Source organism: Sinosporangium siamense (genome assembly GCF_016863435.1).
Lineage (GTDB): Bacteria > Actinomycetota > Actinomycetes > Streptosporangiales > Streptosporangiaceae > Sinosporangium > Sinosporangium siamense.
In genome coordinates this window covers 1-114,938 of sequence record NZ_BOOW01000032.1, presented here as the reverse complement: position 1 = coordinate 114,938, position 114,938 = coordinate 1, and the positions used below count along the sequence as shown (strand labels likewise).

The 114,938-nt window shown below is 67.6% G+C and carries 105 protein-coding genes (1 of these 105 running past the window's edge); 42 read left to right on the top strand and 63 right to left on the bottom strand.

The genetic code is table 11. From position 1 onward, the window contains the following. From Ssi02_RS25650 to Ssi02_RS25640, 3 genes are all read right to left on the bottom strand, one after another. A protein-coding gene (locus Ssi02_RS25650; protein ID WP_204030091.1) for an NAD(P)H-binding protein crosses the window boundary here: on the bottom strand, positions 1-138 show its 5' end (the start). The gene continues 708 nt to the left of window position 1, outside the view; the window shows 138 of its 846 coding nt (coding positions 1-138); it begins with the start codon at positions 136-138; its stop codon lies off the left edge, out of view. A 249-nt stretch (positions 139-387) separates the two neighbouring features. Continuing rightward, entirely contained in the window at positions 388-1,056 is a 669-nt protein-coding gene (locus Ssi02_RS25645) for a TetR/AcrR family transcriptional regulator (protein ID WP_204030089.1), read from the bottom strand. A gap of 440 nt (positions 1,057-1,496) precedes the next feature. Beyond that, positions 1,497-2,177, bottom strand: coding sequence for a DJ-1/PfpI family protein (locus Ssi02_RS25640; protein ID WP_204030087.1), 681 nt, complete (start codon positions 2,175-2,177; stop codon positions 1,497-1,499). A gap of 98 nt (positions 2,178-2,275) precedes the next feature. Between Ssi02_RS25640 and Ssi02_RS25635 the strand changes: the two genes are divergently transcribed. After that, positions 2,276-3,253 carry a GlxA family transcriptional regulator gene (locus tag Ssi02_RS25635; protein ID WP_239129669.1) on the top strand — a complete coding sequence of 326 codons (978 nt, stop codon included), beginning with the start codon at positions 2,276-2,278 and terminating at the stop codon, positions 3,251-3,253. A gap of 225 nt (positions 3,254-3,478) precedes the next feature. Here Ssi02_RS25635 and Ssi02_RS25630 read toward each other — a convergent pair whose 3' ends face one another. Both Ssi02_RS25630 and Ssi02_RS25625 read right to left on the bottom strand, forming a co-directional pair. Then, positions 3,479-4,684: an amidohydrolase family protein gene (locus tag Ssi02_RS25630; protein WP_204030085.1), complete on the bottom strand. Its 1,206-nt coding sequence runs from the start codon at positions 4,682-4,684 to the stop codon at positions 3,479-3,481. Between the two features lie 54 nt (positions 4,685-4,738). Then, positions 4,739-5,587 (bottom strand): PIG-L deacetylase family protein, encoded by an 849-nt coding sequence (locus Ssi02_RS25625; protein WP_204030083.1) that lies wholly within the window; start codon positions 5,585-5,587, stop codon positions 4,739-4,741. 233 nt (positions 5,588-5,820) lie between these two features. Between Ssi02_RS25625 and Ssi02_RS25620 the strand changes: the two genes are divergently transcribed. The 4 genes from Ssi02_RS25620 to Ssi02_RS25605 all read left to right on the top strand — a co-directional run bounded on the left by Ssi02_RS25620 (position 5,821) and on the right by Ssi02_RS25605 (position 9,475). Then, positions 5,821-6,270: a hypothetical protein gene (locus Ssi02_RS25620; protein ID WP_204030081.1), complete on the top strand. Its 450-nt coding sequence runs from the start codon at positions 5,821-5,823 to the stop codon at positions 6,268-6,270. 119 nt (positions 6,271-6,389) lie between these two features. Further along, on the top strand, positions 6,390-6,791 hold the full coding sequence (locus tag Ssi02_RS25615) for a hypothetical protein (RefSeq protein ID WP_204030079.1): 402 nt from the start codon (positions 6,390-6,392) through the stop codon (positions 6,789-6,791). Continuing rightward, the gene (locus Ssi02_RS25610; RefSeq protein ID WP_204030077.1) at positions 6,784-7,977 is read left to right on the top strand and encodes a DUF6545 domain-containing protein; all 1,194 of its coding nucleotides are present in this window, start codon (positions 6,784-6,786) and stop codon (positions 7,975-7,977) included. Before Ssi02_RS25615 ends, Ssi02_RS25610 begins: the two co-directional genes overlap by 8 nt. An 814-nt stretch (positions 7,978-8,791) precedes the next feature. Continuing rightward, a complete protein-coding gene (locus tag Ssi02_RS25605; RefSeq protein WP_239129666.1) occupies positions 8,792-9,475 on the top strand; it encodes an LmbU family transcriptional regulator in 684 nt (227 codons plus the stop codon). An 85-nt stretch (positions 9,476-9,560) separates the two neighbouring features. On the opposite strand, the gene Ssi02_RS25600 is transcribed toward Ssi02_RS25605, so the two are convergent. The 13 genes from Ssi02_RS25600 to Ssi02_RS25540 form a co-directional block, all read right to left on the bottom strand. Beyond that, a complete protein-coding gene (locus Ssi02_RS25600) occupies positions 9,561-10,661 on the bottom strand; it encodes an ABC transporter ATP-binding protein (protein ID WP_204030075.1) in 1,101 nt (366 codons plus the stop codon). Then, positions 10,658-12,310 (bottom strand): ABC transporter permease, encoded by a 1,653-nt coding sequence (locus Ssi02_RS25595; RefSeq protein WP_204030073.1) that lies wholly within the window; start codon positions 12,308-12,310, stop codon positions 10,658-10,660. Before Ssi02_RS25595 ends, Ssi02_RS25600 begins: the two co-directional genes overlap by 4 nt. Before the next feature lie 32 nt (positions 12,311-12,342). After that, positions 12,343-13,374 carry an ABC transporter substrate-binding protein gene (locus Ssi02_RS25590; protein ID WP_204030071.1) on the bottom strand — a complete coding sequence of 344 codons (1,032 nt, stop codon included), beginning with the start codon at positions 13,372-13,374 and terminating at the stop codon, positions 12,343-12,345. Between the two features lie 93 nt (positions 13,375-13,467). Continuing rightward, the gene (locus Ssi02_RS25585; RefSeq protein WP_204030069.1) at positions 13,468-14,145 is read right to left on the bottom strand and encodes a response regulator transcription factor; all 678 of its coding nucleotides are present in this window, start codon (positions 14,143-14,145) and stop codon (positions 13,468-13,470) included. Continuing rightward, complete coding sequence (locus tag Ssi02_RS25580; protein ID WP_204030067.1) at positions 14,145-15,053, bottom strand: sensor histidine kinase; 909 nt, start codon at positions 15,051-15,053, stop codon at positions 14,145-14,147. Before Ssi02_RS25580 ends, Ssi02_RS25585 begins: the two co-directional genes overlap by 1 nt. 75 nt (positions 15,054-15,128) lie before the next feature. Further along, positions 15,129-16,232 (bottom strand): methyltransferase, encoded by a 1,104-nt coding sequence (locus Ssi02_RS25575; protein ID WP_239129699.1) that lies wholly within the window; start codon positions 16,230-16,232, stop codon positions 15,129-15,131. Positions 16,233-16,234: 2 nt separating this feature from the next. Further along, complete coding sequence (locus Ssi02_RS25570; RefSeq protein ID WP_239129663.1) at positions 16,235-16,705, bottom strand: lasso peptide biosynthesis B2 protein; 471 nt, start codon at positions 16,703-16,705, stop codon at positions 16,235-16,237. Beyond that, positions 16,702-16,953 (bottom strand): lasso peptide biosynthesis PqqD family chaperone, encoded by a 252-nt coding sequence (locus Ssi02_RS25565; RefSeq protein ID WP_204030063.1) that lies wholly within the window; start codon positions 16,951-16,953, stop codon positions 16,702-16,704. The genes Ssi02_RS25570 and Ssi02_RS25565 overlap by 4 nt, the downstream gene beginning before the upstream one ends. A 57-nt stretch (positions 16,954-17,010) precedes the next feature. After that, positions 17,011-18,849, bottom strand: a complete 1,839-nt coding sequence (locus Ssi02_RS25560; protein ID WP_204030061.1) for an asparagine synthase-related protein — start codon at positions 18,847-18,849, stop codon at positions 17,011-17,013. Positions 18,850-18,897: 48 nt separating this feature from the next. Beyond that, complete coding sequence (locus Ssi02_RS25555; protein WP_204030059.1) at positions 18,898-19,014, bottom strand: keywimysin-related RiPP; 117 nt, start codon at positions 19,012-19,014, stop codon at positions 18,898-18,900. 98 nt (positions 19,015-19,112) lie between these two features. Next, positions 19,113-20,498, bottom strand: coding sequence for a histidine kinase (locus Ssi02_RS25550; protein ID WP_204030057.1), 1,386 nt, complete (start codon positions 20,496-20,498; stop codon positions 19,113-19,115). A gap of 53 nt (positions 20,499-20,551) precedes the next feature. Next, positions 20,552-21,220 carry a response regulator gene (locus Ssi02_RS25545; RefSeq protein ID WP_204030055.1) on the bottom strand — a complete coding sequence of 223 codons (669 nt, stop codon included), beginning with the start codon at positions 21,218-21,220 and terminating at the stop codon, positions 20,552-20,554. A gap of 1,003 nt (positions 21,221-22,223) precedes the next feature. Beyond that, positions 22,224-23,204 carry a winged helix-turn-helix transcriptional regulator gene (locus Ssi02_RS25540; RefSeq protein ID WP_204030053.1) on the bottom strand — a complete coding sequence of 327 codons (981 nt, stop codon included), beginning with the start codon at positions 23,202-23,204 and terminating at the stop codon, positions 22,224-22,226. Between the two features lie 420 nt (positions 23,205-23,624). On the opposite strand from Ssi02_RS25540, the gene Ssi02_RS25535 reads away from it, so the two are divergent. Then, positions 23,625-24,053 (top strand): protein-tyrosine phosphatase family protein, encoded by a 429-nt coding sequence (locus tag Ssi02_RS25535; RefSeq protein ID WP_204030051.1) that lies wholly within the window; start codon positions 23,625-23,627, stop codon positions 24,051-24,053. 261 nt (positions 24,054-24,314) lie between these two features. Here the strand turns inward: Ssi02_RS25535 and Ssi02_RS25530 are convergent, their stop codons facing one another. Beyond that, entirely contained in the window at positions 24,315-24,890 is a 576-nt protein-coding gene (locus tag Ssi02_RS25530) for a TetR/AcrR family transcriptional regulator (protein ID WP_204030049.1), read from the bottom strand. 89 nt (positions 24,891-24,979) lie between these two features. Here Ssi02_RS25530 and Ssi02_RS25525 point away from each other — a divergent pair, with 89 nt between their 5' ends. Further along, on the top strand, positions 24,980-26,296 hold the full coding sequence (locus Ssi02_RS25525; RefSeq protein WP_204030047.1) for an NAD(P)/FAD-dependent oxidoreductase: 1,317 nt from the start codon (positions 24,980-24,982) through the stop codon (positions 26,294-26,296). A gap of 6 nt (positions 26,297-26,302) precedes the next feature. Here Ssi02_RS25525 and Ssi02_RS25520 read toward each other — a convergent pair whose 3' ends face one another. From Ssi02_RS25520 to Ssi02_RS25490, 7 genes are all read right to left on the bottom strand, one after another. Continuing rightward, complete coding sequence (locus tag Ssi02_RS25520; RefSeq protein ID WP_204030045.1) at positions 26,303-26,809, bottom strand: hypothetical protein; 507 nt, start codon at positions 26,807-26,809, stop codon at positions 26,303-26,305. 349 nt (positions 26,810-27,158) lie between these two features. Beyond that, positions 27,159-27,473, bottom strand: coding sequence for a hypothetical protein (locus tag Ssi02_RS25515; RefSeq protein WP_204030043.1), 315 nt, complete (start codon positions 27,471-27,473; stop codon positions 27,159-27,161). A 66-nt stretch (positions 27,474-27,539) separates the two neighbouring features. Next, entirely contained in the window at positions 27,540-28,328 is a 789-nt protein-coding gene (locus tag Ssi02_RS25510; RefSeq protein ID WP_204030041.1) for a class I SAM-dependent methyltransferase, read from the bottom strand. A 3-nt stretch (positions 28,329-28,331) separates the two neighbouring features. Further along, the gene (locus Ssi02_RS25505) at positions 28,332-30,452 is read right to left on the bottom strand and encodes a DNA alkylation repair protein (RefSeq protein ID WP_204030039.1); all 2,121 of its coding nucleotides are present in this window, start codon (positions 30,450-30,452) and stop codon (positions 28,332-28,334) included. Then, on the bottom strand, positions 30,449-31,237 hold the full coding sequence (locus tag Ssi02_RS25500; protein ID WP_204030037.1) for a hypothetical protein: 789 nt from the start codon (positions 31,235-31,237) through the stop codon (positions 30,449-30,451). Before Ssi02_RS25500 ends, Ssi02_RS25505 begins: the two co-directional genes overlap by 4 nt. A 91-nt stretch (positions 31,238-31,328) precedes the next feature. After that, positions 31,329-32,039, bottom strand: a complete 711-nt coding sequence (locus tag Ssi02_RS25495; protein ID WP_204030035.1) for a Crp/Fnr family transcriptional regulator — start codon at positions 32,037-32,039, stop codon at positions 31,329-31,331. Between the two features lie 576 nt (positions 32,040-32,615). Next, on the bottom strand, positions 32,616-33,521 hold the full coding sequence (locus Ssi02_RS25490) for an alpha/beta fold hydrolase (RefSeq protein WP_204030033.1): 906 nt from the start codon (positions 33,519-33,521) through the stop codon (positions 32,616-32,618). Positions 33,522-33,695: 174 nt separating this feature from the next. Between Ssi02_RS25490 and Ssi02_RS25485 the strand changes: the two genes are divergently transcribed. Further along, positions 33,696-35,243, top strand: coding sequence for a DUF8426 domain-containing protein (locus Ssi02_RS25485; protein ID WP_204030031.1), 1,548 nt, complete (start codon positions 33,696-33,698; stop codon positions 35,241-35,243). A 5-nt stretch (positions 35,244-35,248) separates the two neighbouring features. On the opposite strand, the gene Ssi02_RS25480 is transcribed toward Ssi02_RS25485, so the two are convergent. Beyond that, positions 35,249-36,091, bottom strand: coding sequence for a M55 family metallopeptidase (locus Ssi02_RS25480; RefSeq protein ID WP_204030030.1), 843 nt, complete (start codon positions 36,089-36,091; stop codon positions 35,249-35,251). 172 nt (positions 36,092-36,263) lie between these two features. Between Ssi02_RS25480 and Ssi02_RS25475 the strand changes: the two genes are divergently transcribed. Beyond that, positions 36,264-37,730, top strand: coding sequence for an SDR family oxidoreductase (locus Ssi02_RS25475; protein WP_204030028.1), 1,467 nt, complete (start codon positions 36,264-36,266; stop codon positions 37,728-37,730). 9 nt (positions 37,731-37,739) lie between these two features. Here the strand turns inward: Ssi02_RS25475 and Ssi02_RS25470 are convergent, their stop codons facing one another. After that, complete coding sequence (locus Ssi02_RS25470) at positions 37,740-38,678, bottom strand: aldo/keto reductase (RefSeq protein WP_204030026.1); 939 nt, start codon at positions 38,676-38,678, stop codon at positions 37,740-37,742. 129 nt (positions 38,679-38,807) lie between these two features. Between Ssi02_RS25470 and Ssi02_RS25465 the strand changes: the two genes are divergently transcribed. Genes Ssi02_RS25465 through Ssi02_RS25455 form a run of 3 tightly spaced genes read left to right on the top strand, consistent with a single transcriptional unit; the run spans position 38,808 to position 41,730 of the window. Beyond that, positions 38,808-40,277 (top strand): ATP-binding protein, encoded by a 1,470-nt coding sequence (locus Ssi02_RS25465; RefSeq protein ID WP_239129654.1) that lies wholly within the window; start codon positions 38,808-38,810, stop codon positions 40,275-40,277. Between the two features lie 17 nt (positions 40,278-40,294). After that, a complete protein-coding gene (locus Ssi02_RS25460) occupies positions 40,295-40,870 on the top strand; it encodes a GrpB family protein (RefSeq protein WP_204030024.1) in 576 nt (191 codons plus the stop codon). A 47-nt stretch (positions 40,871-40,917) separates the two neighbouring features. After that, positions 40,918-41,730 (top strand): aminotransferase class IV family protein, encoded by an 813-nt coding sequence (locus tag Ssi02_RS25455; RefSeq protein WP_204030022.1) that lies wholly within the window; start codon positions 40,918-40,920, stop codon positions 41,728-41,730. Here Ssi02_RS25455 and Ssi02_RS25450 read toward each other — a convergent pair. From Ssi02_RS25450 to Ssi02_RS25440, 3 genes are all read right to left on the bottom strand, one after another. Next, positions 41,693-42,184 (bottom strand): winged helix-turn-helix domain-containing protein, encoded by a 492-nt coding sequence (locus tag Ssi02_RS25450; RefSeq protein ID WP_204030020.1) that lies wholly within the window; start codon positions 42,182-42,184, stop codon positions 41,693-41,695. The genes Ssi02_RS25455 and Ssi02_RS25450 overlap by 38 nt on opposite strands. A 194-nt stretch (positions 42,185-42,378) precedes the next feature. Continuing rightward, entirely contained in the window at positions 42,379-43,950 is a 1,572-nt protein-coding gene (locus tag Ssi02_RS25445) for a peroxidase family protein (protein WP_204030018.1), read from the bottom strand. 2 nt (positions 43,951-43,952) lie between these two features. Next, positions 43,953-45,251 carry a cytochrome P450 gene (locus Ssi02_RS25440; protein ID WP_204030016.1) on the bottom strand — a complete coding sequence of 433 codons (1,299 nt, stop codon included), beginning with the start codon at positions 45,249-45,251 and terminating at the stop codon, positions 43,953-43,955. Positions 45,252-45,423: 172 nt separating this feature from the next. Here Ssi02_RS25440 and Ssi02_RS25435 point away from each other — a divergent pair, with 172 nt between their 5' ends. The 5 genes from Ssi02_RS25435 (at position 45,424) to Ssi02_RS25415 (ending at position 49,095) form a co-directional block, all read left to right on the top strand. Further along, positions 45,424-46,404 carry an acyl-CoA desaturase gene (locus Ssi02_RS25435; protein ID WP_204030015.1) on the top strand — a complete coding sequence of 327 codons (981 nt, stop codon included), beginning with the start codon at positions 45,424-45,426 and terminating at the stop codon, positions 46,402-46,404. A 358-nt stretch (positions 46,405-46,762) separates the two neighbouring features. Further along, the gene (locus Ssi02_RS25430; RefSeq protein WP_204030013.1) at positions 46,763-46,969 is read left to right on the top strand and encodes a DUF5988 family protein; all 207 of its coding nucleotides are present in this window, start codon (positions 46,763-46,765) and stop codon (positions 46,967-46,969) included. Positions 46,970-47,112: 143 nt separating this feature from the next. Next, positions 47,113-47,655 carry a GNAT family N-acetyltransferase gene (locus Ssi02_RS25425; protein WP_204030011.1) on the top strand — a complete coding sequence of 181 codons (543 nt, stop codon included), beginning with the start codon at positions 47,113-47,115 and terminating at the stop codon, positions 47,653-47,655. Positions 47,656-47,865: 210 nt separating this feature from the next. After that, complete coding sequence (locus Ssi02_RS25420; protein ID WP_204030009.1) at positions 47,866-48,294, top strand: sensor histidine kinase; 429 nt, start codon at positions 47,866-47,868, stop codon at positions 48,292-48,294. A gap of 264 nt (positions 48,295-48,558) precedes the next feature. Next, positions 48,559-49,095: an NUDIX hydrolase family protein gene (locus Ssi02_RS25415; RefSeq protein ID WP_275410745.1), complete on the top strand. Its 537-nt coding sequence runs from the start codon at positions 48,559-48,561 to the stop codon at positions 49,093-49,095. A 79-nt stretch (positions 49,096-49,174) separates the two neighbouring features. Here the strand turns inward: Ssi02_RS25415 and Ssi02_RS25410 are convergent, their stop codons facing one another. Next, the gene (locus Ssi02_RS25410) at positions 49,175-49,786 is read right to left on the bottom strand and encodes a TetR/AcrR family transcriptional regulator (RefSeq protein ID WP_239129651.1); all 612 of its coding nucleotides are present in this window, start codon (positions 49,784-49,786) and stop codon (positions 49,175-49,177) included. 178 nt (positions 49,787-49,964) lie between these two features. On the opposite strand from Ssi02_RS25410, the gene Ssi02_RS25405 reads away from it, so the two are divergent. Beyond that, positions 49,965-50,795 carry an alpha/beta fold hydrolase gene (locus Ssi02_RS25405; protein ID WP_239129649.1) on the top strand — a complete coding sequence of 277 codons (831 nt, stop codon included), beginning with the start codon at positions 49,965-49,967 and terminating at the stop codon, positions 50,793-50,795. A gap of 42 nt (positions 50,796-50,837) precedes the next feature. On the opposite strand, the gene Ssi02_RS38885 is transcribed toward Ssi02_RS25405, so the two are convergent. Beyond that, positions 50,838-51,110, bottom strand: a complete 273-nt coding sequence (locus Ssi02_RS38885) for a glutamine synthetase (protein ID WP_239129647.1) — start codon at positions 51,108-51,110, stop codon at positions 50,838-50,840. Between the two features lie 118 nt (positions 51,111-51,228). Between Ssi02_RS38885 and Ssi02_RS25395 the strand changes: the two genes are divergently transcribed. Further along, the gene (locus tag Ssi02_RS25395; RefSeq protein ID WP_239129640.1) at positions 51,229-51,834 is read left to right on the top strand and encodes a MarR family winged helix-turn-helix transcriptional regulator; all 606 of its coding nucleotides are present in this window, start codon (positions 51,229-51,231) and stop codon (positions 51,832-51,834) included. Positions 51,835-51,878: 44 nt separating this feature from the next. Here Ssi02_RS25395 and Ssi02_RS25390 read toward each other — a convergent pair whose 3' ends face one another. Beyond that, positions 51,879-52,118 (bottom strand): hypothetical protein, encoded by a 240-nt coding sequence (locus Ssi02_RS25390; protein ID WP_204030005.1) that lies wholly within the window; start codon positions 52,116-52,118, stop codon positions 51,879-51,881. Positions 52,119-52,438: 320 nt separating this feature from the next. Here Ssi02_RS25390 and Ssi02_RS25385 point away from each other — a divergent pair, with 320 nt between their 5' ends. Together Ssi02_RS25385 and Ssi02_RS25380 are read left to right on the top strand one after the other, a co-directional pair. Then, positions 52,439-53,062, top strand: coding sequence for a response regulator (locus Ssi02_RS25385; RefSeq protein WP_204030003.1), 624 nt, complete (start codon positions 52,439-52,441; stop codon positions 53,060-53,062). Between the two features lie 101 nt (positions 53,063-53,163). Beyond that, on the top strand, positions 53,164-53,520 hold the full coding sequence (locus tag Ssi02_RS25380) for a hypothetical protein (RefSeq protein WP_204030001.1): 357 nt from the start codon (positions 53,164-53,166) through the stop codon (positions 53,518-53,520). A 128-nt stretch (positions 53,521-53,648) separates the two neighbouring features. Here Ssi02_RS25380 and Ssi02_RS25375 read toward each other — a convergent pair whose 3' ends face one another. After that, a complete protein-coding gene (locus tag Ssi02_RS25375; RefSeq protein ID WP_239129637.1) occupies positions 53,649-54,092 on the bottom strand; it encodes a DoxX family protein in 444 nt (147 codons plus the stop codon). 320 nt (positions 54,093-54,412) lie between these two features. Between Ssi02_RS25375 and Ssi02_RS25370 the strand changes: the two genes are divergently transcribed. The 3 genes from Ssi02_RS25370 to Ssi02_RS25360 all read left to right on the top strand — a co-directional run bounded on the left by Ssi02_RS25370 (position 54,413) and on the right by Ssi02_RS25360 (position 58,056). Continuing rightward, entirely contained in the window at positions 54,413-55,543 is a 1,131-nt protein-coding gene (locus tag Ssi02_RS25370; RefSeq protein ID WP_204029999.1) for a sensor histidine kinase, read from the top strand. Between the two features lie 550 nt (positions 55,544-56,093). Next, positions 56,094-56,513 (top strand): nuclear transport factor 2 family protein, encoded by a 420-nt coding sequence (locus tag Ssi02_RS25365; RefSeq protein ID WP_204029998.1) that lies wholly within the window; start codon positions 56,094-56,096, stop codon positions 56,511-56,513. A gap of 853 nt (positions 56,514-57,366) precedes the next feature. Continuing rightward, positions 57,367-58,056 (top strand): carbonic anhydrase family protein, encoded by a 690-nt coding sequence (locus tag Ssi02_RS25360; RefSeq protein ID WP_204029996.1) that lies wholly within the window; start codon positions 57,367-57,369, stop codon positions 58,054-58,056. A gap of 91 nt (positions 58,057-58,147) precedes the next feature. On the opposite strand, the gene Ssi02_RS25355 is transcribed toward Ssi02_RS25360, so the two are convergent. The 10 genes from Ssi02_RS25355 to Ssi02_RS25310 form a co-directional block, all read right to left on the bottom strand. Next, positions 58,148-61,660: a S8 family serine peptidase gene (locus Ssi02_RS25355; RefSeq protein ID WP_204029994.1), complete on the bottom strand. Its 3,513-nt coding sequence runs from the start codon at positions 61,658-61,660 to the stop codon at positions 58,148-58,150. A 65-nt stretch (positions 61,661-61,725) separates the two neighbouring features. Then, positions 61,726-65,253, bottom strand: coding sequence for a S8 family serine peptidase (locus Ssi02_RS25350; protein ID WP_204029992.1), 3,528 nt, complete (start codon positions 65,251-65,253; stop codon positions 61,726-61,728). Positions 65,254-65,330: 77 nt separating this feature from the next. Then, a complete protein-coding gene (locus Ssi02_RS25345) occupies positions 65,331-68,942 on the bottom strand; it encodes a carboxypeptidase regulatory-like domain-containing protein (RefSeq protein ID WP_204029990.1) in 3,612 nt (1,203 codons plus the stop codon). A gap of 330 nt (positions 68,943-69,272) precedes the next feature. After that, a complete protein-coding gene (locus Ssi02_RS25340; RefSeq protein WP_204029988.1) occupies positions 69,273-70,247 on the bottom strand; it encodes a MurR/RpiR family transcriptional regulator in 975 nt (324 codons plus the stop codon). A gap of 131 nt (positions 70,248-70,378) precedes the next feature. Next, on the bottom strand, positions 70,379-71,704 hold the full coding sequence (locus Ssi02_RS25335; RefSeq protein ID WP_204029986.1) for a M20/M25/M40 family metallo-hydrolase: 1,326 nt from the start codon (positions 71,702-71,704) through the stop codon (positions 70,379-70,381). Next, entirely contained in the window at positions 71,701-72,669 is a 969-nt protein-coding gene (locus tag Ssi02_RS25330; protein WP_204029985.1) for a branched-chain amino acid ABC transporter permease, read from the bottom strand. The genes Ssi02_RS25335 and Ssi02_RS25330 overlap by 4 nt, the downstream gene beginning before the upstream one ends. Next, positions 72,666-73,541, bottom strand: coding sequence for a branched-chain amino acid ABC transporter permease (locus Ssi02_RS25325; RefSeq protein ID WP_204029983.1), 876 nt, complete (start codon positions 73,539-73,541; stop codon positions 72,666-72,668). Before Ssi02_RS25325 ends, Ssi02_RS25330 begins: the two co-directional genes overlap by 4 nt. After that, positions 73,528-74,259: an ABC transporter ATP-binding protein gene (locus Ssi02_RS25320; protein WP_204029981.1), complete on the bottom strand. Its 732-nt coding sequence runs from the start codon at positions 74,257-74,259 to the stop codon at positions 73,528-73,530. The genes Ssi02_RS25325 and Ssi02_RS25320 overlap by 14 nt, the downstream gene beginning before the upstream one ends. Continuing rightward, on the bottom strand, positions 74,256-74,996 hold the full coding sequence (locus Ssi02_RS25315; RefSeq protein ID WP_204029979.1) for an ABC transporter ATP-binding protein: 741 nt from the start codon (positions 74,994-74,996) through the stop codon (positions 74,256-74,258). The genes Ssi02_RS25320 and Ssi02_RS25315 overlap by 4 nt, the downstream gene beginning before the upstream one ends. Continuing rightward, positions 74,993-76,297, bottom strand: coding sequence for an ABC transporter substrate-binding protein (locus Ssi02_RS25310; protein WP_204029977.1), 1,305 nt, complete (start codon positions 76,295-76,297; stop codon positions 74,993-74,995). Before Ssi02_RS25310 ends, Ssi02_RS25315 begins: the two co-directional genes overlap by 4 nt. Before the next feature lie 359 nt (positions 76,298-76,656). Between Ssi02_RS25310 and Ssi02_RS25305 the strand changes: the two genes are divergently transcribed. Genes Ssi02_RS25305 through Ssi02_RS25295 form a run of 3 tightly spaced genes read left to right on the top strand, consistent with a single transcriptional unit; the run spans position 76,657 to position 80,262 of the window. Further along, positions 76,657-77,946 (top strand): glutamine synthetase family protein, encoded by a 1,290-nt coding sequence (locus Ssi02_RS25305; RefSeq protein WP_204029975.1) that lies wholly within the window; start codon positions 76,657-76,659, stop codon positions 77,944-77,946. Then, positions 77,936-79,072 carry an amidohydrolase family protein gene (locus tag Ssi02_RS25300; protein ID WP_204029972.1) on the top strand — a complete coding sequence of 379 codons (1,137 nt, stop codon included), beginning with the start codon at positions 77,936-77,938 and terminating at the stop codon, positions 79,070-79,072. The genes Ssi02_RS25305 and Ssi02_RS25300 overlap by 11 nt, the downstream gene beginning before the upstream one ends. After that, the gene (locus tag Ssi02_RS25295; RefSeq protein WP_204029969.1) at positions 79,069-80,262 is read left to right on the top strand and encodes a M20 metallopeptidase family protein; all 1,194 of its coding nucleotides are present in this window, start codon (positions 79,069-79,071) and stop codon (positions 80,260-80,262) included. The genes Ssi02_RS25300 and Ssi02_RS25295 overlap by 4 nt, the downstream gene beginning before the upstream one ends. 167 nt (positions 80,263-80,429) lie before the next feature. Here the strand turns inward: Ssi02_RS25295 and Ssi02_RS25290 are convergent, their stop codons facing one another. The 8 genes from Ssi02_RS25290 to Ssi02_RS25255 all read right to left on the bottom strand — a co-directional run bounded on the left by Ssi02_RS25290 (position 80,430) and on the right by Ssi02_RS25255 (position 86,966). Continuing rightward, entirely contained in the window at positions 80,430-81,044 is a 615-nt protein-coding gene (locus Ssi02_RS25290) for a hypothetical protein (protein WP_204029964.1), read from the bottom strand. A 319-nt stretch (positions 81,045-81,363) separates the two neighbouring features. Beyond that, positions 81,364-81,945 carry a hypothetical protein gene (locus Ssi02_RS25285; RefSeq protein WP_204029962.1) on the bottom strand — a complete coding sequence of 194 codons (582 nt, stop codon included), beginning with the start codon at positions 81,943-81,945 and terminating at the stop codon, positions 81,364-81,366. Between the two features lie 272 nt (positions 81,946-82,217). Further along, positions 82,218-82,370 (bottom strand): hypothetical protein, encoded by a 153-nt coding sequence (locus Ssi02_RS25280; RefSeq protein WP_204029960.1) that lies wholly within the window; start codon positions 82,368-82,370, stop codon positions 82,218-82,220. Between the two features lie 165 nt (positions 82,371-82,535). Continuing rightward, positions 82,536-83,156, bottom strand: a complete 621-nt coding sequence (locus tag Ssi02_RS25275; RefSeq protein ID WP_204029958.1) for a pentapeptide repeat-containing protein — start codon at positions 83,154-83,156, stop codon at positions 82,536-82,538. Between the two features lie 222 nt (positions 83,157-83,378). Beyond that, entirely contained in the window at positions 83,379-84,593 is a 1,215-nt protein-coding gene (locus Ssi02_RS25270; protein WP_204029957.1) for an ABC transporter permease, read from the bottom strand. Further along, positions 84,593-85,297 carry an ABC transporter ATP-binding protein gene (locus Ssi02_RS25265; RefSeq protein ID WP_204029955.1) on the bottom strand — a complete coding sequence of 235 codons (705 nt, stop codon included), beginning with the start codon at positions 85,295-85,297 and terminating at the stop codon, positions 84,593-84,595. The genes Ssi02_RS25270 and Ssi02_RS25265 overlap by 1 nt, the downstream gene beginning before the upstream one ends. Beyond that, positions 85,294-86,418 (bottom strand): efflux RND transporter periplasmic adaptor subunit, encoded by a 1,125-nt coding sequence (locus Ssi02_RS25260; protein WP_239129634.1) that lies wholly within the window; start codon positions 86,416-86,418, stop codon positions 85,294-85,296. Before Ssi02_RS25260 ends, Ssi02_RS25265 begins: the two co-directional genes overlap by 4 nt. Before the next feature lie 11 nt (positions 86,419-86,429). Then, entirely contained in the window at positions 86,430-86,966 is a 537-nt protein-coding gene (locus Ssi02_RS25255) for a hypothetical protein (protein WP_204029951.1), read from the bottom strand. A gap of 233 nt (positions 86,967-87,199) precedes the next feature. On the opposite strand from Ssi02_RS25255, the gene Ssi02_RS25250 reads away from it, so the two are divergent. From Ssi02_RS25250 to Ssi02_RS25240, 3 genes are all read left to right on the top strand, one after another. Further along, positions 87,200-87,856 carry a response regulator transcription factor gene (locus Ssi02_RS25250; protein ID WP_204029949.1) on the top strand — a complete coding sequence of 219 codons (657 nt, stop codon included), beginning with the start codon at positions 87,200-87,202 and terminating at the stop codon, positions 87,854-87,856. Next, the gene (locus Ssi02_RS25245; RefSeq protein ID WP_204029947.1) at positions 87,853-89,085 is read left to right on the top strand and encodes a sensor histidine kinase; all 1,233 of its coding nucleotides are present in this window, start codon (positions 87,853-87,855) and stop codon (positions 89,083-89,085) included. The genes Ssi02_RS25250 and Ssi02_RS25245 overlap by 4 nt, the downstream gene beginning before the upstream one ends. Positions 89,086-89,347: 262 nt before the next feature. Next, entirely contained in the window at positions 89,348-90,025 is a 678-nt protein-coding gene (locus tag Ssi02_RS25240) for an MBL fold metallo-hydrolase (protein ID WP_204029945.1), read from the top strand. A gap of 164 nt (positions 90,026-90,189) precedes the next feature. Here Ssi02_RS25240 and Ssi02_RS25235 read toward each other — a convergent pair whose 3' ends face one another. Continuing rightward, on the bottom strand, positions 90,190-90,993 hold the full coding sequence (locus Ssi02_RS25235) for an SAM-dependent methyltransferase (RefSeq protein WP_204029943.1): 804 nt from the start codon (positions 90,991-90,993) through the stop codon (positions 90,190-90,192). Between the two features lie 508 nt (positions 90,994-91,501). Between Ssi02_RS25235 and Ssi02_RS25230 the strand changes: the two genes are divergently transcribed. Then, entirely contained in the window at positions 91,502-91,864 is a 363-nt protein-coding gene (locus Ssi02_RS25230; RefSeq protein ID WP_204029941.1) for a hypothetical protein, read from the top strand. Further along, positions 91,861-92,850: a GvpL/GvpF family gas vesicle protein gene (locus Ssi02_RS25225; RefSeq protein ID WP_204029939.1), complete on the top strand. Its 990-nt coding sequence runs from the start codon at positions 91,861-91,863 to the stop codon at positions 92,848-92,850. The genes Ssi02_RS25230 and Ssi02_RS25225 overlap by 4 nt, the downstream gene beginning before the upstream one ends. Positions 92,851-93,375: 525 nt before the next feature. Here the strand turns inward: Ssi02_RS25225 and menC are convergent. From menC to Ssi02_RS25190, 7 genes are all read right to left on the bottom strand, one after another. After that, positions 93,376-94,485: an o-succinylbenzoate synthase gene (gene menC, locus Ssi02_RS25220; RefSeq protein ID WP_204029937.1), complete on the bottom strand. Its 1,110-nt coding sequence runs from the start codon at positions 94,483-94,485 to the stop codon at positions 93,376-93,378. After that, the gene (locus tag Ssi02_RS25215) at positions 94,482-95,312 is read right to left on the bottom strand and encodes a GNAT family N-acetyltransferase (RefSeq protein WP_204029935.1); all 831 of its coding nucleotides are present in this window, start codon (positions 95,310-95,312) and stop codon (positions 94,482-94,484) included. Before Ssi02_RS25215 ends, menC begins: the two co-directional genes overlap by 4 nt. An 81-nt stretch (positions 95,313-95,393) precedes the next feature. After that, positions 95,394-96,959, bottom strand: coding sequence for a PucR family transcriptional regulator (locus Ssi02_RS25210; RefSeq protein WP_204029933.1), 1,566 nt, complete (start codon positions 96,957-96,959; stop codon positions 95,394-95,396). A gap of 133 nt (positions 96,960-97,092) precedes the next feature. Then, positions 97,093-98,853, bottom strand: a complete 1,761-nt coding sequence (locus Ssi02_RS25205; protein ID WP_204029931.1) for a dipeptide ABC transporter ATP-binding protein — start codon at positions 98,851-98,853, stop codon at positions 97,093-97,095. Further along, the gene (locus Ssi02_RS25200; RefSeq protein ID WP_204029929.1) at positions 98,850-99,644 is read right to left on the bottom strand and encodes an ABC transporter permease; all 795 of its coding nucleotides are present in this window, start codon (positions 99,642-99,644) and stop codon (positions 98,850-98,852) included. Before Ssi02_RS25200 ends, Ssi02_RS25205 begins: the two co-directional genes overlap by 4 nt. After that, positions 99,641-100,600 carry an ABC transporter permease gene (locus Ssi02_RS25195; protein WP_239129629.1) on the bottom strand — a complete coding sequence of 320 codons (960 nt, stop codon included), beginning with the start codon at positions 100,598-100,600 and terminating at the stop codon, positions 99,641-99,643. The genes Ssi02_RS25200 and Ssi02_RS25195 overlap by 4 nt, the downstream gene beginning before the upstream one ends. A 2-nt stretch (positions 100,601-100,602) precedes the next feature. Further along, positions 100,603-102,174 (bottom strand): ABC transporter substrate-binding protein, encoded by a 1,572-nt coding sequence (locus Ssi02_RS25190; RefSeq protein WP_204029927.1) that lies wholly within the window; start codon positions 102,172-102,174, stop codon positions 100,603-100,605. Between the two features lie 194 nt (positions 102,175-102,368). On the opposite strand from Ssi02_RS25190, the gene Ssi02_RS25185 reads away from it, so the two are divergent. The 4 genes from Ssi02_RS25185 to Ssi02_RS25170 all read left to right on the top strand — a co-directional run bounded on the left by Ssi02_RS25185 (position 102,369) and on the right by Ssi02_RS25170 (position 105,518). Next, a complete protein-coding gene (locus Ssi02_RS25185) occupies positions 102,369-103,169 on the top strand; it encodes an ABC transporter ATP-binding protein (protein ID WP_204029925.1) in 801 nt (266 codons plus the stop codon). A 567-nt stretch (positions 103,170-103,736) separates the two neighbouring features. Continuing rightward, positions 103,737-104,189 (top strand): NUDIX domain-containing protein, encoded by a 453-nt coding sequence (locus Ssi02_RS25180; protein WP_204029923.1) that lies wholly within the window; start codon positions 103,737-103,739, stop codon positions 104,187-104,189. A 167-nt stretch (positions 104,190-104,356) separates the two neighbouring features. Then, positions 104,357-105,232, top strand: a complete 876-nt coding sequence (locus Ssi02_RS25175; protein ID WP_204029921.1) for a hypothetical protein — start codon at positions 104,357-104,359, stop codon at positions 105,230-105,232. Positions 105,233-105,311: 79 nt separating this feature from the next. Next, positions 105,312-105,518 carry a hypothetical protein gene (locus Ssi02_RS25170; RefSeq protein ID WP_204029920.1) on the top strand — a complete coding sequence of 69 codons (207 nt, stop codon included), beginning with the start codon at positions 105,312-105,314 and terminating at the stop codon, positions 105,516-105,518. On the opposite strand, the gene Ssi02_RS25165 is transcribed toward Ssi02_RS25170, so the two are convergent. Next, the gene (locus Ssi02_RS25165) at positions 105,488-106,321 is read right to left on the bottom strand and encodes an SAM-dependent methyltransferase (protein WP_204029918.1); all 834 of its coding nucleotides are present in this window, start codon (positions 106,319-106,321) and stop codon (positions 105,488-105,490) included. The two genes, Ssi02_RS25170 and Ssi02_RS25165, sit on opposite strands and share 31 nt — an antisense overlap. Positions 106,322-106,901: 580 nt before the next feature. On the opposite strand from Ssi02_RS25165, the gene Ssi02_RS39425 reads away from it, so the two are divergent. The 5 genes from Ssi02_RS39425 (at position 106,902) to Ssi02_RS25140 (ending at position 113,265) form a co-directional block, all read left to right on the top strand. Further along, positions 106,902-109,769 carry a helix-turn-helix transcriptional regulator gene (locus Ssi02_RS39425; protein WP_204029916.1) on the top strand — a complete coding sequence of 956 codons (2,868 nt, stop codon included), beginning with the start codon at positions 106,902-106,904 and terminating at the stop codon, positions 109,767-109,769. Between the two features lie 86 nt (positions 109,770-109,855). Continuing rightward, on the top strand, positions 109,856-110,386 hold the full coding sequence (locus Ssi02_RS25155) for a hypothetical protein (protein ID WP_204029914.1): 531 nt from the start codon (positions 109,856-109,858) through the stop codon (positions 110,384-110,386). Beyond that, on the top strand, positions 110,383-111,063 hold the full coding sequence (locus Ssi02_RS25150) for a response regulator (RefSeq protein ID WP_204029911.1): 681 nt from the start codon (positions 110,383-110,385) through the stop codon (positions 111,061-111,063). The genes Ssi02_RS25155 and Ssi02_RS25150 overlap by 4 nt, the downstream gene beginning before the upstream one ends. Positions 111,064-111,283: 220 nt before the next feature. Further along, entirely contained in the window at positions 111,284-111,769 is a 486-nt protein-coding gene (locus Ssi02_RS25145) for a hypothetical protein (protein WP_204029909.1), read from the top strand. A 14-nt stretch (positions 111,770-111,783) separates the two neighbouring features. After that, positions 111,784-113,265, top strand: coding sequence for a peptidoglycan-binding domain-containing protein (locus Ssi02_RS25140; protein WP_204029907.1), 1,482 nt, complete (start codon positions 111,784-111,786; stop codon positions 113,263-113,265). Between the two features lie 192 nt (positions 113,266-113,457). Here the strand turns inward: Ssi02_RS25140 and Ssi02_RS25135 are convergent, their stop codons facing one another. Continuing rightward, complete coding sequence (locus Ssi02_RS25135; RefSeq protein ID WP_204029905.1) at positions 113,458-114,276, bottom strand: enoyl-CoA hydratase-related protein; 819 nt, start codon at positions 114,274-114,276, stop codon at positions 113,458-113,460. Positions 114,277-114,516: 240 nt separating this feature from the next. Here Ssi02_RS25135 and Ssi02_RS25130 point away from each other — a divergent pair. Continuing rightward, positions 114,517-114,938 (top strand): SSI family serine proteinase inhibitor (locus tag Ssi02_RS25130; protein ID WP_204029902.1); only part of this gene is annotated, 422 nt, incomplete at its 3' end.

Genomic DNA, 114,938 nt, shown 5'->3' with positions numbered 1-114,938 from the left:
GTGTACGGCGACGCCGGCGGGTAGGTTCGCCCGCTCGGGGGTGCGTGAGGTGGCGCGGATCTCCGCGCCGGTCTTGCCGAGGAGGTCGACGACGTTGCGGCCGACGTTGCCGGTCGCGCCGGTCACCAGGATGGCCATGGGTTTCGCCTCTCGTTCGGTCGCGGTGGCCCCGGCCGTCCGGAGTCACTCGCGAGGCGTACATCGTTCATTCAGCGAACGTTGTTCTATCGCCGAACAGTGTTCACGTCAAGGCGAACGGGACTCACGGACCGCGTTTTGGGCATGCGGCTGCCTCAGTTCCTAACGTAATTCGCGATCACCGCGATCAGCGGTTGCCCCGGCCTCAGCGCTCGGCTTTGTAAACCACGATCGGCGGTTGCCCGGGCCTCAGCCCTCGATGTCCTCGATGTAAACCGCGATCCCCGCGATCAGCATGGACAAGCCAAGCTCGAAGCGGTCATCACTCTCAGCGTCGAGAAGAACCTCGACATTGCCGGTGATAGCGGGAAAACGATCCCGGGGAAGCGAACGGAAGTAGTCACGCACCGGCTCGATCCAGTCGTCGGCCCCCAAGGAGGACAGGCGCCACCCCTCGTAGACGTCAGCCGTCGTGTAGAGCACGAGCCGATGCAGCGACCACGCCGCGATCCGCGCCGGAACACCGGCGTCCAGCAATATCGACAGCAGCCGTTCCGTGGTGGCCACCGCTGTCGGGGCCGGTGGAAACGCCGCGAAGTTGTAGGCGGCGATGTCCCCGTGCGCGGACAGCACCCGCTGCATCCTGGTGAAATGCCGTTTGAGATCCTCGGCCCAATCGCCGGTGATCTCAGGAAGCCCGATCTCCTCGACCACCCGCTCCAACGCGAGGGACAGGAGATCCTCCCGATTGCGCACGTGGACATACAAGCTTGAGGCGACCACCCCAAGGTCACCCGCCACGCGGCGCATCGTGACCGCCGCCGAGCCCTCCATGTCGATGATCGCCATCGCCGCGTCCACGATCCGGTCCAAGGTGAGCGGGGCGCGGGCGGCGGACGTCCCGGATCTGCGCGTCACCGTCCAAGGCGGTGCAGGCACATCGGCCGGGCGGGGCTGGTGGGGCATTTCAGGGATCTACCTTGGGTGCGCGGCGACGGTGGTGCAGGTCGGCGTTGACCCTAGCAGGCAAGATGTGCCTTCTTCCGGTCCGTGCGCCCCCCGCGCTGAAATGAATCCTTCCTGCGACCTGCGACCTGGCGGCGAACATATCTCGCCGAAGCGCTCGTACGGCAGAGCGCACATGACGCGGCGCCGACGGCCCGGACCAGCGGCCGTTCGCGCGCTAGAGGTTGAAGTCGCGGACGACGGCGAACGACTCGGTGTAGGTGAGTGACGCGATGCCCGCATGCGGCAGCCCAAGAAAGCACGCGGCGGAATATCGCATCAAGCCGCGCCGGCGTCACCAGGTGGCAGCGTGATCTTCAACCCAGGAGGCGCCCGTTTGTCCGGGCGGCGGGCTAGCGTGTCAGCCGGGCGAGCAGTTCGGGATGGTCCGCGAGGCTCTCGGCCAGAACCGCCTGGGTGAGCGGCGCGAAGGCCGCATAATCCACAGAGGACCAGTCGATTCCCCCGAAAGGTGGTTCAGGATCGTATTCGATCACCAGTTGCGCCAGCCGGGCCGCGTCCTCCCCCGCAAACCGGTGAACCAGGTGAAGCGCCATGTCGATGCCCGCCGACACTCCGGCGGCAGTGACGATCGACCCGTCCTCGACCCACCGTTCGACGACGGGAGTAGCCCCGAAACGGGCCAGCAACTCGCGAAACCCCCAATGGGTGGTGGCGCGGCGCCCCTCCAGCAGACCTGCCGCACCGAGAATGAGCGATCCCGTGCAGACCGACGCGGTCACCTCTGCTCCGGCGGAAGCCGTACGAATCCAGTCAAGCAGCGTCTCATCGGCGCAGGCGGCGAGCGTGCCCGAGGTGCCGCCCGGGACGACGACGGCGTAGGGGTTCGTGAGCTCGCCGAACGTCGTGGTGGCGGCCACACGCAACGCGGTGTCGCTGTCGACGGTGGACAGGTCGTGGGCCACGGTGACGCTCTGAAACTCGGGACCGAGCGTCGCGGTCACGGTGAGCGGGCCCACCAGATCGAGCGCGGTCAGGCCAGGGTAGAGGACATAGGCGATGGTCTTGGTCATGTCCTCACTCTGCTGAGCGAGTACGGCGAAAGCCAAGGTAGCCGGACGGAAGCGTCGGAAATCTTGGGATTGTTGTCGCTCAGACCTAGGATCACACGGTGAAGCCACGCCGGATGGTTGTCGTGGGATATGAGCAGGCGGAACTCTTGGACATCGCCTGTGTCACCACGGCTCTCAACGGTGCGGTAAGGATGGGGGCGTCGCCGTCATACGTGGTCGAGTTGGCCACCCAGGGCGCCCGCGACATCACATGCCTGTCGGGCTTGGAGCTGAAGGTCCACCATGCCGTGGAACGCGTGCGTGGCCCGCTGGACACTCTGATCGTCGTCGGCGGGCTTGGTTCGCCGGACGCGGCGGCGGATGCGGTTCTCGTCGGCCATGTGCGCCGGCTGGCGCGGGTGAGCCGCCGCGTGGCGTCGGTGTGCACCGGCGCACGCGTGCTCGCCGCTGCCGGCCTACTGGACGGCAGGCGCGCGACGACACACTGGCTCGATGCCGAGGCACTGGCCGCACGCCACCCCCTGGTAAAGGTCGACGCCGATCCGATCCACATCCGCGATGGAAACGTCTACACCTCAGCGGGTGTGACCAGCGCACTGGACCTGACACTCGCCCTCATCCAGGAGGATCACGGCGCACGCCTGGCCCGTGGGGTGGCGCGGGCATTGGTCACCTATCTCCAGCGTCCCGGCAATCAATCGCAGATCAGCATGTTCGTCACCGCTCCACCGGCCGACGACGAGCTCGTACGGAGGGTCGTCGACCACGTGCATGAGCGATTGGACGGCGATTTGAGCACCGCCGCACTCGCCGACCGGGCCGGGGTGAGCGAGCGCCATCTGACCCGGCTGTTCACCATGCATGCCGGGCAGACACCCGGCCGCTTCGTCCGGGGTGTCCGCATAGAAGCGGCACTACACCTCATCACCGCCACCCGGCTCCCCCTGGAACGGGTGGCCACCCGCTGCGGATTCGGCTCGGCGGAGTCCCTCCGCCAGGCGTTCACACGCCGGTACGGCGTCGCCCCCTCCCGCTATCGGGCGACATGGCGGGAGAAGGCCACCGAGGACGCGTGACCCCGGGTGACGTCATCGCTCAGAACGCCCCGGCTACGCTTGGCGTCCCCGGAGTACCACGGTGACCTGCGCTTGCCGTACCGGCGACGGGACACCGGCACGGCGGAGGGGCCTAGCGCGGCACGGGCCATCTGGCCACGGCAGCGCCGACCACCGGGCGACCCTCACGGCAGACCACGCAAACGTCGCGAACGTCGCCGACGACGCCGGAACGGCGAAGCCGACCTACCGCGGCACAGGCCGCCCACCCACGGCGGCGCCGACCACCTGACGGCCCTCGCGGTAGACCGCGCGGACGTCGAGGATGGCCGCGATGTCGCGGAGGGGGTCGCCGGCGATGGCCAGGATGTCGGCGTCGTAGCCGGGGGCGAGGCGGCCCTTGCGGTGGGCCAGGCCGCATGACTCGGCGGCCAGGGAGGTGACGGAGATGAGGGCCTCGCGGGCGCCTGTGACCTGGGAGGCGAAGTACACGACGTCTCTGGGGAGAACGTCATGGGGTTTGTGGGGGTTGATCCCGGCATCGGTGCAGCAGACGACCCGCACACCATGGCTGTGCATGTATGCATGGTTCGCCCAATAGGGGGCGATGGTCGACAGGACCGCCTCAGGCATGTCGTCCCGGGGCCGTGCGACCGTGCAGCCGACGAAGACACCGGCGGCGGCGATGGCGTCGACCGTCTTCGGGTCGAGCCCCACCCCGGCGGGCGTCATGAACGTGCAGTGTTCGATGCTGTGGGCCCCGGCCGCGACGGCGTCGGCGATGCCCGCCGCCGCGTGGGCGTGGGCGACGACGGGGAGACCACGGTCGCGGGCGGCTCTGGTGACCGCCTGCAACTCCGGCAAATCGTATTGTGTCCCGCGCGGGTTGGAACCCGCAGTGGACATGCCGCCGGTCGCCATGATCTTGACCAGGTCGGCGCCCCGGTCGGCGCGCGCCGCGACGGCGGCGATGGCCTGGTCGGCCCCGTCGGCCTCTCCCCCGAGATACCAGCAGTGGCCGCCGGTGCGCGTGATGGGCGGACCCGCGGCGACGATGTGCGGGCCGAACCCGCCGCCCGCGACCTCGTCACGCAGAGTAAGCGCGAGATAACCGCGGTCACCGAGGTCCCGCACGGTGGTGATGCCGGCCCGTAAGGCGCGGGCGGCGTGACCGCGCATGCGGTCGAGAAGCACGGAATCGTCGTCGTGCACCATCTGGTGCTCGGTGTTGCCGTCGGGGTCGAAGACAAGGTGAGTGTGGGCGTCGATGAGGCCGGGCAGGAGCGTCACATCTCCGAGATCGGCCACGACCGCGTCCTCCGGTGGCGGGGCGCCGGTCAGATCGACGTCGGTGATGCGCCCGCTTTCGACCAGAATCATCGCCGGGCCCACGTGGGCGGTGTTCCCGTCGAAAAGGCCCGTGCCGCGAATGGCCAACCGGGGATCGTTCACAGGGCGTCACTCCCAGCGTCGTCAACCAATGATTACGTGCTCAGGATTCGGCTTTCACAATCCGGCGAAAAAATCGTTCTCCAGGCCGTGCGGCCCGCCGGGGCGAGGAACCTTGATATAGTCCTCCCGGCCCAGGGCCAAAGGCACATCGTTTTCATACAGCTTTTCGATCCAGGTGCCGCCCACCTGGCTCGTGTGCGCCAGCACCGCCGCTTTCTTGCGCTCCAGCACGGCGCTCACATCGATCGAGGTGGTGACACGTTGTTCGACGCCCGCCAGCGCGGAGTCCCCTTCGGGGTCGGGAAAGGGCTCGGGCAGTCCGGCCGCCATCACCGCGTCGCGCAGACCACGCCAATAGCCCGTGCCCATGGCCACGGTGTAAAGCCGCACCGGGACTCCGCTGACCTCCACCGCCCGGTGGGCGGCACGGGCGGTGTGCACCTGGTCGGGGTGCCGATAGGGCGCGTCGAGGGCATATGTCACCACGACCTGCGGCCGATGCCGGTCGATGAGATCGGCGATCCTGGCGGCGACGATGTCGAGGGAGACCTGCGCAAACCAATTCGGCTGAGGCTCTAGGTCCCAGTCGGCCATGCCCGAGTCGTGATAGCCGAGAGGCTCAAGGTGACCGATCCCCAGATGCCCGGCCGCCGCCCGGAGCTCCGCCGCCCGCGTGCGGGCCACCGCCGCCGGGTCGTGCCCGGGCTCGCCGGGTCTCGACCCGTCCTGCGCGTTGCCGAACTCACCGTTGGTGCTGGTGACGAGCACGGTCCGCACACCTTGAGCGGCGTAGCGGGCGAGGATTCCCCCCGTGTTAGTGGACTCCGGCCCGGGATGGGCATGCACCGCCATTAGCACTTTATCCTGCATCATCACCATCGCGAATCCATTGTAGGGGCGCATCCTGGCTTCATTGGAGTGTACGGCGCAGCCGAGGGGACCGCCACGGTGCCGAGGCGGGCTCTGAGCGTTCCAGAGGACGCACGGTGCTTTAACATAAGGCACCGGGAATTGGGCCTCCGATAAGGTACGCCTGGCCCGAACCTGCGTCACGGAATTACCGGCTATTTCCCCGTCATCGACCTGCATGTACACTTCTATGAGCGAGTGCGGCGCATAAGGGGAGGCTACCGAGCATGAAGACGACCACGTCGGACGACAGCTCCGGAGTCTGGCTCGCCAGTACAGTATGGGGCCTCCTGGAAGAGAAGTACAACCCGGGAAAAGTACCGTCCGTACGCAAACTCGCCCAGCACATTCGCGAGGCGAACGGCGGCGACACCCTCTCTCACGGCCATATCCACAATATCCTCAGCGGTGAGGCGGCAAACATCACCGATAAGACGAGGGAGATCCTGGCCAGATTCTTCGGAGTGCCTCCCTCGCACTTTATTCTCACTCCCGCCGCTCCGCCCGCGGACGGCGCCGCAACACTCGAGGAGACCCTGGCCTTTCGATTCGCGTCCCTGCGGCCGGAGGAGCTGGCCGCCATCGAGAAAGCACTTGGCATGGTCAAGGAACAGCGAGAGGGCAGCGAAAGGCATGGAAGAGAGAGTTCACAGAACCCCGTCACAGGTGAGCTATGAGCAGGCGGTGTCCGCGAACACGGGAAAGGATGAGAGCCATCAAAAACCGACACGTGCGGACAGCCTCTCGGAAAATCCTCACCAGGCTTCCCGCTCTACCTGAGCCGTGGGATATCAGTGTGCTCTGCCGCACACTTGAGCTGAGCCGCAACCGGCCGCTGACGCTGCATTCGGTAAACCTGCCGGCCATGCCGTTCGGAATGTGGTATGACGACGGGAGGGAAGACCACATCTTCTACCGCTCGTCGGCCACCGGATATTATCGCGACCACATCGTCCTGCACGAGATCTGCCATATGCTCGTCGGCCACGGCACGAGGCCGGCTCAATTGACGGGTGAGACCGTGAGTTATCTCGTCGACGGGCAGCGGTTGAACAGCAGGGTTTACGGCACTTTCGAAGAGCAACTCGCGGAGACTTTTTCTTCCATGGTGCTGAAGATTGCCGGCCAGAAACGGTCGGGTGGCGTCGGCGCGGTGGAGCGCCGCGCGGACGAGTTATTCCGGGGCGCCCATGCGTAGCGTCCCCGACTGGGTCGAGAGTGTGCGCGGCCTCATTCTCGTGGTCGTGTGGGCCGTGCTGATCCTTAGAATCCCCGCCTTGCGGCGCCCGCGGCAGCGTCCCGTGTGGCTCGTGCTCTTCGTTCTCGCCATGGGGTCGGTGGCCATTCAGGAGTGGGTCGGTCAGTGGATCGACGGTGTCACCGGCGTTCCCAAGGCCAGCGAACTCGCCGTGGTCTTCGTGGCGCTCACCGACTTCGCCGCCGTCTGGTGGTTCGCGATAACCCTGCAACAGGCCGGCGGGACGGCCCCCGCGTGGCTGCGCCGCGCCCCCTTGGTGTGCGCCGTCACGATGGCGGTGCTCGCCACCGCCCTTTTCACCGTCACTCCCCCGGCGGACCGCTTCGGCAGCCAGGCCCACGGGTGGTGGGTCGTCTACGCCCTTGTCTGGATCTCCTACGGGCTGATCACGGCGGTGGGGGCGGCAGCCGTCTTCTGGCGATATGGCGTCACCATGCGCAGCCCCGTTTTGCGGCTGAGCGTGCTGGCACTCGCCGTCGGGACCAGCGCGGAGGTGCCCTATTTGGTGATCCGGGGAATCCGCTGGTTCACCGACGCCCCGCCCGATCTGGTCCTCGTCGGTTTCTGGTGCTCCTTCGCGCGCTTCATGCTGGTCGCCCTCGGGTGTTCACTGGCCGCGCTGGAACCCCTGCTCACCACGATTCTGTACTGGTATCGCAGGCAGCGCCTCCACAGCCTGTGGCTGCTGCTGCGGCAGGCGACCCCCGAACTCCAGATGGGCGCACGGCAGTCGCGGATGTCGGAGCTGTGGACGTTCAAGGACATCGAGGAGCTCCTCCACCAGCGAATGATCGAGATCCGGGACAGCATCACCTTCCTGCACGACGGCTGGGCGTCGCCGGAAATGTTGCAGCAGGCCGAACGGCACGCCGCGGCGGCGGGAAAACCCCGCCATCTCGCGGTGGCCTGCTGGCTGGAGGTCACCCGCAGGAACGCCCTCGAAGGGGCGCCGAAGCTCCACCACAAGCTCGACAGGCATTTGCTGCCCGAGGTGCTCGCCGCCAAGCCGACCGTGCGGCGCGAGGTACGCCAGTTCCTGCGGCTCCACCGAGCCTTGCGGTCCTCCTTCACCCGGGGTTTCGCCGACGACTTCCAGCGCCGGGCGACGACGGGCAGTGCTCTGTGAGCTCTGCGCTCGGCGAGCGGCGCGGTCAGGGCCACACGTGTTTCAATCTCCGCGCCACGTGCCCGGCACGAGAATGAGGTCCGCCCGCGCCGCAGGAGAATAGGTGCGGCGTGCTCGGCACGAGGATTGGAACTGCGTGCGCCGCACGAAGGCAAGCGCCATGCGCACGGCACGGGATTAGGCACCGCGTGCGACGCACGAGAACAAGGGCGGCGATGAGAACAAGCGCTGGATGCGCCGCATGAGAACTAACACCGCCTGCCCGGCACCATAAGCAGAACTTTCCGGCCCCCGCACGAGGGAGAACCCCGTGCGGGGGTCGTCGTATGTCCGGGGCAATGCCGGTGGCGGGGGCGTGCGCATCGTGCGGCGTATGACGTGCGGCACACGGCGGGCCCGGGTCGCCGGACTGCGCTGCACGGTGCCGCTGACCTGGGACGGTGTGTCAATCTCCGCGGCAGGAAGCCGCCGGACACCACTCGCCGGCAGGCCGATGGACTGTCCACTGGGTGTCCAATGTGATTGACACATTTTCCCCCTCTCGGCTAAGTTTACGGTTACCAGCGCGAATGTGTAGACCAAAGGAAGAAGCGCGAGTTTCGGCTTCCTCTTAATCGTTCAACGAGCGGGATATCCAGTGCACGAAAGCATGTGACCATCTCTGGATACCTCGTCTATATCTCCGTGTTGTCGATGGCTTATGTCACGGTGCGCCGAGACGCAAGCCGCCTGGCCCAGTCGCTCCACCCGCACATGGGGAGCGAACCGCAAGGCCACTCTTCCGCTTGATGTGCGTTCACGTGGAGGCGTGATAATGACTCAGGCCGGCGACCTGAACAGTTCGCAGGCGGTGGTGTTCCGTAAAAACCCGGAAGCGGTGCCGCGGCACGACAGGGCCGACGGCGGCAAGGTGCGCAGACAGGTCTTCACCATGAAGGTGGGCCTGCAGATCCCGGCCGACCTGACATTCGACGACTGGGAGCAGGCGGGATGCCGGCTGTCCGGCATCGTGAATTCCTCGGCGTGGTGGCTCGGTGATTGGCTTGTATTCGGCAAGGAGCACTACGCCGACCGTTATCAGCGAGGCGTGCTCGCGGTCGGCCTGCAATATCAGACGCTCCGGAACTACGCATGGGTCTCCAGGCAGTTCGAGTTTCACCGCAGGCGGGCCTCGCTGAGTTTTCAGCACCACGCCGAGCTGGCCTCCTTGCCCGTCGAGGAGCAGGAGAGGTGGCTCGACCGCGCCGAGGACATGCGTTGGACCACAAAGCAACTACGCAGCGCCATCCGCCTGGCCCGCAGCAACAGCACGGAAGAATCCAGGCAGGTCGCGCCCACACGCCGGTTCGTGATTCCCGACAATCGGCTTCAGCGATGGCACAGGGCGGCCGAGCAGTCGGGCTTCGATCTCGACCAGTGGGTGCTCGCGACACTCGACCAAGCGGCCGAACAGATCCTCGAGGAGGAGGTGGAGGAGCAGGCCTCGATAAACGCCTGAACGAGTGCGCGCGGACCTACGCCGCCGCCTCACCCCGAACGAGATCCGATCCGATGTCCGAGCGCCTCCTGTGGGGGAGAGGCGGTCAGCGACGAGGAAGGACGTAAGCCCGGTCGGGGGCGAAGGTGACGGTGACGGGGGTGCCCTCGGTCAGGAGGACGGCGGGATGTGGGGCCGGCACGGCAGCCGTTACCGTGCCGCCCGCCGTCTCGATTTCGTAGTCCACGCTCGCGCCGTGAAAGGTGCGGTTGAGTATGACCCCTTCGCCTTCCCGCGATGCGTGGGCTACGGAGAGCACCTCCGGCCTGATCATTAAAAGGGCAGTGTCATGCGCGGTGACGTCCGGATGCGACGGCACCGCCATCTTCTTCCCGAACGCCGTGACGATCGCGTGCCCGCGGTCCGGCTCGGCGGGGACCTCGAGAAAATTGGCCCGCCCGATGAAATCGGCCACAAAGACGCTGGCCGGCCGCAGATAGATCTCGGCGGGTGTGCCGATCTGCGCGATCCTGCCGCGGTGCATCACCACGATCCGGTCGGACATGCTCATCGCCTCCTCCTGGTCGTGGGTGACGTAGAGGCCGGTGATGCCGAGCATGTGCTGCGCCCGCCGGATCTCGGCGCGCATCGCGCCGCGTAGTTTCGCGTCGAGGTTGCTGAGCGGCTCGTCGAAGAGCAGCACTTTCGGCTGCACCACCATGGCTCTGGCCAGGGCGACCCGCTGCTGTTCTCCACCGGCCAGCTCGTGGGGGTGGCGGTGTTCCTTGCCGACGAGGTTCATGCTCGTCAGCGCGATTTTCACGGCCTCGGCGATCTCGGCTTTGGTGTGGTCGCGCAGGCGCAGGCCGTAGGCGATGTTCTCGTAGACCGTCATGTGGGGGAAGAGCGCGTAGCTCTGGAAGACCATGGCCATGGACCGCTGCTGCGGGGGGACGGCGTCGATGCGGACGCCGTCGAGATAGACGCCGCCTGCGGTGGCCCTTTCGAATCCCGCGACGATCCGCAGGGTGGTGGTCTTTCCGCAGCCGGAGGGGCCGAGCAGCGTGATGAACTCGCCCGGTGCGATATCGAGACTGACGCCGTCGACGGCCACCACGCTTTCACCGCGTGCGGCGAACCGTTTCGTGAGGCCGTCGAGGCGCAGCGCGCCCGACCGGGGTTCACGGTCGAGTCCGATGAGATTCACAGCCTGCCTTCCTGTCGGGTGAGGATGGAGCCGCCGACGACAAGCCTGATGAGGCCGAGGCTGAGGAGCACGACCAGACTCAGCAGAGTGCAATAGGCGAAGGCGACGCCATAGTGGCCCTGGCCGGCGGCGCTGAGGATTTGCGAGGTGATGATTTTCGTGTCCGGCGTGACGAGGAAGACGATGGTGGAGACCGACGTCATGCATCGGGCGAAGCTGTAACTCAGGCCGGTGAGCAGGGCAGGTCTGATGAGCGGCAGCGTGACGCGGCGGAAGGTCTGCAACGGCCGGGCGCCGAGATCGGTGGACGCCTCCTCCACGTGCGGATGGATCTGGGCCAGCGCTCCGGTGGCGGTGCGCAACCCGGCGGGCAGGCTGCGCACGACATAGGCCAAGATGATCGCGAGCGAGCCCCCCGCGAGCGCGCCGCCGCCGACCAGTCCTGGCAGCACCGTCACACCCGCCACCTCGATGTCGTCGCGGTAGGCGAGCACGTAGCCGATGCCGAGCACCGTGCCGGGCACCGCGACGCCGAGGGTCGCGGCGAAGTCGAGCCAGCCCGCCGCCCTGCCTAGGTGTCTGACGACCAGCCAGGCGACGGTCAGCCCGGCCAGCCCGGCGATGGGGGTGGCGATGGCCGCGAGCAGGGTCGTGTCCGCGACGGCCTCGCGCCCCTCCGCGCCGAGGAGGGCCACGCGCATGTGGTTGAGAGTGAGGCTGAAGTCCACGTTGAACGCCCGGATGAACGCCCCGGCGAGGACTGTGCCGTACAAACTCACGATGACGAGCGCGATCAGGACCGCCAGGGTGAAGACCGGCCAGCGGCCCCATCCCCTGATCAGGTGCACGCTGCCGGATGGTTTGCCGGTGATCGTGATCCTGGTCTTTCGGGCGAGCCAACGCCGTTGCACCAGGTAGAGCCCGATGGAGGGGATCAGGAGGATGAGGCTGTAGATGGCCGCCGAGGTGGTGTCGTATTCGCCGGTGACCGCGAGATAGGCGCGACTTGCCAGCACAGTGTAGTCGCCGCCGACGACGAGGGGATTGGCCAGGTCGGCGATGGCTTCGATGAACAACAGCAGGAATGGGGCGACAACGCCGGGTGCGAGCAGCGGCAGGATCAACGTGCGGAATATGCGCCGGCGTCCGGCGCCGAGGTTCATCGCCGCTTCCTCCATCGCCGGGTCGAGTGCGCGCATCATGCCGAGCAGCCCGAGATAGGAGACGGGGAAGAAGGACAACGACAACACCATGACCAGGCCGTCGAGCCCGTAGATGTCGTATTCGGTGCCGAAGATCCCGTAGGTGACCAGCCCGCGCCTGCCGTACAGCGCGACGGTGGCGGTGGCCACCGCGAAGGGCGGACTGATCATCGGAAGCAGCGCGATCAGGTGCAGAACTCGCTTGCCGGGCACGGCCAGCCGGGTCTGGACGAAGGCAAACAGCAGGCCGATCGCGGTGCCACAGGTGCCGACGAGCAGGCCCAGCACGATGGTGTTGCGCAGTATGGCGAGATCCACCGGCGAGGTGACGAACTCTGCATATCTCGGCAACGCGCTCGGCGAGAGTGCCTCGGCGAGCACGTTGATCAGCGGGTAGACGCATCCGACGGCGACCAGGGCGACGACGGCTAAAAGCGCCGCACGCACGCCCAGGTCCCCGCGCCGGCGTGGAGGAGCGGTCATTGTTTAGGGGCCCTGGCGATCTCGATGTCGAACCGCCTCGACAGGGCTATCTTTTCGGCTCCGGCCTCGGCGATGTCATAGTCGACGCGCTTCACCTTTGACATGTCCCGTAATTTGTTTCCGATCCTGGCACGAGGATTCGTGGGAAGTGAATAGACCCTTGCCGTGGGACCGAGTTCCTGGGCTTCGGCGGTGAGTGCCCAGTCGACATACTTCCTGGCGCCGGTGGAGTTGCGGGCCCCCGCGACAACCGCAACCCCGCCGACTTCATAACCTGTCCCCTCCTCCGGATAGGAGACGTGCAGGTTGGTATATCCCTCTTCGTGTACGGCGACGCAGTCGTGGGCGAACACGATCCCCACCGCGACCTCGCCCGTGGCCGCCTGCTGGGCGGCGGAGCTTCCGGTCTTGTTGTATTGCAAGACGTTCGGATGGAGTCTGCGCATATAGCCGAGCGCCGCGTCCTTGGCGCCCCCGTTGAGTTCGACGTGCGACCACAGCGCGGTGTAGCCGGTGCCCGAGGTGGTGGGATGGGCGATCGCGACGTTGCTCCGCAGCCGCGGATCGGTCAACTCGCGCCACGAGCGGATCGGCGTCATCCGTTTGCCGGCCAGCACTTCGGTGTTGTTGCAGAAGGCGAGAACCCCGACGTAGACCCCCGTCCACGCCCCCGCGGGGTCTTTCCATTCCGGCTTGATCTCGGCGGCGTTCGGGGAACGGTAAGGCGCCAGCAGCTTCTGTGCCGCGGCGGCCACGTAGGCATCGGCGGGCCCGCCGTGCCAGACATCGAACTCCGGTTTGTTTCTGCCCGCCTTGATCCTGGCCAGCGCCTCGCCGCTGGAAAGCCGCACGAAGTCGGCCGGGATTCCGGTGGCCTTGGTGAAGTGACTCGTCATCACGCTGCACCACTGCTCTTGACCGCCGCAGGCGATCGTGACGCCTGCTGTGTCGCCGGCCTTGGCGTCGCAGGCGCCGGCCAACAGCATCACGGTCAGGATTAAAGCCCCCCGCTTGGCCCTTGAGACCATTCTCAGGGCTCCTGATGTCGGTAAACCCATGGCATAACCGTAGGGCGGCCGATGACCTTGTTGAATGAACGTACGGTGAGACTAGGTAACGGGCTAATCACCTTGAACTGGCATCAGATAACCGACACCCCGCAGAGTGCGGATATAGGTGGTGGTGCCGTCGATCTCACTAAGCCGGGATCGCAGGCGATATACCGCCGATTTCACGACGTCCCGTCCACCTTGCAGGTCGGCCGTCCCCCACACTGCCCGCAGCAGTTGTTGCCCCGACTGCGGCACCCCCTGGTGGGCGGCGAGGTGCGCGAGCAACTTGAACTCGGTGAACGGCAGGTCCAGGCGGCGCCCGTCGAGCGTGGCCACGTGGTCGGACAGGTCGAGGACGAGCTTGCCCGCCGTTATCACAGTGCCACTCTGGCGTCGCCGTACCAGCGCCTGGGCGCGCAGGGCGACCTCGCGAGGATGGAAGGGTTTGACCACATAGTCGTCCGCGCCGTGTTCGAGCCCGGCGATCACCTCATCGGGCTGGGCGAGAGCGGTGAGCAGCATGATGGGCACTTCTGACCGGCTCCTGATGATGCGGCAGAGGTCCAGCCCGTTCATGGTCGGCATCAGCACATCGAGCACAACAAGGTCGACATGCCGGGTGCGCAGGATGTTGAGGGCGGTCGCCCCATCGTGTGCCTGGAATACGGTGAAGCCCTGTGTCTCCAAGGCGAACGCCACGATGAGCGTCATTTGAGGTTCGTCGTCAACGATTAGCGCGACACTCATCATGGCCCCTCAAACGGCAACGTCAGCAGAATGGTGGTGCCGTGCATGGCGGCGGTGTCCACCAGGATCGCGCCGCCGTGCAGCTCGACGATGGTCTTGGTGATGACCAGCCCGAGGCCGGTGCCGTCGCCCAGCGGGCCGCGGCTGACGAACGGGCGGAACAGCTCACGGCGCCGTTCTCTGGTCATGCCGGCGCCGTCGTCGGTGACGTAGATCGCGATGCCGGTGTCGATGACGGCCACACGCACCGCGATGCGCCCGCCCACGCTGGTGAAACGTCCCGCGTTGGACAGCAGGTTGGTCACGGCCTGCACCATCAAGCGGGGGTCGGCCTGCACTTCGGGGCTCACCTGCGGGGTGTCCAGGGTGATGCGCTGGTCGCGCGTCGCGCACAGGGGCCGCATGGCGACCACCACATCACGCGTCAGGGCCGACATGTCCACCGTTTCAACGGCGGGTGTAAACAGACCGGATTCAATCTTGGCCTGGACAAGCAGGCTTTCGCACAGATGGATCACCTGCGCGCACTGAAAGTCGATCGTGCGGAGAAAGGTGGTCTGTGTGCTGGTCAGCGGGCCGGGGCCACCTTCGAGCAGCAGGTCGGAGGCGCCTTTGATCATGCTGAGCGGGGTGCGCAGCTCGTGGCTGAGGGCGGTGACCTGTTCGGCCCGCCGCTCCACCAGAGTGGCGAGCCGGTTGCTCTCGGCCCGCTCATCGGCGCTGGCCCGGCGTCCCCCCAGCACGGCGAGGAGTGAACCCAGCAGGACGCCCGAAACGGCGACGGCGCTCCCGATCAGGTCTAAGAGGGCGAGGGCGAGCACGACCGCACCCCCCACGCCTAACAGGAAGTAGAGCACCGCGTCCGGCAGGCCCAGCACGCGTGTCGCCCACGATCGGGACTCGGCCACTTCCGGAAGTGTGACACAGCGGAACGCGTTCCCCAAGGCCTATACCGGGCCGACCCTGGGGGGTTTTTCCGCTACTTATTCATTAACGCGTGGAATAGGGCGGAATTCGAGGAGCACCAAACCCCGGTCGAGGTCTTTCATCGAAGCCAGAGACATGCCGCTGCGCCGCCCCAGGCGTTCGAAATCGGCTAATGTGCGCTGCCGGCCGCCGCTGATCGCCATCAGGCGCAAATCCAGGGCCGCGGACATGACGGCGTCCTCGTCGTAGCCGTCGGACACCTCGAAAAGCAGGCGCTCCAACACGAGAACACGCCCCTCCGCAGAAGGAACCGAAGGTTGTGAAGAGTGCGCAGGACCGGCCTCGGCGCAGCGTTTCATGATGCGTACGGCGTCGTCGTCGTTCCAGTTGAACAGGACGTTGGACAGCAGATGAACATCGGCGGCGGGCAGCGGGGCGAAGAAATCCCTGCCGTCGAAGGTGCAACGGCCGGCGACCCCGGCCGAGCGGAGCAGTTCGAGTGCCTCGGGCTCGTGTTCCGGCAGATCGATAACCGTGCCCGTGAGATGGGAATGCCGGCTCACCACCGCGGCGAGAAGCGCGCCGGTGCCGCCACCCACGTCGTTGACGTGCCGCACCCCGGACCAGTTGCAGGCCTCCGCCACCAGAGGCGCGAACTCCGCCGAATGCTTGGCGCGGAGCCGGGTGAAGGTGTTTCCCGCCGGGGGCACGGCGGTCAGGTCGTCGTAGACGGAGCGTCCGAACACCTTGGCGTAGGCGGGCTGCCCCGTGCGCACGACGTTCGCCATCTCGGCCACCACACGATCGAAACGCCCGGCGAAACCGTCGGTGTCGAGTGAGACACGCAATTGGGAGGGGTCGCCCTCCATTAGCAGCGTGGAAAAGTCGTTGAGGCCGAAGGTGCCCGTGGCGGACACCGAGAAGACACCGCGCAGGCACAGATAGCGCATGAGGCGCCGCAGCGCATCCTCGTCGGCCCCCGCGGCGACGGCGAGAGGTTCCACCCGGTCGACGCCCGCGGCGATCAGATCGGCGAGGCGCAACGTCGCGGCGGCCTGAAGGGCGCAGCCGCCGATGGGGTCTATCAGGTCGTTGAGATGGGGGAACACCGGAGCCTCCTGCGCCCCCGTGAATTCGTCGTTCACGACGTCCTCACGCATGCTCACCGCGTCGTCCCTTCGCTCACGAGGCTTTCGCCGTACGGCCGGACCGTGATCAGGCGGCGGTAACAGTCCCTCGTGCCCGGCTCATTCACCAATTGGCCCTCGGCCTCCACCCAGGCGTGCGCCTCGAACGGGGGTTCCGTGCGCACGCCGACGCACCAGGTCGGCCAGACGCCGAAAATCCTGCACATCAGCGCGGTGCCGATCGAGCGCATGAGACATCCGTAGATTCCGGCGGCCCGCGGGCTCACCGCGCACACGGTGTCGCGCATAAGGCGGGTCTGGGCGAGCGTCGCCGGCTTCGCCCCCCGGCTTATGAAAGTGAGCACGGCGGCCATGTGCCGCGGCGGAAGCAGGGCGAGAACGCGCGCGACGATCAGCACGACCACCCTCGCGAGCCACGGCCACCGCACTTTCCGGCGCCCGCCGACAAACCTGTCGTTGCCTTCCAGGGACATGTGGACGCTCATCGCGTCAGCAGCCCCTTGTCGCTCAGGTCGCCGACGATGTCCTCGACGTCCTCACGGGCGAGGGCCGCCTCCACTTCGAACTCCTCGGTGAGCCGCCGCGTGGCGCCGTCCAGGTCCTCCCCCTGGACGACCGATTTCACGACGATGGCAGCCGTCTCGTTGAGCTGCCAATACTTTCCGCGCCGCCCGTCGAGCAGGACTCCTCCGTATTCGGTTTCCACGAAGGAGATGTTCTGTGCAAGTTTCACGGACGACCCTTTCGTTGACGTCGTTGTCCCTGTTCGACTCCCACCCAGCCCGCCGCCTCACATCCGCCGCGCCGCCGATTCGGCGGGCTGTAATTCGGCGGCCTCAAGCCCCCGCAGCCACACCTCGCAGCCGATGGTCGAGTCGAGCGATCCGCCGTCCAGTCCGGGGGTGCTCGGATTGACGGCGAGGTCGCGGAGCATGCGCGCGTCGACCAGCCCCAGCTCGCCCAGCCGGGAGTTCTCCCAGAGGGAGGCGAGTTCGTCGCGGTGAACGCGCAAACCGCGGGCGAGGTCAAGCGAACCGCGGTCCTTGGACGACCGGCTGAGCACTCTGTCGGGCACGATGCCGCGCATGGCCGCGCCCAATAGCGGCTTGTAGGTCCAGGGGGTGACCCTCGCTTCCGGCCGGACCCGCAGAACCGCCTCCACGACACGGTCGTCGAAGTAAGGCATGGCCGCCGGCACACCGGTGTTGACCACCATGTGGTTCATCGCCCTGACGAGCCGCACGCCGTCGCTCAGCGATTCGAGTTCGGCGTGCATGCCCCTGTCGGGGGACAGCGGTGAGGAATCGCGCCCCATTTCCCGCAGCAGCCCGCCCAGAAGTCTGCGTCCCTCCCGCGTGACCCACGGGGGAACGGTGGGCGGAATCATCCAGCCGAGCAGCGGGGTGCGAATGTCCAGCGGCCCCACGGCCGGGTTGATGTGGCCGGCGCACCAGCGGCGATAGTCACGCCGGTCGGCCATGGCCCGCGCGAGCGCGGTGTTCGACCAGCCGAACAGCGCGGCGAACGCGCGCAGCCGCCGAAACGCCTCCACCGGCCGGACGGCGAGTTGACCGTGGAAATGTGTGGGCACCCCGATGAAAAGGTGATCGCCGCCGTGGCCGGTCAAATGCACTCGTGAACCCCGCTCGGCGAAACGCCTCACCATCGCGACCACCCGCGCCCGGCTGGCGATGGCGGTGGAGGGTTCGTCGAGCCTGTCGTGCACTTCGCTCACCCCCGCGTAAACCAGGGGCATGTCGTCGGCGGGCATGATGTCGTGCTCGACACCGGCCATTTCCCCGGCGGCGATGGTGGCCCAGGAAAGGTCCTCGCTGGTCGTCTCGCGAATGGGCACGGTGTGCACGATGAGGCGGGCCTCGCCGCGGGCGGCCAGAAAACCGAGGGATGTCGAGTCGTAGCCGCCCGACAGTTCACTGCTCACCAGGCCGCCGCCGGCGGTTCTTGTGCCGACCGCGGCGGTCAGCCGCTCCCTGAGCAGCGCGGCGCCGTCGGCCAGACCGAGGTGCGGCTGTGGAGGCCGCCACCAGCGCACCCGGCGCGGTGTTCCCCCGTGCGCGGGCGTCGCGAGGTAGTGCCCGAGCGGCACCGGGGTGACTCCCCGCAGGAGGGGACGCTCACCGATCCAGTGCGCCACGGGTTCGACGAGGTGACCGGCGAGCGCCCGGGGGTCGACACTCGCATCGGTCAATCGCCCGAGAAGATATGCACGGTCCGACACCATCTCGGGGTTTTCGCCGGTCGTGTAGTAGAGGCGCGTGCACCCGAGGGCCGACCCCTGCACGCGTACGGTGTCGCCGAGTCGTGCGACGAGATGGAAGGAACCATCCAGGCCACGGACCAAACCATCGACCTCGGACACGTGCCGCATTTTCCCGGCCGCCTGAGCCAGCGAGTCGGCAGTGCCGGAGTGATGGCCTAGGAGCACCAGCTCGCCGTGCGGGAGAGGCACCCGGGTGACCGGCCGGTCCCAGCAGCGGCCGACGATCCACGGGCGGCCCGAACGGTGAGTGGCGAGTACGGCGCCCCAGGACAGGAGACGCGCGGCCACCTGCCGGCCCGGCTCGTTATCGGGGAGGACGACGAAACCGGGGTCGCGATGAACGCGCATCTCCTGCCTTTCCGCATATCAGAGGCGGGATTCCAATCCGGGCCTGATTTAGATCCAGCGCCCGATCACGCCGTCGCGGTTCCAATGGCCGATGCCGTTGGTGCGCTTACGGAACGAACCGACCTCGTGCAGACGCGGACGCTCGTAGACGGCCCTCTTCTTCATGAAGATTCCCCTCTCCTGCATCGTTCTTCCCTGACATCGCCAGTTTTCCAAGAGGGTGCCGGCACAACAATTCACCTAAAGCGGGAACCGTGCTACCACTAAAGAAGACGAGTTGACACCGGAGGTGGATCGGCGTTAACCGGAATAACGGCGTGGAGCAGATAGCCCCCGTCCCCGGTGCCGCCGTGCCGCAGCGCGCCGCCGAGGTGCCGCACCCGCTCACGCATGCCCCGCAGACCGCTGCCCTTCACCTGCGGCCCACCCGGGTGGGGACCGTCAGGGTCAGGCGCGCCCGCGTGTGACCCGCCCGGATGCGGTCCGCCAAGGTACGGCAGAGCCGCGTGTGGCCCGCCAGGGTACGGCACAGCCTGGCACGCCACGATCACTCGCGATGCGCACTGGCCCGGTGTGCCCGGCGACGAATGCGGCTTCGCCCCCGGTGTGCCCGGCGATGAGTGCGGCTTCGCCGTACCGGCCCATTGTGCAACCCCCCGCGGCGGGGTCTCCCGCGAACGCCTTTCCCACGGCGGATCCTCCCCGGACGTGTCTTTCGCCTGCGGCCGGCGATTCCCCGTGCTCTGCGGCCCGTCGCGAATCGGCGACCCGCGATTCTCCGCGCCCGGCGGCCCGTTGTGAATTCGCACGTCCAGACTTTCGCCCAGCCGGCTTATGGAGACGGTCACCCGGCTTCCTGGAGCATGGCGCCGGGCATTGGTGAGAGCCTCCTGCACCACTCGCACAAGCACCCGGGCGGAACGGCCGGAGACCGAGGTGAGGTCGCCGCAGGTGCGCAGGGTGACGTCCTCGTGCAGCGCGACCAATTCGCGGACCAGGCGGCCGGCGTCGCCGTCCTCGATTTCCGGGTCCCGCAGCGGGACGATGATCTCCCGGAGCTCCGCCAGCGTCTTGGTGGCGAGTTCGTGAATCTGATCGGATTTCTCGCTGATCTCCGAGGGTATGTGGTCGCCGGTCAGCAGTGACGCGCGCAGCGCGATCAGGCTGAGCCCGTGGCCGAGCACGTCGTGCATTTCACGCGCGAGCCGCAGGCGTTCCTCGACGACCGCGCGCCGGACGGCGTCCGCCTGCGCCGGCGTTTCGGTGCGCGCCGGCTCGCAGGTTTCCCGGCGCCGATGCCACACACCGGCGGTCGCGGCCATGCCCACCAGCAATATGCGGGTCAGATGGTCGAGAAACTGGTCCAGGTGTGTGGGGGGAACCTCCGACATGACGACACGGGACACCGTCATCGTCCCCAGATCGAGCGCCACGACCGCCGAGAGGATCCAGGGGGATCTTTCCCTGCGCGCGACCGCGTGGACGGCCAGCAGTGGCGCCACGAGCGCCTGAGTGAAAAACGCGGGGACAAGCAGCGCGACGTTGACCAGGACCGGGCGGTTCCCCCGCCGGAGGACCAGCAGGCACGCCACGCCCGTCAACAGGATGCACATCGGCCCTTGATGGCCGACGCGAAGCACATCCGCCATGGACAGCACAAAGAGCAGGCATTCGGGAACGAGCCGAAAACGCCGGGGCTGATTCACTCCACCCCCGAGGCCGGCAGACCCGCCTCGTGGGAGAGCAGGGCGAGCTGCACTCGGTTGCGCATGCCGAGCCTCTCCATAAGGTGCGACACATAGGTCTTCACCGTCGCCTCGGATAACCCGAGCGCCTCGGCGATCTCCGCGTTGGAGGCCCCGAGGCCGAGTACGGCGAGCACACGCCGTTCACGTTGGGGCAGTGAACTGATCCGGCCGAGAGCTTCCCCACGTCGTGTCTCGCGTTGCACATAGGCGTGGGCCACCCGCTCGGTGACGTGCGGATCGAGAGCGATACCGCCCGTGGCGGCCACCCGGACGGCGTGCACCAGATCGTTGCGGTGGGCACCTTTGACCATGAAGCCGCGCACGCCCAATCGCAGTGCCCGGACGATGTGCTCGTCGAAGTCGAAGGTGGTGATCACGATCACGGCCGGAGCCCCGGGTTGTTCGTTGAGCCCGGCCAGAACGGTCAGCCCGTCGACCTCGGGCATGCGCAGATCCAGTAAAAGCACGTCCGGCCGGCTTTCCCGGACCATCTGCTCGGCCTGCGCACCGTCTTCCGCCTCGGCGACGACCACGATATCCGGAGCGGTTTCCAGAGCCAGGCGAATTCCCGAGCGAAACAGCGGATCGTCGTCCGCGATCGCCACACTGATCAATACATTCATGACGCTAATCCCCCGATGTTAGGTCACGTATGCCGACGACCGCGCTCCCCGGTGAATACGGAGCGCAATCACTTTCAGAGTTAATTGTCTGTCCGCCCCTTTCCCCTCGGGGTTTGGTGCCACCCGCCACCCCGTAGGTCCCGAAAGACACGGCGGGTTCTGATCAGCAGCATACGTAAGCCGTCAAGTCCGACATTCAGGAACGATCCGATTTTCAACCACCACACGGCACCACATGCGGTAAGCAGATATTCCCGTTACCGGAAGCCGCTCAGCCACCCGGCGGCGACTCGGCAAAGTAACGGCTCCCATCGGAACTCCTCGAGCCCGTTTGCGGAATCCTCGCAAGAACAGCAGCTCACCCGCGCCGGCCGTGGTCCCACCGGGCTTGGCGTGTCACGCGGCGGGAACGGCGACACATGCCATGCGATGACTCCTCAGGGGGGCGGGACGATCCCATGCATGTCCGGTCAGCGGTACACGCCGTCTCTTCCCGTGTTTTCAAGAAGAGGCTTTCGCAGGGAGCTCGTCCAGGTGCACGCCGTATCCGGCACAGGCGGGCGTCGAGGTCGCGTTTGAGGACCTTGCCGACGGGGTTTCGCGGCAGGGCGACGGCGAATTCGAACCGCTGGGGGAACTTGTAGATCGCGACCCGCGACTTCAAAGACGTCCCCCGTGCACAAGTAACCCTCGTCGCTCGCGGGATCGGCGGTCGCCGTTCCCGCGAGATAGCCCGCGAAGACCCGCGGCCCTTTGATGCGTAACTCGCCGGAGCCGCCCGGATCGGTGATCTCGCCCGGTGCCGAGGCACCCCAGGCGTCTCGGCCCCGTGCCGAGGCACCCCAGGCGTCTCGGCCCCGTGCCGAGGCACCCTAGGCGAACGGAAGTTCACTCGACGGCCCGGGTGGACCAGGTGGCCCCGGGTGTGCCATACCTCGGGAAACAGCGGGCGCTCAGCCAAAGGCGGCCCACAAAGCCTTACTCCTCCTATTGCTGACTTCTACTATCGAAGCGATCTGGCCCCGGCCCGATCCTCGGTGTTCGCGATCGGCGAGGCGATCGCGCTCAAGTCGAAGTGGATCTCCTGGCGCACAAGCGGCTCGTGGCAGTGCCGGCAGCGGAAGAACGGGGTCATGGGTTTGCCGCACGCGGTGTGCATGATGATGATCTCGGTCTCCGGCTCGGCGGTATACCACCGCTGGGCCCAGTCGACGAGGAACGCGAAGACCGGGAAGAAGGCCAGCCCTTTGTCGGTCAACCGGTATTCGTGGCCTCTGCCGCCGACGTTGTGCCGGGTGAGGACACCGAGCTCGCAGAAGCGCCGCAGGCGGTTGCTCAGGATCGACGGGGCCACACCGAGCTCGTTCTGGAAGTCGGCGAAACGCCGCATCCGGAGGAACGCGGCGGCCAGAATGACGGTGCTCCACCGGTCGCCGAGGATCTCCATTGTCTCCGGCAGGTAGGACAGCGGGTTTCGCGGAGCGTTCTCACGGACGGTACGGCGATGCAATCGGTGAACGGCGATATCGGAGAAGGTGTTGGCGGCACCGCGCTCGGTGAAGGTGTCGCGTGCGGTCACCGGCGCCTTCCCGCAGGCCCCGCAGCCGAGCTCGGCGTCGGTCCGCGCGTGGCAGCGCTCGTGGACCATGTCCGGCAGCTTGTGGGGCCTTTCCACCCACCTCCGTTCCCACGACCAGATGGCGGTCAGGAAAGTCCACAGCTCCTGAGCCTGCTCGGTCAGGAGATATTCGGTGCGGCCGCGCCCCTCGGCGCGATAGGGCGAGGGTGCGAGCAGCTTTCCTGCCACCATCTCCTTGAGGCGCCCGGCGAGCACCGACTCGGACACGGCGAGCTCTTCCCGCCACTCGGCGAAACGGCGGGTGTGCTTAAGGAACGCTCGTTGCAGGATGAGCAGCGACCACTGGTCGCCGAGGGCGAGCAGCGCCTGCCCAACGCCGCCACGCGGCTTTCCGGCCTTCCCCACTCTCGAACCTCCGCGTCTGTGCGCCCCATGTCGGTCACATGGTAGAGCGTTGAGCGCTAGCTTTTCTTACAGTAGCTTGCGATCAAGGCACAACAGAGGGAGGCCGATCATGACGCTGCCGGAAAATCCCCTCGCGGTGGTGAAGGCCATCGGTGGAGACGACGCACCGCTGATCTCGTACGCTACGCGCGAACTCCTCGCCGCGGTCCCCGACGAGCTGATCGCCGCCGTCGCCCTATGCGGCTCTCCCCGACGCCATAACCGCCCAGCTCAGGAGGTACGGCGAAGCCGGCGTCGACGAGGTCGCCCTCGTTCCCGCCTCCGTCGACTCCGACCCCGGCGGCGCACACACCCTGACGACCCTCCGCACACTCGCAATTCACCCGGAACACTCCCCCGGTTCGCACGTAGCCTAAGGAAATGCATGACACGTGGGACCCCGCAGGTGATGGCGTACTGAAGTTGCCTTCTGGCCGGCTCGTGCGTGGCCGAGGTCTACGACACCCATTGCCCCAGGGGGCGCAGCCGACATTCGCCCTGTATCTACTGGGGAAGCAACCACCCCACGTCGAGTGGGAGCACCGGTGGGTGCGGTGGCCCGACTTCTGGCTGCCGTCCGACCGCGCCGCGACGGCAAATACCCTGCGCGAGGCGTGGAGCCGGGCGGAGAACGAACGGGTCGAGGTCGCCTGCGGAGGCGGCCGCGGCCGCACCGGCACCGCCCTGGCCTGCCTCGCCGTCCTCGACGGCCTGCCGGCCAAGGAGGCGGTCCCCTACGTGCGGGCGCACTATTCGCGACACGCCGTGGAAACACCCTGGCAGCGACGATATGTAACCCGTTTCCAGTGACATCCTGCCCGAGACCGGAGCGGTCCGCGGCCAAGTCGTCCGTGGCTTGCGGATCAAGACGTCTGGCGAGGTACCCGTGGATTTCAGCGAAGTGCCGGTCATAGATCTCACCGGAGCGTTCGGGTCGTCGGCGCGACGCCTCTAGCAGGGCCTTGTCGGTCACCGGCTCCGATGGATCGGCGAAGCCCGACATGGCCGTCACGTTGGCTATCGCACCATTACTCAACCGATAGGCCACATCCCTTTCACGGGGGCCGGCCGTCAGTCCTGCTCGGGGAGCAACCCGATGAACGCCTCCAATGCCTGACGCGGGGCGTCGGATTCGGGCTCGATGAGTTGCATCAGCTCAAGCCCGGTGATTGTGGCGAACACCAGCGTGGTGAGCCTTTCGGCATCGGGACGGTCACCGAGGGCGCCGGCGATGACGGCGCGCCAGTCGAACACCGCGCGTTGCAGGAAGCCGGGAAGACGCTCGGGTGCGCGGGAGGCGAGCAGCACCAGATCCAGCCATAGCCGCATGGCGGCGGCGGAGCCCGGTTCGCGGTTGATCTCCCAGTAGCGCCGCATCAGCTCGGCGAGGGTCAGTCCAGGTTGGTCGGCGAGTGCGGCGAATGTGAGTTGCACGACGCTCTCGATGTGTTCAGCCACGGCGGCGAGCAACTGTTCCTTCGCGCCGAAGTGGTAGGTCAGCGCATAAGTGCTGAACCCCAGCGCCTCGGACAGTTGAGCCAGGCTCATCGTCTCGATGCCCCGGTCGGCGAGGACACGAACCGCGGCGTCGAGGATCTCCTCACGCCGCCCCACCAGCGGAGGGCGTCCACGTCGCTGCTTCTCCATGGCTCTCCAGCGTAGGCGGCGTCAGATTTAACATCGCGAGCATTATGATAATAGTCATGATGTTAAATGCGAACCTGTGGTGGCATGACGTGGATGTTGTCCGGCGACCGCCGCTGGAGGGCGACACCGACGCCGACATCGTGATCGTCGGCGCGGGTTACACCGGCCTATGGACCGCCTACTACCTGCGCAAACTCGACCCCACCCGAAACGTCCTGGTTGTCGAGGCCGGCCATGCCGGCTGGGGTGCCTCCGGCCGCAACGGCGGCTGGTGCTCGGCCGAACTGCCCGTCGGCATAGGCACCCTCGCCAGCAAGTACGGCAGGAGCCAGGCCCTGGCCATGCGCCAGGCAGGCCGCGAGGCGGTCAACGAGATCGGGCGAGTCATTGCGGAGGAGGACATCGAGTGCGGATGGCGCAAGGACGGCACCATATGGCTTGCCCGCAACGAACCCCAACGCGCCCGGCTTATGGCCAAACTCGCTGAAGAACGCGAATACGACATCGGGGAGGGCCCTACCCCCGTCGACCCAGCCGATCTCGCCGTCCCCGGCCTCCTGGCCGCCGCCCACACCCCCCACTGCGCCGCGCTCCACCCCGCCAAACTGGCAGTCGGCCTGGCGGGCGCCGCCGTACGGCACGGCGTGCGCATCGTGGAGGAGACCCGTGCCCTGGAGGTGCGGCCGGGCATGGTGCTCACCGACCGGGGACAGATCACCGCACGTGTCGTGGTGCAGGCTACGGAGGCATATTCCGGGCTGCTTCCCGGACAGATCAGGCGGGTGCTTCCACTGACATCTCGCGTGATAGCCACCGAGCCCATCCCCGATGCCCTATGGCGGCACATCGGCTGGCCCGGCCGGGCCACCATGTCCGATCAGTCGCTCATGTTCCCCTACTTGCAGCGCACAAGCGACAACAGGCTGGTCATCGGTGGGCGAAGCATCGGTTATCGGTACGGTGCGGTTCCTCGGACCAACCATCGCGATGACGAACGGGCCTGGGAGGTGCTAGAGCGGGAGATCCCCACGATGTTTCCCGCGTTGGCCGACATTCCCATCAGCCATCGGTGGAGTGGAGTGCTTGGTGTGCACCGCGACTGGCAGCCCCGGGTCACCTATGATCTTGCCACCGGCCTGGCCTCGGCAGGCGGCTACGTCGGCGACGGCGTCGCCCTCAGCAACCTCGCCGGCCGCACCCTGGCGGCCCTGATCACAGGCACCGACAGCCCGGCGAACCGCCTGTGCTGGGTCGGCCCCCCCGGACGGCGCTGGGAGCCCGAACCCCTCCCTTACCTGGCGATCCAGGCCATCACCGCACTCACCGCCTTGGTCGACACCCGCGAAAGCCGCACGGGAGGTTCCACCGGCCTGGCTGCCCGCCTTATGGGGATCGCCGGGAAATGAGGTGCCTCATCTTCCAGACCAATATATCGGCTTAGTGATCATCCCGGACGCGGAGTTGTCCATCCATTTGGGGGATGGCTCGTTGTGCAGGGTGACGTCTGCGGCAGCCGAATAATGTCCGGGCGTGGTGGGGACCACTATTTCCGGCCCGCAATGACGGGCACCCTCGCTCAGGGTGAATGTGCAACTCTTCAGGTCGGTCTTGACATTGTCCGCCGTGACCAACCAGAACCACACCGTCACCTCCGTGGGATCGTCGGGGGTGACGGAGACGACCTCGGTATAAATCTCTAGGTGTTTTCCGCTGTGCCGTATGCACGGCTTGACAGCGGCGCCGAACACGACGTGGGCACCGCCCTCACGGCAGGAGGCCTTGGCGGACGACGCCGAAAGGGGCGGGGCCGCCTCGCCACACAGGTTGAACAGCAGGCAGAGCCTGCTCCTGAGGAGGAACACATCGCTGTAGAGCGCGGTGCCGGCGAGCAACACGGCGGCCACCGCCAGGACGGCCATCCACTTCCTTTGACCTTTCCTCTCCCTAGTCGAGGCCGGCCCTTCCGATCGCAGCACCATTGCCGCTCCGTTCACGTGGTTGTCGTGGCTTCTTTCCCCTCCCTCTTATACGAGCACGCCATCGACAAAGTTCTCCCTCAACGATTTTGGCGCGGCGACGGCAAGTCATTTATCCGATAATCGCCCACATAAAGCAGATATAGACTCGCAAAGAACTAGGGAAACCCCTGAAATACACGAAGGACCCCGCGATTCAACAGAAGCAGAAGCGGCGAGCCGGGGTGGGCACGGGACCTTCGCAAGCGGTGTGGGGCTCCGGGAATCGCGCGGATCCCGTCCCGGTGTTAGGTCAGGGTTTACGGACCAGGAGGCAGCCCTGGAGGAACCGCTCACCGTCGCCGGGCTCCCTGGCCATCCGCGCCACCTCGATGAGGCCGGCCTCGCGCAGCAGCGCGGCCAGGGCGCCGAGCGGCCAGCGGTAGGCGAGGGCCACCTTGTGGTCGAACTCCCGCGGCGCCCCGGAGGTGTGGTCGTCGGCGTAGAACCCGAGCAGAACGTGCGCGCCGGAGGCCAGAACGCGTTCAAACTCGGCGAACACCGCGGGCAGCTCGGTCACGGCGTCGTAGGCGGTCCGGGTGGTGTGCAGGAAGGAGGATTCGGCCATAGCGGAGGACCTTAGCCGCTGCGTTTTCACCTCACCGGCCCGGCGGGAGCGGGCCGGTTCGGCGCATCAGGACGGAGAGCTGAGGGGGGCGAACAAGGAGTCAGGAGCGGGTGGGGGCAGCGCGATACCCAGGCGCTGAAACGCCGCACGGAGCGCACTGTCGCTGGCGAGGACGAGATCGTAGACCCCTGCCGACTGCTGGGCCTTGACGATGTCCGTCATGAGGGTGAGCAGCCGCTCGGCGTCGGCGCGGCGGGCGTCGAGCATCTGCTCCACGACATCGGCGGCCTTGTTCGGATCGTCGGTGAGCCGTATGGCATAGCGGGCGAACGCGCTGTCGCTGGTTTCTGCCAGGAGCTTTTCCCAGATCGCACTTGACTCCTGCAGCTTCGCGACCCGGGTCTCCGCTGCTTCGGCACGTGCTTTGATTTCGTAGACGTTGAGCAGGTGGGTGCGGACGACAGCTTTCACCTCCTCGGGCAGTTCGAGTTCGACGGCGACGTTCCAGCGGGAGACGACTGCCATATCGACTCGTGCCGCCTCCGGAAAGCGACTGCTGAGCTGTGCGTTGACCGCCTTCTCTGCGGTGTCGGCCGTGAAGATGGAGTGTGCGGCGGTCAGGTGGCGGATCATTCTGCGGGCAAGGTCGCCCACGTGGTTGATCTCTTCTTGATCGGGGGACCAGCGGCTGCTCCTGCCGTTCGGTCTGTAGGTGAGCTGGGCGGTCACCGTAAAGTCGAAGGCCCGTTCGACTGAAGGGGAGGCGAAGACCAGGGTTTCGCTCCCTTCTGTGGCGGCTGAAACGGGGGAAGTCTGTTCAGGGGCGAGATTGAACCGCCGGGCGAGGAACGACACTGGTCAACCCTTCTTCAGTAAGCGGGCGAGGTGGTGGAAGTGAGCTGTGGTGATCGTTCGCTTCCGCTCCCACAGCAAGAGGTAGAGCTGGAAGGTGCGGTGCAGCCGCGGGTTGTGTGTGCGGTCGATGCTGAAGACGCCTTCAATCACCGGCCGGAGCGCGGGCTGCTCGTCCCATGCGGCCGCCCATTCGGCCAGCAGCTCCCACAGGCGGCCGGCAAGTCCCGACCTCCGCCCCGCCCGGTTGTCCGGGATCAGGCTGAGTTCCAGCGACCTCACCCAGATGGTGCACAGGTCCTCTGAGGTGCCATGGTCGGCCAGAGGAGGCCGGGTTCCGTAGCGGCGAAGGGGGCTGAGTCGTACGAGTGCGAGTGCCGCAGCCAGCCGCACCCAGTAGGTGTCGTGCCGCGCCCAATCGGCCAGTTCCGCGATGATGTGGGAGGCGGTTTCAGCCGTGTAGATGTCGGAGATGGACCGGGCCACCGCGTCACAGAGCCAGTAGTTGCGCGTCGCTCGCGTGATCTGGCTAAACGAGGCGAGCGTCTCGCCGATTTGCCTCGTGCTGGTGGGCGAACCATATGCAATCGCGGCGGTAGTTCGCTGCTCGTAGTTGCCGTAAGCGGCCCATGAGTGCAGGAGGGCCTGCACTCGATCCCTGATCGCTGGGTCTCCGGCCGCGGCCTCCATCGTCCATGCTGCGAGTTGTTTGGAGCCGACTTTGGAGTCGCGGCTCCAAGGCTGCAGGAACTCTGCTTCGATCAGCTCGAAATCGCAAACGGCGAGCAGCCCGACGGCGTGCGCGACTTTGATCCGGATGTGCTCGTCCGCCTTGCTGCCGAGGTGCCGCAGCCACGGGTATAGGTGTTCGCGGATCGCTGGAAGCTCCTCCCAGATCATCGGGAGCAGGAACGGGATAAGACCGCCCTTGAGCTGAACCCGTCGTCCTTTGCCATGTCGGCCCTCGGCGGTGCTGATGCCGGGGTAGCTGAGCCAGTTGGCGATGCGCTCCCGCACCAAGGCGTCGTCCGGCTCCTCACCTGCCTTGGTGCCTTCGAGCGTCGCCCGGGCGAGTGCGAAGGCGGCATCGGTCACGGTGGTCTCGGACAGGCCGTGCAGGACGGCGCTGCTCGCGAGGAAACACAGCCCGGTCCGTGTCGTGGTGTCGCACTTGAGGTGTTCACGGAACCGTCTGCGGGCCGTGAGGGGTTGGGCGACCAGGACGTCGTCAAGAGGCTGGCGGTGCCGTACGGCGTCCGCCAAACGGTCGGCGAGTTGATACGCCTCGGCAGGTCTGCCCTCGGACAGACGGTCGGCGATCCCGTGCTCGTCGAGCTTATGGACCTGCCAGGCGGCGGGGTCGTCGAGGAGATAAGCCAAGGCCTTTCTGCAGACTTCGTCGGCGGCCGGCTGCTCGTGGTCCACCGCACGGTGTGGAAGGTCGAGGTCCGGGCCCGCGACGATGACGATCCGGGATCCGCTCCGCGCCGCCACGGCCGACAGGTGGTCGACTGCGTCGTCCAGATGCGAGGTCCAGGTCTTTTGGTCGGCGCGTAGGACGTAGCCGACCCCCGGTTCCAGATGAGCCGAGCTCACCTGGCATGGGTCGTCCTTGACGATCAGCCTGTGGCATGCCTTGGAGAAGTCGAGAAGCGCGGCGAGAGCGGTTGTCGTTCTGCCGGTGCCGGGAGAACCTCGCAGCAGGAGAACGGGATGGTCGCCCAGCAGCTTGGCCAGGCGGATCTGCGACTCGGTTTCCACCACGCAGCCCTGCAGCAGCCGCAGTTCGCTGTGGGAAACGGGGGCAGTTCGGACGGGCGGCGCATCCGGCGAGGCGAAGAAGTTGATGTCTCGTGCGGCGTCGTTGATAACGCCACTGTCGGAGGCGTGATTGGTCCGTCCCTCGAACCAGTCGCGACCTGCCGCCGCGGTCCGCTCGGCGTTGAGTTTGCGCAGGTCGGCCAAGCGCAGTTCCGCATTGCGCTCCTCCTGCTGAAGGCGTTCGGCAATGAGGACGTCGCCGTTTCGGCCTTCGTCGTGGTCGGTCTCCGGCGCGGTCTGCGAGCCCTTGTCCTCGCTATCGCCGTGCTCCGCGGGACCCTCATCTTCGGGAGGAGTCTCGCTCATCGGGGGTGTCCGCCGTTCCAGGGAGGCGTGCCGAAGTAGGCGTCTCCACCCACCGTCTGCACCACGCCATTGCCGCTGACTTTGTTGGTGTTGCCCTTGTAGTAGTCACCGTGGACGGTGATGCCGCCGCCGCGCGTGTCATTGAATCCTTCGGTATCGCCGTCGGGGGCTGTGGATTTGACGCTGTACTCGTCGAGTTCCGGCAGACGGTGCACGTTGTGTCCAGGGAGCAGGACGTAGGCCTGCCCCTCGAAGGTCTTGTTCCTCACGTGCACGTGGCGGAAGTCCTCGGGAGAGGGGCCTCCGTAGCCTTGCCCGATGAAGTCGTCGTAGATCCTGTCGGAGACAATCACGCCGAGGTTGGCTCGCGGGCAGGCGCGCATGGCCGTACGCAGGGCGTCGGAGTCGAGCAGTCGTCCCGAGGCCGTGGCGTGCCTGCCCGGGGAACCGGCGGCGCCGACGACGTGGATGGGGCCGCAGTTCACGGCGAGGCGCAGCCGCATGCGCAGCGGCCCCTGGTTGAACACGTCGATTCCCCTGGTCAGTGCCGTGAGGAAGTCACCGAGGACGGCTGTGGCGCTGGTGTTCGGCGGCAAAACTGTGAATTCGCCGTCTCCTTGGGGCTGCCGTTTCCACTCCAGCGTTGTGAGGCCGGCGGTCAGGGCTGCCATGTCGAGCGCCCTCATGAGCATCTCCTGGAGCCGTACGTGATCCGCGTCGCGGCGGCTCCCGTATTTCTCGATGTCGGAGTTGATCATCAGGCGGTGTTCCCGTTCGTCGAGCAAGGTTTTCTCCGCTGTCTGTCCCGATGAATAAGACAGCACTGATTCTGCGGAGAAACCGCCGCCGGGAACCCGCATTATTAAGGCTTTCCAGCTAGTTTCCTGGCAGGTCAGCGTAGGAGGCCAGGCCCAGCGGGTCGACGACCACGACGCGGCGGTGGCTCCTGCGTATCAGCCCCCTCGCTGAGAGGTCCCGCAGAATCTTCTGCACGGTGCTCTCCTTGGCTCCGATCAGGCTGCCGAGTTCGACCTGGGTCAGTGGAATGCCAAGGTATGTGCCTTCCGGGTCGGGGCGCCCGTGGCGGTCGATGACGGCCAGCAGCAGCCGGGCCATGCACACATCGCTGTCGTATCCGGCGAACTCCAGCCTGCGCTGATTGGCCCAGCGCAGGCGGTCGCCGTTCAGGGCGCTGTGGGCCAGGGCGGCGAAGGGGTGCCGGCGGAGGTAGTCGATGAAGAGTTCTCCTCTGATGGGCCGGGCGACGACTTGTCTGCAGGTGGTGACGGTGGCCGAATGGGGTGATCCGTCCAGTGCCGACAGGTCGCCTATGACATCCCCTCTGACCCGTACGGCGAGCAGGGTTTCCCTGCCGTTCTCGGTACACGCGGTCACCTTGACGAGACCATGCAGGATGACGTAGACAAAGTTCCCGGTGTCGCCCTGCTGGATCAGGCAGTGATCAGGGGGATAGTTCCGGGTGCTGCCGAGCGTGAGCAGGAAGTTCCTCGTGGATAGCGGAAGCCGCGCTAAAAATGTCCCCGACGGCCAAAGGGACGTTCCCTGCGGAATCGGAGCCGACGGCATACAGGCCTCCTGGAGAAGCGGCAGTGCGCTGCGGACACGTCAATGCTCTCCACGTGAATAGCGGACGTAAACGAGCACTGGCGGAATCAGCCGTTCTCCGTCTTCCAGTTGGGAATGCCGCCTGTGGCGGCAGGGTGTCCGCGTCCAGGTGGCGGAGCGCGGTCAAGGGGTGCGCGGCATTCGGCAGTGGTTAGAACAGGGACTTACACATACCGGCGTGGCCCCAGATAGCCACCCTGACAAGGGCCATGCCCGACGACTTTGCACTGGCGACCTGGCTGATGGCCGGGTGCCGACTGCGGGTCGGCGAACCTCTTGCCGTCTCCGAGAGCGGAGTGACGCTCAGTGGTCGCCCACTGCGAATCACCCGCCGCCAGGTGACGCAACAGCACCACCTTGGCCCGCTCAAGCACCGCAAGGAGGGCCAGCATGGCGACATGCCGCTGCCGCTGTTCGTCAGCGAGTGTGCTGACCTGGTAGTGCATTGGGGGATGGAAAGCCCTATTTCTAGAGCTTTTTGCTACCTGCGCGTTGTTTCACGTGAAACATCGTGTACGGCAGAGCCGGCCTGGCGTGTCACGCGAGCTTGTGCAGGATGTCGGTGATCTTCTCGTAGGCCTTCGCCGTAGGGGCGTGCGTCGCGTCCACCGTCTTCACGTCGAACTTGTTCTTCGGCGTGAGTTCGTCCGCCTCCCTGATCATCCGGTCCTGGAGCGGCAGAGGGATCGACAGGTCGCGCGAGTGCCTGATGTAGGTGCGCGGCACCCGCCCCCACGCCTCGACCCGGCCCCGGGCATCGGTCACCGGGACCGATAGTGCCTCGTCGGGCGACATCGTGTTCAACGTCGCCAGAAACTCACCGTCGCTCGCGTCCGCCATCAACGCCTGCTTGGCCGCGCGCAGAAACTCCGGATTGTTCGACCGCCAGTTGGTCCGCGACGCCTTGATCTGAGCGGGATCCCCCACCGCTCCCTTGGCCAGGCCGAACAGCAGGCTGGTGCTGGCTTCCGGCGTCGACAGATAGTCGACGATCGTCCGCATCTTTGAGCAGATGAACGCCGAACTGTAGACGAGCCGGTCGATGAGCTTGGGCACCTCGTCCGCCGCCTTGGTGATCGTCGCACCCCCCATACTGCCCCCGACCAGGATCACCGGCCCATAGTTCGCGACCCTCCGTACGACCTTCACCGTGGCCTCGACGTAGTCGTCCAGCGTGAGCCCCGCCATCGGCGACGGCAGTGTGGCGAACGTCTTCAGATCCTGAGGCGCCTGATAGGAGATGTGGAACTGCCCGGTCGCGTCATGCCCCTGCAACCCGACCCCGACGGTACGGTGCCCCCGCATGGCCAGTTCCGGATCCACCCCCGCCGCCCCATGAGCTCCACTCACAAAGACAAACGTGGTCACCTCCTTCCGCTTCTTCTTCGGCGCCCCAACCCCCGCCGCCATGGTCAGCGCCCCCGCCCCCGCAGCGGACGCCATGTGCAACATCTCTCGCCTCGTTTTCGCCATAACAACAGCATGACCACGAACGCCGGCCCCCGATTCCCCCACCTGGCAAGCCATGCGGTCGACCCCCATCCACCGATCGGTGGATAGCCAAGCGCTTTCCCCTGCTAAACGGCATACTCGCCTCACAAGGCTGAAGGGATGGGTGTGGGCAGCGACATCAGACCAGGTAACGGCCCTCTGGCGTGGATGGTACGCGGCGGCCAGCAAGGAGAACGCGAAGCGAGAGCCCTCCGGGAAGGACTCGTCTTCGTCGGCTGGCACGAACTCGGAAATCTCACCGCATACCAGACGCGGCAACAACTCTCGGAGGCCATTCACCTCGCATTCCCTGCCACGTCCCGCAATGTGGTCAGTAATTGGACCGGACAACTCTGGCGCTTCGCCACGACCATGCGCGAGGGGGACCTGGTTGTGATGCCACTGCGGTCTCAGCCAGGGCGCATCGCCATCGGGAAGATCGCCGGTGCATACGAATATCGTGGACACGAACCCAAGGACTTTCAGCAGGTGCGAAAGGTCGACTGGATCGCCACAGATGTCTCCGTCGAAGCGATCAGGCCCGACTTACGCGCCAGCCTTGGCTCTCTCCTCACCGTCTGCGGACTCAGCCGAAACGACGCCGCCCGTCGCATCAACCATCTCGCCAACAACGGCACCGACCCTGGCTTCGATGGGCAAGAAGAGGTCACAGGCTCTGATGAACTCCTAGAAGACGCTGCTTCCCGGGATCCCGGCAGCCCGCGTCGGTTGACCATTCTGAACCTGCTTGAACACTGGGGCGAGCGACGACGCACCAGTCCCGTCATCGCGACGATCAAGACGGCCTTGGCGGACAAGGGCCTGACGACCAGACCTCCATTCACCGAAGGATCTGTGAGTGATGAAATCGCTCTGATCCCCCTGGGCAGCGAGCCCGGTTCCGCTGCCGGAGAGGCTGAAGGTCCGGCGAGGACGCAAGACCTATCCGAGGTCGGCGACATGTCGCTGCGTTTGGGGAATCTACCTGCGCCACTGGTCTCAGTGCCGATGACGGCCGATCTCACCTATGTGAAAACGCTCATGCTGCGCCGGCAGTTCTCTCAAGTGGCCGTGATCGATGAGAATGGCACCTTTCACGGCGCAGTGAGCTGGGAGTCGATCGGCAAGGCCCACATCGCCTCGACCGCCCCTGCCCTTAAGGACGCGATCCAGTCCGCCATGGTGGTCGACCACGACGCACTGCTCCTTGACCTGATCGAGGTGATCTACAGTGCCGGTTTCATTTTCGTGCGCGATGCCGATCGAGCGCGGGTGACCGGAATTGTGACCGCCGCCGACCTCAGCAGCCGATCGGGTGCGCTGGCGCGTCCTTTCGTCCTCATCGAGGAAGCGGAGAACAGGCTCCGGCGGGTCGCCGACGAAGTGTTCACCGTGGAAGAACTCAGAGCAGCCATGCCGCCGGGCCGCCAGCGCGACGATGTGCATCAAGCCAAGGACCTCAGCTTCGGCGCCTATCGATTTCTCTTGAGGGAGCCGCACCGGTGGGCCAAGCTGGGGTGGAACATCGACCACCAACTCTTCCTTGAGCTGTTGGACGAAGTGCGTGTCATCCGAAATGCTCTAATGCACTTCGCTCCCGACCCTCTGGGAAAGGAGGAGCAGGCCGTCAGTGGCCTGCTCAACATTCTTCGTGCCGTTGACCCGAGACCGTGAGGTCGTCAGCGGCTGATTAGGTTGGCGCGGGTTCGGGTTGTGCCGGCGGCTAGTTCTGCGGCTACGACGATGACGCCCAATAGTTCGCGGGGGGTGGAGAAGTGGCCGGTCAAGGTGCGGTCGGTGGTGTGGGTGACGGTGGGGATCAGGCCGCCCAGTTCTGCGGCGGCGGCGTTGGGCATGTCGATTTCCAGGTGGAGTTCGTCGGGAAGGTCCACCGGGAGGAGTGAGCCGGCGGAGGCGACGGCTTCGGCGGCGGCGGTGCGGATGCGTTCGCGGGCGACGGTGGGGGACAGGCTGTCGGCGGCGTAGACGCCATGGGCGGTTTTGACCTCGACCGTGTGCACCTTGGGGAGGCGTTCGCGTACGGCGGCGCAGATGATGTCGTCTCCCGTCACCAAGCCCACCGGCACGCCGACCGCGGCTGCTTGGAGAGCGTTGACCTCGGCTTCGGAGACCGGCCGGCCGTTGAGGCGGATCTGGGTGAAGTGGGAGGAGTAGGTGTGGGCCAGCACGCCGGGTCCGCCGGCGGCGGCGTGGTAGCCGAGGAACAGGGCGACGTCGTGGTCTTCGCTGATGCCTTCGGCCATGCAGTCGAGTTTGGGGGAACCGAAAACCACCCTGGCTCGTGGGTCGAGCTCCTCGTGCAGGAGGTTGTCCATCGTGCCGTGGCTGTCGTTGACGACGACGCTGTCCGCTCCGGCGTCGAATGCTCCGGCGATGGCCGCATTGGCTTCGCCGGTCATCAGTTTCATCGCCGCGCGATAGCCGTGCCCACCGCGCGCGACCTGGTCGAAGGTGGCGATGCCCGCCACACCCTCCATGTCGATGGAAATGTAGACCTGCACGTGACGGCTCCTCGTCGTTGACGGCTCGCCTACGAGCTTCACCAATCGTCTCGGCCTTCGGCTACGTCCGTCCGCACAGGTGGCGAAGGCCGCTTTTGGCCGCCGCCCACTTGCGGCCGACACGTGGCTCGCGGTGCCGGTTATCGTGGCTGTGCCGTACCACAATGGCGGTATGACAGTCCGATGCCTGGTCACGGGGGCGACGGGATATATCGGTGGGCGGCTGGTGCCCGAGTTGCTGGGGGCCGGGCACCAGGTGCGGTGCATGACGCGGACGGCGGGGCGGTTGCGGGGGCAGCCGTGGGTGTCGCGGGTGGAGGTGGCGCAGGCCGACGCGCTTGATCCGGCGGCGACGCGGCAGGCGCTTGAGGGCATCGATGTGGCGTACTACCTCGTGCACGCCATGGCTTCGGGGCCGGACTTTGCTCGGCGGGATCGCCGGGCGGCGTCGGTGTTCGCGGAGGCCGCCCGGGATGCGGGGGTTCGGCGGATCGTCTATCTCGGTGGGCTCACCCCGAGTGGGCGGCTTTCGCGGCATTTGCAGTCGCGGGCGGAGGTCGGGGAGATCCTGCTGGAGTCGGGGGTGCCGACGGCGGTGTTGCGGGCGGGGGTGATCATCGGCTCTGGTTCGGCGTCGTTTGAGATGTTGCGCAACCTCACGGAGCGTTTGCCGGTGATGACCACGCCGCGGTGGGTGCACACGCGGACGCAGCCGATCGCGGTGCGCGACGTGTTGCGCTACTTGGTGATGTGTACGGCACTGCCGTACGAAGTGAACCGCACCTTCGACATCGGCGGGCCCGATGTGCTGACTTATGGCGACATGATGCATGGGTACGCGGCGGTGGCGGAGTTGCCAAAACGGGTCATCATCCCGGTGCCGTTTCTTACGCCCTGGTTGTCGAGCCTGTGGGTGGGTCTGGTGTCCCCGGTGCCGGCGAACGTCGCCCGGCCATTGGTGGAGTCACTCAGCACCGAGACCATCTGCCGCGAACACGACATCACCCGCTACATCCCGGAGCCACCGGAGGGCCTCATCGGGTTCCGGCGTTCGGTGGAACTGGCACTCAAGCGCATCAAGGAGGCCGATGTCGCCACCCGGTGGAGTTCGGCCGCCCTACCTGGAGCCCCGAGCGACCCCTTGCCCACCGACCCCGACTGGGCCGGCGGCAGCCTCTACATCGACCGCCGCAGCCGGGTCGTGCCCGCCTCCCCCGAGGCGCTGTGGAAGGTGATCGAAGGGGTAGGCGGCGACAACGGGTGGTATTCCCTACCGGTCGCCTGGCGGCTTCGCGGCTTTCTCGATCGAATGATGGGCGGTGTCGGACTGCGCCGGGGACGGCGTGATCCGACGCGGTTGCGGATCGGTGACGCCGTCGACTTCTGGCGGGTGGAGGAGTTGGAGCCCGGCAGGCTTCTACGGCTAAGGGCGGAAATGCGGCTGCCCGGCCTGGCCTGGCTGGAGCTCACCGTGCACAAGGACGGTGACCAGACGGTCTACGGGCAGCGGGCGATCTTCCATCCCCGTGGACTGCTCGGCCACCTGTATTGGTGGGGCATTTCCCCCTTCCACGGCCTCATCTTCGGCCGCATGCCACGAAATGTCGCCCGAGCCGCCGCCCGTACATCATCGCCCTAGCCCCCCACCTCACGCCGGAGCGTCGAGCCTCGCCCGCAGTTCGGCGCCGAGTTCCACCTTCTCCGCCCCGATGGCCTCCTCAAGCTGCGCCATCGTCGTCACCCCGACAATCGGCACAATGCCCTGCTCCATCAGCCATGCCAGCACCACCTGATGCACCGTCGCCCCGGTTTCGCCGGCGACCTCCTGGAGTACGGCGAGGCGGGCGGTTGTCCCAGGGTGGTGATAGATGTCGGGGACCGGGCGGTCGGGCCTGGTGTAGGCACCGGACAAAAGGGAGTTGTACCCCCAGAGGGTCAGGTCGTTTTCCTGCTTCACGTAGTCGAGAGTCTCGTCGTGCACGATGACGTGGGCCGACTCCGGCGGACGTGCACCCGGCCGGGGCCGCAGGTAGGTGTGCCTGAGCTGGAGATGGGTGTAGGGGGTGAGATCCCGCGATCGTGCCAGATTCCGGGCTCGCTCCAGCTGCCATGTGGCGATGTTGCTCGCGCCCACCTGGGCCACCAGCCCGTTGTCCACCAGTTCGTGAAACGCGCCCAGCGTCTCGTCGAGCGGGATGACCCTGTCCTCGATGTGCGCCCAGTACACGTCGATGTGGTCGGTCCGCAACCTCCGCAGGCTGCCTTCGGCCGCCCGCCGGATCACCGGCGCCGCCAGCCCCTCGGCCGGCGTGCCCCCGACCTCGACCGTCGACACCGCCCCGGCCTCCACCGGTCTGGCCCCGGCCTTGGTGCTCAACGTGAGCTGCTCCCGGTTCCCGCGCGCCGCCATCCAGGCGCCGATGGCCAGCTCACTCTCGTCTCCGGTGCAGCCTTCCACCCAGAACGGGTAGTTGTTGGCGGTGTCGAGGATCTTCCCCCCGGCCTCGACGAACCGATCGAGGATGGCGAACGCCTCCTTCTCCGGAACCGACGTGCCAAAGGGGATGGTGCCCAGTGCGAATCTCATGCCCCACACTCTGAACCCTGGAGTGCACTCCACCGCAAGCCCACCGCCTCCACGAAGGACTACCATCACGCTGAGTGACGACGTTTTTAGGAGTGCACTTCTAATAACTGCACTCCTAAAAGAGGTCAGATGATCCTGCCAAAGCCAGCCGACATGTTCGACCGCGACTGGGAGTGGCGTCAACTGTGTGCCTTCGCCCAGTCCGATCAGCCCACCGCCACCCTCGGCGTCGTGTCCGGGCGCCGCCGTCAGGGCAAGACCTTCCTGCTGGAGTCACTCTGCGAGGCCACCGGGGGTTTCATCTACGCCCCCACCGAAGCCGTGCCTCGCCAGGAAGCCCTTCGTCAACTCGGGATCGCGTTGGCCCGATATCAGGGTTCACCCGGTGACATCCGGTTCCATAACTGGGGGGAGGCCATCGATGCGCTTCTCGCGTTGGCGACCGAACGTCCGGTCCCCGTCGTCCTGGATGAGTTCCCCTACTTGGTCCGCGACGCGAAGGAGTTGCCTTCGGTCATTCAGAAGGCATTGGCACCCCGCCGCCCCGAGCGGCGAGCCTCCAAGGCGCGTCTGCTCCTGTGCGGATCCTCCATCTCCTTCATGGGCGGGCTCCTCGCCGGGGCGGCGCCCCTGCGCGGCAGAGCCGCGCTGGAGCTCGTTGTGCCCACGTTCAACTTCAGGCTGGCCAAGGACTTCTGGAAAATCAAAGACCCCCGCCTGGCGGCACTTGTTTACTTCATCCTTGGCGGGACCCCGGCCTATCAGACCGAATACCTCCAGGGCGTCGGCCCGACTAGCATCGACAACTTCGACGAATGGGTCGTCGAACATATCCTCAACCCCGCGAGCCCGCTCTTCCGCGAGGTCCGCGCACTGCTCGCGGAAGACCCGGCCCTGCGGGACATCGGGCTCTATCACACCGTGCTGGCGGCGGTGGCCGAGGGCAACGCCACGCGAGGCGGCATCGCGAACCGCATCGAACGCAAGGCGACCGATATATCTCATCACCTCACCGTCCTGGAGGACGCCGGTCTCCTTGTGACGGAACATGATGCCTTCCGGTCTAATCGATCGGAATTTCGGATAACCGAGCCTCTCGTACGCTTTTACCACGTGATAATGCGTCCATATTGGACCCAGCTGGAAAGGGTGCGGCCTGGCCGTAGCGAGCGAATCTGGAGATCGTCACGTAGTCGCTTCGACGGCAATGTGGCAGGTCCGGTATTCGAGCGTATGTGCCGTCTGTGGGCGGAGGACATGGCGGACGACGACACCTTTCAGGGAACCATAGCCCGGGTTCGCTCGGGCGTCGTTCACGACAAGGTCAACCGCACGGGGCATGGGGTGGACGTCGCGGTATTCGATCCCGACGGTGCTCTGTTGTCCATCGGCGAGGTGAAGTGGGGTGAGGTGATGGGGCTGGGGCATCTTCGGCGGCTTGAGGAGATCGCGGATATTCTGGAGATGAGAGACATGCGGCCGCGTGTGCTCACTCTGTTCAGCGGGGCGGGGTTCATGCCGGCGCTGCGTGAGGTCGCCGCGGGCGCCGGGGGGCGGGTGCAGTTGGTGGACCTGGATCGCCTCTACGCCGGACAGTGAGGGACGAGGTCTCAGTCATGGGTGACGATCAGCGGCTGCCTATGTCCTCCGAGGAGATCGAGTCTGCCCATGTCGGAGAGGCTCCGCTGCTCAACGCGCAGGTTGTGCTGATGCCCTACAGCGACGGCTGGCCGGTGGCCTACTCCGTGGAGGCGGGGCGGATCGGCGGGGCGCTTGAGGGGGTCCGGCATGTGGTTGAGCATGTGGGGTCGACCTCGGTGCCGGGGTTGGCGGCGAAGCCTATTTTGGATGTCCTGCTGATAGTTCCCGATTCCGCGGACGAGAGCTCATATGTGCCGGCTTTGAAGCGCGAGGGTTACGAGTTGACGATCCGGGAGCCGGACTGGTTTGAGCACCGGGTGCTGAAAAAGTACGGCGAAGCCATGCCGGTGACGTTGCACGTGTTGTCGGAGGGGTGCCCGGAGATCCGGCGTATGCTCGCGTTCCGTGACCGATTGCGGGTGAACGAGGAGGATCGGGCGCTCTACGAGCGTACGAAGCTCGCGCTGGCCGGGCAGCAGTGGAAATACCTGCAAAACTACGCCGACGCCAAGACCGAAGTGGTGGAGGCCATCCTGAGTCGCGCGTTGTAAGGACTTTCAGCCTTTCACCTACTCTCCGACCTGTCAGACTCACCGTTATGTCGGAACTCAACGGTGTTCCTGTCACGTTGGACGCGCTGCAGAGCCTCGCCCTGATCAATTACGGGCATTTCACCACGATGCGGGTGGAGGAGCAGCGTGTGAAGGGGCTCTCCCGTCACTTGGACAGGTTGGCGAGGGACTGCCGGACAGTTTTCGGGGTGGAGCTGGACCGCGATGAGGTCTGCGGTTATATGCGGCATGCCGTGGATGGGCGCCCGGGGCCGCTTGTGCTGCGTGTCACCGTGTTCGACCCCACGCTGGATCTCGGTCGGCCGGGTGGGGCGGCGCAGCCGCAGGTATTGGTGACCACACGGCCGGCGGCGGCGTTGCCCGCTCAGCCCATGACCGTGCAGACCATGAGGTTTCAGCGTGATCTGCCTGCGGTGAAGCATGTGGGGCTTTTCAGCACTCTGCGCATCCGCAGGCAGGCCCAGGTGAACGGCTACGACGATGCGCTTTTCACGGACAACGCGTCATTCGTGACCGAGGGCGCGACATGGAATGTCGGGTTCTTCGACGGAGACCGGGTCGTCTGGCCCAGTGGCGACATGCTGCCCGGTGTGACCATGGGCTTGTTGCAGCACGTGCACCACCAGACCGTGACGAGGTCGGTCAGCCTCCACGAGTTGCCCGCCATGCGGGCCGCGTTCGCCACCAACACCGCCATCGGGATCCGCGTCATCAGCAAGATCGACAACATCCGCTTCCCCGTCGACCATCCGATCGTCGAGGTGTTGCGCAAGGAATATGAAGCGGTTCCCTTTGAGCCGCTCACCCCGGCTCATCCGGCCAGCAGTCACGGTCGTTGACGAATGTGCCCTTGACCGGCCATGTGCTCACCCATCCCTCTCGCCGGAGTAGTTCGACGGCGGCCCTGATGGTGTTGCGGGCCGCCTGATAGTCGATGGAGAGCTGGGTTTCGGACGGGAAGCGGTCCCCCTCCATGAACTCTCCCCCGGTGATGCGCTCGACGAGGTGCCTGGCTATCTCCTCTCGTTTCTGCGGAAGCCGGATCCTGGGCACCTCCGCCGGTCCGACATATGTGCCTTCCGCGCGAATGGTGTAGACGACTCCCTCCTGACGCAGCTGGGCAACAGCCCAACGCACGGTTGCCCGTGACACTCCGTACAACCGCACGAGCTCAGCCTCGGAAGGGACAAGCTGCCCGGGGACGAGCCTGCCTTCGGCGATGTCGGCTCTGACCTGGGCGGCGATCTGCTGATATATCGGCGTGCTGCGGCGCTCTTCACGCTCTTCTGACATGGAGATCAAGATATACGTCTACAACTCGCATGGGTACGTGTTATAGACGTCTTTACGCGAGGCCGCGTTCGAGGAGAGTGAGTTCGACGGTGCTCAGGCACCCCATCAAGCCATGTGCACGGGCAACTCACCAAGGCGTTGGAGCGGACACACAGCCGCGCAGGTGCGCGACCCCGTCAAACGCGAAGAGTGCCTCACTCTTCGGTGCGCCAGGACATGCCGATGACGCTGGGACGGGGGTCCTCCGGAACGTTGCGGTGAAGGATGTCGGACAGGGTCCGGGTCGCGGCGATGATCTCGAAGCCCTGAGGCGTGAAAGTGGCCGGAGTGAACACCCGGGAGGCCAGCAGCGGGTTGGTCAGCGCCTGGGAGAAGGCGTCGATGGCGATGATCTTCGTAAGCAGTGGCGGCAGGATGGCGTCGGGTGACCCCGGCTCCTCCGCGAACAGGCCGACATAGAGGTCGAGGTCGTCAACGCTCTTATACAGCTCGCGCAGCGCCCCGCTCACCTTCATGTTCCCACTGACCTGCTCGAAGTCACGTACCGCCGGGAAACTGCAGTGCCGCCGATAGCTGTTGTACGACGCCAGGCCGAGGGCGCGCGAGTCGGCGATGCTGTCCACGTCGACCTGGCGCAACACCGGATCGGTGTTGAACAGCCCGATGCGTCCGGCCCGCTGACGGGACGCGTCAGAGAAGAGCCGGCGCAGGCCGGGCTCGGGGATCAGCCCCGCCGCGGTGAAGGTCTGCGCCATCGGCAGATCGCGGTCCCCCACCGCGAGGTGCGAGGGGATGAGGCTGTGCCAGCGATACACGAGGTTGAACTCGACCGACGCCCAGTTCTCGCGGTGCCAGGGCGCGTGGGCCAGCATCGCGGAAAGCCGGCGATCCAGGGTGAAGTTAAAGTGATACGGCGTGATGTGGTTGATGTATTCCTCGACCACCAGCTTGATGAGCAACACGATGAGAATGTTGCGGGTCGTCTGGAAGAGCCGTTCGTCGTCCCAGCCCGGATGGTGCCCGGCGAGCAGCGCGGCCACCCGGTTGTGCTCACGCAGGAACAACGTCGTGAGCATCGTGAAGCCGATCTGGATGTTGCCCCGGTCGCTGCCGGTCGCGAACAACGTGTCGCGCTGTTCTGGAGTGAGCTGGGCGAAGCGGACGACGCTGAGCGGGGCGAACTCCGCTTTGATCTCCCCGTTCTCACATAGATACGGCGGGAACTCGCCGTCGTGGAGGATCTGGCTCTTCAACCGGCCACCGTCGAACGTTCGCAGGGCGGCGGTGGCCTCGGGGGTCAGTCCGTAGAGCTGGTTGAGGTCGATGTGGTGGTTCGAGCTGTTCTTGCGGGGGTCGCGAGGGATGCCGGTGTCGCCGCGTAAGAAGCCGTCGGTGAACCACTGGGCGAAGTAGGCGAACAGCACGGTCGACCGAGGGCAGAGGGTCATGTAGTCGCCCCGGGTGAACAGGTCGGCCGCCTGAGCGGGGGTCGGCCGGCCCGGCACCTCGGGCACCGAGGGCAGGTGGCGCCCGCTATAGGTGCGGTCGGTCAGCGAGGCCCACGAGGTGTAGTCCGCCATGGTGCTGAGCGGCTCGGGACGCGACGGCATCTCGCGGACGGCGCTGTCGATCAGGTAGGCGTTGAGCCGGCGCCGCACCACAGGCACACTCTGCGCCAGGTCCCAGAGCGGCTTTCCGTTGATCAGAGCGAGATATCTGAGCCGGTTGACGACACCGTCCGTCGCCACGCTGCGCGCCGTCGCCATGGTCACGCTCCCCGCCCGTCCGCGGCGAACGCCTCGAATCCGAGCACACACTCCTCCGGGAACACACCTGCGGAATGCACAACAGGACTCTCCAACCGCAGGCCCGGACGTGACAACAGACGCCGCACGACCTCACAAATGACGGCCTTGGCGGGATGCGTCCCAAGGCACGCGTGGTGACCGTGCCCGAAGAAGAGATAGTGATGGTCCGGCCGTCCCACCCGGAACTCCTCCGGCTCCTCCACCACCTCCTCGTCGAACATGGCGGCAGCGGGCGAGGCGAAGACCAGTGTGCCGGCCCGGATGACTGTACGGCGCGGCGTGCCGGCCGCCAGGACATAGTCACGCTCACACAAACGAGGTAGCAGCTTGAAGAACGGGTCGAAGCGCACCGCCTCCCACACATAGGGATCGAACGCCTTGGGGTCGCCACTCACCGCGACGGCTTCCGCGAACACCGCAGGGCGGAGCAGGAGTTGTTCGACCGCCGCCGCCATGGCCCCCGTGCCGCTCTCCACGAACCCGAGGGGCAGCCCCGCCATGTTGATCGCGACCCGCTCGTCGTCGGGACTCAGCCCGGCAGGCAACGAGATGCCGGCGAGCCGCGTGACGACATCGTCTGGAACGTCCCGTCCCTCACGCAGATCGGCGCGGCGCCGCGCGAGCAGGTCGCGCAGATAGGCCATCAGCTCGGCGCCGGCCAGCACCGACGCCGACTGGACCTTCAGATCGCCGGTGAAGTTGGCGAAGCCGTCGGTGATGACGGCACGGATCCACCGCGACAACGTCTGCGGATCGGGCCCCGGCACCCCGAAGTAGCGTGCCGAAACACCGAGCGTCACCGGCCGGAACAGCTCATGCACCGCTTCGAGCCGCTTGTACGGCACAGCCGCGTCGAGCGCCTCCTCCGTGAGCCGGCCGGCGAGTTCTCTGACGGCCTCGATGTCGTCACGGTCGAGCATGACCTGCATGAGCGCCTTTTCCCGCCAGTTCATCGGCGTGGCGTCGCGGGAGAGCATGAACGGCCCGCCGAGGGCGGCTTCCAGCCGCGGGCCGAACGGCCGGACCGTGAAGACGTCCTCGCGGGCCAGGACCTCGGTGACGTCGGCGAAGCGGGTGACCACGGTGAAGGCGGGCGTGACGAAGACCGGCCGCCGCAGGCGGAGCTCGGCGAACAGGGCGCGCCAGTCGGCGCGCATCCACCCGCGCACCAGGTCGAAGGCGGCCATGGGGTCGCGGGTAAGGGTCTTGTCGTAGCGTTCCAGGAAACTCTCGCTGGTCGTATGTTCGTCGGTGCTCATGCCACACCTTCCACACAAGGACACAGTGAATATGGATTGTGACGCTGTGTAGCCATAATGGAGGGTGTGACGATCAATGCATGATGGCTGAGGCGTTCAGCGTTTTGACTCCCCTCCGTCACCCTTCAGTCACTCTCCAGCCATAGCCTCCGGCCGAGGGCGCGGACTTTGAATGAGGAGCCACATCCGCCCCGACCGAGGAGGCCCTGTGACTGTGCCACGCCGACCGGAGGCGCCGGAGCCGACGGCGGAGACGGTGGCGATCACCAGCGGAAGGCGTGCCGTCTATCTGGTGGTGCTTGTGCTGCTTCCCGGGCTTTTGCTGGCTCTCGCCGTACCGGCCGCGTGGGGGTGGGGCATTGGCCCGCGCGATGTGGTGATCGCCGCGGTCATGTATCTGATCAGCATTTTCGGCATCGCGATCGGCTATCACCGGCTTTTCACCCATCGGGCTTTCAAGTGCCGTCGTCCCCTGCGGATCGTGCTCATGCTGGCCGGGGGCATGGCGGTGGAAGGCCCGGTCACGTTGTGGACGGCTGAGCATCGCCGCCATCACAAATATGCCGACCGTGAGGGTGATCCCCATTCGCCGTGGAGGTACGGCGAGAGCGGTCCGGCGTTGCTCCGCGGCATGGCCCATGCACATGTAAGCTGGTTCTACACCGCGCGCCGCCGCTCCAATCTGCGGCATTGGGTGCCTGATCTGATGGCCGATCCGGATGTGCGGCGGTTCGACGCCGCATACCCGTTTGTGGTGGTGTTGTCGTTCGCCCTGCCCACGTTGGCGGGTGGGCTGTGGTCGATGTCATGGGCGGGCGCCTGGACGGCTCTGTTCTGGGGTGGCCTGGTGCGTTATGCCGTCGTGCACCATGTGACGTGGTCGGTGAACTCCATCGCGCACACGCTCGGCGACCGCCCGTTTCGTACACGAGACCGATCGTCAAACGTGCGGTGGGTGGCATTGCTGACGCTCGGCGAGGGGTGGCACAACTGGCATCATGTCGAGCCCACATGTGCCCGGCACGGTGTGCTGAAGGGTCAGCTTGACCCGAGTGCCCGGCTGATCCACTGGTTCGAGCAAGCGAACTGGGCATACGACGTGCATTGGCCGGATCCCGACCGCCTCGCCGCCCGCCGCCGCGACCGCATGTGAGTCGTCGGGTCAGCGACGTTCCCCTTTACGGAGAGCTGTGATTTCCTACGGCTTATTGGCATTGTTACGCCTTTAGAATACTTTTTCCACGCTCGCGAAACGCATCCAGGCGATTACATCAGCGGATCAGAAGTATATTTCCGACAACAGGCCGAAAGTCTGACATGTCATCTGACGGAAATAGTTCCCTCCTTTCGACCCACGGCGGCTCAGAGTAATTTCTACTCCCCAGGGCCACCCGACATGTCCCCAAAGGGTTAGTTGATCAGTAGCATTGTGTCGTGCAAGATAGAGCGCACGTCGAACGATCACGTCGCGTCCGTTTTAGGGGAGATGGTGGCACATGTCGGAGCCGTTAATGACCGCCCCGGAGGAAACAGCAATCCTTTACGGCGGGCCGGCCGGAATCGTCAGCAGCGCGCCTTGCCCCGAAGGGCACGACCGGCTAATCATCCACTACCAGGGCCGCAACCATCGTTTCGAATTCACCGGTTCTTTCGAGGAGCTCAAGGGGCAACTAGCCCCCGTCTACACCTGGCGCTACGCCACATCCGTCGCTGAATAGACCGACTATCTGGTTGGGCGCCCCTTTTGCACGGGAGCGATCCCGCGACAGGGCGTGCACCGCGACGAAATAGGGAGGCGCTCCAGTAGACGGCCCTCTAGACTCACGGATCGTCACACGCCCGACGAGGAGCCACCGCCGGCATGGAGAACCACTGTCTCGACCACCGCGTGCACGCGTCCGCGATCCGGGAGGCCAAGGAGAGCGACCTGCCGATCATGCAGGACATCGAGCGGTCGCTTGGTGACGCCTTCCGTGCGATCGGCATGGTCCGCGTGGCCGAGGACGAGCCGCTGCCCATCGACGTGCTGCGGGAATACCAGGCCGACGGGCGGGCCTGGGTCTATGTCGACGCCGACGACCGGCCTGTTGCCTACCTGATAGCCGCCGTCGTCGACGGCGACGCGCACATCGACCAAGTGTCGGTGCGCCCCGATCACGCCCGCCGCCGGATCGGCCTCGCGCTGATGGAGCACATGATGGACTGGGGTCGTGCCCAGGGGTGCCCGGCGGCCACCCTGACCACCTTCGTCGAGGTCGCGTGGAACGGTCCTTACTACGAGCGGTGCGGGTTCCGTTACCTCGGCGACGAGGAGCTCACCCCTGGCCTGCGGCGCATTCGGGCCGCTGAGGCGGCCCACGGCCTGGACGAGTGGCCGCGCGCCTGCATGCGCCGCGAGCTGTGACTGGCGATCCCACGCATCGGCCCTCACGGTGCGCACATGAGCCACACATAGGCCCTGCGTGAGCCGTCACTTGGGTCACACATAACGTTGCCGAAGCCCGAGATATCGGCAATCTTCCCCGGCTTTCGGTCGAAAATCCCCAAGATCCCCTTATTATGCGCGAGTGGGTAGAACACCATCACCCACAATTACGGGAAACACGGGGAACACATGAGTTTTAGACTGATACACGGGGAGAAACCACGGGGGTTCGCCGAAGAGCTGGAGGACTACTTCTCTCTCTGGTCGCAGCGCACAGGGATCACCGTCGAGGTATGGGCCACCCCGCAGCGCGCCCTGCCCAACGGCGTCGGCGAAGTCGTCCTGACGATGATCCACGAGGCGTTGGACCATGTGGAGAATCACAGCGGCGCGAGCACGGTGTCGATCGCGCTCACAGCGAACCAGCGTGCCGCATACCTTACGATCAGCGACGACGGCGACCAAGAGCCTGCCCAGAAGGACATGATCGCGGATACGGTGACGATGGCCGGCCTGAGCGAGTTGGGCGGCACGCTCACGATCAACAGTGTGCCGCAGGCGGGCACAACGCTGAGTGTGTCGCTGCCATACCCGGCGGCCCCGCCGTGCGCCTCCTGATCACGGCCTCACACTCGCCTGCTGCGCCGTACCTCGGCTGAGCGGGACTGCGTCTCGCCGGCTGTGCCGTACCTGCCGGAAGGGTGGTGCGTCCTCTTTCAGGGCATCACAGCTCCTCAGCGGTCGGCGGCCGGCGAGGTTCCGCGGTCGGATGGGGGATCTGACCGCCGGATCTCGTTCCCATCATGGGAAATCGTGCGGTTCCGCCAAGAGAGGCGCGTCGGGGACGCCCCTCCTGGTGAGCTACGACGTACGATCGACCGCATGGCCGAAATGACCGAAACCACGCCCGGTTGGCTCTCTCGTGATGAGTTGGAGCTGACTCGTGCACGAATGCCGATTCTCTACGTCGACGCCGTGCCCGTTCGCGTAGATGCCACGGGTGTGGTCACGCATGTCGGTCTTCTGCTGCGCATCGGATCGGATGGCACGGTCACCCGGGCGCTGGTCTCCGGTCGTGTGCTCCATCAAGAGCGGGTGCGTGACGCGCTCTTGAGGCATCTGGAGAAGGACCTCGGACCTCTCGCGTTGCCGCAGGTGCCGACTTCGCCGCAACCTTTCACCATCGCCGAGTACTTCCCCACGCAGGACGTGACGCCCTACCACGACCCCCGCCAGCATGCGGTGTCGCTGGCGTACGTGGTGCCGGTGACGGGTGACTGCCGGCCGCGGCAGGACGCGCTCGATTTGGTGTGGTTCTCCCCTGAGGAGGCGTCCTCCCCGCTTGTGCAGCAGGAGATGGCGGGTGGCCAGGGCACGCTGCTGAAGCAGGCCCTCGCCTACGTCGGCTGCCTGCGCTGACCGGCCGGCGGGCCAGGCGAGCCCGCCGACCGGACACGTGTGCGGACTTATCCGTACGCCGCCAGAAATGCCCCGATGCTTATCCGTAAGCCGCCAGGAAGGCCCGCACGGCTTGATCGGCCCGCTGGTCGATCTCGGCGTCGGTGAACTCCTCTGGCAGTCCGCAGAACATGGCTCTGTTCATGGGGATCCACAGAACCAATCCGGCGAAGTGGCCCGCGGCGGCTTCCGGATCGTCCACTTTGAGCGGGCCCTGTGCCGATGCCTTGCGCAGGGCCGTCGCCACGGTCTCAAGGCCGAGGTGGAACGCCTGCTCCCAATAGGTGCGGCCTAGAGCGGGGAAACGCTCGGCCTCGGCCATCACGAGCCGGCGCAGCTGAAGGACCTGTGGGTCGCGCAGCATGACCAGCAGGCTGCGGGCGAGTTGCCGCAGGCCGTCGCCGAGATCGTCGGCATCCTCCAACGCCGCCGCAGCCGATCGGTTGCCCTCGGCGATCGGCCCCATGAGGGCCGCCACCACGGTCGTGAACAAGTGCTCTTTGTCGGTGTAGTGCTTGTAGACGGTCTGTTTGGACACCTTGGCCAGGGCCGCCACCTCGTCCATGCTGCAGCCCACATAGCCGCTGCGCAGGAACACCGTGGTCGCCGCCTCCAGGATCTCGCGGTTCTTGCGGGCTGACCGGGTCTCCACCCTTGCCTCCTGCACTGTCCTCCTATCTCCCTCTGCTTGAACAGATAGTACTAGACGGACCAGTACCCAATTGGGTACTGTACAGTCTAGTTCCAAAGGAAAGGCCCCCATCATGGCACCCACCAAGCCAGCCGCCGGCAGCCACAGGCGAGAGCACACCCCCGTTGGAAGGACGTCAGTGACAGAGTCAAAGGTCATCTCACGCGACGGCACCGAGATCGCGTTCGAGCAGGCCGGCAGCGGCCCGGCGCTGATCCTGGTGTCGTCGGCGCTCGCGGACCGATCCGACGCCAGGAAACTCGCCGCCCTGCTCTCCGAGCACTTCACCGTGATCAACTACGACCGCCGCGGCAGAGGCGCGAGCGGCAACACCAAGCCCTACGCGGTGGAGCGCGAGATCGAGGACATCGCCGCCCTGATCGACCACGCGGGCGGGTCGGCCTCGGTGTTCGGCAGCTCGTCGGGCGCGGTGTTGTCTTTGCGCGCCACGGCGGCGGGGCTCGCCGTCAGGAAACTGGCCGTCTACGAGCCGCCGTTCGCGGTCGAAGGCCACGGGCCGCGCGAGACCGGCGGCGACGGTTTCGGCCCGCCCGCGGGGTTCGGCGAGCGCATCGCCACTCTGCTGGCGCAGGGACGGCGTGGCGACGCCGTCGCGTCCTTCATGTCCGACACCCAGGGCATGCCGAAGTTCATGATCGCCATGATGCGCTTGATGCCCGGCGTGTGGTCCAAACTCAAGAAACTGGCGGAGTCGTTGCCCCACGACATCGCCGTCATGGGCGACACCCAGCAGGGCAGGCCGCTCGCGGCCGACCCGTGGACGTCGGTGGCCGCGCCCGCTCTGGTGCTGACCGGCGGCAAGAGCCCCGCCGGGTTCCACGACGCCGCGCACGCGATCGCCGAGCTGATGCCCGAGACCGACCACCGTGTCCTCGACGGTCTCAACCACGGCGCCGTGATGATGGCACCCAAGAAGCTCGCGCCCGCGCTCATCGAGTTCTTCTCGTGACGAGGTGCGGAATCCCGCCGCTTCGCACCTCCCTCGGGGGCGTCAAAGGTGATAGGCGTACTCGCGGAACTCCCAGTCGGTGACGAACGTGGGGAAGCGCGCAAGCTCATTGCGCTTGTACATGAGATGAGCCGTCGTGAACTGCTTGCCGAGAATCTCCAGCAGGTCGCCGTCCGCCTCGAAGGCGTCGAGCGCGGCGGGAAGCGACATGGGGAGCATGGCGGCCTTGGCCGGGCGATAGCCGTACCGCGCAGGGGCTTTAGGCGTTTCGAAGGGGCGGCCCGCCTGGCTGTGCCGTACCCGCCGTTCCCTCACGTTCCGGGTTTGAGATGTGCAAGGTGGATCAAGAACGCGATTGGCATCACACGAATGCCCGTTGGGCGTGTTTCATCCTCCGAGTGAAGGCGGAAGATTTCCCGCTTAAGGAATACTGATGAGCAGTGCACAACACTCGGACCGAGGAGCAGATGTGCCCTCGCACTACTCTCTGACGGAGACCGAGGCCGCGGTTGATCGCCGCCTCGGCCCGATCCCGATCAAGCGTGAGGCGCTTGTGGCCGTTTCGAACCTGCACAGAGCGGCTGCGGCGGTCAGACAACACTTGGAGAACTCCGCACTACGCTCCGCCGACCTCACGTGGACGGCGTTTGTCGTGCTATGGGTGATATGGATCTGGGAGGAAATCGAGACTCGGCACGTGGCGGCGGAGGTGGGCATCTCCAAAGGCACGCTCACCGGCATCATCAAGACTTTGGAGTCCCGCGGCCTGGCCGTCCGTTCACAACACCCCGAGGACGGCAGGCTGGCGCTGCTCAGACTCACCCCCGAGGGGGTCGCGCTTATGGAGCGTCTCTTTCCTGAATTCAACGAGGAGGAGGCGTTCGTCGTCGAACAACTCGAGGCTGAGGAGTCGCTACGGCTCGCCGACACGCTGCGCCGCATCATCACCCATCTGGAGGAGCGCGGGGAGAAGCGCCGTGAGCATCTCCGCAGCATCCGGCCCGTGCCACCGCGGAAAAGCGGGCGCCGCCCCGGCTGATCCCAGCTTGCTTTCATAAGCCCGTACATTCGGGGTGGGAAAACTCACCGTGCCTGCGACGGCAATCTGCATTTTTCCCACCCCGGGGTGCAGGAGCCGAGCTCGGCCTTCGCGCGGAGATCCCCCTCGGCCGCAGCCCGCCGGAGCCACATCTCGATTTCCGCGTAGAGCTCCTCCTCCTCGTCGTAATCGCCGGAGGTGCGCTCCTCAAGAAGCGCGGCCAGGGCGAGCATCGACGCGATGTCCCCGCCTTCCGCGGCGGCGCGGAGAACGCGCTCGTCCATGCGTGTGTCCTCTCACGGGAAGGAACGATTTCCGTGGGTCACGCTATTAGCACCTGTGATTTCCGGTGGGGAAATCGCTCCCAAGACTCGGACCGGCAGCTCGGGCCACCTCTCCGCAGCCGCTCTGGCCTGCTGTTTTCCGCCGGTGAAGGCTCGGCGCGCACATGCGCGCGAGCGGGAACGGGTTCAGGGGCAGGGTTCGGAGGGGTCGTCTTTGCGAAGACGGAGGATGCCCGACGACCTGCCGTCTGGGCGCCCCCGCGGGCTCGCTCATCCGAATGGATGACGCCGATGGCAGCAGGCGATGTTACGAAGGCTGTATGAGAATCCTCCTGGTCGACGACCACCCGGTTGTCCGCGCCGGCCTCGCGGCGATGTTGTCGGCGCAGGGCGAGTTCACCGTGATCGGGGAGGCGGCGGACGGGGAGGAAGCCGTACGGCAGGCCGCATGGCTAACGCCGGACCTCGTCCTGATGGACATTCAAATGGGCGGCGGAATCGACGGCCTGGAGGCCACCCGGCGCATCATGGCTCTCCCGGACGCCCCCAAGGTGGTTGTGCTGACCACCTATGACTCCGACGCCGACATCCTGCGGGCGATGGAGGCGGGGGTGAGCGGTTATCTTCTCAAGGAGTCGCCGCCCGAGGAACTGTTCGCCGCTCTCCGCACCGCCGCCACCGGGGAGACCGCGCTTTCCCCGCCGGTCGCCTCCCGGCTGGTGCAGCGCTACCGCAGTCCGCAACTCGCGCTCAGTGGGCGGGAGATCGAGATTCTGGAGCTGCTCGCGGCGGGGAAATCCAATCGCGAGATCAGCAAGGCGATGTTCATCAGTGAGGCGACGGTCAAAACCCACCTCGCGCATGTCTACGACAAGCTCGGGGTCGACAGCCGTACGGCGGCCGTGCGCTGCGCGGTGGACCGCCGGCTGATCCGCCTCAGCTGACAACCGGCGGACACGGAGCCGGCGGACCGGTCGGGGAGTTCGGTGGGATCGGTGATCCGGTTCTGCCAGTTCCCGGGGATGCGCGGTTTTCGGATTTGAAAGTGCGCCTCGCCCGCCAGTCCCTCCCCGCCGAACGGCAATTGCTCGACGAGGTCTCCCCCGACGACGGCCCGCCGGAAGTGTTGCGCAAGGTGTTCTCCGGAATGGCGGGCGCGCTCAGCGATGCGTCGCGGGTGGTGGATGCGGGGTATGTCCGCGCGACCGAGGACATCGTGACGTTCACCCTGACTCCGGCACCCGATCCGTTCCCCTACCGTTTCCTCCACATATCCGATCTGCATGTCAGCGACCCCATGCTGAACCGACAGGTTTATCCACAGCCTGTGGAAATGGGATCGGCGGACGCGCTCACCGAGTTTCTCGCCCAGCTTCCCGACCGTGTGAACAACACCCTCTGAACACTCCAAGCCCTCGCGCTCGTAATTGCGCGGGGGCTTGGCGCGAAGGTCTCGCGTGGCATTCGTCTCCACCCACGAGACCCCTATGTACGGCGAAGCCGGGTCGTGGGGCGCCGCTCCCGTGGGGCCTAGGCCGTCACGTGTGCGCTGGTGCGCTTGCGCTGCCAGATGTTGTCGACGGCGAACGCCCCGCCGCCGCTGAAAGCGATCATGAGGCTGGCCGCGGCGAGGGTGAGGACGAACTCGTAACCGCCGTCCGCCACGATGAACCCGTTGCCGCCGTGCACGAAGAAAATCGCGCCGAGCATTTGCAGCGCGAGCAGCACCCCCACGAAGGGAAGCCCGGCGCCCACGATGAGAGCGATGCCGCCGACGACCTCAAGGGTGGCGACGGCGGGGGCCGCCAGGCTCGGGAGGGGCACGCCCATCTGGGTGAAGAACGCGGTGACCCCGGAGATGCCGTTGTCGAGGAACTTCTGCAGACCGTGGACGAGGAAGACCACTCCCACCGTCACTCGGCCGATGAGCAATGCGTAAGGGCGCGCCTGGTCGAGCATCTGTTCTCTCCTCATCTGTGCTCGCCTTCCGGGTCTTTGGATCCCGGGAGGAGCTGTGCGGCTGGGCAGGAGGTCGGTCCGCCCAGCCGCACGCCGGAGTGGGCCCGGTTGCTCCCCCGGGCCGGCGGGGGGCACGGCCCGGGAGTTGTTCTGGTGTGTCGGCTCCAGCCTCTCCGGCGGGCGCGCCCGGCGGTTCGCAAGGACGGATGACCGGCAATCATCCGAAAGGATGACCCGCTTTCCCGCCGATGCCGCTAGGCAATACTTGAGGAAACCCACGGAAAGCCAGGAGCAGCATGAGCGTCATTTCTCTGCGACGGCCAGCGATCTTCGAAATGAACTTCGAACGCCTGGTGCACCTGGGATTCTTCGCCACCTTGGCGGCGTCGATCGCGCGGGTGACGGCGATGAACGGCGCCATCCCGGCGTACAAGGCTGCGCTGGTCGTGCTGTTCGCCGTGGTCTACCTGATGGGGATGTTGTGGGCGAAGCCCGGATGGCAGCGGTGGGTCTGGCTGGGCGCGCTGGTGGCCAACTTCACCGCGCTCAGCACCGACACCGCGTGTTTCAGCTGGTGCGCCGTGCCGCTGTTCTTCGTGGCGTGGAACGTGCTTCCCATGAAATATGCCATCCCCGTGGTGGCCTATCTCACGCTGGTCGCCGCGGTGGTCAGCGAGATCAACGCGAGAAGCAACTGGGATCCCAGTCCCGCTTTGGCGCCTGTGGCGATAGCCGTCATGAGCATGTTCAACTATCGCCGTCTCGACCGTGAGAACGCCCGCCGGCAACAGCTCATCGACGACCTGATCCGCGCCCAGGACGCCCTGGCCGAATCCGAACGCGCCGCGGGCATGCTCCAGGAGCGTGTGCGCCTGTCCCGTGAAATCCACGACACGCTCGCCCAGGGCCTGTCCAGCATGCACATGCTGCTCAGCGCCGCCGATCAGGAATGGGCGGACTCCCCAGAAAAGGCCCGTGCCCACGTGCGCCAGGCCGCGGCGGCGGCCCGGGAGAACCTCGCCGAGGCCCGCCGTTTCGTGCACGACCTCACCCCGCCCGCCCTCGACGGCCGCTCCCTCCCCGACGCGATCCGCAAAATCCACCCGCAGGCCAAACTGAGAATCGAAGGCACCCCGAACCCCCTCGACCCGGCCACCGAAACCGAACTCCTCCGCATCGCCCAAGGCGCCCTCGCCAACACCGTCGAACACGCCCACGCCACCACCGTCGTCATCACCCTCACCTACCTCCCCGACACCGTCACCCTCGACATCTGCGACAACGGCATCGGCTTCGACCCCACCCGCCCTCGCCCCGGACGCAACAGGGGGTACGGCTTGCGCGCGATTCACGAACGCGCCAAGGCCATGGGCGGCACGGCGACCGTGGACAGCGCACCTGGTGAGGGGACGGTGGTCGCGGTCTGCGTCCCGATCAAGGCACGCGGCATGGCAGCCGTGGTTTAACGAGCCTCCCACTGCGAACGGCCCGAATTTCGGCGGGGGATGCGGTAAAGCGACCGGCCACACACAAGACGGGGGCCTTTATCGCGGAGGCCGTCCACAATCACCCTCCCATCATGGGAACGTTGCTCCGTTTTCAACTACGGCATCGAGCCCACAAGTTTGGCATGTTTTCCACTCCCCAGGTGCCGACAGCCCCTTCAAAGGGAGTGCTCGTTCGATATGTTGCAATTCGACATCGACCAAGACGGCACCATGGGCCCAATCGATCAGCATACACGCAGCCACCTGCAGATACACTGGCAGTCTGCATTTCAAGCATCACCCCGGCCGCCACTCACAACAAGCCCTTAGCCGTATTCTCGCGATCACCAACCGTGCCGAAATTCACGCTCAGCGCACACAAGGCTCCATTCGGCGACCGGTCAGCACCCGCAGGATTCTGAGTCCGGCTCAACACGGCATAGTATGAGGGTTGCTCGCAACAGGCGATGTAACCCGGTGGAAACAATTCCACCCGTTGTTACATACTTGCGCGAATGGGGCTACCCTCATGAACCATATAGATCTGCGATGGATGGCCCTAGGCCTGCTCACCCTGGCCTTGCTCGGCGGATGCACACAGTCCGACCCGTCGGGACGCCCCACCGCCAAGGCCGCCGTGGACGCATACGTCGCCGGCCTCAACGCTCGCGACCCGCATGCCCTCCGGCAACTGGCTCCCCCCGGCAACGACGCGGAGTCAGACATAGCCCGCAGGCTCGCCACCCACGGAGGCCAGAACATCGCCATCACCTCCGCTGACCTCACCAGCGACGCGACCCCCGACGGGGTCTCCGCCCGCCTGCGCGGCAAGGGCACCAAGGGTGCCTACTCGGAGATCCTCGTAGTGGCCCGCTGCGGCGACCTGTGGTGTGTGGCCCTGGGAATGGCCCCTTCATACCGCGCCCCCGCACAGATCCACCGCCCGTGACCCACCACCGGTCAGAGCGAGTTAGACCACCCCGGTAAGCCTCCCGGAGATCAGCTGGGCCGCCGCGCGCGGCCACGTCGCGATCGACTGCCTGATCCGGGGAGTGGCCGGCGGCCTCCGCCTACGCGAACAGCGCCCCCAGGCCTCGTTGCCTCTCACCCGCGCGAACGCCTGGCCGACCGTTCCGGCGGGCCTTCTCGTGCCGGCTGCCGCCCCAACGACCGAGGAGCCGTTCGACTCCGCTGTCCACGGCCTGATCTCCGCCGTGGCCAAGGACCGGACGAGCGCTCTCGCCTCGGCGGATCGGCACGCCGAGCTCCTTCGCGAACGGTTCAGCCGAGCCGGCAGTGCCGATCGGCGGAGCGAGGAGATGCACTTGTGGACTCGCTCCCACACGCTTCCATAAATCGTGACAGTGCGTGAGAGCCGATCACACTCGGCGAGTGAATACGGACCGCCGCCCAGGGTGAACTAAAACCCTTTATGTCCGACCAAATTTCCCCTATCCGGAAATTCAGGCTTCCAACATCACCCAGCGTGATGTATCCGTCACTTTACCACGTCCTCTATAGGACATGTCCTAAATAGGACATCTACCACCAATAGACATTGGGACATCCGAGAATTAACGTGCATATCGTCGGTCGACCGCAGCCGTCATCTCCCTGATCCCACTCCGATTCCGCACTTTCGTCGGCGCTTTCCAAGAAAGCGCCTTCATCAGGAAAGGGCTGCAATGGCTCCCAAACGCGTCCCCATGGCGATAGGTGCTCTCCTCGCCCTCACCGCAGCCTTAACGGTCGCGCCAACCACCACCACTGCTTCCTCTTTCGCATATCTCAACGTCAGCCCCGTGGAAATTGACACGACCCCGGCCGGCGGCACCAGCACGGACACGCTCTATGTCAATTATGCCACCGGCAACAGGACCTTCGACGTCACCCACGAGAACAAGGGGACGTGCCTCTCCACTCACTTTGAAGAGGATATCCGGGGCGTTCCAGTGAGCTTCCCCGTTTCCGAGCGCCAGGTCAGCTGGAACGGAAACACTTACGAGCTCAAGAACATCCACTATCACGCCAAGGGCGAACACAAGCAGGACAACCAGCCCGATTACCCGGCTGTCGAAGCACACCTCTTGCACCAGGGCCCCGGCGGAGCACACGACCTTCTCGTCCTCGTGGTGCTCCTCGACGTCAACAACTCCCCGAGCCCCACCAACTCCGCACATGACGACCTGCTGGTCACGCCGCCCAACGAATGCGACCCCGCAATCAACAGGAACGTCAACCTGCGCGGACTGATTCCCACACAGCCGGCGTCCCCTGCACAGGCGGGTTCGTGGCGCTATGTCGGATCGAAGACGACACCTGAGACTCATGGCGGCTCCGACTATTGGTATCCGGTGCAGTTCGTCATCTTCAAGCAGCGGCAGACAATCACCCCCACCACTCTGACCATGCTCAGAAGCAGATGGTCCGGCCCCCAATTCAACGCCAAGCCCCTCACCGCCGCGACCCCCACCTTCTCCGAAACTCCATAGTCGCATCAAAGTCCACTTAACAAACCGTCCCTCCGGCATATCGGCTGCCGGAGGGACGGTTTCCGTGCTCGGTCGCAGGCCGGCGGAGAGGCTACGGAGTAAGCTTGTCAGGCCGCTCCGAGACCCGGATGGAACTGAGAATCGGCCTTCCCTTACGAGCGGTGAACCGCATATTGAGTTGACCGTCCAAAACCTTCACCGTATAGCTACGAACGGTAGCGGTACGGATCCCCACCTCCTGAGCGAGATCCAGGGCCGGTACAGCGATCTCCCCCTCGGCATAAACGTCGACGACCCGCTGTTCCGGACGCGCCCAGCCGGTTTCGGCGAAGCCGAGTTCGACCGTGTAGAACCCGACCGGCAGATTGTCGAAGCGATACTCCGACATCGACTCGCGAGCGGTCCTGAACAGCTCCTGGTCGGCGGTGTCCTTGATGGCCCGGGAGGTGGTCCGGGTCCTGTTCCGCGGAGCGAGGTAGCCGCTGCCGCCCGCCGTGTGGGCACGGTCGGCGCTCCACCGCTCCCCAAGAGAGTCGACCGTCTCTCGGGGGCTTCCGGCGTCCAGGGCGATGCGCACCCTGGGAATCACCATGGTCACGGGAATGCTCATCTCCGGCACGCGGCCACTGGCCGAGCGCAGCAGCACACGCTCGGTGCGCACCGCCCCGGCGGGCAGGCCGGTGCTTCGCGCGGTGACGGTCACCGTGGCCGAGGCGCCGGGGGCGAGTTCGCCGGCCGCCGGTGACACGCTCAGCCACTCCTGGCTCTGCGGGACCTGAAGGCTGTAGGCGGCGCGGGACGTGCCCGTGTTGGTGAGCACGAGTGTGCCCGTCCGGGTGGCGTCCGCCGGCATCACCAGGTCGAGTTCCGGGGCGGAGGCACTGATTTTCCCGGTGATCAGAGCCGCGTCGAGATATGCGTGAGCCCGGGCGCTGACGGTCGCGGGCTGGGTGAGGGAACCGTAGTTCTCCTTCGACATCGTGACCTGCTGATCTCCGACGGGCACCTGTGCGATGTAAGTGCCGTCGTCGATTGTCCTGGTCGTCACCTCACCCACCTTCACCGTGGCTCCCGCGAGGGGGCTGCCGTCGTTGGCGTCGGTGACCGTGCCGCTGAGAAAGCCATGGCGGTCGGTGGAGAAGGTCAGGCTCTGCCCGTCGGTAAGGGAACCCGTGTCGAACGAGTATTGAAAGGCCCCGTCGCCTTTGCCGTTCTCGATGCCGATGGTGGCGCCGCCGGCGGTGGCCATGTCGTGGGTGACACCGCGATAGCGGAAGCTGATCGAGCTGTCCTCACCGATGAGCGCGGAGAACGAGACCCGCTTGCTACGGTCCGCCGCGAAGGCGACGTTGCGCCATTCCACCACGAAGAACCGTTTGGGAGCCGTGCCGACGGTAGCGGTGTAGACACCGGCGCTGTCGTCTACCTTCAGCGCGTCCCAGAAGGGCATGATCGACCCGTTGGGCTCTCCCGGGTAGGGCAGTGGACGATTCTCATCGCCACCGCCATGGCCGACGAAGCTCAACCAGCCGCCGCCGTGGACCCAGGCTTTCCCGTAATAGGTCTCGCCATAGTGCACGATCGGAAACGGCAGCTCCACCGGTGCGCCCAGAAATTCGCTCGCGAACGTGACCTTGCTGGTCCCCGCGACATAGGGCTCACGCCCGCTCACACAGCTGTAGCCGAACGCGTCGAGACGACGGGGCACCGTGATGTCCTGCACCGTCGCCGCCCGCACCGCGACCGGCACCGACACCGGTCCCGCACAACTCTGGCGCCGCGGGGTGACCCGCAGTTCGAAGTCCCCCACCGGCATCGCCAGCCGATAGCGTCCCGCCGCATCGGTGACCGTGCTCGCCGAGGTTCCGGTCACGCTCACCACCGCCCCTGCCTCCGGTCCTCCCCCCTCGGCCGTGGCGGTTCCCGTCACAGGATGTGTGGCCAGCGCCTGGAGCGACACCTCGTGCCTGTGCGTCTGATCGGCCGCCACGGTGATGGATGCGGTGGCTTCGCCGTACCCGAGGGCCCGGACCGCGACCTGATAGGTGCCGGTCTTGAGGTACGGCAGAGCGAAGGCGCCGTTCGCCCCCGTCACCAGCGTGCGGTTCAGGGGCCCGGTGACAGTGATCTCCGCTTGGGCGACTGGGGTGCCGCCCGAGGTGACGGTGCCGGCGAGGCCGCCGGTCGGGCCGGTGGGGGCGTCCGACAGCAGGCGGTTGGCGTCGAGGCGCCCCTCGCCCCATACGTTGTTCCTGGCCGCGGTGCCGCCGCATGAGGTGTCGTCGACGTCGATCGCGTTGCGGGCGAGCATGTCTCGGGTGCCGGGGATATCCCTGCTCAGGCCCGGTGCGGCGGACCACAGCAGCGCGACGATGCCCGCGGCGTGGGGCGCCGCCATCGAGGTGCCGGACAATACGTGATATTCGCTCCCCGGCACGGACGAGCGCACATTGACGCCCGGTGCGGCGCCATCGGGCTTGATCTCGCCGCGGTCCCCCACTCCGCGGCTGGAGGACTCCGCGATCCGGTTGCCGGCGTCGAACGCGCCGACGCTGTAGACGTTGGGGTCGGCCGACGGGGATCCGCCGGTGTTGCACTTCGGCCCGGCGTTGCCCTGGCTGAACACGGGGAAGATTCCGGCGGACACCCAGGTGGCGACCACCTGGGTGTAGAAGGTGTGGAACTCCAGAGAGCTCCACGAGTTGTTGACGATGTGGGGCGCGAGGTCGGGGCGGGGATTTCGCCCGTTGAGGTCGGTCGGGGCGACCATCCACTGTCCGGCCTCTAGCAGCGCGCTCCAGTCGCACCCCCACGAGCAGGCGTTGGCCGCGATCCATTTCGCTCCCGGCGCCACGCCGATGGAGTCGCCCACCATGATGCCCATCGTGTGGGTGCCGTGGCCGTTGAGGTCGCAGGGAGAGCTCGTCCGGCAATGCCGGCGGACGTCGAACCAGTTGTAGTTGTCGTCGACGGTGCCGTCGGCCTTCCGGCCCCGATATTGCGCGGCGAGGGCGGGATGGTCGACCTGCACGCCGCTGTCGATGTTGGCGACGACGATGCCTTCGCCGCGTGTGCCGTACTCACTCCACACGCGCGGGGCGCCGACGCGGTCGATGTTCCACTCGACGGCGTTGACCTTGGGCATCCGCTCGCCCGGTGCCGCCTTCGGCGCGGGGATGGTGCGATCGAGTTCGACACGCCGCACCTCGGGCAGGGCCGCGATGTCGGCCGCCAGGTCGGCGTCACCAGTGACTTTGACCGTGTTGACGATCCAGAAGGGGGTGAACTCCGCCTTGCGCGTGGTGAGCAGGGTCCGCAAGGTGCGCTGGGTGGTCTCGGCGTGTGCCGTCTTGGCGGTGAAGACCCGCGTCGCCTTGTCGGCCTTCGTCGTGGCGCCGGCGGTCGCCGCACGGAGATCGGCCTCGCCTTTCAGGTGCACGAGGAAGGAGACGGAGCCTTTGGCCAGTTTGGCGGCCAGTGCCGTATCGATCTTGCCCGTGGCCGGGTCGGGCGCGGCCTGGGCCACCGCGTGGGGGGTGAGGAAGGTGACGGCGGCGAGTGCGACCACGAGCACCGCTCGCCACCGTCGAAGAAAGCGTGACATGGACAATCTCCTTGGCGCGCGACGGACCGCAGGTGGGTCCGGGGCAAGCCCCCGGACCCACCGGTCTACGGGGCGGTCTTGTCGGGCCGCTCGGTGATCCGGATGGTGTTCACGATGGGTGTGCCGGTGCGGGCGGTGAAGCGCAGGTTGAGCTGACCGTCGGCGACCTTCACGGTGTAGCGCCGCACCGTCGCGGTGTCGGCGCCGGCCTCCTGCGCGATGTCGAGCATGGGCATGGCCAGCCGTCCCTCGGCCAGGACGTCGAAGACGTGGCGGCCCGGCGGTGCCGTACGTGTCTCGGCGAAGCCGAGTTCGACCGTGTAGACGCCCACAGGCACGTTGTCGAAGCGATATTCGGTCATCGCCTCGCGGGCGGTCTTGAACAGCGCCTCGTCCCGGGTGCCGCGAATCGTCCTGGTGGTGGTGAGGGCCTTGGTTCGTGTTCCCATGTAGCCGTAACCACCCGGGCTATAGGCGCGGTCGGCCACCCAGCGGTCACCGTAGGAGTCGGCGATCTCGCGTGTGCCACCCGCGTCGACCGCCGTCTGCCACTTGGGCACCGCCATGGTCACCGGAATCTCCACCTGCGGAGCCCGGCCGCTGGCCGATCGCACCACCACTTTCCCGGTGCGATAGGTGCCGGGCTGCACTCCGGCGCTGCTGACGCCGACCGTCACGTCCACCGACGCGCCGGGGGCGACCTGCCCGTTCGCTGGTGTCGCGGTGAGCCAGCCCCGGGCCGGTGCGGTGGTGACCGTGAAGGCGGCAGCGGACGTGCCGACGTTGGTGAGGGTGACGGTGCGGCTCGCCGCGGTGCCGGTCGGCGGCGTCAGGTCGATCTCGCGCACAGAGGCGCTCACACTGCCGGTGACCAGGGACGCGTCGAGGCGGGTCCAGGCTCCGAGGCTCACCGTGGCGTTCTGCGTGGTCGTGCCGTAGTGCTCACGTGAGATCTCGACTCGCTGGTCGCCCACGGGGGCGTAGCCGAGGTAGGTCCCGTCCTCCCCGGTCGTGAGTATGGCGTCGCCGGCCTTCACGGTGGCTCCCGCCACGGGTTTGCCGTCGCCCGCGTCGGTGACGGTGCCGGTGAGCAGCCCGTGCCGGCCAGGGGTGATGGTCAGGGTCTGGCCGTCGGCGAGCGCCACCTGGTTGTGGGAGAACTGGAAGGCGCCGGTGCCGTCGGCGTTCTCGATGCCCACGGTCCCGGTGATTCCGGTGGAGACGCCGGTGGTGATGCCGCGATAGTGGAAGCGGATCGAGCCGTTCTCCCCGAGCAGCGCCGAGAACGACACGCGCTTGCTCGGATCCGCGTGGAAGTAGAGGTCGCGCCATTCCACGATGAACGTCCGGCTGGGCGCGCTCCCCTGGAGCGCGGTGTACACCCCGGATCGTTCGTCCATTTGGAACTCATCCCACAGTGGATAGATCGCAGCATTGGGCGCGCCGGGTGAAGGAAGCGCGGAATCACGCCATCCTCCGTTGCCGGCGAAGCTCATCCAGCCGTTGAAGCCGATCTGACCCCCGCTGTAGGCCTGGTCGTAGAAGGGGAACCGGAAGGGCAGCGAGAACGGCGCCGAGGGCTGCCCATGCACAGTGACCGGAAGCCGGTTAGTCCCCGAAGGGAAGGACCTGTCGGTGCCGACGGCACACCCATATCCAAAGGAGTCGGTACGGCGAGGCACGGTGATGTCCTTGCTCACCTCCCCGTTCACCGTGACCGGCACCGAGATGGGCACCGTGATGGACGCCGCACAGCGGGCGACGCGCGGAGTGACGCGAAGTTTGTGCTCGCCTCCCTCCACCGAGAGGCTGTAGCGCCCCGCGGCGTCGGTGACGGCACTTGTCGTGGTGCCGGCCACGTTGACCGTGACCCCCGCCTCGGGTCCCATGTCGGTGGCGACCACCCCCGACACCGTGTGCACAGGCTGGGCGGTGAGCGCCACGTCGTGCACGGAGGTACGGCCGGCCGTGACGGTGACGGTCGCGGTGGCCTGGCTATATCCGGCTCGGCGCACACCGACCCGATAGTCGCCGGCGAGCAGGCGCGGCAGGGTGTAGGTGCCGTCCTTGCCGGTGACGACGGTCCGGTCCAGGGGACCGGCGAATGTGACGGTCACCAGCTCAAGCGGTGCACCACCCGAGGTGATCGTGCCCGAGATGCCGCCGACCTCTCCGCCGGGCGCGCCGCGCACCGCGGCGTAGGCGTCGAGGCGGCCCTCTCCCCAGACCCCGTTCTTGGTCGCGGTGCCACCGCATGTGGTGTCGCCGACGTCCACGGCGGTCCGGTCCAGCAGCCCCTTGGTGGTGCCGACATCACCTTTCAGCCCCGGAGAGGCCGACCACATCAGCGCCACGGTGCCGGCTACGTGGGGCGAGGCCATGGAGGTGCCGGACATGAGTCCATAACCACCTCCAGGTGTGGACGAACGCACATCCACCCCTGGCGCGGCGATGTCGGGCTTGACCTGACCGTCGGCCCCGGGACCCCGGCTGGAGAAGCCCGCGATCTGGTTGTTGAGGTCAAATGCACCCGTGCTGTAGGCGCCGGCCTCGTGTCCCGGAGAGCCGGTGCTGTAGCACCCCGGGCCCGAGTTGCCGTTGGCGAACGCGGGGAAGATCCCGGCGGCGACCCAGGCGTCGACCACGGACCTATACCAGGGGTCACCGGTGGGGCCCGACCACGAGTTGTTCACGATGTCGGGTGCCAGATCGGGGCGCGGATTGAGCCCGTCCCGGTCCGTGGGCGCGATCAGCCACTGCCCCGCGGCGAGCAGGGCGGTCATCTCACAGCTCCTCAGACCGCATGCTTTGGCCGCCATCCACTTGGCGCCGGGAGCGACGCCGACGGTGTCGGCACCCGACGCGCCGACCATCGTGCCCATCGTGTGGGTGCCGTGGCCGTTGGCGTCACATGGTGTCCCGCCCGCGCATTCGGCGGTCGCGTCGAACCAGTTGTAGGTGTGGTCGACGGCGCCGCCGGTCTTCCTCCCCCGGTATTGCGCGGCCAGCGCGGGGTGGTCGAACTCCACGCCGCTGTCGATGTTCGCGACGACCACGCCTTCGCCGCGTGTGCCGTACTCACTCCAGACGCGCGGGGCGCCGATGCGGTCGAGGTTCCATTCGACCCCGGCGACCTTCGGCTGCTGCCTGCCTTTCAGCGGTTGCCACAGGGGGATGACCCGGTCGGGCTCGATCCGCTCGACCTCCGGCAGCTTGGCGATCGAGGCGGCCAGGCCGGCGTCGCCCGTCACCTTGACCGCGTTGACGATCCAGAACGGGGTGAACGTCGCTTTCGTACTGCGGAGCAGGTCGCGAAGACCCGCCTGGGAACGTGTGGCGTGGGTGGTCTTCGCCTTGAAGACCTGTGTGGCCTTGTCGTCCTTGGTGGCGGCTTTGGCCGCCGTGCTGAGATCGGCGCCGCCTTTCAGATGGACGAGGAACGTCGCAGGCCCTTGGCCGAGAGCCGCCGACAGGGCGCTGTCGATCTTGCCCGGTTGGGGTGCGGCCTGGGCGACACCGTACTGAAGCGACAGCGCTAAGACAGCGGCGGTGCCGATCACGGCCGTTCGCCAACGCCTGGGAAAGCGTGGCACGTCGTGGTCTCCTTTAAAAAGGGGGAGGGTGTCCCGCCACGGCCTCGCTCACAGCATGGGCGAGGCCGCGGGCTCGTCTAAGGGGTGGTCTTGTCGGGCCGCTCGGTGACACGAACGGCGTTGACGACGGGGCCGCCGCGTTGCGCGGCGAAACGCACGTTGAGCTGGCCGTCGGCGACCTTCACGGTGTAAGTCCTGGTGGTGGCGGTGCCGGCACCGACGTCCTGGGCCAGGTCGAGGATGGGGACGGCGAGTTCTCCTTCGGCGGTGACGCTGAAGATCCGCTCGCCCGGACGCCTGTCGCGTGTCTCGGCGAAGCCGAGCTCGACCGTGTAGATGCCGTTGGGCAGGTTGTCGAAGCGATACTCCAGCAGCGATTCGCGTGCGGTTTTGAACAGCTCCTGCTCGCCTGTGCCGCGGATCGTGCCGGTGGCGGTGTGTGTGCCGCTCTGGGCTCCCATATATCCGTAGCCGCCCGGGGTGTAGGCGCGGTCGGCGCTCCACCTGTCCCCCAGCGCGTCCGTGACCTCACGGGTGCCGCCCGCGTCGACGGCGATCCGCTGCCCCGGCACGACGGCGGTCACCGGGATGCGGATCTTCGGGTTCCGTGCGCTGGCGGAGGTCACCACCAGTTCGCCTGTACGGAAGGAGCCAGGTTGCAGGCCCGCGGCGCTGCCCGTGACCGTGATCGTGGCGGACGCGCCCGGGGCGAGTTCGCCGCTCGCCGGGGAGACGCTCAGCCACCCCAGAGTCCGGTCGTGCTCCACGGTGAAGGCGCTCGCCGCCGTGCCCAGGTTGCTGAGGGTGAACGTGCCGGCGCGGGTCTGCCCACCGGGGACGACGACCTCCACCGAACTCCTGTCGGCGCTCACCCTGCCGGTCACCAGGGGGACGTGCAGGGGCGTGCGCTCGCCGACGGCGACGGTGGCCCGCCGGGTCACCGTGCCGTATTGCTCCATGGATACGGTGACCTGCTGTTCGCCGGGTGGTGCGTAGGCGGCGTAGGCGCCGTCCTCCGAGGTGGTGACCGTGACGGTGTCACCGATCTTGACGGTGGCCCCGGCCAGCGGGCGGCCGTCGTTGGCGTTGGAGACGGTGCCGCCGATCAGCCCGTGCCCTGCCGAGGTGAACGTCAGGCTCCGGCCGTCGGCGAGCACCGGCTTGTTGTAGGAGTAAAGGAACGACTTGTTGTCTCCGGCCTTGAAGCCGTTGGAGTGGATGGTGCTCATCCCCTCCATGCCGACCGTCGCACTGCCTCCACCGGCGAGACCGCCCGCGGTGCCCCGGTAGCGGAAACCGATCGAGCCGTTCTCTCCGAGGATCAGCGAAAACGAGATACGTTTCGTGAGATCGGCCCTGATGGCGACATTGCGCCACTCCACGATGTAACTACGCTCAGGGGCAGTTCCCACCCTGGCGGTATAAATCCCGCCTTGACCGTCCACCACGAGGTCATCCCAGAAGGGATAGATCGCGGGATAGCTAATGAGTTTGGTGGGAATACGATCGTTTCCTCCCACCGAATAGAACGCCGGCTGCTCCCCGAAGATCAAGAAACCGGAGGAGGAAAGCGTCGCCTTACGGTAGGAGCCTGTGTAGAAGGGGAATTCGAACGGCAACGTCACCACCGGCGCCGCGTTAGGTGCACCCGCCTGCCGCTCGGTGCCGGCGACATACGGCTCCGTGCCGCTCACACAGACATAGCCGAAGTCGTCGGTACGGCGTGGCAGGGCGATGTCCTTCGTCAGGTCCCCGGCCACCGTGATCGGCACCGTCGCCGAGCCGGCACATGTCGCGCCGGGCACGGTGACCTTCAGCCGGTGCTCGCCGTCGGCCACGGAGAGCCGATATGCCCCGGCCGCGTCGGTGACGGCGCTCACCGGGGTGTCCGCCAGGTGCACCGTCGCACCCGCCTGGGGCACGCCTTCCAGGCCGACCACTCCCGAGACGGTGCGGGCCGCCGCGGGCGGCAGTTCCACATCGTGCGTGACCGTCGCGCCCGCGGTGACGGTGACGCCCGCGCCCGCCTCCGCGTATCCGGCCTTCTTCACGATGACCCGATGTGTGCCCACCGCGAGCCGGGGGAACCGATAGGTGCCGTCCGCCGCGGTGACAGTCGTACGGTTCCCCACTGTGACCAGGGCTTCGGCGACCTTCGCGCCGCCCGAGGCGACCGTGCCGCCGAGGGCGCCGACGGCGCTGCGTGGGGCGTCGCGCACGGCGGCGTAGGCGGAGAGGCGGCCTTCGCCGTAGACGTTGTTCTTGGCCGCCGTGCCGCCGCAGCTGGTGTCCTCGGCGTCGATCGCGGTGCGGTCGAGCAGGGCGCGGGTGGCGGGGATGTCCCGGTAGAGGCTGGGAGCGGCCGACCACATCAGCGCCACGGTGCCCGCCACGTGTGCGGCGGCCAGGGAGGTGTCCGCCCATGTGCGATAACCACCGCCGAGTTGGGCCGACCGTACGCCGACCCCGGGTGCCGCGATGTCGGGCTTGGCCGCGCCGTCCTCCCCGGGACCGCGGCCGACCGCGGGAGGAACCACATTGTCGGGGCCGAACGCTCCCGCGGCGTAGCCGCCCGTGTATTGCCCGGGGGAGTAACTGGAGCCGCACTCGTAGTCACGCGAGTTGAGGCCGATGTCGAGTGCGGGGAAGATGCCCGCCGCCACCCACGCGTCGACGATCTCCTTGTAGAACCGGTTGTAGCCGGGCCCGCCGCCGGGTCGATGGCCCGCGGGCAGCCCCCAGGAGTTGCTGACGATGTCGGGGGCCAGATCGGGGCGGGGGTTGCGGCCCTGCAGGTCGGTGGGGGCGAGCATCCACTGCCCCGCCTCCAGCAGGGTGCTCGTGTAGCAGTATGTGCCCTCGCACCCCGCGGCGTTGATCCATTTCGCGCCGGGGGCGACACCGATCTGATCGGTGGCCGTGCCGCCGACCATCACCCCCATATGCGGGGTGCCCAGGGACGTGACGTTGGTGCACCGGGACGGCACCGGGGAGTTCGTGTTGCCGCATTCCCCGAAGTCGACCCTGTTGTAGTTGTGGTCCACACTTCCGTCGGCCTTCTTGCCGCGATATTGCGCCGCGACCGCCGGATGGTCGAACTGCACGAGGGAGCTGATGCTCCCGACGACGACGCCCTCCCCCCGCGTGCCGAACTCGCTCCACACCTGGGGGGCGCCTATGCGGTCGATGTTCCACTCGACCCCGTTGACCTGTGCCTGTGTCGTGGCGGGCCGTCCGGCGGTCCTCCCCCGGGGCTTCTCCAGCACCGAATCGGGCTCGATCCGCTCGACCTCGGGAAGCTTGGCGATCTCGCCGGCCAGGCCGGCGTCGCCCGCCACCCGCACCGCATTGACGATCCACAGGGGCGTGAAGTCCGCCTTGCGCCCGCTGAGAAGGCTGCGCAGCTTCGCCTGAGACGAGGCGGCAGCCGCGGTCTTGGCCTGATAAACCCGCGCGCCTTTGCCGGCCTTGGTGGCGGTGTTTCGCGCGGCGCCAAGGTCCGCGCCGCCTTTCATGCGCACCAGGAAGCGGGTCTTACCACCTTTGCTCAAGTCGGCCAGGAGAGCCTGGTCGATCTTTTGCGGGCCGGGCGGCGGCACGGCGTTCGCCGTCCCCGGGGGAAGCAGAATTGTAAAAGCGACAGCGGATCCCGTCAGGATCGTTCGCCACCGCCGGGGGGTGTGCGGCACACGAACTCCTTCAGCGCGAGCGGGATCGGACCGCCCTCGACGACACTGCACAATGATCTTCACAAGTCATGCGCAGAATCGTGGATTAAACGTATCACCGTTTCAAGTCGTGGACCGTTTAAAAAGGCCTTCGACAATAAATTCCGAATATCGATTCCCGGCGCCGGGCGAAGCCGGTCGCCTCGATTAATCAACGAATCCACTGGCCCGGCAGGACGCGGCGATGCCACATCCCCGCGGCGGCGTTCCACCCCCGATCCGGGATTCAGGCCGCCTCCGCGCCGGCCGGTGATGGAACGGTCTCACCGCGTTAACATTGCCGGCCGGGATTCACTTGACCTGCTTGCCCACCGCCGAAGGGAACAGGTCGCCGTCCTCACGGAGCACGTCGTCTGCCAGCTGGTCGTATTCGGCGACCCGCTCCCGGCCCGCCTCGCCGAGCTCCTCGACCACGGCCGCGATCAGGGCCTCGATCACCGCCAAGGCCGGGGTGAGGGAGTCGAAGGGTGAGGGTGAGGTCACCTGGGCGGGCAGCACGACGTCCGCGACGGCGGCGGCCGGGGAGAGCCAGGGGTCGGTGAAAAGGATGATCTTGGCGTTGCGTGCGCTCGCCTCGCGGGCGAAGGTGATGGTTTCCCGCTGGTAGCGGCGGTAGTCGAAGACGACGAGCACGTCGCGGCGGCCCGCGTCGAGCAGATAGGCGGCGTGGTCGGCGCTGGAGCCGGGGATGTGGGCTGTGCCGGGGCGCAGTTGGTGCAGGTGGGCGACGAGATATTGGGCGAGCATGCCGCTGAAGCGGCCCCCGGCGGCCGAGATGCGGCGGGTGGGGTCGGCGATGAGCGCGGCGGCCTTGAGGAGCTCCCCTTCGGGGAGTTGGTCGAAGGTCTGGGCGGTGGCGTTGAGGAGGACGGCGCGGGAGCGGGCGATGACGCCGCCGTCCAAGGCCGGGGCTTCGCCGTATTGCGCTATCGGGGAAGAGTAGCGCTGCTGGGTCTCGCGTTTGAGGGTCTGCTGGAGCTCCGGGTAGCCCTCGAAGCCGAGGCGGTAGGCGAGGCGGAGCACGGTGGCGGGGCTGGTCTGGGCGAGGCCGGCGACGGTGGCGAGGGGTTCGAGGCCGGCGGTGGGATATCCGGCGAGGAGGGCGCGGGCGACGCGCTGCTCGGCCTTGGGAAGTTTGGGAAGGATGTCGCGCAATTGGGCGGCGACGGTCCGCGGCTCGGGCGATGTCCCGGCCGCGTTCGCGGGGGAAGGCGCCCCGTCCGCCGGCGAAGGCACGGCGCCACTCGGCTCAGGCGTGGTGACCACGGTGCCTCCTTCGCGACCGCAGGCCGCGGCGGCGGCGTTTGCTCTCGCCCCGATCCTGCCATCTCACCGCAGGTCCGGAGACATGATCCACTGGGCGCGGACCCCATGGCCCGCGCCCGGACTTCGCGGTGTCAGGAGTCACCGGAGAGCCCGCACCAGTTGATCGCGGTCAGCGCATATGTCTTGGCCGCCTGGACAAGCTGGGCGATCTCCACATATTCATTCTCCGCATGAGCGGTGTAGCCGACGCCGGGGCCATACGCGAGACCGCCGATGCCCTTGCGGTCCATCCACGTGAGGTCGCACACGCCGAGGAAGCCGCTGCGCAGCGGCGCCTCTCCCCTGGTGGCGGTGGTGTGGGCGTCGAGCAGGTGCGCCTCAAGCGGCGCGCCCTCGGGAAGGGAATACGGCGGCCAGAGCAGTTTCCACTCGAACACCGGAGGGTGCTCCCGCAACCACGGGTCGCCCTGGCAGGCGATGCGCACGCGCTCCTCGATCTCCGCGATGACCTCCTCGTTGGAGCGCCCCGGGTGGTGGTAGACGCAATATTCGACCGTTAGCTCGTCGGCCAGGAAGAACGGCACGAAGATGCCCGAAGGATTGGCCCGCAGCACACCTGGCAGCAGGTTGAAATAGCCGGGCGGGAAAAGCGGATGCCGGTTGTGGCGTGCCCATTCGTCTTCGAGGCCGCGCAGCGCCTGATAGACGATCCAGAATTTGTCGACGGTGTTGACGCCGAGGCTGTCGCCTTCGAGGGTGGGGTGCACCGTCAGGCCGCGCAGGCCGGAGTGGGCGGTTTTGCCTTCGAGGCTGATGCTGAACCACAGCAGCCCGGGGGTGACGGGCACGGCGGCGGGCAGGGTGCCGGCGGCGCCGGTGGGTTCGCAGACGATGGCGGCGTCGGCGGTGTAGCCGGCTTCCAGCACGGCGGTGGTGCCCGCTTCGTGGTCGCCGACCTCCTCGCCGACGACGGCCTGGAGCACGAGGTCGCCGGCGAGGGTGACGCCGGCGCGGCGGAGGGCGAGCGCGCCGTAGGCGGCGGCGACGAGACCGCCTTTCATGTCGGTGGCACCGCGGCCGACCACGGCGGTGTCGGTGACGCGGGCCGCGAAGGGGTCGCTCTGCCACAGGTGCCGCTTGCCGGGCGGCACGACGTCGACGTGGCCGTTGAGCAGCAGCGACCGGCCGCCGCCCGCGCCGCGCACGATGCCGCAGGCGTTGTCGCGGCCCTTCTCGACCACCACGTGGGAGACGTCCGCGCCGGCTTCGCGGTAAAGGTCGGCCATGAGGGCGCTGGCATCGGCTTCTGCGCCGACGACCTTGTCGTATTCCTGACCGGGATATTTCGGGTTGATGCTCGGCACGGCGATGGCGTCCGTGAGGGAGGTGACGAGCCGGTCGGTGAGGCGGTCGACTTCGTCGAGGACGCGGGCGACGACATTGGGGTCCGTTGTCACGATGTCTCCCTTGCTGAGGTGGGGCGGCCCCACCGGTCGAGTGCCTGGCGGCTCAGGCCGGCCAGGCCCTTGGGGGCGATCCAGAGCACGACGAGGATGAGCGCGGCGATGACGATGTCGCGCCAGGCTCCGGCGTCCCTGAGGTAGTCGGACACGAGGGTGACGACGACGGCTCCGATGAGGGGGCCGTAGACGCTGCCGCTGCCACCGAGAAAGATCATGCTGAGAAGCAGGGTGAGGTAGCCGAAGCCGAAGATGTCGGTGCTGACGACTCCGTTGAGGAAGGCGTTGAAGCTGCCCGCGACACCCGCGACCGCCGCGCCGGCCATGAAGACGATCAGGTGCTGGCGCACGCGGGAGACGCCGCGGCTGACGGCGAGGGTCTCGTTGTCGCGGATTGCCAGCAGCGACTTGCCGAGGGTGGAGTTGACGATCAGCCGGACGAGCACGACGGTCGCGAACAGCAGCGCCGCGGCGAGGTAGTAATAGCCGATGCGCCCGTCGGCCCGCAGGCTGGTGTCGCCGAGGGTGAGCCGCGGGATACCGACGATGCCGTTGGAGCCGCCGGTGAGCCCGGCCTGGCCGAGCACGAGATAGATGCAGAGCTGGGAGAAGACATAGGTGGCCAGGCCCACGTAGATGCCGCGGAGGCGGAGCACGGGGAGGAAGGCCACCAGGGACGCCAGCACCGCCGAGACGCCGGAGATCGGTATGGCGAGCCAGGGCTCGACGCCGGTCTTGGTGACCAGGATGCCCGTGGTGTAGGCCCCGATGCCGAAGAAGCCGATCTGCGCGAAGTTGAAGATGCCGGCGAACCCCAAGGTGAGGTTCCAGCTCATCGCGAGCATGCCGTACATCGCCATCAGGATCAGCAGCAGCCTGGCCGCCGGATCGGTGAAGACCAGCGGCAGGACCACGAGGACGACGGCGAAGGCGGGCCAGGAGGCCCAGGTGAGCGCTCTCATGCGGCCCTCACCCGGCTGCGCAGCAGGCCCTCGGGCCGCACCAGCATGATCACGATCATCGCCAGGAAGACGAGCACCGGACTCCACGAGAGCCCGAAGTGATAGGTGGTGACGGCTTCGAGGAGGCCGATGGCATATGCCCCGGCGATGGTGCCGGGCAGGCTGCCCGCCCCGCCGAACGCCAGCACGACGAAGGCCCGCAGCAGCGGATCGGCGCCCATCGCGGGTGAGATGAACTGCATGCTGCCGAGCAGCGCCCCCGCCACCGTCGCGAGCCCCACCGCGATCATGACGACCGCCAGGTAGACGCGGCGCGGCGCGATGCCGAGCAGCTGCGCGTGGTCCCGGTTCTGCTCCAGGGCGCGTACGGCGAGGCCGACGCTTGACCGTTTGAGCACGTAGGCGAGCACTCCCACGAGCAGCGGCGCCAGGACGATGGTGACGAGCTGCGTGCCCTGCGCCACCGCGCCCGCGATCTCGATGCGGGCCGAGCCGAGCTGCGGCAGCTGCTTGATCTCGGGCCCCCAGATGAGCTGGGCGCCGCTTTGCAGCAGCATCGTGGCGGCGAGGGTGGCGACCATCACCGTCATGTCGCCGCCTGGCCGTTTGATGAACGGGCTGACCAGCAGGAACTCATATGCCGCGCCGATCAGCGCCATGGCGAGCACGGCGCCCAGGATGGAGACGACGAGCGGCAGCCCGGCCTGGTTGAGCAGGCTCCAGGTGAGGTAGGAGCCGAACATCAGCAGGGCGCCGTGGCCGAAGTTGAAGACGCGCAACGTCGACCAGATCAGTGTCAGTCCCGCCGCCATGAGCAGGTAGAGCCCGCCGAGGACGAGCGTGCTCATCAGGATCACGCTAATTCCGCTCATCGGCGGTGCCTCCAAGGAAGAGCGACATCATCTCGTCGCGGGTGCGGCTCGTGTCGGAGTCGCCGCTGTGCACCACATCGCCGTGGAGGACGACGTGGTAGCGGTCGGTCAGGTCGAGCACGAGGTCCATGTCGCCGTCGACCAGGATCATCGCTGGGACCTCGCCGCGCACCCGGACCAGGCACTCGCTCAGCTCGTGCTTGACCTTGGGCGAGAGGCCGAGGGTAGGTTCGTCGAGGATCAGCAGTTTCGGGCGGGCCATGAGGCCCATGCCGAGGCCGGCCATCTGGCGTTCGCCGCCGCTGAGTGTGCCGGTGAGCTGGCGGCGGCGTTCCTTGAGCCGGGGGAAGACGTCGAAGACCTGGGCGATGCCGTCGCGCCAGGTTTTGCCGTGCCCGCTCGCGGTGCCGGCCAGCCGCAGTGCCTCCTCCACGGACAACTGGGGGAACAGGCGTGATCCCTGCGGCACGTGCACGAGGCCCCGCCGTACCAGGTCGCCTGGGGTGTCGCCGCGGGCGTCGCGGCCGGCGAAGGCGATGGTGCCGGAGGTGGGGCGGTGCAGGCCGGACACGCACCGAAGCAGGGTGGTCTTGCCGTGGCCGTTGGGCCCGAGCAGGCCGAGGGACTCGGCCGGGCCGACGGTCAGCGAGATGCCGCGCAGCACGCCCGAGCGGCCGTAGCCGGCGACCACCTTGTCCACGGTGAGCAGGGCGTTCATCGGGCGGCTCCCGGTCCGAGGTAGGCCTCGACCACGCGGGGGTCGGCGAGCACGTCCTGCGGGCGGCCGGTCACGATGACGCGGCCGCTGTCGAGCACGGCCATGCGGGAGGCGAGGGCCGACAACACCGACAACACGTGCTCGATGATCACCATGGTGGTGCCGCCGGCGTGGATCGTGGTGAGCAGGCGGATGAGGGCCTCCTGGTCGGCGGGGTCGAGGCCGGCGGCGGGCTCGTCAAGCAGGAGTACGGCGGGCTCGCTGACCATGGCGCAGGCGATCATGAGCCGTTTGCGGTCGAGCAGGGAGAGGCCGGCGGCGGGGCGGTCAGGGTCGCAGCCGAGTTCGACCGCGGCCAGGGCCGCCTCGCAGCGGGCGTTGTTCCAGCGTGCGGGGCGGCCGGGGCTGCCGTAGGCGGAGCCGACGCGCAGGTTGTCCCGCACGGTCAGGGACTCGAAGACGGCCTCGGTCTGAAAGGTGCGTTTCAGTCCGGCTTTGGCGATCCAGCGTGGTGAGCGGCGCTGGATCTCGACGCCGTTGAATAGCACCCGGCCGGAGTCGGGGCGGATCGGCAGGCCGGTGAGGAGGTTGAACAGCGTGCTCTTGCCGGCGCCGTTGGGCCCGGCGAGGCCGAAGACCTCGCCGTGGCGCACGTCGATGGAGACGCCGTCGACCGCCTTGAGGCTGCCGAAGGACTTGCTGACCTCGTCGGTCGCGAGGATCACGGAGGACGTCATTTCATCCATGGGGGCAGCCGGAAGGTGCCGGACTTGTACTTGTCCGGAGCGATCAGCACCTTCTTCTGGTCCTGGAACTGGAAGGACTGGAGCGGCACGAAGTCGTCGCCCTGCTTGGCCAGGTGGGTGGCCTGGTCGAAGACGACGCGGCCGGTGGCCTGCTGGGTGTCGCTCTTGCCGATGTAGGCGCCGATGCCGGCGACGTCGTCGGGGTCGCCCACCTTGGCGAGTGCCTCGGCGTAGAGCTTGACCTCGGCGTAGGTCACCGCACCCTGCGGGTCGACGGCGTCGGTGCCGTAGGCGGCCTTCCAGTCCTGCTGCAGCTTCATCGCGGGCTCGTAGTTCTCGGCGGGCACGAGACCGGCGAGGTTGTTGAAGAGCACGCCGTCGGCCTGCTTCTTCATGAGCTCGAAGAACTGCGGCTGGTTGGGTCCGTATTGCAGGAAGACCAGGGACTTGGTGGGGTTCTGCAGGAACTGCTGCATGAAGCTGGCCTCGTTGGCCACCTGGTAGTCGGTGTTCACGATGAAGTCGGGGTCGGCGGAGCGGATCTTCGCCATGACCGTGCCCCAGTCGTTCACCGGGCCGAACGGCACCTTCTCCTGGCCGGCGATCTTCCAGCCCTTGGCCGTGAACTGCTTGACGAGCCCGTCGGCGATGCTCTCGCTGTAGGGGTTGTCGGAGCGCACGATGAAAGCGGTCTTGTTCCGCGGCTTCCAGAGGCCCTCGGCCGCCCATTTGTCGGCCAGGTCGACGGGCTCCGTGCCGTACGCGTCGTAGTTGGGGGTGATCGACCAGACGGTGGGGTATTTCGCGGGGTTCTTCTGGATGATGCCCTGGGTCTGGGCGGTGTTGCCGCCGATGAGGTAGAGCTTCTCGGCCGCCGCGAACTCGTCGATCTCGAAGTTGGAGGTCGAGGCGTAGCCCGTGACCACGGCCTTCACGTTCTCGTTGTCGGTGAGGGTCTGCACGCCCTTGGTGACCGCGTCGTTCGACTGGCCCTGCACGTCGACCGTGTTCAGCTTGAACGTGTGGCCCGCGACGCCGCCCGCATCGTTGATCTGCTTGATGGCCAGCTCGGCGCCCTGCTTCATGCCGAGCCCGTCGGAGGCGGATGGGCCGGTCAGCGGGGCGAGCAGGCCGATCTCCAGGACCTTGCCCCCGCCTTCCGCGCCCGCCGTGGAGGTGGTGGAGGAGGACGAGGAGCAGGCGCTCAAGGCCCCGACGGCGGCGAGGACAAGGGCGGTGAGGGTGCGTGCGGGTGGTCGCGTCCTTCCGGACGCCGACGGCGATGGGGCCATGGTGAAGATCTCTCTGCGTCGGGGGATGTCGATCCGGCGCGGCGGGGGGCACGCGCAGGCAACCGCGGGAGCTCACCACGGTCTGTCACTGGAACGATTGAAATGTACGTTGCAGATAAGCGCAAGGGCTAGACCTATTAAAGGTTTGTTGCTTACGCTAGCCGAGCGGCACGGCTGTGATCTCGGAAGACGCGTTCCGCCCCGCTTCCGACGGCACATCCCCGCCCTGCCGCACCGACCACTCCCCGTAGCGGCCCGTCGGCCGATCGGGTGCATGATATGTTTCGGCGCGACTCAGCAATGAGACACCTGAATCAGATGTTTCATCCTGAGCGGCACTGCATCCGGAAAGGACCCCGATGACGAGCGACACCGTCTTCGTCGCGACGTGCGACCTCGCGGCGCAGGTGCGCGGCCGGAGCGTCCCGGCGGCACGGCACGACCAGGTGCTGCGCACCGGCGTCGGATGGGTGCCCGCCAACCTCGCGATGACCGGCTTCGGCGCCATCGCCGACGGCCACGGCTTCGGCTCGGTGGGCGACCTGCGGCTGCTGCCCGACCCGGCGGCCTCCCTCGACATCCCCGCCGACGGCGACACGCCCGGCACCCGCGTCTACCTCGCCGGGCAGACCGGCCTCGACGGCACCCCGTGGCCCGGCTGCCCCCGCGCCTTCCTCATCGGCGCGCTCGAGGAGCTCCGCGCCGCCACCGGGCTCCACGTGCGCGCCTCGTTCGAGCACGAGTTTCTCCTCGGCGGTCAAAGTGGGCATCCCCCGTTCTCGTTTCAGCGGCTGCGTGCCGCCGAGCCCTTCGGCCGCGACCTCGTCGACGCGCTCACCGCCGCCGGGTTCGAGCCCGAGTGCTGGCTGCCGGAATACGGCCCGGGGCAGTTCGAGGTCACCCTGTGCCCCGCGCCCGCCCTGGTCGCCGCAGACCGCGCCATCCTGCTGCGCGAGCTTGTGCGCGACCTCGCCGCACGCCGCGGCCTGCCGGTGAGTTTCACGCCGATCGCCGACCCGGCGGGGGTTGGCAACGGCGTGCACGTGCACTTCTCGCTATACGACGCCGAGGGCGAGCCCGTGATGTACGACGCCGGCGCTCCCGGCCGCCTGTCCCCCCTCGCCGCGAAGTTCGCCGCCGGCATCCTGCGCCACGCGGGCGCCGTCGTCGCCCTCACCGCGCCCAGCCCGGTCTCCTACCTGCGGCTCACCCCGCACCGGTGGAGCGTCGGGGGCGCGTTCCTGGCGGACCGCAACCGCGAGGCGCTCCTGCGCATCGCGCCCACCGTGGGCATCGGCGGCGCCGACCCTGCGGGGCAGCTCCACCTCGAATACCGCGCGGCCGACGCGACGGCCAACCCGTGGCTGGTGCTCGGGGTGCTGGTCAAGGCCGGTCTCGCGGGCCTGGCCGCGGGCGAACCGGCCCACGTGTGGCCGGAAGCGGCCACGGAGGCCGACCTCGCCGGCGAACCCTCCATCCCGGGCAGCCTCACCGAGGCTCTCGACGCCCTCAAGGCCGACGACGTCGCGCGAAGCTGGTTCCCCGGCGAGCTGATCGACACGTTCACGGTGGTACGGCAGGCCGAGCTGGCCGCCGTCTCCGGCCTCACCGCGGCCGAGCTCTGCGAGAAGGTGGCCGGTGTCTACTGACGTGCTGGAAAGCACCATCGCCGGCCTCCCCCTGGTCGACCACCACGTGCACGGCGCCTGGACCGGCCCGCTCGGCCGCGTCGATTTCGAGACCCTGGTGACCGAGTCCGACCGGCCCATCCCGGAATTCATGACCCAGTTCGACTCGCAGATCGGCTTCGCCATCCGCCGCTGGTGCTCCCCCGTGCTCGGCCTTCCCGCGCACGCCTCCCCCGAGGACTACCTCGCCCGCCGCGCCGACCTCGGCCCGGCCGAGGTCAACCGGCGGCTGCTCGCGGCCTCCGGCACCGGCAGGTGGCTGATCGAGACCGGCTACCGCGGGGACGATGTGCTCGGCCCGGCCGGCATGGCGGAGGTCTCGGCGCGGCCCGCGCACGAGGTGGTGCGCATCGAGAAGGTCATGGAGGACGTCGCCGCCTCCGGTGTCTCGGCGGCCGGCTTTCCCGACCGGTTCCGGGAGGCTCTCGCCGTACAGAGCGCCGGGGCCATCGGGCTCAAGAGCATCGTGGCCTACAGGCACGGTTTCGCCTTCGACCCCGCGCCGCCTGCCGAGCGGGAGGTCGTCGAGGCGGCGGGCCGGTGGCTCGCCAGCGGGAGCACCCGCGTGGACGACCCCACGCTGCTCCGGTTCGGCCTGTGGGCGGGGGTCGAGCGTGGCCTGCCGCTGCAACTGCACACCGGGTACGGTGACCCGGACGTCGAGCTGCACCACTGTGACCCGCTGCTGCTGACCCGGTGGCTCAAGCTGGTCGAGCCGCACGGCGTCGACGTCATGCTGTTGCACTGCTATCCCTATCAGCGCAACGCCGGATATCTGGCGCAGGTGTTCCCGCACGTCTACTTCGACGTCGGACTCGGGATCAACTACACCGGGAGCCGGTCAGACGCGCTGATCGCCGAGTCGCTGGAGCTCGCGCCGTTCGCCAAGGTGCTTTTCTCGTCCGATGCGTGGGGGCCGGCCGAGCTGCACATGCTGGGGGCGCACCTGTTCCGGCGCGGGCTGGCCAGGGTGCTGCGGGGCTGGGTCGACGCCGGTGAGTGGACCGAGGCCGACGCGGTGCGTGTAGCCGTCGTGATCGGCGTGGAGAACGCGTCGCGCGTCTACCGGCTGGAGGGCGCGGCATGACCGCGACCGCCGCGTCCGTGGAGGGGGGAACGACCCTGCTGGCGTCCCTGCGTTCGGCTCTGGAGCGTGAGCTGCCCGCGGCGGTCGGGCTCCGGCACAGGCTGCACGCCGCGCCCGACCTGTCCGGTGCGGAGGGGCCCACACGTGACCTGCTCCTCGCCGAGCTCGCCGGCGTCGCCGGCACGGTCGACCCCGTCGGCGGCACCGGCGCGCTCGCTCGCGTCGGCGGCCCGGGCCCGGCCGTGGGCGTGCGGGGCGAACTCGACGCGCTCGCCGTCACCGAGGAGACCGGCGTGCCGTGGGCGTCGAACCGGCCAGGCCGCATGCACGCCTGCGGGCATGACGTGCATCTCGCGGCACTGGTCGCGCTGTGCCGTGCCGTACACGCGACCCCCGGGACCGTGCCGCTGGTCGCGATGTTGCAGCCGCGGGAGGAGACCTATCCGTCGGGGGCGCGTGACATCGCCGAGTCGCCGCTGCTGCGCGACCACGAGATCACCTCGATCGTCGGCGCCCACGTGCAGCCGACCCTGGCGCGGGGGCAGGTGGCCGCCACCCCCGGCACGGTCAACGCCGCCGCCGACGAGTTCCACCTGGTGGTGAGGGGGCGGGGTGGTCACGCCGCCTATCCGCATCTGACGAGCGACCCCGTGCTCGCGCTCGCCCATGTGGTGGTGGCGCTGCAACACGTGGTCAGCCGTGACGTCGACCCGACCAGCTCGGCGGTGCTCGGCGTGTCCACGCTGTCGGCGGGCAGCGCCCCCAACGTGGTGCCCGACGAGGCCCGCGCGAGCGGCACCCTGCGGTCGATGCGCCCCTCCATCCGCGACCAGGTGCACACCCGGCTCGGTGAGGTGGCCGATCTGGTCGCCCGCGCCCACAACTGCCGCGCCACGGTGGAGATCACCCGCGGCGAACCGGTCCTCGACAACGACCATGCACTCGCCACCCGTGCGGGCACGTTTCTTACGGCTTTGGGGTTGACGGTATCCCGGCCGCTGACGTCGTTCGGGGCGGACGACTTCTCCTATCTGGCGGAGGCTTTGCCGGGGTTGATGATGTTCGTCGGGGTGGACGGCGGCCCGCAGGCCAGGCTCCACAGCGGGCGTTTCCTGCCCGGCGACGAGGCGGTGCGGGACGTCGCCCTCGCGATGCTCGCGGGCTACGTGGCGGCGGCGGACCTGGGCTGACCAGGCTGCCGGTCGGGGCCTGGCGGCGTTCTCCAGCCGAGCTGGAGGAGTGGCTCGCCGCCGCCCGCGCGGGGCTCGTCCGGTTCGCACGCGCGGGGGGCTGCGGAGCGAGGTGGACGGCTGGGGGGTGGCGCGGGCGGCGGCGGAGCGGGGCGAGTGGTCCTGCGCTAGCTCACGCGGACGCTCTGCACGATGTGCGGGAGCTCGCGGGCCAGGGAACCACTCGCCTTCACAGTGACGATCACGCCGGGACGCGCCACCCAGCCGACCATGCGGCCCACACCGAGGGCTCCGCTGGTCTCCGTGACAGCCACCTTCTGCTTGCCGATCGTGATGTAGCCGGAGTTCTTGGTGAACTTGCCCGCGGTGACGGGAAGCCTCCTGAGGTCGGTCAGCTTCTTGCCACCTGGCCAGCAGATCACGCGCACCCACAGGTCCCGGTCGGTGTCGGCGTCGCGGCGGCTGTGGGTGTTCTTGTCGCCGCCCTTCCACGTGTAGCCGTAGGTCTTCACGCCCGCCGCCTTCGTCCATGAGGCCTTGCCGTGGGTGAAGCCCTTCGGCATGTAGCGGAGCGTGACACCCGGCACGGCTGCGGCCGCGCCCTTAGCCGGCTTGTCCAGCTTGGCCGCGGCGCCTCGGGGGAACGCCTTCGCCGAGCAGGCCGCGACGGCGGCCTCTGCCGACTCGGCCGTGCTGCCGGCGCCGGTCGCGGATGCCTGCGGGGCGACGACCAGCCCCAGCAGGAGGCCGGGAGCCACAAGCAGGGATTTGGCAGCCTTCACGGTGTTTCCTCCATGATCGATTATGAGCGGTGGTGGACATACGACGCCCGCTGCCCACCACCGGTAATCGTGAAGTGTGCACCATTAGACAGCATTTTTCAGCCCTATCGAGTGTTTCACAGAAAATCAGGAAATGTCCCATCCGGCGGGAATCTTAAGGCATGCTCAAATCGCTCTGCTCTTCTTATCAACCCCTTTCACGATATTGCAGGTGATGCACGATATCGGCGAGCGGGAAGGCTTATGGGAACCTCATCAGGCCCGTAACACCACAACGCCGCCCCCGTCCCCAGGACGGCGGCGGCGTCGGCTCCTGCGGCTACTTCGCCACGATCCCCTTGACGATGGCGGGCAGTTCACGCTCCAGCGCCGGACTCACCATCAACGTCACCACCCGCCCGGGACGGTCCAGCCACCCGACATACCGCCCCGGCCCGAGAGCACCGCCGCCCACCTTCGTCCACACCTTCCGCCCGCCGACGGTCACACCCCGCACCCCCTTCGCCAGCGGCCCGAGCGTGACCGGAAGCCTCTTGAGATGGCCCAACGTCGCGGCCTTGGACCAGCACACCACCCGCAACCACATCGCCCTGCGCAGCGGGTCGGCGTCGGGACGCCCGTCCGTCCAGGCGTAGCCGTACTCCTTGACCGCACCCTTACCCCCGGACGTCGGCATGCCGAGGCTGAAGCCCTTCGGCAGGTGGCCGACCCGGAAACCCTTGACCGCGTCGTGCCCCAGCGGCGGACGGTCCTCCTCGGACTGCGGCGCGACCTTCGGCGGCACGCAACGGGGGGCGGCGGGCTTGCCCGTGAGCCGGGAATCGGCGGTGGCGGATGCCGCCGGGGCGAGAAGCCCGAGGACCAGGGCAGGTGTCACGAGCAGCACCTTGGCAGCGTTCACGGTTGAATGCCTCCAGCATCTACGAATAACGGGCATAAAGGAAGGATTGGCGAGTGGGGAAATGCACTCAGTGCCCGCGCCCGTGAAGTCTGCCGGATGACTGGCCATTTTTCAGGCCCTTGCCGTAATAAAGAAATCCCCGCAGGTCACACCGCTGATCACACACAACTCATATTTACTATTTTTTACGGCAAAGCCACCTTGATCCGCCGATAAGGACGTTTGGCTAACAGCATCGATAATTGTCCCTGGCTCCCCGGTTAAGAAGCGGGTCACTCGGTGTCGGCAGCGGACTGATCGCCGGGGATCGTCAGGTTGTGCCGGTGGAGCTGGAGCTCGACGTCGCGGACCAGCTCCTTGTAGCCGAGATGTTCGGCCAGCAGGATCGCCGTCCCCAACGCTGCCTCGATCCGGTCGGTGGTCACGCGACGGCCGCCACCGCTGCAACGGTCCACGCACGGGAGTCTTCCACAAGGCCGAGGCCGCCGGCTTCCCGCTATTCGTGCCCGGCAGAGAGACTTGATCGGCGGGGTTACGGGGGTTGGAAGTCCAGGCCGGCCTGAGTGGCCTGGAGGCGGGAGCGCGTGACCTCAGGAAGGCAGAACCTCAAACCCCAGCGCGCTCGCGATCACGGTGGCCTGGAGGGTGTCGATCTTGGCGCCCTTGAGGCGCGCGGCTAGGGGGTCGAGGGAGGACAGGTCGCTTCCGCGCAGGTCGGCGCCGGTGAGGTCGGCGCCGTGCAGCAGGGCGCCGCCGAGGTCCACGTCGCGGAACGTCGCCCCTTCGCCGCGCACTCCGCTGAGGTCGGCCTCGCGCATGCGCACCCCGGTGAACGTCGCACTGCCTAGCGGCGCGCCCCGCAGGGACACGAGCGACCAGTCGCCCCCGGTCACCTTGAGCAGGTCGAACGTGCACCCGTCGAACATGCTGCCGACGACCTTGCACCCGGTGAAGGCGGCGTCGAAGAAGCTGCACCGCTTGAACGTGCAGTTGAGGAAAGCCGTGTCGTTGTGCTCGGAGGCGTTGAACCGCACGTTTCTGAACGTGCACTCGTAGAAGACCGCCCCCGTGCTCACCGCCTCGATCATGCTGACGTCGTCGAAGGCCACGTGCTCGTGGCGCTGCCCCGACAGGTCCTCGACGTCCCAGTCCTCATGGGAGACGGTCGTCACGGTCTCGGGCCTCGGCACTCCGTGCAGGCGTTCGGCCATGAGCCCTCCCATTCGATGCCACGTTCGATTTCCTCATCGTAGAGCCTCACCTCCCACAAGGTGGCTCTCTTCCGATGGTCGCCTACGGACAAGGGGAGGGCCACGTCCAGCCTGGCTTCCGCCGTACCGCCTTCCCGGCTTCCGCCGTACCGGAAGCGGATAAAAGCCTGGACCGACCTGAGAAAGGACGTCCCCCCAGACATCCTCTCCCAGGTCGGCCCGTCAAGGGGCTGTCAGCGCCTCGGTAGGAGACAGCCGGGACGCGCGCACCGCCGGGTAGAGCCCGGCGAGGCCGCCGATGAAGAGCGTGGCGGCGAGGCCCCCCGCGATCGCCCAGGTCGGCACGGAGAACGGCCAGCCCTGGTAGACGGAGTACCCGACCGTGACCACGGCCCCGAGGAGCACCCCGCCGAGCCCGCCCATGGCCGACAGCAGCAGCGACTCGGCCAGGAACTGCGTGCGGACCTGCCCCCGCGTGGCCCCGAGGGCGCGGCGCAGACCGATCTCGGCACGGCGTTCCAGCACCGAGATGACCATGGTGTTGGCGACGCCCACCCCGCCCACGAGGAGCGCGACCGCGCCGAGCCCCAGCAGGAGGCCGGTGAAGGCCTCGCCGGCGGCGCGTTTGGCGGTCAGCGCGTCGGAGGGGCGGGACACGTCGACCTCGTTGGGCGCCTGCGGGTTGGCGGTGGCGGCCAGGACGTCCCTGACGCTCTCCACGTGCTGTTCCTGCGACCGCGTGTAGACCTTCGTCGAGTGGCCGTCGAAGCCCAGGTAGGTCGCCGCCGCCTCCCACCCGATCAGCGCCGCCGAGTCGAGCTCGGGGGCCAGGGCGACCTCGTCGAGCACACCGACGACGGTGAAGAACGTCTTCCCGATGAGGATGCTCTGGTCCGGGTGCGCCCCGGTGATGCCGAGCCGCTTCGCGGCGGTCGCGCCGAGTACGACCGCGGGATATTTGGCGGTCGCCCCGTTGAGCCAGGTGCCGCTGCGCACGGTGGCGCCGATGACGTCGGGCAGGTTGACCCGGGCCGCGAAGGGCGCCATGCCGCCGGTCTCGGCGACCGGGATCCTGTCGGAGCGATAGACCTTGTCGTCGGACAGCTTGCCGACCGCCGTCACGTCGGTGACGGGGCCGATCCGGTCGATCATCGCCTCGGACTCGACGGGCAGCTTGGCCTGTTCCCCGAACATCGTCGTGCCGGGGGTGACGCTGAGCACGTTGGTGCCGAGCGCGGCGAGTTGCCGGTCGAGCTGGGCCTGCGACGAGGACGAGATGCCCACCACGGAGATCATCGCCGCGATGCCGATGGCGATGCCGAGCCCCGACAGAAACGCCCGCATCGGCCGGGTGCGCAACCCGATGCCGCCCACCCGCACGATGTCGCGCATCCGCATGCGGGGCGGGGACAGCCGGGGGCGTGGAAGTGCGGCCATCACCTCACCACCGGATCGGAGAGGGGTACGGCGGAGCCGGGTGTGCCGGAGTCCTCGATGAGGCGCCCGTCGCGCATCCGTACCTGCCGGGGCAGCCCGTCGGCCAGTTCCCTGTCGTGCGTAATGATCACCACGGTGGTGCCGGACGCGTGGAGCTCTCGCAGCAGCGTCATCACCCCCGCCCCCGAGGTGGAGTCAAGGTTGCCGGTGGGTTCGTCGGCCAGCAGCAGCGGTGGATCCCCCATCACCGCCCGGGCGATGGCCACACGTTGCCGCTCCCCGCCGGACAACTCGTGCGGCCGGTGGTGGATGCGGTGGCCCAGGCCTACTCTCCGCAGCGACGCCTCCGCCCGCCGCCTGCGCTCCGCCATGGAGATCCCGCCGTAGAGCAGCCCGTCGGCCACGTTGTCCAGGGCCGACAGGCCGGCCGACAGGTGGAACTGCTGGAACACGAAGCCGATGCGGCTGCCCCGCAGCGCGGACAACTCCCGGTCGGACAACGTGGACACGTCGTAGCCGTCGATGACGACGCTGCCCGAGGTGGGCCGGTCGAGGGTGCCGAGGATGTTGAGCATGGTGGACTTGCCCGACCCCGAGGGCCCCACGATCGCCACGAGCTCCCCCGGCTCGATGGCCAGCGATACCTCGGAGAGGGCACGCACACCTCCGGCGTAGACCTTGGTGGCCTCCGACAACCTGATCATTGCGGCATTCCCACGGTCATGCCCTCGGCGAGACCCTCGCCGGTGACCTCGACCTTGCCGTCGGCGAACAACCCCGTCTTCACCGGAACGAAACGACTGGTTCCCCCGGCTACCACCTCGACGCCGTATCCCCCCTCGGACAGGGCGACCAGCGCCGAGATCGGCACAGTCAGTACGTTCTTCTTCGTGGAGGCCGTGAAGACGACGTCCACCGCCGCCGCGTCGAGCCCCGCCGCCGCCTTTCCGTTCGTCATCGAGACGATGGCTTCGATCTTCGTCTCGTCCTCGGAGTCGGGGCTGCCGTCGGCCGCCTCGATCACGGTGTAGACCTCGTCGATCTTGCCCTTGACCTCCTTGCCGTCTGGCAACTCGATCTGGACCTTCGCGTTCTTCTTGGCCATCCGCTGGTCGTCGACGTCCATCACGACGGTGATGACCCGCTTGGTGCCGGTGTAGGTGAACAGCGTCCGCCCCTGCTGGGCGGGCTGGCCCACCACGGCCTCCACGCCTTCGGCCCGCACCGCGCCGGGCCGGAAGACGACCCGGCCGAGTTCCACCCGGCCCGTCTCTTCCAGGCCGCGATCCTCCTGCCACTCCTGGACCGCCTCGGCGGTCTCCCAGTCGTACTCGTCGTCCACCGTGAATCCGCTGTAGCCGAGCGCCTTGAGGTTGCTCTCCAGCTGCTTGACGTCACGCCCCTCGACCCCGGGCGCGAGGTCCCGGTAGGCCGTCAGCGTGCCGTACATCAACACGATCGGCTTGTCGTCGATCCGGTAGAGCGAACGCCCCCGTCTGATCACGTCGCCGCTGTCGGGCAGCCAGGTCACGGTGCCGTTGATGCGGCTGATCGCCGCGGTGGTGGGGCCGTACCCGAGCTCGCCGTCCAGGGTCTGGGTGTCGCGCAGGGTCTCCTTGGTGATCTGGGCGGTCGCCGGCGGCAGCGGGGTCGCGTTGCCGGCGGCCTCCTCGCTCCCGCCCAGGCCGAGGGCGTAGACGGTGCCCGCGGCGACCGCCACCACGACCGCCGCCGCTGCGGCGGCGAGCCATCCCCGCCGGCCCTTGGGGCGGGCCCGCCTTCCGTGCGGCTCGGCGGGTGCCCCGCCGATCTCCTTGTTCGTCACGGGCGTTCCCATCAGGAGCCGGGAGCGCGCTGCGGCAGGTTCGCCTCGCACTTCTTCTGCGCCGCGGGGAAGTCGGGGTCCTCTCCGATCTCGGGGGTGATGCGCATCATCCCGCCCTCGGGGTCGGGGAACGCCTCGACGCCGTTGTCACGCATGCACTTGGCCATCTTCGCCAGGTTCTCCGCCATCTGGGGGTTGCCGCCGGGGCCACCGCCCTGGCCGCCCTGCGGCGCGAACTCCTGGCACTTCTGCTGCGCGGCCTCCACGGTGGACCTTTCGATGCCCTGGACGTTCAGCCTGATGCCGCCGCCGGGCTCCGGATCGTCCATCGGCACGCCGTTCTCCCGCATACATTGGGCGAACTTGAGCCCCCGCTCATGCGGGCTCAGGCTCGCGGCGGCGGCGGGCGCCGCGCCCGACGTGGCGGTGGTGCCGCCGCCCGCCGAGGCCACCCCGGTGTTCGTCGGTTCCGAGCCGCACCCCGAGGCCAGCAACACCACCGCGGCCACCGGCATCGCGGCGGCCCACTTGAGGAATCGCCGTTGCATCGTTCGTCCTCCTCGCAGAAAGTGGTACGGCGGACGCCGCACCACTAGCCGGGAGTCAACTAGGCGGGAGGTTTCCCCAGTGTTTCCGCGCCGGGAGCCTGGCCTGAATCTCGGCCAGGGCCGGGCTTAACAGCGGCGAAACGCGAGGTGAGGCACCATATGCGGGGCGGTACACGGGGTGGCTGCCGCAGGTCCGCAAGATCGCGTGGGGCAAACGGGGAAAAGGGGCGACAATGAGGGTGCTGGTAGTCGAGGACGAGCCCTTGCTGGCCGCCGCCATCGCCGAGTGGCTGCGCGAGGAGGCCCACGCGGTCGACGTGGCGCTCGACGGCGACGAGGCGCTCAGCCGCCTCGGCATCAACGACTACGACGTGGTGGTGCTCGACCGCGACCTGCCCGGGGTCCACGGCGACGACGTGTGCCGTTCGCTCATCGCCTCCGAGGCGCCCGCCAGGGTGCTCATGCTCACCGCCTCCGGCGAGGTCGACGACCGGGTGACCGGGTTGTCGATCGGCGCCGACGACTATCTGACCAAGCCGTTCGCCTTCCCCGAGCTCGCGGCCCGCGTGCAGGCGCTCGGCCGGCGATCCCGCCCCGCCGTACCCCCCGTCGTGCGCCGGGGCGACCTGATCGTGGATCTCGCCCGGCGGGAGGTCTTCCGGGCCGGGCGCTATATCCACCTGTCGAAGAAGGAGTTCGGCGTGCTGGCCGAGCTGATGCGTGCCGACGGCGCCGCCGTCTCCAGCGAGCACCTCCTGGAGAAGGTGTGGGACGAGAACGCCGACCCCTTCACCGCCGCCGTGCGCATCACCGTGCTGAAGCTGCGCCGCAAGCTCGGGGATCCGCCGCTCATCGAAACGCTCATCGGCGTCGGCTACCGTATCCCATGAGCAGAGCCCGCCCCCGCCGCCGCCTCCTGCGGCCCACCCTGCGGCTGCGGCTCACCTTGGTCTACGGCACGTTGTTCGTCGCCTCGGGACTGGTGATGATCGGGGCCACCTATCTCATGGTCGGGGCGCGCATTCCCGACCTGATCAGTTTCGTGCAGACCGCCGGTCCGTCCGGTCCGATGCGCATCTCCGACCCTCATCTCAACATCGACAAGGGCCTGCTCTCTGGCCCCGAGAGCACCAGGGTTCTCGCCCGCAAGCAGGAGACGGCACGCACCGACACCGCGAACGCGGTCCTCACCCAGGGCGGCATCGCCCTTGTGATCGTCAGCGCGGTCGCCGTGGGTCTCGGCTGGCTGATCGCCGGGCGGGTGCTCGCACCCCTGCACCGGGTCACCGACACCGCCCGCCGCATCGCGATGGCGGCCGACCGCAGCCTCCACGAACGCATCGCCCTGACCGGCGTCAACGACGAGGTGAAGGAGCTCGCCGACACCTTCGACACCATGATCCAGCGGCTCAGCCACGCCTTCGACGGTCAGCGCCGGTTCGTCGCCAACGCCTCCCACGAGCTGCGCACCCCGCTCACCCTCAGCCGCGCCCTGGTCGAGGTCGCCATGCACCGCAGGACCGCCTCACCTGACCTGGTGCAGCTCGGCGAGACCCTCATGGAGATCAACGCCCGGCACGAGCGGCTGATCGACGGGCTTTTGCTGCTCGCCCGCTCCGAGAACGAACTCGGCGAACGTGCGCCCGTCGACCTGGCCGACGTCACCACACACGTGATCGCGCACGCCGCCGCCGAGGCGGGCAAAGTGAGCGTGACGCTTTACGAGTCGCCCGGCGAGGCCCTCACACTGGGCGACCCCGTCCTCCTCGAACGCCTCGTGCAAAACCTCGTGGAGAACGGCATCCGCCACAATGTGCGCGATCAGGGCTTCGTCCGCGTCGTGAGCCGGGTGCTCTCGGAGGACCAGGTCGAGGTGCGGGTCGACAACAGCGGCCCCCTCATCGCGCCCTACGACGTGCCCGGCCTCTTCGAGCCTTTCCGCCGCCTCAACACCGACCGCCTCTACACCGCCAAAGGCGTCGGCCTCGGCCTTTCCATCGTGCGCTCGGTCGCCGCGGCCCACGGCGGCAAGGTCGACGCCTACCCCCGCCCCGACGGCGGCCTCAGCGTCGTCGTCGTGCTACCGAGGCACCACGCCATGGCACTCGAAGCCGAATAGCCCACCCCACCCCCGGATCTCCGGCATGCGGTCCGCCATGATGATCGCGTGCTTCTCCGGAGTACGGCGAAGCCGGAACGACGGACGCGCGGCGGGCGCGTGAGGCGCTGCTGCACATCGCGCGAGCGAAGCAGCGGGGTTGATCGGGCGCTTACACATTTCACCGAACGCTTAACCCGGGCTGTCGGGCTCCGGGGGCCGTGTTGGTTAGCGTCGGCATATGGCTCTAACGCAGATCACGTCCACTGTCTGGCAGTTGCCGATGCCTGTGGGGCATGTCTATTTCAAGCGGCTGGCCGATGGATATGCGGTCGTGGACACGGGGGTGCCCGGGTCGGCCATCGCCGTGCTCGACGCGCTCACGCAACTCGACGCGGGGCCGGAGGACTTGCGGCAGATCGTGTTGACGCACTCGCACATCGATCATGCCGGGGCCGCCGCGGATCTGGTGGCGGTCACGGGGGCGCGGGTTTTCGCCGGGGTGCTGGACGCGCCGGTGATCAGGGGGGACGTGCCTGAGCCGACGCCCGCCTACACACCGGCGGAGGATGAGCTGCACCGGCGGATCACCGAGGGGTGGGCGAAGGCCGACTCGCCGCCGCTCAAGTATGTCCCGGTGGATGTCGAGCTCCACGACGGTGACTCGCTCGACGGATGGGGCGAACCCGTTCATGTGGTCCATGTTCCCGGGCACACGCTGGGCAGCATCGCGTTGCACCTGCCCGGCAGCGCCCTGTTGTTCCCGGGCGACATCATCGCCACCGCGGAGGGGCGGGCGATACTGGGGCCCTTCAACATCGACCGGGACCACGCCGTCGCCTCCTTCCGCCGTCTCGTGGATCTTGACCCCGAAATCGTCTGCGTGCCGCACGGCGATCCGATCACCTCGGACGCATCGGCCGTGCTGCGGGCCGCGACTCCGGAGAGCGACTGGCTCTAGAGACCGCTTCGGCGGCCATTGCCTGTGTCCTCTTGGTCGCCGGTTCGCGGGAGATGCGCATCAGGGAACCGAAGGTGGCGGCGGTGCCGCTCTTTCCGCCACCTCTCCATGAGGATGCCGGCCATCTCGCGAGTCACGGCACGACGTGTGGCTTTGCCGTACTCTCAGGGCTTTTTGGCGATGCCGCCGTACATCAGGCGGTGGCCGACGGTCAGTTCACCCTGCACCGGGGTGTCCGGGCGCCAGAGGGGGAGGGGCACGACGCCGGGGTCGAGGAGGTCGAAGCCGTCGAAGTAGGCCGTGATCTCCTCCGGGGTGCGGAAGCGGCCGGTGCCGAGCAGGGCGAGGTATTTCTCCTCCGCGTCGCGGGAGTCCTGGCTGGACGCGCAGAAGTGGGTGATGAACAGGTGGCTGCCCGGTGGCACGGCGGCCATGTATGCCTCGACGATGCCCTTCGGGTCCTCGCTGTCGTGGAGGTGGTGCAGGATGCCGACGAGCATGACGCCCACGGGGCGGTCGAAGTCGATGAGGCGCCGCACCGCCTCGTCGTTCAGGATGGCGGCGGGCTCACGAAGGTCGGAGGTGACGACGGCGGTGTCGTCGTTCTCCTCCAGGAAGACGCGTCCGTGAGCGAGCACCATCGGGTCGTTGTCGACGTAGACGACGCGTGAGCCGGGTCTCGCTCGCTGGGCGACCTGGTGGGTGTTCTCGATGGTCGGCAGGCCCGAGCCGAGGTCGAGGAACTGGTCGATTCCCGCGCTGCTCATGAAGCGTACGCCGCGGCCCAGGATCTGGCGGTTGTAGGTCGCGACGTCGAAGATCTCCGGAACCACTTTCGCGATCTCGGCGACGAAGGCGCGGTCGACCTCGAAGTTGTCCTTGCCTCGGAGTACGACGTCATATGCGCGGGCGATGCTCGGCCGGGTTGTGTCGATACTGTTCGCCCATCTGTCCGCTTTGCCGGACATATCCGCTTTATCAACCACGAGGGCCCCCTCCAGCCGTTCCGAGCACTGCTCGTGATCATAAGTCGAGCACAAGTTGCGGAAATACCTCCTTTCGGATGACTTTCTGGTTGCGAAACCCACCCCTCAGGCCTACAAAATTGGTCAAACCACACCACAAGTACCCGTAACCCCCAGTTGCGGAACTGCGTCGTCTCCCAAGAAGGCCGCCCCTTCCACAGGCGGCCTCCCCCGGCCGACCTGTCCCGTTCCCCTCGATCGAGCAGACCGAGCCGGGACAGGGGACACCCCGGCAAGGCACGAGATGCGTTTCCTCCCCTTAGGTGCGGGTAGGGCTGCGCGGAGCCGTTCGGGCCTCGGTCTTCCTCCGGAGGACGGCCGAGACGCCGCGCCGGCCGGATCGTGCGTCCCAGGTCGCACGACCCGGCCCGGGGCGGTCGGGCGGCGGCCGTGAAGATGACGTCATTTATCGGCTCGCGTGACAACGAGGAGGATGACGAGGAGGGAAAGAATGACCGAACGGCCCACCATCAGCACAGTGGCCGAGCGACCGTCCCTGCCGGGACCGGCCGACGTGATCGACACGGTTCTCGTCAAGGGACTCACCATCGACACGTACGTCAGGCGGTCGCTCATCGGTGTCGACCTGCTGGTCCCCGTCACCGGTTCCGAAGGCGGCGAGGCCACCTACCTGCGCCTCGCCGACGCCGTGGACCGGCTGGGCGACGCCCACGACATGAACGAGACCGGGAACGACGACCAAAGCATGTTCGAAACCGTCGGGCAGAAGGTGCGCGAGTTCTTCAACATCGACACCGACGAGTCCGACCGCGAGAGGGACGCGGCGCAAAGGCGTGAGGGGGGATTGCGATGACCGGTCCGGCACAGGAGCCGAACGTCAGCGGTTCGCCCCAATACGACCCGAACGTCAGCGGTTCGACCCACAGGCACGACCTCGGATCCTTCGACGTGCCCAACCAGCCCCGTCCCTCCGGCCAGACGGGCGGATCCCCCGTCCCCGACCCCACCCTGCCCGATCCCGGCCTGACCGACCGGACCTTCGACCGGCCGGAGGAGACGCCGCGCACCGCCGAGGAAGGCTCACTGATCAACCCGGGCACGGCGTGCTACGTCTACGGGATCGTGCCCTCACAGGTGCAGATCGCCCCCGCCGCCCGCGGCCGGGTGGGCATCGTACGGCACAGCCAGATCGGCGCCCTGGTGAGTGAGATCGAGCTCGAACGCCCGATCGGCACGCCGGACGACCTGCTGGCCCACGAGCGCCTGCTGGACGAGACCTCGATCCAGGTTCCGGTGCTGCCGCTGCGGTTCGGCGCGGTGATGCGCAGCCCGCTGGACATCGTCGACGAACTGCTGGCGCCTCACCACGACGAGTTCTTCACCGCGCTCACGGAGCTGCGGGGGCGCACGGAGTTTGTGGTCAAGGGCCGCTTCGTGGAACACGCCGTGCTGCAGGAGGTTCTCGACGAGACCCCCGAGGCGGTTCAGCTGCGTGAGCAGATCCACGGCACCCCGGATGCCACGACCCGGGCGGAACGCATCAGGCTCGGCGAGATCGTCTATCACGCGCTGATGACCAAGCGTGCCACGCACACGCAGGCGCTGCTGGGCATCCTCGCTCCGCTGTGCGTCTCGCTCGTCGAGCGGGAGGCCACGCATGAGCAGGACGCCGTCCACGCGGCCCTGCTGGTGGAGAACCACAGGCTGCCCGAGGTGAAGCAGGTGGTGGACGAGTTCGCCGCGAAGTGGTCGGGACGCATTCACTTGCGCTTGCTCGGCCCCTTGGCGCCCTACGACTTCGTCACGGTGCCGAGGCAGGGGGTCGGCGCCTGGTCATAGAGGGTGGAAAAGCTCACCCGGGCGACCCGGACCGCCACCGCCGAATAGCCTCGGCCCTTCTTGCCGGCCCCATCGCCGCACAAGAACCGCCGCGGTGCCACGGCGGAGTGTCGGCACTGGGGAGTGGCCGATCGGACGCGGGTCGCCCGGGTGATCCGGCTCGTCACCGGTGCACAGGTGACGAGCCGGTCCCGGTTCGCGGTCCGGCGGCGGGTGGCCCGGAGGCACGGATTGTGCGACCTCGCCGAACCACCCGCCGCGGGCCGGAGCCCGCCTTCGCCACTCGGGGCCCACGGAGAGGGACCGCCGGGGTGGCGGAGACCGAAGCCCTGCCCCCGGAGATCAGCGCGGGAGGATCACCGGGGGCAGACGACCAAAAGGACTTTCAGTGCAGCAGGATCACCGGGGGGCGGAAGACTAAAGGGAATCCTGCCGCGTCGTGACACCACGCGCCTTCGAGCCGGTTGAAGACCGCTCCGCCACGGGCGATGCCCTGCTGCACGGCAGTTCCAGACGCAAACGCTGTCAGCGGCCGGGAATCCACTCCACATTTGTGGTGAGTTCCTGAAGGTTGTCGGGCAACGGGGTGATCCCCAGCCCCGGCCCGGCCGGCACGTCCAGCCGACCGTCCACCAGGACGAACGGTGCGGTGATGTCCTTCTCGTAATAACGTGCCGTCGCCGAGATGTCCCCTGGGAGCGTGAACCCCGGCAGAGCGGCCAGGGCCAGGTTGGCCGCGCGCCCGAGCCCCGTCTCCAGCATCCCCCCGCACCACACCGGCACCCCGTTCGCCTGAGCGAGGTCGTGGATGCGGCGTGCCTCCAGATATCCGCCGACCCGACCGGGCTTGATGTTGATGATGGAGCACGCCTTGCGCCGGATGGCCTCGGCGGCGTCACGCACCGAGGTGATGCTCTCGTCCAGGCACACGGGGGTGCCGATCCGGGCGGCGAACCGCTCGTGGGCCTCCAGGTCGTCGGGATCGAAGGGCTGCTCGATGAGGGTGAGCCCGTAGGCGTCGAGTTTGGCCAGGTGCGGGATGTCGCCCGCCTCGTAGGCCGTGTTGGCGTCGACCGTCAGCATGATGTCGGCGCCGAAGGTCTCCCGCACGGCCCGCACAGGCGCGAGGTCCCAGCCCGGCTCGATCTTGAGCTTGATCCGGGCGTATCCCGTGGTGAGGTGCTTGTCGACCGTGTCCAATAGGTCGTCGAGGGTCTCGGCGATTCCCACGGAGACGCCGACCGCGAGGCTTCGCCGTACCGCGCCGAGGTGGGTGGCGAGGGAGACGCCGCGGGCGGTGAGCCAGGCGTCGAGGACCGCCATCTCGACGGCGGACTTGGCCATCACGTGGCCGCGCAGGTGGCGCAGCGCGGGGGCGACCGCCGCGGGGTCGAGGTCGCCCCGGGCGAACAGCGCGGGCAGGAAGAAGCGGCGGATCACGTCGGCCGCGCCCTCCAGGTATTCCGGGCAGTAGGTCGGCTCGTCCTCGGCGACGCACTCGCCGTATCCCTCGCCCTCGTCGGTGGCCACACGCACGAGCAGCGCGTTACGTGTGGTCTGGGTGCCGAGCGAGGTGCGGAAGGGGGTGACGAGCGGAAGGGCGACCGTGCGGAGTTCCACACCCTGAAGTTTCATGACACATCTCCACGTGCAAGCAAATACCACCCCGAGCGGGTGAAGCCAGTGATCCGATAGCCGCCGGTGAGCGCCCCGCTCAGCGCGGTGCCGAGCGCCGCCCGCCATCGCCTGGCCGCCGCGGGGTCGTCCCGGCGCAGCCCCTCCACATCGGCGGGGGTGGCGCAGCGCAGCAGCGGCGCGTTCCCGGCACTGAGTACGGCTCCCGCCTCGTCCACGATCACCTCGGAGCCGGCGAGCAGCTCGTCGCCACCCGAGACGCCACCCGAGGCGCCGCCCGAGGCGCCGCCTGAGACGCCGCCACTGGCGGGAACCACCGGCCAGCGCACGAGGAGCCGGTCGGAGACGTCGCCGTCGTTGATGCCGTCGCTCATCGGCCCGTAGAAGTCGGGGAGATAGTCCACGGCGAAGGCCCGCAACTTGACCAGGTTGAAGTAGGCGTTGCGCCGTACCAGCGGGTCGAAGGTCCACGAGATGGCGGTGAGCCCGCGTTCGGCGGCCCACTCCCGCTGGTGCGCCTTCAGCAGGTTGCCGACCCCCCTCCCCTGTGCCTCGGGCGCCACGCCGGCCACGTGCGAGTGCAGGGTCCCGCCCGCCGCGAGCCACCCGGCGGACACCCCGGCCAACCGGTCCCCGAGGTAGGCGCCGCCGATGTAGCCGCCGGTGTGGGCCAGCGCGCACATGACGTCCAGGGCCATCGGCGGATCCTCCCCCGGCTGGATGTTCCAGACGCGCCGCAGAAGCCGGTCGGCGGCCTGGAGGCCGGGCGTTCCGCGGAGGGATCGGATGCTGACCCCGGCGGCAGCCGAGGCGAGGAGTTCGACCATGCCCACAGCATGTCGCCGACGACGAGGCGCCGCCTTGGCGAAAACGCCGAACTTCGGCCGCCGCCTTTTGTGGCGCCGCTGCTAATCGATGCCCGCGGCGTCGTTGAGCCGCAACTGGAGCGCGAGCACCAGACGCGTGTCCGGGTCGTCGAGGTCGATCATCTCGCCGATCCGCCGCAGCCGGTAGCGCAGCGTATTGGGGTGCAGCGACAGGCTTTCTGCCGCCCTCGGCACGTCGAAGTGGAGCGCGATCCAGACCCGCAGGCTGCGGATGTAGTCGGTGCCGTGCTTCAGGTCGTGCTCGGCGATAAGGCGCAGCGGCTCGCCGTACATCGACTGTTTGCCGCGCACGGCGGCGTCGACGTCCATGAGGAACATCGTGGCCGACAATTCCTCGTGCCCGGCGACCCGTGCTGTGGCGAAGGGGCCGCAGAGGGTGCGCAGCGCCTCCTCCGCCTGCCGCGCCGCCGTAGGGAGCAGCGCGACCGAGGAGACGGTACGGCTGACGCCGGCCCGCCAATGCCCGCCCAGCCGGTCGGCGGCCCGGTCGAGCGTGTCGGCCGTGACTCGGCGCAGCAGCGGGAGGGCGGCGTCGGCGGCCACGATCGCATAAGCGTGCCCGTCGACCGCGCCCGCCGCCGCGCGGATGCGGTAGGAGGTGTACGCCGTGCGCAGCAGGTCGCCGGTGTGGGTGGCGGCGAAGGTGTCCGCCGGGCGCCTGTGGGACCCCACGGTGACGACCGACAGCGGTTCGTCGGGCAGCAGCCCGAAGGAGGTGGCGAGCTCCCTGATCGGGCCGATGCCGCGCAGCAGCCTGCCGACGCATTCGTCGCGGTGGCGGCGGGCCTCGTCGGCGGCAAGGTTGATCTTCGCGAGGTGCGGCGCGGCGGCGCGGGCGGCCTCGGCGAGGATCTCCGCGGCGTCCGGGGCGAGCGGGGTCTCCGCCTGCACGGCCCAGATGGTGCCGAGGGCCTCGTTGTGCGCGCGGACGGCGATGGCGAGGCGGGGGAAGAACTCGATCGGCTGATAACTCCACACCGCGCCGTCGGCGCGGAGCACCGCGGTGTACTCCTCGGTGTTGGTGGGATGCTCGGGCACCCGGCGGCCGAGGATGCCCTCGCGGCGCAGTTCGTCGATCTGCTGGCCCTCGACGGTCGAGTAGGCCAGCACCCGCATCGCGAGATCCTCGATGGCGACGGCCCCGCCGACGCGGATCGCCACCTGGTTGGCCAGCGCGAACAGGTCGGCGGCCGGGGAGGCGCTGAGGTCCTCGGCGGGGGCGACGAGGGCCAGCAGGGCGTCGACGAGGGTGTAGAGCTGGCCCCACGACATGTCGGGGGTGGCGGCCAGCAGCGCGGTGCCCGCGGCGCGGGCGGCCTCCGCCAGGGCGTCGGTGTCGCAGGCGCCGGGTTTGACCACGACCACCGCGACACCGGCCTCACCGGCCCGGGCCAGCAGCTCGGCCGACGGACGGCCGGCGACCAGCAGCACCGCGTCGCCGAGGTTCTTGGCGGTGTCCTCGGGGTCGTAGATCACGGGCGCGCCCACCGGTGTCTCCCTGCCGCGCGGCAGGGAGAGCACCCGCACCACGTCGGGCCCGAGGCTGTCGATCAGCACGCCGAGGGTGACACGCCCGCGCACGGTCATGACACCCTCACAGGGTGCGCGGCTGAGCGGCGCGGCTGGTCGTCCATATCGGTAAGGCTCTCTACTCTGGCACTTCGCCCACTAGACACTGAAGTATTACAAACCAGTACGAAATGCTGTAGCGCTCGCTTGATCAGGGGGTCGGGGGCACAGAGGCCACCAGTCTCCTCGTGTAGTCGTGCCGCGGCCGGTCGAGCAGTCCCGCCGTCTCCCCCGACTCCACCACCGCCCCCTTGAAGAGCACCACCATGCGTTCGGCGATCTGCCTGACCACCGCGAGATCGTGGGTGATGAACAGCAGGCTCGTGCCGAGATCCCGGCTCACCCCGCGCAGCAGTTCCAGCACGTGCGCCTGCACCGACACGTCCAGCGACGCCACCGGCTCGTCGCAGATCAGCAACGCGGGGCGTACGGCGAGAGCCCGCGCGATGGCCACCCGCTGCCGTTCGCCGCCCGAGAGCGCACGGGGCTTCCGGACGGCATACGCCGCGGGCAGACCTACCAGGTCAAGCAGGTCGGCGACGGACAACCGCCCCTCGGCCGGGCCCTGCGCCGCCGCCTCGGCCAGGGTGGAACCGACGGTCAGCGCGGGGTTGAGCGAGGTCGAGGGGTCCTGGAAGACGCACTGCACCAGGCGGTGCGCCCGGGCGGCGCGGGTGCGCCTCCCGCGCGGGGTGATGTCCTCCCCGGCGAGCTCGATACGGCCGCCGTCGGGAGTGACCAGGCCGAGGACGCAGCGGGACAGGGTGGTCTTGCCGGACCCGGACTCCCCGACGACGCCCACGCTCTCCCCCGCCCGCACCTCAAGGGCGACACCGCCGAGCGCGACGTGCGTGCCATACGCCTTGCGCAGGTCCTCGATCCGGAGGAGAGGCTCACCGGGCTCTGCCGTAAAAAACGGCCTTGAGGTCTGTACGGCGGGAGCCGGCTCGGGGGCGTGATCGTTCCTTGGCCGCACCTCGTGCAGGCAGGCGGTGTGCCGGCCCGCGCCGAGCTCGCGCAGGACCGGCCTGGCCTTGGTGCACTCGGCGGTGGCCTGGCCGCAGCGAGCGGCGAAGGCGCACACCTCGGTCACCTCCGCCGCCGGCGGCACGTTGCCGGGGATGCCGGTGAGCACGGGCAGGGTCCGCGTCACCGACGGCAGCGCGGCGAGCAACCCCGAGGTGTAGGGGTGGGCGGGTTCCTTGGCCACGTGCGCGCCGGGGCCGCGTTCGACGATGCGGCCGGCGTACATGACCGAGACGCGGTCGCAGAGTTCGAACGCCACTCGCAGGTCGTGCGTGATCAGCACGACCCCCATGCCGCGTGCCTCCTGGAGTTTGCGCAGCAGCATGAGGATCTCGTGCTGCGTGGTGGCGTCGAGGGCGGTGGTGGGTTCGTCGGCGATCAGCAGTTCGGGGTCGCCGGCCAGGGCCGCCGCCATGGCGACGCGCTGCCGCATGCCGCCGGAGAGCTGGAACGGGTAGCGGTCGGCTACGGCGGGGTCGTCGATGCCGACTTCGGCGAGGCGGCGCACGACCTCCTCCCGCAGGGTGCCGCCGCGGGGGCGCTTCGGCAGGGACTCGGCGATGTGCAGGCCCGCGGTGCGCAGGGGGTTGAGCATCGTGAAGGGGTCCTGCATGAGCAGCGAGATCCGGTTGCCGCGCACCGAGCGCAGCACACGCTCCCGCGCACCGATCAACTGCATGCCGGCACCGTCGCCCAGGAGGACGGAGCCGGTGGCCGTCAGCCCTTTGGGGAGGAGTCCGGCGACGGCACGGGCGGTGAGCGACTTGCCGCTGCCGGACTCGCCGACGAGCCCCAGGGTCTCCCCCGCCGCGACGGTCAGGTCGACGTCGTCGACGAGCAGGTGCCGGCCGGTGATGGTCAGGCCGGTCACGGTGAGGAGGGTCACCTCGCGCCTCCCTCGGACATGGTTTCGAACAGCCGGTCGCCCAGCAGCGTCGCCGCCGAGGCGACCACGGTGATGAGGGCCGCGGGCGCGATGGAGGCCAGCGGGTTGAGGTCGAGCAGCCCGCGGTTCTCCTCGATCATCAGCCCCCAGTCGGGGGTGCCGGCGGGCAGGCCGATGCCGAGGAAGGACAACCCGGCCAGGGAGACCAGGGCGGCCACGAAGCTGAGCAGGGCGCTCGCGACGACGGTCGGGGCGAGGTTCGGCAGCAGGTGGCGGAACATGATGCGCGAGGGGCGCAGTCCCAGCGTGTAAGCCGCCTCGGCGTAAGCCATCTGGCGCTGCGCCAGGGTGAGGCTGCGCACGACGCGGATGTCGCCGGGCGTGAACAACACGGCCATGGCCAGCACGGCCCAGCCGTACCCCCCGCCGATCACGCCGACGAGCACGATCAGCACGAGCATGCCGGGCATCGCGATGGCGAGGTCGGCGACGCGCATCATGAGCGAGTCGACCCAGCCGCCGCGATATCCCGCGTAAAGCCCGAGAGCGGTGCTGAGCAGAGTGGTGCCGACGGCGACCAGAACCGGCCAGAACAGCGCGCTTCCGGCGCCGGCCAGCAGCCGGGACAACACGTCCCGGCCGAGTTCGTCGGTGCCGAGCCAGTGGTCGGCGCTCGGTCCGACGGCACCGAGCACGAGGTTCTGTGCGGCGGGATCGTGGGGCGCGACGGCGTCGCCGACCAGTGCGGCGAGGCCGGCGAGCGCCAGGACGGTGATCAGTACGGCTCTCATGCGGCCTCCATCGCGCCGTATCTCACCCGCGGGTCGACCGCCAGGTAGGCCAGGTCGATCAGCAGGTTCACCACGACCACGATCGCGCCGCTGAGCAGGACGAGCATCTGCACGATGGGGATGTCCTTCTGCCCGACGGCGCCGACGAGCAGCGAGCCGAGGCCGTGCAGCCCGAACGCCTGCTCGACGAAGAGCGCCCCGGTGAGGTTCGCGGCGAGGATGAGCCCGCCCACGGTCAGCACGGGCAGCGCGGCGTTGCGCAGCGCGTAAGCGATCCAGACGGTCGGCCGGGCCAGCCCCCTGGCCTTGGCGAACGTCATGAAGTCCTGCTGGTCGAGGTCGAGCGCGGCGGCCCGCATCTGCCGCACCACGATCGCCGTCTGCGCGCTCGCGAGCGCGACGGCGGGCAGCGTCAGATGCACGATGCGTTCCATCGGCGTCTCGCCGACGCCGAAGACGGGGAACCAGCCGAGGGCGACGGCGAAGCCGTACAACAGCAGGATGCTCAGCGCGAACGACGGGATCGCGAGCGCGATCAGGGACGTGGCCGTGATGCCCTGGTCGAGCGTGCCGCCCCGCCGGATCGCGGCGATCAGTCCGAGCGGCACCCCCACCACCACGGTGATGACCACGGCATAAGCCGCGAGGCCGGCGGTGATCGGCAGTCGTTCGGCGATGATGTTGACGACGGGCTCGCGATAGGCGATCGACGTGCCGAAGTCACCGCTCAGCACGTCGCCCAGCCACCTGGCATATCTCACCGGGAACGGATCGTCCAGGTGATACTCGGCGCGGATGGCGGCCCTGGTCTCCGGAGTGGAGGGGCGTCCGCCGAGCAGCACCTGCTCCGGCCCGCCCGGCGAGGCGGCGAGCAGGCCGAAGGTGAGCACCGAGAGCACGCCGAGCAACAGCACCGCGGCCAGCAGGCGCCGGCCGAGGAAGGCGAGGATCGCCACCGTCAACTCCCGGCGGGCCGGACGGCGGCGAAGATGTTCTCCGTCCAGGTGTGGACTTCGGCGGTGAACTTCTCGTTCAGCGCGAAGCCATTGTTGGTCGCATAAAGCGGGATGTAGGGCACCTGCTCGGCGAGGTCGTTGAGCATGTCGGTGACGTGCTTCCTCTTCTCCTCGTCGGTGGCCGAGGCGGCGAGATCCTCCAACTTGGCGTCGAGCTCGGGGGAGCTGTAGCCGGAGAAGTTGAAGCCCTGCGGCTTGGCGGCGACGCTGCCCACCATGTCCGGCAGGAGCTCACCCGGGTCCGGGGTGCCGTAGGCGAGTTCGTGGAACTGCACGGTGAGCCCGTCGTGTTCCATCATCTTGTTCATGTACTTGTCGGCGGGCATGGGCTCCAGCGTGAGCTTGATGCCGATCTTCGCCAGGTCGGCGGCGACGGCCTGCATCACGGTGCCGCTGTCGCCGGTCGACCCGTAGGCGACCTTCATCTCGAAGCCGCCTGCGTGCGCGGACTTGGCCAGCTCGGCCTTGGCCGCGGCGATGTCGTACGGATATTCCTTGAAGGCCGGTACGGCGGTGCCGTACACCGCGCTGACCTGCGGTGGCGGCATCACCACGGCGGCGGGCTGCCCGTTGCCCTGGGTCATCAGGTCCGCGATGGCCTTGCGGTTGACGGCGTGGGCGATGGCCCGCCGCACGTGCACGTCCTTCAGCGGGCCGTTGCCGACGGCCAGGGACAGGTAGGCGATGTTGTTGCCGGGGAAGAACGTCGGCTTCACCCCCGCCATGCCCTTCCACTTGCGGGCCTCGCGCGGGCTGACATCGCGCGTGGCGTCCATCTCGCCGGACTGGAGGGCGAGGCGCAGCGTCTCCGGGTCGCTGATGTTCTTGATCTCGACCTTGCTCAGTGCGGGCTTCTCACCCCAGTGGTGGGGGTTCCGGGAGAGTTCGATGCCGGAGGTGATGGAGAACTTGTCCACCTTGAAGGCGCCGGTGCCGATCGTGCCGACCTCGGGACTGCCGAGGTCCTTGGGGTGGGCTTCGGCGAGTTTGCGCGGTGTGACCTGCCAGGCGATGGCGGCCAGCGCGAGGAACGCCGAGTTCGGCTTCTTCATCGTGACCTTGACCTGGTCGGCGCCGACCGGCTCGACGGACTTCACCGAGGTGAAGTAGGCCGCCGCCTGCGAGGCCACGACCGGGTCGAGGTGCCTGGCCAGCGAGAAGGCCGCGTCGTCGGCGGTCAGCGGGGTGCCGTCGCTGAACTTCACCCCCTGGCGCAGCTTGAACAGGTAGGTCTTGGGGTCGGGCCGCGTCCACGACTCGGCCAGGCGAGGCGCCGGCGCACCCTGTTTGTCCAAGGCCACCATGGTGTCGAGCACCGCGGCCTGGATCAGCGTGGAGGCACCGTTGAACCCGTGGGCGATGTCGAGGTTGTTGGCTGAGCCCTCCGATGCCCAGCGCAGCGTGTCGCGGGCGGTGCCGCCGGCCGAGCCCTTCTGCGTTGTGGATCCGGCGCAGGCCGCTACGGGCAGGAGGAGCAGGGCGGCCAAGGCGGCCCTGAGGGTGGACGAAGTCACAAGACCACCTCGGGGAGGGAGCGGGAATAGTCGGACGCTAGAAGCCGTACGGCCCGCGTTCACTGACCTCGCAGCCAAAACCCGAGGTCCCTGCCTAGTCCTCCGGCACAATCGCCGATCACAGCGGTTCCGCCGTACGGACTCTCCCCTGGCTCTCGTTAAGTGCACTCCCCCATATGCGGCAGAATCACGAGATGGTTATCTCGCGGCCCTCGGACAGTGGTCCGGTGCTCAACGTCGCGGACGCAGCGATCGTTCGTGACGGCCGGCATCTGCTTCAATCGATCTCCCTGATCGTCGAGCGGGGCGAACACTGGGCGTTGATCGGCCCCAACGGCGCGGGCAAGACCACGCTGCTCAGCCTGCTCGGGGCCGTCACCCACCCCACCCGGGGCACCGTCGAGGTGCTGGGGCGGCGGCTGGGCCGCGTCGACGTGCGCGAACTGCGCAGCTACCTTGGCCACATCAACCCCCGCCATCCCCTCGAATCGCCTCTGCAGGTGCGCGATGTCGTGCTCACCGGGCTGACCAACACCACCGAAATGGTTCCCCGCTGGGCCCCCACCCCCGAGCAGGAGGAACGGGCGGATCGCCTCATCGACCTGCTCGGCATGAAGGCCAGGCGGGAGGCACGCTGGCCCACCCTCTCCCAGGGGGAACGCGGCCGCGCCCTTATCGCGCGGGCTCTCATGCCTGAGCCCCGGCTCCTGCTTCTCGACGAACCGGCCACAGGACTCGACCTGGCCGCCCGTGAAATCCTCCTCACCAGCCTCGACACCCTGCGCGGCGAACACCCGTCGCTCGCGACTGTGCTGGTGACCCACCACCTGGAGGAGCTGCCGGCCAGCACCACGCACGCCCTCCTTCTCCGCGACGGGCACAACCTCTATTCCGGGCCGGTGGACGACGTGCTGACGACGGACCGGGTGAGTGAGTGTTTCGACCACCCGGTGCGTATCGCCCGCCGGAACGGGCGGTGGTCGGCCCACGCTTGAGGCGCCGCAGGACGCTAGGTCACCGGGCTCCGCGATAGTCAGCGTCATTGCGACATCTGCCGTATGGGCGGCAGCGGAGGCGTTCCCCACCTAGGTCATCCTGAGCGAGCCACTCCGGCATAGGCGGTAATCTCCTTGCGAAACACCCCCGCGATCCGGCACAACTATCTCAGTTCAGCCTAGAGCCGCTCGCGACGCCGCCGGGCTGCCACTATTTATTACTTTTAAGCACTCTCGTTCTACCGGATAGCGACATCTCGGCTTCGGCGGCCCGGGCGCATGTGCGCGTGTGCTGCCGAGAACCGCGTATCCGAATGTGGATGAGGTTGACCTGCTGGTCAGCGAGCTTGTTTAATCACAGCCCGGATTATCTCCTTCCCAGTGGCTGCATCGATGACGCCGAGGTAGTCATCTGTGCCGTTCCGATTGCGGGAGCACGTGATGTAGGGCACGGTGATGCGGGACATGCGCACAGGCGCGGACCATGATTGCCGTATCTACGCCGTTGCCCGGCTTCAGACCTGGAAGTCGGCGTGACAGAGGCAATCGGATCGCAAGGGGACCACCGTGAAAAAGCTCATTGCAATGATGTGGCGGCTCATTCGAGGGCCGATTCAGTGGCGGGTGCTGTGGATCTCGCACGCGAAGTTCATGGTGGGGGTTACCGGGATCGTGCGGGATGAGGAAGGGCGAGTGCTCCTCCTTCGGCATCGTCTGTGGCCGGAGGACCGGCCGTGGGGGCTCCCGACTGGATACGCGATAAAGGGCGAGAGGTTCGAGGACACTATCGTTCGCGAAGTGCATGAAGAGACCGGCCTGAACGTCAAGGTAGGCGACCTTGCAAATCTCAAAAGCGGCTACAAGCTGCGCTTGGAGGTGGCCTATGAGGCCACGTTCATCGGCGGCACGGTCAAAACGGATTCTTTTGAAATCCTGGAGGCTAGGTGGTTCGCACCAAGCGACCTTCCCGAAGGTGTACAGGAGTCGCATCGACTTTTGATCCTCGGCAAGAGCGATTAGTCACCCTGCCGGGTGCCCTGGCACTGCTCGCCCCAAACGAGCATGTGAGGGGCAGCGCGACAGAACAGGCAGCCGTTTATGAGCGGCTCGCGAGTCTGCGTGCCACAGCGGCTCTAGACAGAACCCATCCCGAACTCACCGTGTCACTCCTGCCGTGGGTGCTGAGCTTGGATGCTTCGGAGCGACTGCCCGAGATCGTCGCCTGCGGCGTCGATCTCTTAGCGGGCCGCTACGCGGCTCTTGGACTCGGCGATGTGCTGCCCACCGATCGCGTCTGGGTCGGGGTGCGGTCGTCGTCGGAGGGGTGGGGCGGCTTCCACTATCCCAATCAGGGTGACCGTCACCTGCAAATGGGCGCGATCATCACTCGATATGGTGACCTCAGCGCCGATTCGGCGACCTCGCCGGATCTGGTCGCACTCGATCTTTTTCGCTCCTACGCGCATGACTGCCTGCACTACGGCACTTACCGGCAATATCGGTTGTGGGGTACGAAGATCGTTCGGAGCCGATACGGAATCAACGCTCGTACCCTGGACGGCCGCACCTACTCGGCTCCCGATGCGGATGGCACACGTTCTACCCGCAACCTTGGGATTGTCATGGAAGGTGCAACAGATCGGGAGGCCAAGCGCATAACCCGTCAAGCAGCTAAGCGGGGTGGCATCGTCGCACCGAAAGATGGGCCGGATTTGTACGCCTTCCGGGATGCGACCGACCGTCTGTCCTTTTCTGACCTCACAACCCTGCACGACCCCAAAGTCCGGTCCAGACTCGCGCAGGGCACTGTGGCGGACGCGTACTTGGCAAGCATGGGGTCATACGCACGCGACGTAGGCAGCCGGTACACCGCGTTTCTCCGCGAGATCGGAAGAGGTGCGGCTGAAGACCTGCATACCCTTATCGTCCGAGCCATGGTCAGCGGTTCGCTCGCGAGCCTTTCCGGCTGGCTCGATCAGCGGCACGGAACAGGGGCTTTCACGGCAATGTTCCGCGCGGCGTCCTATCGGGGAGAAGAACCGGGAAACTCGGTGAACATTTGAAGCTGAGTTCCTTTGCGAACGGACACAGACTGATCGTGATGGGCGGCCGGTCCTCGCGGACCACCGGGAACTGAGCGCCATGGCCCCCTGCGGCAGCCTCAAGCCGCTGGTCAGCGAACGCCTCTGCTTCGACGACGTCGCCAAGGCCGTCGTGCGTGTGGCCGCCGACGACAGTGTCGGCAGGCTGGTCTTCATGCCTGACACGTTTGGGGTACGGCAGGCCGCGTACAACACGGCCTGCCGTACGACAGGTCTTCAGAAGTCTCCGGCGGCGGCCAGGAAATGAGGCGCCTCGGTGCTGGCGAGATCGGTGGTCTCGTCCGGATCCCAGGCGATTGTGCGCACCAGACCCGGCGGATGCAGCGTCAACCCGTCGAGCAGCACGGCGATCTCCTCCTGGCTGCGGACCCAGATGGGTGCGACCAGGGCTTCGTATGCGGCTTTGCCCGCGGCGACCATTTGGGGATCTCTCCCGGTGCTGGTGACGTGGGTGAACAACACCATGCTTCCTGGGCTGAGACGCCGCATGAGGTATGGCACGACCTTGGCGGCCTCATGATCGTCGATAAAGTGGATCACCGCGCCGAGCACGACCACCACCGGCTTGCCCAGGTCGAGCAGGTTCTGGCCTTCGATGTCGTTGAAGATGCCTTCCAGATCGCGGACGTCGCCCTCCAGGGTCGACACCCCGTCCCGGTCCAGCACCCGTAAGTGGGCAAGGACCACCGGATTCACATCCACCGAGACCCAGCGCCGCTCCGGGCGGATGTCCGCGGCGACCTCCATCAGATTGGGCAACTCCGGCAAGCGAGCGTCGTAGGTGGCCGGGGTGCCCGCCCCGATGTCCACGAACTGCGTGTGGCCCCGGCGGACGGCGAAGCGGGTCATCCGTACGAGAACCGCTTTGTTCTCCTGCATCACCTGGTCGGCGCCGGGGATCTTCCGCATCAACTCAGCCGCCGCATGTCGATCCGCCGGCAACGCATCCCTTTTTCCCCACTGCTGGAGCGCCCGATATGTGCGGGCTATGTCTGGTTTGGTGGGATCGAACTCGCTACCTGAGGGAGGAGTGGGAGGGGTGCCGGTCATGGGGGCCTCCGTTCTGGGGGCGGTGGGAGGTCATCGGCGGCGCTTTCACATGGGGTGGCGTGAAGCAGTGAGGACTTTGTGGGCCGGGGCTGCCGAGTGGGTAACCGACAGGTTACAGGTGGCAATAGGGTTGTGTGATCTATGCTGATTCTAAAAATCGGACTTAGCAGTCGGTTGGGGAAGAATTCCCGGCGTTCTTGCGAGCTTGGAATCGCATCACATTTGCGCGGTCACCTTGGGTGAGGTTTTGAAACTTGTGTCCGCAGGATGGGGAGCCTCCCCTCTGACCTGGCACGGCGAGCGCGGATCGGGGAGGGCTCGGACTTTCCTGAAAGCCGGCATGCATATCGGGCGGCATATGTCGTACAACATTCAACTTCTCGACACCTTCACATTCGGAGCCCGCCTCGATCGAACCAGTGTTCAATAGAGCCAGGCCTATTAAGACCACCTGATGCGTGACGAAAAAACCGCGAGCTTACGAATATTCACCCACCTCACGGATACCCTTCCGCATCCGGCCCTCCCGCCCCGGAGTGGCGGTAGGCACCATCAGACCGACAAATGTGATGATGTACCCATGAGGCCGAGCACGGTCAGCCCCGTCTTCGCCGGCCGCGACGCCGAGCTCACCGCACTCCTCGCCGCTTTCGCCCGCATCCACGACAACAGCCCTGAGCTGGTGCTTCTCGGAGGAGAGGCCGGGGTGGGCAAGTCCCGCCTCATCGAGGAGTTCGCCACCCGGATACACGACGACAATCCCGGCGGCGCCGTACTCATCCTGAAAGGCGCCTGTCTGGAGCTCGGCTCGACCGGTCTGCCGTACGCGCCTTTCACGGCCGCGCTGCGGGAACATTTCCGCGACTACCCCCGCGAGCACCTCACCGATCTCCTCCCGCCGCACGCCACACACGATCTCGCCAGGATCCTCCCCGAACTCGGAGAAGAGCCGGAGACGCGTGATTCGGACACCGCCCGCGCCCGGCTGTTCGAGCACCTGCTGGCCCTGCTGGAGCGCATCGCGGCCCGGCAACCCCTCGTCCTGGTCATCGAGGACGCCCACTGGGCCGACCACTCCACCCGCGACCTGCTGAGCTTCCTCACCCGCAACCTGCGGCGGGTGCCCGTGATGCTCGTGGTGACCTACCGCTCGGACGAACTCCACCGCACCCATCCCATGCGCCGCATCCTCGCCGCGCTCACCCGGATCGCGACGGCGGGCCGCATCGAGTTGTCCCGGCTCACGCCCGCCGAGGTGCACACGCAACTCTCCGGCATACTCGGCCGTTCCCCGGACCCGGCGGTCACCGCGCTCGTGCACAGCCGCAGCGCCGGCATCCCGCTGTTCGTGGAGGCCATGGTCGGCCCCGACGGCACCCCGCCGCCCGACCTGCCGGCCTCCCTGCGCGACCTGCTGCTCGCCAACCTCGACCGGTTGCCCGAGGTCACCCGGCGAACCCTCCGCACGGCGGCGGTCGCCGGCGACCGCGTCGGCCACACCCTGCTCGCGGCGGTCACGGGACTCCGCGACCCGGAGCTGTCGGAGGTCGTACGGCAGGCCGTGGCCACCCATGTCCTCGTGCCCGACGGCGACGGCTACGCGTTCCGCCACGCCCTCATCCGCGAAGCCGTCCGCCACGACCTGCTCCCGGCGGAACTCCGCGCCCTCCACCGAACCTACGCCGAACACCTGGAAAGCGACTCCCGCCTCAGCACCGGCCCCCGGCCCATGGCCGAACTCGCCACCCACTGGTCACGCGCCCACGGCGACGAGCGCGCCCTGCCCGCCGCCTGGGCGGCGGCGAGCGAGGCGGCTGCCGCCGCGGCGTACGGCGAGAGCCTGCACATGCTGGAAATGGTGCTTGACCTGTGGCACCGTGTGCCGGACGCCGCCGAGCGGACCGGTGTCGACCGCACGGCGGTGCTCGAACTCGCCGTGGAGAGCGCGTTCGCCTGCGGGGAGCTGGACACCGGGCTGGCGCACATCGAGGAGGCTCTCGCCATACTCGACGGGGAGTCCGAGCCGGAGCGGCGAGCGCTCGCGCTGATAAGCCGCGCCCGCCTGCGCACGATGCGAGGTGTGCCCGGCATGCTCGACGACATCGTGGCGGCGGAGAAACTCGTGCCGTCACCCGGCCCCGTGCGCGCGTCGATTCTCGCGCGGCTCGGCGGCGAACTCCTGATGACGGGCGACAAAGAAGCCGCCCAGCGGATGATCGGGGAGGCCGCCGGGCTGGCCAGGGAATATGGCGACCGGTCCGCGGAATCCGACGTCTTCACCGCCATCGCCATCCGGGAAACCCTGCGGGGAAACCACGTGGCCGCTCTACGCGCCAACCGGGAATCGCGCTTGATGGCCGAGCGAGGCCGTTCGGCAGAGCGGATTCTGCGGACGTATATCAACCACGCCGGCGATCTCTCTTTGCAGGCGAGGTATGAGGAGTCGATGGAACACTCCCGTGAGGGGCTCGCCCTCGCCGTCCGGCTCGGCCATCTGCACACCTCCGCTCTGGTCATCGCCGTCAACCTGGCCGAGGCCCATCTCGCGCTGGGGCGGTGGGACGAGGTCCCGGCGATCGCCGAACGGTATTTCCACCCTGGCCACCGCTCCCCTTACCGCGGCGAAATGCTGCTCATCCTCGCCGACATCGCCGTGCGGCGCGGTGAACACGACCGGGCCACTGCGCTTATGGACGAGGTCACCGATCTGCTGGCCACCGTACGGCTGGACCGGTTCGGCCGGATCAGCCTCGCCCGCGTGACGGTCGACCGGCATCTCGCTGCGGGCGATCATTCCGCCGCTCTCACCGCCGCGCATGACGCGCTCAACGCCTTCCGCCCACTGGCCAATCCTCTGCACCTGTGGCCTCTCCTCTATTCGGGAATGCGGGCGTGCGCACACGCCGCGGTGGCGAGTGCCCCCGCCCCGCAGGTCCTCGCCCTGCACGCCGACCTCATGGCGACCGCCGGGAACCTGCCCGCCGCCGGCCCCTTCCAACTGGCCAGGAGCGCCACCGTCACCGCTCTCGCCGGCCCTGCGGACCTCCCGGTCTGGGAGCGGGCCGTCACCGCCTGGGAAGAGGCCCGCGAACCTCACCACTTGGCCGATACCCTCACCCGTTTCGCCACTCATCTCCTCGCAACGGGCGACCGCGTCCGAGCCGCCGCGTGTCTGCGCCGTGCCGCCGACATCGCGGCCACCCTGCGTGCCGGCCCGCTGCACACCACGATCGACGAGTTGAGCACGCACGCCCACGCCCTGACCGGCCGCGAAAGGGAGGTTCTCCGCCTCGTGGCGAACGGCATGAGCAACCGTGCCATCGCCGCGGAACTCTTCATCTCCGCGAAGACGGTGAGCGTGCACGTCTCCAACATCCTTGCCAAACTTCATGCCTCGTCCCGAGGCGAGGCCGCCGCCGTCGCCCGCAGGTCGGGGCTCTTGCACTAGCGAGGATCCGGGTGCGCTCATATGGTCCTTTGGGGGACATACTGCTGGGCGCTCGCTGGGGGAGCCGTGTTGCTGGGGGCATCCGGATGTTCAAGAGACTGCTGACGACGGCGAAGCGGCCTCTCGTGCAGGACACCGCGCTGGCGTTGGTGATGCTCTGGACCGAATTGGGGGGCCTCCAGGCTGTCAACGTGCCGGCGTCCGTCGCGCTGGTCGCGCTGCTCTCGTCGGCGATGCTGCCGCTGCGGCGGCGGCATCCGGTCGTGGTGCTTGTGGTGATCGGCGTGTTCGACACGGCAGGCATGGCCATGGAGCACTCGGACACCGCCGTGGGCCCGTTGTTCGTCGCCCTCTACAGCGTCGGCCGCTATACGTCGACCCTTACCTCGGTCGTGATGACCGTGCTCTCGATCGTGATAGGCCTGAGCACGCATGCGGCCACGTTCGGTGACCCCGGGCAGGCTGCGATGGTGATCACCGCGCTCAATCTGGCACTGGCGGTGGCCACCGGGCACATCATCAGTCTGCGGCGGGAGCTGACGACCCGGCGTGAGCAGCAGATCGCCGACGAAGGCTTTGCCGTACACGCCCATATTCCGCTGCTGGAGAAGACGTGATCGAAGTTCTACTGGTGGACGACCACGTGCTGGTCCGCGCGGGCCTGCGCATGCTGCTCGACACCGAGCCGGGCCTGACCGCCGTCGGGGAGGCGGCAGACGGTGAGGACGCCGTACGGCAGAGCCACGCATTGCGCCCCCACGTCGTGCTGATGGACCTGCACATGCCCGGCGTGGACGGCGTCGAGGCCACCAAACGGATCACCGCCGAACTGCCGGACACGAAAGTGCTGGTGTTGAGCACCTTCGACCTGGAGGAATATGTGGTGTCCGCGCTCCGGGCCGGAGCCTCGGGCTTCCTGCCGAAGGACGCCTCACCCGAGGAACTGGTCGAAGGCATCAAGATCGTCCACCGGGGGGAGGCGGTAGTAGCCCCTCGGCTGCTGGTCGGGCTCATCGGCACGTTTGTGCGGCCCGCACGCCCGGAGCCGCCCATTAAGCTGCCCGGCACGCTGCCGGCGCTCAGCGACCGCGAGCGGACGGTGCTCACCTTGATCGCCCGTGGCCTGTCCAATCAGCAGATCGCCGACGAGGTCGGACTTTCCCTGTCGACGGTGAAGAACCGGGTGAGCGACATCTTCGCCAAACTGGGGGTGCGTGACCGCGCCCAGGCCGTGATCACCGCTTATGAGGTGGGCCTGGTGACACCGGGGGAACACCGGCCCCACACCTCCTGAGGCAAAAGAAGATGTAGCCGGGCTTGGAGGGGTGCTCATCGTTTTCCCGCAGCAGCGGCGTAGCGTCGAATTTTAAGTTCTCCGGCCTGTTCGCCGCTGTTTTCGGCGAGCGCCGCTTTCGGCGAGCACTGTTTTGGGCGAGCACTGTTTTGGGCGAGCACTGTCTTCGGCGAGCACTGGTTCGGCGAGCACTGGTTCGGCGAGTCTTCGGGGAGGAGCGATGACCGCGACCGCGACGATCGAAACCATCTGGTGTCTCCGCCAGGGCACCGGTGCCGACTCGGATGTCAATCAGGCCCTCTGCGACATCATCCCCGCGTTCTTTCTCGAGGAGATCGGCGAGCGGTCCCTGGCGGACTTCGTGAAGGGGTTGCCCGGTGTCGCCAGAGCGATGGACAGCGCCCACGACGATCCCGACGATCTCTATCTCACCGCCGACACCTCCGGGAAGCTCGACCACTCGATCTGGCCCCCCGGGTATACCACCGTGGACATGCGGGCCGACCAGTCCGTCGCACCGGGACTGTGCATCCCCGTCTCCCACACGCAAAACCTCTCGCTGTGGGACCACGACATCGGCTCCGGCGACGACCACCTCGGCTCCATCACCATTTTCGAAGCCGAAAGAGGCGGGGGTGAGCTGGTCAAACTCGCCAAGTCGGATGACGAGAGCTCCTACTACTACATCAAATACCGGGTCGATTGACCGTGCCATGCCCATTGACGAGTGCGAGGTTCGCGGGTGTCGACCGGTTGGAACGCTGCCTGGCGGGCGACGCGGACGCGCGGCTGACGCCGGGCGTCGCCGGTGAATTCGTGGCCCTGGTGCAGCAGGCGCTGATCGACCTCGGTGAGCCGCTGTCGGCCGGCGGCGCAGACGGCCGATACGGGCGGGAGACGACGGCGGCGGTCCTCGGCTACAAAACCCGGCGCGACATCAAAGGGCCGGACGGTTCCGTGGACGGTGTCGTCGGCTCCCGCACTATGGCTGCTCTCGACGAGGAATGCACGGCCAGGGACCAGATTCCCGGACCGTGTCCACCCGCCGCCAACGGCCCGAGCGTCGATTTGCGCGGCACCGACGAACGCCTGGTCAACATGGTGCTCGCGCACACGATGGCGGCGACCGTCGTCGGCGCCGACGGCTCCGGCGGCACACGGCTCATCACCTCGGGCGTGCCGATTCCGGAAACGCTGGCCCGCAACCTGGTCGACGCCGCCACCCATCTGCTTCACGGCCGCGGCGTGCGGTCCACTCCGCGCCTGGCCGCGGCACTCGGCGAACTGGCTGTCATCCACGCCGACGCCGGCCAGACGGAACTCGCCCACGCCTTGGCCGACGGTGCCTTGTGGCCGTCGGCGATTCACCCCGGCACGGCGCTGGCCCACCTGCTGACCAGGGCGTTGACCGAGGTGGCGCCCAGTGCCTCCACGTCGGTGCGCGATTTGAGCAAGACATCGGCGCTGGCGGAGGCGGCCGACCACGCGCTTTCCGGGCGCATCACGTTGACCCCCTCTCCCATGGCACGCATCCCCGATCCGAAGGGCATGTTCGCCGTTCCGGCCACCGTGGCGGGGGTGACGTTCAAGGCCACGGCGTTCGGCGACAAGCGGCTGCCCTCCTATCGCCCGGTCGCCACGCCGCTTGAACACCTGGACATTCGACATGTCGTCGGTCTGGTGCGCTTCGCCGTACACCTCTCGACGAAGTGGGGGGTGACCGAGGTGCACCATGCGGGGATCAGCGGTGACAGGCGGAGGGCCGATTGCCACGGCAACGGCCGCGCCACCGATTTCGTCGGCGCCGTCGGCCGGAATCCGGCTGACGGCCTGCCGTTCCATCTCACGGTGTTCAACGACTGGAAGAACCGCAGCGTCCCCGACTTGCACGATCCCAGCACGGCACGCCGCCCCGACTGGCCACCCGGGTCGGGGAAAATCAGATATCGCCTGGCGGACCTTCCCGGCGTCGATCCGCTGGCCCGCGATTTCTTCGCCGACCTCTACGCCTGGGTGGCCGGCGAATATCAGGACATCACCGATGGCCCCGGCCAGGTGGGTCTGTCCAGCGCCATCGGCGAAAGCAGCCGCATCATGACGCCGGACCACCCCGACTCCCAGCCCGGCAGCCCCAACGGCCGCGAGGCCCACCATTCCCACATGCATTGGCAGGTCGGCCCCACCGGCCCCCAGGCCCTGTGACCGGCATTCGGAGTTTGACCCGATCGGCTGTTCGGCAGACAGGCCGCCTGGCAAATGCGCAGCTGTACGGCAGAGCCGTGTATGCACGGTGGCCTGGCTGTACGGCACAGCCGTGTAATGCACGGTGACGACACCGTGGCCTGGCTGTACGGCAGAGCCGTACAACGGCGGACCCCGCGTGTGTGCTTCACCCTATGCCTGCGAGGTGGGTTTCGGGTCGGCGAAGGCCGGGGGGCGCTTCTCCTTCCGGGCCGCGATGGCCTCGGCCAGGTCGGGGTTGCCGAAGGAGGCGTTCATGCGGCTGATCGCGTCGTCCAACGCCGCCTCGAAGGGCCTTTCCAGGTCGGCGTAGACCTGCTCTTTGATGACGGCGAGCGACGAGGGTGCGCAGTTCGCGACGAGGTCGGCGGTGTAATCGAGGGCGTCGGACAACACCTCGCCAGGTTCGGAGACGCGGTGCACAAGGCCGATGCGCAACGCCTCCTCCGCCTCGATCGTGCGGCCGGAGAGCAACAGCTCCATGGCGCGTGCCCCTCCGATCAGGCGGGGCAGGAGCCACGAGAGGCCATATTCCGCGACGAGCCCGAGCCGGGGAAAGACGGTCGACATGGTCGCGCCTTTGGCGGCGAAGCGAATGTCGCTTCCCATCATGTAGGCGAATCCGATGCCCGCGACCGGTCCGTTCACCGCGGCGACGACCGGTTTGCTCAACCGCAGCGCGTGGTGTGGCATCTCCTCCCTCGGCACCATGAACGACCGCATCTCATCGGGTGTCCCGTTGAACACAGCCATGTCCGCACCCGAGCAGAACCCCCGGCCGGCACCGGTCACCACGATGCCGCGCACCCGGGGATCTGCGTCGGCGGCGCGCAGGGCTTTCGCGTATCCGTGCGCCATGGGTCTGTTGACGGCGTTGAGCACACGTGGGCGGTTGAGCGTGATCACCGCGACCGACCGCTCGACTCTCACCAGAACCGGCTCTTCAGGACTTGCCGGAGTCGCGTCGCCCATGTGGGTCCTTCCAGTGCCGTCGTCGGAGCACATGACGCTCACGACATTACGCGCAACACACGGTCCCAGCTGAGGTAGATCTTGTGCTTAAAATTCGCTCGATCGGCGAGTTCACGGCTGATTTTTCGAGCTATAGACATTCCAGGAATGGGTGCGGGAGAGAGAATTCCGGCGACAACGAGGGGAACCCCCAAACCTGACCCGTCCTTGACCTCCCACCGGACCGACATGGGGAATCCCATGTCCATGAGGATGTTTACGATCACCCTGCTGGCCTGCGCCGCACTGACCGCGGCATCCCCGGTCTCGGCGTCGGACGAGACCCCGCCGGGCAAGGGGGCGGGGACGGTGCTCCAACTGTCCATCACCGTGCAGACCTTGAACGCCCCCAGCATCCCCGGACCCGCGCCGAGAGGCGTCACGCTCACCTGCGACCCCGACGCGGGCACCCATCCGACCGCCAAATCCGCCTGCGATCTGCTCCGCAGCGTGAACGGCAACGCGGCGGCCCTCAACGTCGATCCCAACGCTATGTGCACCACCGAATACATCCCCAACACCGCGCGTCTGACGGGCCAATGGCGCGGCAGGCCGGTGTCCTACGAGAAGATCTTCGGCAACCGCTGCGAAATGATCAAGACCCTTGGAGCGGTCTTCGCCTT

Excerpts from the sequence above, each read along its gene's own strand:
- Ssi02_RS25550 (WP_204030057.1), bottom strand. The coding sequence starts at position 20,498 with ATGGCGGATGTGCTTCGCGTCGGCCATCAAGGGCCGATGTGCATCCTG.
- Ssi02_RS25210 (WP_204029933.1), bottom strand. The coding sequence starts at position 96,959 with ATGACCGTGCGCGGGCGTGTCACCCTCGGCGTGCTGATCGACAGCCTC.
- Ssi02_RS25575 (WP_239129699.1), bottom strand. The coding sequence starts at position 16,232 with ATGCGTGAGGACGTCGTGAACGACGAATTCACGGGGGCGCAGGAGGCT.
- Ssi02_RS25330 (WP_204029985.1), bottom strand. The coding sequence starts at position 72,669 with ATGAGAGCGCTCACCTGGGCCTCCTGGCCCGCCTTCGCCGTCGTCCTC.
- Ssi02_RS25365 (WP_204029998.1), top strand. The coding sequence starts at position 56,094 with ATGAACCATATAGATCTGCGATGGATGGCCCTAGGCCTGCTCACCCTG.
- Ssi02_RS25155 (WP_204029914.1), top strand. The coding sequence starts at position 109,856 with ATGTTCAAGAGACTGCTGACGACGGCGAAGCGGCCTCTCGTGCAGGAC.
- Ssi02_RS25165 (WP_204029918.1), bottom strand. The coding sequence starts at position 106,321 with ATGACCGGCACCCCTCCCACTCCTCCCTCAGGTAGCGAGTTCGATCCC.
- Ssi02_RS39425 (WP_204029916.1), top strand. The coding sequence starts at position 106,902 with ATGAGGCCGAGCACGGTCAGCCCCGTCTTCGCCGGCCGCGACGCCGAG.
- Ssi02_RS25490 (WP_204030033.1), bottom strand. The coding sequence starts at position 33,521 with ATGGCGTCCGCTGCGGGGGCGGGGGCGCTGACCATGGCGGCGGGGGTT.
- Ssi02_RS25315 (WP_204029979.1), bottom strand. The coding sequence starts at position 74,996 with ATGACGTCCTCCGTGATCCTCGCGACCGACGAGGTCAGCAAGTCCTTC.
- Ssi02_RS25255 (WP_204029951.1), bottom strand. The coding sequence starts at position 86,966 with ATGCAACGGCGATTCCTCAAGTGGGCCGCCGCGATGCCGGTGGCCGCG.
- Ssi02_RS25620 (WP_204030081.1), top strand. The coding sequence starts at position 5,821 with ATGAAGACGACCACGTCGGACGACAGCTCCGGAGTCTGGCTCGCCAGT.
- Ssi02_RS25265 (WP_204029955.1), bottom strand. The coding sequence starts at position 85,297 with ATGATCAGGTTGTCGGAGGCCACCAAGGTCTACGCCGGAGGTGTGCGT.
- menC (WP_204029937.1), bottom strand. The coding sequence starts at position 94,485 with ATGAAACTTCAGGGTGTGGAACTCCGCACGGTCGCCCTTCCGCTCGTC.
- Ssi02_RS25450 (WP_204030020.1), bottom strand. The coding sequence starts at position 42,184 with ATGTCAGAAGAGCGTGAAGAGCGCCGCAGCACGCCGATATATCAGCAG.
- Ssi02_RS25505 (WP_204030039.1), bottom strand. The coding sequence starts at position 30,452 with ATGAGCGAGACTCCTCCCGAAGATGAGGGTCCCGCGGAGCACGGCGAT.
- Ssi02_RS25475 (WP_204030028.1), top strand. The coding sequence starts at position 36,264 with ATGACAGTCCGATGCCTGGTCACGGGGGCGACGGGATATATCGGTGGG.
- Ssi02_RS25435 (WP_204030015.1), top strand. The coding sequence starts at position 45,424 with ATGAGGAGCCACATCCGCCCCGACCGAGGAGGCCCTGTGACTGTGCCA.
- Ssi02_RS25215 (WP_204029935.1), bottom strand. The coding sequence starts at position 95,312 with ATGGTCGAACTCCTCGCCTCGGCTGCCGCCGGGGTCAGCATCCGATCC.
- Ssi02_RS25375 (WP_239129637.1), bottom strand. The coding sequence starts at position 54,092 with ATGAGGAGAGAACAGATGCTCGACCAGGCGCGCCCTTACGCATTGCTC.
- Ssi02_RS25250 (WP_204029949.1), top strand. The coding sequence starts at position 87,200 with ATGAGGGTGCTGGTAGTCGAGGACGAGCCCTTGCTGGCCGCCGCCATC.
- Ssi02_RS25275 (WP_204029958.1), bottom strand. The coding sequence starts at position 83,156 with ATGGCCGAACGCCTGCACGGAGTGCCGAGGCCCGAGACCGTGACGACC.
- Ssi02_RS25245 (WP_204029947.1), top strand. The coding sequence starts at position 87,853 with ATGAGCAGAGCCCGCCCCCGCCGCCGCCTCCTGCGGCCCACCCTGCGG.
- Ssi02_RS25555 (WP_204030059.1), bottom strand. The coding sequence starts at position 19,014 with ATGAAGAAGAGGGCCGTCTACGAGCGTCCGCGTCTGCACGAGGTCGGT.
- Ssi02_RS25310 (WP_204029977.1), bottom strand. The coding sequence starts at position 76,297 with ATGGCCCCATCGCCGTCGGCGTCCGGAAGGACGCGACCACCCGCACGC.
- Ssi02_RS25200 (WP_204029929.1), bottom strand. The coding sequence starts at position 99,644 with ATGAGAGCCGTACTGATCACCGTCCTGGCGCTCGCCGGCCTCGCCGCA.
- Ssi02_RS25610 (WP_204030077.1), top strand. The coding sequence starts at position 6,784 with ATGCGTAGCGTCCCCGACTGGGTCGAGAGTGTGCGCGGCCTCATTCTC.
- Ssi02_RS25135 (WP_204029905.1), bottom strand. The coding sequence starts at position 114,276 with ATGGGCGACGCGACTCCGGCAAGTCCTGAAGAGCCGGTTCTGGTGAGA.
- Ssi02_RS25640 (WP_204030087.1), bottom strand. The coding sequence starts at position 2,177 with ATGACCAAGACCATCGCCTATGTCCTCTACCCTGGCCTGACCGCGCTC.
- Ssi02_RS25530 (WP_204030049.1), bottom strand. The coding sequence starts at position 24,890 with ATGGAGAAGCAGCGACGTGGACGCCCTCCGCTGGTGGGGCGGCGTGAG.
- Ssi02_RS25390 (WP_204030005.1), bottom strand. The coding sequence starts at position 52,118 with ATGGACGAGCGCGTTCTCCGCGCCGCCGCGGAAGGCGGGGACATCGCG.
- Ssi02_RS25445 (WP_204030018.1), bottom strand. The coding sequence starts at position 43,950 with ATGGCGACGGCGCGCAGCGTGGCGACGGACGGTGTCGTCAACCGGCTC.
- Ssi02_RS25605 (WP_239129666.1), top strand. The coding sequence starts at position 8,792 with ATGACTCAGGCCGGCGACCTGAACAGTTCGCAGGCGGTGGTGTTCCGT.
- Ssi02_RS25590 (WP_204030071.1), bottom strand. The coding sequence starts at position 13,374 with ATGGTCTCAAGGGCCAAGCGGGGGGCTTTAATCCTGACCGTGATGCTG.
- Ssi02_RS25470 (WP_204030026.1), bottom strand. The coding sequence starts at position 38,678 with ATGAGATTCGCACTGGGCACCATCCCCTTTGGCACGTCGGTTCCGGAG.
- Ssi02_RS25465 (WP_239129654.1), top strand. The coding sequence starts at position 38,808 with ATGATCCTGCCAAAGCCAGCCGACATGTTCGACCGCGACTGGGAGTGG.
- Ssi02_RS25225 (WP_204029939.1), top strand. The coding sequence starts at position 91,861 with ATGACCGGTCCGGCACAGGAGCCGAACGTCAGCGGTTCGCCCCAATAC.
- Ssi02_RS25235 (WP_204029943.1), bottom strand. The coding sequence starts at position 90,993 with ATGTCCGGCAAAGCGGACAGATGGGCGAACAGTATCGACACAACCCGG.
- Ssi02_RS25455 (WP_204030022.1), top strand. The coding sequence starts at position 40,918 with ATGTCGGAACTCAACGGTGTTCCTGTCACGTTGGACGCGCTGCAGAGC.
- Ssi02_RS25560 (WP_204030061.1), bottom strand. The coding sequence starts at position 18,849 with ATGCGCGTTCATCGCGACCCCGGTTTCGTCGTCCTCCCCGATAACGAG.
- Ssi02_RS25535 (WP_204030051.1), top strand. The coding sequence starts at position 23,625 with ATGCATGACACGTGGGACCCCGCAGGTGATGGCGTACTGAAGTTGCCT.
- Ssi02_RS25395 (WP_239129640.1), top strand. The coding sequence starts at position 51,229 with ATGAGCAGTGCACAACACTCGGACCGAGGAGCAGATGTGCCCTCGCAC.
- Ssi02_RS25370 (WP_204029999.1), top strand. The coding sequence starts at position 54,413 with ATGAACTTCGAACGCCTGGTGCACCTGGGATTCTTCGCCACCTTGGCG.
- Ssi02_RS25545 (WP_204030055.1), bottom strand. The coding sequence starts at position 21,220 with ATGAATGTATTGATCAGTGTGGCGATCGCGGACGACGATCCGCTGTTT.
- Ssi02_RS25325 (WP_204029983.1), bottom strand. The coding sequence starts at position 73,541 with ATGAGCGGAATTAGCGTGATCCTGATGAGCACGCTCGTCCTCGGCGGG.
- Ssi02_RS25430 (WP_204030013.1), top strand. The coding sequence starts at position 46,763 with ATGACCGCCCCGGAGGAAACAGCAATCCTTTACGGCGGGCCGGCCGGA.
- Ssi02_RS25240 (WP_204029945.1), top strand. The coding sequence starts at position 89,348 with ATGCCTGTGGGGCATGTCTATTTCAAGCGGCTGGCCGATGGATATGCG.
- Ssi02_RS25585 (WP_204030069.1), bottom strand. The coding sequence starts at position 14,145 with ATGAGTGTCGCGCTAATCGTTGACGACGAACCTCAAATGACGCTCATC.
- Ssi02_RS25170 (WP_204029920.1), top strand. The coding sequence starts at position 105,312 with ATGGCCCCCTGCGGCAGCCTCAAGCCGCTGGTCAGCGAACGCCTCTGC.
- Ssi02_RS25305 (WP_204029975.1), top strand. The coding sequence starts at position 76,657 with ATGACGAGCGACACCGTCTTCGTCGCGACGTGCGACCTCGCGGCGCAG.
- Ssi02_RS25570 (WP_239129663.1), bottom strand. The coding sequence starts at position 16,705 with ATGAGCGTCCACATGTCCCTGGAAGGCAACGACAGGTTTGTCGGCGGG.
- Ssi02_RS25460 (WP_204030024.1), top strand. The coding sequence starts at position 40,295 with ATGGGTGACGATCAGCGGCTGCCTATGTCCTCCGAGGAGATCGAGTCT.
- Ssi02_RS25625 (WP_204030083.1), bottom strand. The coding sequence starts at position 5,587 with ATGCGCCCCTACAATGGATTCGCGATGGTGATGATGCAGGATAAAGTG.
- Ssi02_RS25385 (WP_204030003.1), top strand. The coding sequence starts at position 52,439 with ATGAGAATCCTCCTGGTCGACGACCACCCGGTTGTCCGCGCCGGCCTC.
- Ssi02_RS25185 (WP_204029925.1), top strand. The coding sequence starts at position 102,369 with ATGGTTATCTCGCGGCCCTCGGACAGTGGTCCGGTGCTCAACGTCGCG.
- Ssi02_RS25270 (WP_204029957.1), bottom strand. The coding sequence starts at position 84,593 with ATGGCCGCACTTCCACGCCCCCGGCTGTCCCCGCCCCGCATGCGGATG.
- Ssi02_RS25355 (WP_204029994.1), bottom strand. The coding sequence starts at position 61,660 with ATGTCACGCTTTCTTCGACGGTGGCGAGCGGTGCTCGTGGTCGCACTC.
- Ssi02_RS25145 (WP_204029909.1), top strand. The coding sequence starts at position 111,284 with ATGACCGCGACCGCGACGATCGAAACCATCTGGTGTCTCCGCCAGGGC.
- Ssi02_RS25415 (WP_275410745.1), top strand. The coding sequence starts at position 48,559 with ATGGCCGAAATGACCGAAACCACGCCCGGTTGGCTCTCTCGTGATGAG.
- Ssi02_RS25425 (WP_204030011.1), top strand. The coding sequence starts at position 47,113 with ATGGAGAACCACTGTCTCGACCACCGCGTGCACGCGTCCGCGATCCGG.
- Ssi02_RS25520 (WP_204030045.1), bottom strand. The coding sequence starts at position 26,809 with ATGGCCGTCCTGGCGGTGGCCGCCGTGTTGCTCGCCGGCACCGCGCTC.
- Ssi02_RS25295 (WP_204029969.1), top strand. The coding sequence starts at position 79,069 with ATGACCGCGACCGCCGCGTCCGTGGAGGGGGGAACGACCCTGCTGGCG.
- Ssi02_RS25440 (WP_204030016.1), bottom strand. The coding sequence starts at position 45,251 with ATGAGCACCGACGAACATACGACCAGCGAGAGTTTCCTGGAACGCTAC.
- Ssi02_RS25420 (WP_204030009.1), top strand. The coding sequence starts at position 47,866 with ATGAGTTTTAGACTGATACACGGGGAGAAACCACGGGGGTTCGCCGAA.
- Ssi02_RS25515 (WP_204030043.1), bottom strand. The coding sequence starts at position 27,473 with ATGGCCGAATCCTCCTTCCTGCACACCACCCGGACCGCCTACGACGCC.
- Ssi02_RS25230 (WP_204029941.1), top strand. The coding sequence starts at position 91,502 with ATGACCGAACGGCCCACCATCAGCACAGTGGCCGAGCGACCGTCCCTG.
- Ssi02_RS25495 (WP_204030035.1), bottom strand. The coding sequence starts at position 32,039 with ATGCCGTCGGCTCCGATTCCGCAGGGAACGTCCCTTTGGCCGTCGGGG.
- Ssi02_RS25320 (WP_204029981.1), bottom strand. The coding sequence starts at position 74,259 with ATGAACGCCCTGCTCACCGTGGACAAGGTGGTCGCCGGCTACGGCCGC.